The 91446-nt window shown below is 36.8% G+C and carries 79 protein-coding genes and 5 pseudogenes (1 of these 84 cut by a window edge); 26 read left to right on the top strand and 58 right to left on the bottom strand.

The genetic code is table 11. From position 1 onward, the window contains the following. Both M2139_RS02505 and M2139_RS02500 read left to right on the top strand, forming a co-directional pair. Window positions 1-441: transposase (locus tag M2139_RS02505; RefSeq protein WP_280739526.1), on the top strand; the 441-nt coding region annotated here is incomplete at its 5' end. A 138-nt stretch (window positions 442-579) separates the two neighbouring features. Beyond that, window positions 580-1050, top strand: coding sequence for a GNAT family N-acetyltransferase (locus M2139_RS02500; RefSeq protein WP_280737216.1), 471 nt, complete (start codon window positions 580-582; stop codon window positions 1048-1050). Window positions 1051-1095: 45 nt separating this feature from the next. On the opposite strand, the gene M2139_RS02495 is transcribed toward M2139_RS02500, so the two are convergent. The 5 genes from M2139_RS02495 to fdrA all read right to left on the bottom strand — a co-directional run bounded on the left by M2139_RS02495 (window position 1096) and on the right by fdrA (window position 8510). Beyond that, the gene (locus M2139_RS02495) at window positions 1096-2310 is read right to left on the bottom strand and encodes a dicarboxylate/amino acid:cation symporter (RefSeq protein ID WP_280737215.1); all 1215 of its coding nucleotides are present in this window, start codon (window positions 2308-2310) and stop codon (window positions 1096-1098) included. 121 nt (window positions 2311-2431) lie between these two features. After that, window positions 2432-3367, bottom strand: coding sequence for a carbamate kinase (gene arcC / locus M2139_RS02490; protein WP_280737214.1), 936 nt, complete (start codon window positions 3365-3367; stop codon window positions 2432-2434). A 24-nt stretch (window positions 3368-3391) separates the two neighbouring features. After that, window positions 3392-4648, bottom strand: a complete 1257-nt coding sequence (locus M2139_RS02485; RefSeq protein WP_280737213.1) for an MFS transporter — start codon at window positions 4646-4648, stop codon at window positions 3392-3394. 15 nt (window positions 4649-4663) lie between these two features. Continuing rightward, entirely contained in the window at window positions 4664-5509 is an 846-nt protein-coding gene (locus M2139_RS02480) for a DUF2877 domain-containing protein (protein WP_280737212.1), read from the bottom strand. Then, window positions 5502-8510 (bottom strand): DUF1116 domain-containing protein, encoded by a 3009-nt coding sequence (fdrA, locus tag M2139_RS02475; RefSeq protein WP_280737211.1) that lies wholly within the window; start codon window positions 8508-8510, stop codon window positions 5502-5504. The genes M2139_RS02480 and fdrA overlap by 8 nt, the downstream gene beginning before the upstream one ends. 164 nt (window positions 8511-8674) lie before the next feature. Between fdrA and M2139_RS02470 the strand changes: the two genes are divergently transcribed. The 4 genes from M2139_RS02470 to M2139_RS02455 all read left to right on the top strand — a co-directional run bounded on the left by M2139_RS02470 (window position 8675) and on the right by M2139_RS02455 (window position 14340). Next, on the top strand, window positions 8675-10252 hold the full coding sequence (locus M2139_RS02470) for a PucR family transcriptional regulator (protein WP_280737210.1): 1578 nt from the start codon (window positions 8675-8677) through the stop codon (window positions 10250-10252). Between the two features lie 28 nt (window positions 10253-10280). After that, the gene (locus M2139_RS02465; protein WP_280737208.1) at window positions 10281-11099 is read left to right on the top strand and encodes an alpha/beta hydrolase; all 819 of its coding nucleotides are present in this window, start codon (window positions 10281-10283) and stop codon (window positions 11097-11099) included. Window positions 11100-11322: 223 nt separating this feature from the next. Beyond that, window positions 11323-12354: a peptidyl-prolyl cis-trans isomerase gene (locus tag M2139_RS02460; protein ID WP_280737207.1), complete on the top strand. Its 1032-nt coding sequence runs from the start codon at window positions 11323-11325 to the stop codon at window positions 12352-12354. Between the two features lie 252 nt (window positions 12355-12606). Further along, the gene (locus M2139_RS02455; protein WP_280737206.1) at window positions 12607-14340 is read left to right on the top strand and encodes a hypothetical protein; all 1734 of its coding nucleotides are present in this window, start codon (window positions 12607-12609) and stop codon (window positions 14338-14340) included. Window positions 14341-14451: 111 nt separating this feature from the next. On the opposite strand, the gene M2139_RS02450 is transcribed toward M2139_RS02455, so the two are convergent. The 5 genes from M2139_RS02450 to M2139_RS02430 all read right to left on the bottom strand — a co-directional run bounded on the left by M2139_RS02450 (window position 14452) and on the right by M2139_RS02430 (window position 22086). Next, entirely contained in the window at window positions 14452-15411 is a 960-nt protein-coding gene (locus M2139_RS02450) for an HD domain-containing protein (RefSeq protein WP_280737204.1), read from the bottom strand. 28 nt (window positions 15412-15439) lie between these two features. After that, complete coding sequence (locus tag M2139_RS02445; protein WP_280737203.1) at window positions 15440-18064, bottom strand: AAA family ATPase; 2625 nt, start codon at window positions 18062-18064, stop codon at window positions 15440-15442. A gap of 27 nt (window positions 18065-18091) precedes the next feature. Then, window positions 18092-19267 (bottom strand): DNA repair exonuclease, encoded by a 1176-nt coding sequence (locus M2139_RS02440; protein ID WP_280737202.1) that lies wholly within the window; start codon window positions 19265-19267, stop codon window positions 18092-18094. 227 nt (window positions 19268-19494) lie between these two features. Further along, a complete protein-coding gene (locus M2139_RS02435; RefSeq protein ID WP_280737201.1) occupies window positions 19495-19833 on the bottom strand; it encodes a YlbF family regulator in 339 nt (112 codons plus the stop codon). Window positions 19834-19926: 93 nt separating this feature from the next. Beyond that, window positions 19927-22086, bottom strand: a complete 2160-nt coding sequence (locus tag M2139_RS02430) for a PBP1A family penicillin-binding protein (RefSeq protein ID WP_280737200.1) — start codon at window positions 22084-22086, stop codon at window positions 19927-19929. Between the two features lie 239 nt (window positions 22087-22325). Here M2139_RS02430 and M2139_RS02425 point away from each other — a divergent pair, with 239 nt between their 5' ends. After that, a complete protein-coding gene (locus M2139_RS02425) occupies window positions 22326-23183 on the top strand; it encodes an RluA family pseudouridine synthase (protein WP_280737199.1) in 858 nt (285 codons plus the stop codon). Between the two features lie 587 nt (window positions 23184-23770). On the opposite strand, the pseudogene M2139_RS02420 reads toward M2139_RS02425, so the two are convergent. The 11 genes and pseudogenes from M2139_RS02420 to M2139_RS02370 form a co-directional block, all read right to left on the bottom strand. Further along, a pseudogene (locus tag M2139_RS02420) lies at window positions 23771-24322 on the bottom strand (IS3 family transposase); the annotation flags it as partial. 95 nt (window positions 24323-24417) lie between these two features. After that, entirely contained in the window at window positions 24418-24954 is a 537-nt protein-coding gene (locus tag M2139_RS02415; RefSeq protein WP_280737198.1) for a histidine phosphatase family protein, read from the bottom strand. Next, entirely contained in the window at window positions 24951-25409 is a 459-nt protein-coding gene (locus tag M2139_RS02410) for a hypothetical protein (RefSeq protein ID WP_280737197.1), read from the bottom strand. The genes M2139_RS02415 and M2139_RS02410 overlap by 4 nt, the downstream gene beginning before the upstream one ends. A 17-nt stretch (window positions 25410-25426) precedes the next feature. After that, the gene (dgoD, locus tag M2139_RS02405; RefSeq protein ID WP_280737196.1) at window positions 25427-26572 is read right to left on the bottom strand and encodes a galactonate dehydratase; all 1146 of its coding nucleotides are present in this window, start codon (window positions 26570-26572) and stop codon (window positions 25427-25429) included. 16 nt (window positions 26573-26588) lie between these two features. After that, window positions 26589-27956 (bottom strand): PTS transporter subunit IIC, encoded by a 1368-nt coding sequence (locus M2139_RS02400; RefSeq protein ID WP_280737195.1) that lies wholly within the window; start codon window positions 27954-27956, stop codon window positions 26589-26591. Window positions 27957-27980: 24 nt separating this feature from the next. Next, a complete protein-coding gene (locus M2139_RS02395) occupies window positions 27981-28259 on the bottom strand; it encodes a PTS sugar transporter subunit IIB (RefSeq protein WP_280737194.1) in 279 nt (92 codons plus the stop codon). Window positions 28260-28277: 18 nt separating this feature from the next. Beyond that, window positions 28278-28736, bottom strand: coding sequence for a PTS sugar transporter subunit IIA (locus tag M2139_RS02390; RefSeq protein WP_196004097.1), 459 nt, complete (start codon window positions 28734-28736; stop codon window positions 28278-28280). Then, window positions 28736-29368: a bifunctional 4-hydroxy-2-oxoglutarate aldolase/2-dehydro-3-deoxy-phosphogluconate aldolase gene (locus tag M2139_RS02385; RefSeq protein ID WP_280737193.1), complete on the bottom strand. Its 633-nt coding sequence runs from the start codon at window positions 29366-29368 to the stop codon at window positions 28736-28738. The genes M2139_RS02390 and M2139_RS02385 overlap by 1 nt, the downstream gene beginning before the upstream one ends. Window positions 29369-29383: 15 nt before the next feature. Further along, entirely contained in the window at window positions 29384-31426 is a 2043-nt protein-coding gene (locus tag M2139_RS02380) for a PTS sugar transporter subunit IIA (RefSeq protein ID WP_280737192.1), read from the bottom strand. 147 nt (window positions 31427-31573) lie between these two features. Then, the gene (locus M2139_RS02375) at window positions 31574-31909 is read right to left on the bottom strand and encodes a transposase zinc-binding domain-containing protein (RefSeq protein ID WP_280737191.1); all 336 of its coding nucleotides are present in this window, start codon (window positions 31907-31909) and stop codon (window positions 31574-31576) included. Continuing rightward, a pseudogene (locus M2139_RS02370) lies at window positions 31906-32685 on the bottom strand (ABC transporter ATP-binding protein). The gene M2139_RS02375 and the pseudogene M2139_RS02370 overlap by 4 nt, the downstream one beginning before the upstream one ends. Before the next feature lie 297 nt (window positions 32686-32982). On the opposite strand from M2139_RS02370, the gene M2139_RS02365 reads away from it, so the two are divergent. Continuing rightward, a complete protein-coding gene (locus M2139_RS02365) occupies window positions 32983-33543 on the top strand; it encodes a tyrosine-type recombinase/integrase (RefSeq protein ID WP_280737190.1) in 561 nt (186 codons plus the stop codon). 284 nt (window positions 33544-33827) lie between these two features. On the opposite strand, the gene M2139_RS02360 is transcribed toward M2139_RS02365, so the two are convergent. From M2139_RS02360 to M2139_RS02310, 11 genes are all read right to left on the bottom strand, one after another. After that, a complete protein-coding gene (locus M2139_RS02360) occupies window positions 33828-34823 on the bottom strand; it encodes a D-2-hydroxyacid dehydrogenase (RefSeq protein WP_280737189.1) in 996 nt (331 codons plus the stop codon). A gap of 67 nt (window positions 34824-34890) precedes the next feature. Continuing rightward, window positions 34891-35493 carry a sugar-binding domain-containing protein gene (locus tag M2139_RS02355; protein WP_348522593.1) on the bottom strand — a complete coding sequence of 201 codons (603 nt, stop codon included), beginning with the start codon at window positions 35491-35493 and terminating at the stop codon, window positions 34891-34893. Next, window positions 35474-35866, bottom strand: a complete 393-nt coding sequence (locus M2139_RS02350) for a winged helix-turn-helix transcriptional regulator (protein WP_280737188.1) — start codon at window positions 35864-35866, stop codon at window positions 35474-35476. Before M2139_RS02350 ends, M2139_RS02355 begins: the two co-directional genes overlap by 20 nt. A gap of 134 nt (window positions 35867-36000) precedes the next feature. Next, window positions 36001-36948 carry a carbamate kinase gene (arcC, locus tag M2139_RS02345; RefSeq protein ID WP_280737187.1) on the bottom strand — a complete coding sequence of 316 codons (948 nt, stop codon included), beginning with the start codon at window positions 36946-36948 and terminating at the stop codon, window positions 36001-36003. Window positions 36949-36995: 47 nt separating this feature from the next. Then, entirely contained in the window at window positions 36996-38267 is a 1272-nt protein-coding gene (locus M2139_RS02340; RefSeq protein WP_280737186.1) for an agmatine deiminase family protein, read from the bottom strand. A 76-nt stretch (window positions 38268-38343) separates the two neighbouring features. Next, window positions 38344-39456: a hypothetical protein gene (locus tag M2139_RS02335; RefSeq protein ID WP_280737185.1), complete on the bottom strand. Its 1113-nt coding sequence runs from the start codon at window positions 39454-39456 to the stop codon at window positions 38344-38346. Window positions 39457-39612: 156 nt separating this feature from the next. Next, window positions 39613-41142: a YfcC family protein gene (locus M2139_RS02330; protein ID WP_280737184.1), complete on the bottom strand. Its 1530-nt coding sequence runs from the start codon at window positions 41140-41142 to the stop codon at window positions 39613-39615. A gap of 315 nt (window positions 41143-41457) precedes the next feature. Next, window positions 41458-42213 (bottom strand): helix-turn-helix domain-containing protein, encoded by a 756-nt coding sequence (locus M2139_RS02325; RefSeq protein ID WP_280737183.1) that lies wholly within the window; start codon window positions 42211-42213, stop codon window positions 41458-41460. A gap of 165 nt (window positions 42214-42378) precedes the next feature. Then, window positions 42379-43332, bottom strand: a complete 954-nt coding sequence (locus M2139_RS02320; RefSeq protein ID WP_280737222.1) for an IS3 family transposase — start codon at window positions 43330-43332, stop codon at window positions 42379-42381. Further along, on the bottom strand, window positions 43260-43553 hold the full coding sequence (locus M2139_RS02315) for a transposase (protein ID WP_280737182.1): 294 nt from the start codon (window positions 43551-43553) through the stop codon (window positions 43260-43262). The genes M2139_RS02320 and M2139_RS02315 overlap by 73 nt, the downstream gene beginning before the upstream one ends. Before the next feature lie 23 nt (window positions 43554-43576). Then, on the bottom strand, window positions 43577-44491 hold the full coding sequence (locus tag M2139_RS02310; protein WP_280737181.1) for a PucR family transcriptional regulator ligand-binding domain-containing protein: 915 nt from the start codon (window positions 44489-44491) through the stop codon (window positions 43577-43579). 103 nt (window positions 44492-44594) lie between these two features. On the opposite strand from M2139_RS02310, the gene M2139_RS02305 reads away from it, so the two are divergent. Next, window positions 44595-45944: a YjiH family protein gene (locus M2139_RS02305; RefSeq protein ID WP_280737180.1), complete on the top strand. Its 1350-nt coding sequence runs from the start codon at window positions 44595-44597 to the stop codon at window positions 45942-45944. Between the two features lie 577 nt (window positions 45945-46521). Here the strand turns inward: M2139_RS02305 and M2139_RS02300 are convergent. The 3 genes and pseudogenes from M2139_RS02300 to M2139_RS02290 all read right to left on the bottom strand — a co-directional run. Then, the gene (locus M2139_RS02300; RefSeq protein WP_280737179.1) at window positions 46522-46938 is read right to left on the bottom strand and encodes a TetR-like C-terminal domain-containing protein; all 417 of its coding nucleotides are present in this window, start codon (window positions 46936-46938) and stop codon (window positions 46522-46524) included. Between the two features lie 21 nt (window positions 46939-46959). Continuing rightward, a pseudogene (locus M2139_RS02295) lies at window positions 46960-47067 on the bottom strand (helix-turn-helix domain-containing protein); the annotation flags it as partial. A 10-nt stretch (window positions 47068-47077) separates the two neighbouring features. Then, a pseudogene (locus tag M2139_RS02290) lies at window positions 47078-47673 on the bottom strand (ATP-binding protein); the annotation flags it as partial. A gap of 153 nt (window positions 47674-47826) precedes the next feature. Between M2139_RS02290 and M2139_RS02285 the strand changes: the two are divergent. From M2139_RS02285 to M2139_RS02255, 7 genes are all read left to right on the top strand, one after another. Then, complete coding sequence (locus tag M2139_RS02285; RefSeq protein ID WP_280737178.1) at window positions 47827-49044, top strand: hypothetical protein; 1218 nt, start codon at window positions 47827-47829, stop codon at window positions 49042-49044. 303 nt (window positions 49045-49347) lie between these two features. After that, window positions 49348-49665, top strand: a complete 318-nt coding sequence (locus M2139_RS02280; protein WP_280737177.1) for a hypothetical protein — start codon at window positions 49348-49350, stop codon at window positions 49663-49665. Continuing rightward, the gene (locus M2139_RS02275) at window positions 49665-50735 is read left to right on the top strand and encodes an AAA family ATPase (protein WP_280737176.1); all 1071 of its coding nucleotides are present in this window, start codon (window positions 49665-49667) and stop codon (window positions 50733-50735) included. The genes M2139_RS02280 and M2139_RS02275 overlap by 1 nt, the downstream gene beginning before the upstream one ends. Next, window positions 50732-51340: a hypothetical protein gene (locus M2139_RS02270; protein ID WP_280737175.1), complete on the top strand. Its 609-nt coding sequence runs from the start codon at window positions 50732-50734 to the stop codon at window positions 51338-51340. The genes M2139_RS02275 and M2139_RS02270 overlap by 4 nt, the downstream gene beginning before the upstream one ends. Before the next feature lie 272 nt (window positions 51341-51612). Beyond that, window positions 51613-52806, top strand: coding sequence for a Rep family protein (locus M2139_RS02265; protein WP_280737174.1), 1194 nt, complete (start codon window positions 51613-51615; stop codon window positions 52804-52806). Between the two features lie 135 nt (window positions 52807-52941). Then, window positions 52942-53223, top strand: coding sequence for a helix-turn-helix domain-containing protein (locus M2139_RS02260; protein ID WP_280737173.1), 282 nt, complete (start codon window positions 52942-52944; stop codon window positions 53221-53223). Window positions 53224-53282: 59 nt separating this feature from the next. Continuing rightward, window positions 53283-54563: a site-specific integrase gene (locus tag M2139_RS02255; RefSeq protein WP_280737172.1), complete on the top strand. Its 1281-nt coding sequence runs from the start codon at window positions 53283-53285 to the stop codon at window positions 54561-54563. Between the two features lie 335 nt (window positions 54564-54898). Here the strand turns inward: M2139_RS02255 and M2139_RS02250 are convergent, their stop codons facing one another. The 6 genes from M2139_RS02250 to M2139_RS02225 form a co-directional block, all read right to left on the bottom strand. Further along, the gene (locus M2139_RS02250; RefSeq protein WP_280737171.1) at window positions 54899-55192 is read right to left on the bottom strand and encodes a hypothetical protein; all 294 of its coding nucleotides are present in this window, start codon (window positions 55190-55192) and stop codon (window positions 54899-54901) included. A gap of 464 nt (window positions 55193-55656) precedes the next feature. Further along, window positions 55657-57294, bottom strand: a complete 1638-nt coding sequence (locus M2139_RS02245) for an ABC transporter ATP-binding protein (protein ID WP_280737170.1) — start codon at window positions 57292-57294, stop codon at window positions 55657-55659. Then, on the bottom strand, window positions 57291-58682 hold the full coding sequence (locus M2139_RS02240) for a methyltransferase (protein WP_280737169.1): 1392 nt from the start codon (window positions 58680-58682) through the stop codon (window positions 57291-57293). Before M2139_RS02240 ends, M2139_RS02245 begins: the two co-directional genes overlap by 4 nt. 22 nt (window positions 58683-58704) lie before the next feature. Beyond that, the gene (locus tag M2139_RS02235; RefSeq protein ID WP_280737168.1) at window positions 58705-59493 is read right to left on the bottom strand and encodes a hypothetical protein; all 789 of its coding nucleotides are present in this window, start codon (window positions 59491-59493) and stop codon (window positions 58705-58707) included. 17 nt (window positions 59494-59510) lie between these two features. Beyond that, window positions 59511-60548: a radical SAM protein gene (locus tag M2139_RS02230; RefSeq protein WP_280737167.1), complete on the bottom strand. Its 1038-nt coding sequence runs from the start codon at window positions 60546-60548 to the stop codon at window positions 59511-59513. 64 nt (window positions 60549-60612) lie between these two features. Beyond that, window positions 60613-60804, bottom strand: a complete 192-nt coding sequence (locus M2139_RS02225; RefSeq protein WP_280737166.1) for a hypothetical protein — start codon at window positions 60802-60804, stop codon at window positions 60613-60615. Window positions 60805-60965: 161 nt separating this feature from the next. Between M2139_RS02225 and M2139_RS02220 the strand changes: the two genes are divergently transcribed. Both M2139_RS02220 and M2139_RS02215 read left to right on the top strand, forming a co-directional pair. Continuing rightward, on the top strand, window positions 60966-61244 hold the full coding sequence (locus tag M2139_RS02220) for a metalloregulator ArsR/SmtB family transcription factor (protein ID WP_280737165.1): 279 nt from the start codon (window positions 60966-60968) through the stop codon (window positions 61242-61244). After that, window positions 61234-61854 carry a DUF1648 domain-containing protein gene (locus tag M2139_RS02215; protein WP_280737164.1) on the top strand — a complete coding sequence of 207 codons (621 nt, stop codon included), beginning with the start codon at window positions 61234-61236 and terminating at the stop codon, window positions 61852-61854. Before M2139_RS02220 ends, M2139_RS02215 begins: the two co-directional genes overlap by 11 nt. Before the next feature lie 1270 nt (window positions 61855-63124). On the opposite strand, the gene M2139_RS02210 is transcribed toward M2139_RS02215, so the two are convergent. After that, the gene (locus M2139_RS02210) at window positions 63125-63643 is read right to left on the bottom strand and encodes a helix-turn-helix transcriptional regulator (RefSeq protein ID WP_280737163.1); all 519 of its coding nucleotides are present in this window, start codon (window positions 63641-63643) and stop codon (window positions 63125-63127) included. 157 nt (window positions 63644-63800) lie between these two features. Between M2139_RS02210 and M2139_RS02205 the strand changes: the two genes are divergently transcribed. The 5 genes from M2139_RS02205 (at window position 63801) to M2139_RS02185 (ending at window position 67593) form a co-directional block, all read left to right on the top strand. Continuing rightward, window positions 63801-64283 (top strand): hypothetical protein, encoded by a 483-nt coding sequence (locus tag M2139_RS02205; RefSeq protein ID WP_280737162.1) that lies wholly within the window; start codon window positions 63801-63803, stop codon window positions 64281-64283. A 226-nt stretch (window positions 64284-64509) separates the two neighbouring features. Further along, window positions 64510-65574: a replication initiation factor domain-containing protein gene (locus tag M2139_RS02200; RefSeq protein ID WP_280737161.1), complete on the top strand. Its 1065-nt coding sequence runs from the start codon at window positions 64510-64512 to the stop codon at window positions 65572-65574. A gap of 46 nt (window positions 65575-65620) precedes the next feature. Continuing rightward, window positions 65621-66007 (top strand): hypothetical protein, encoded by a 387-nt coding sequence (locus tag M2139_RS02195; protein WP_280737160.1) that lies wholly within the window; start codon window positions 65621-65623, stop codon window positions 66005-66007. 18 nt (window positions 66008-66025) lie between these two features. After that, entirely contained in the window at window positions 66026-66304 is a 279-nt protein-coding gene (locus tag M2139_RS02190) for a helix-turn-helix domain-containing protein (protein WP_280737159.1), read from the top strand. A 62-nt stretch (window positions 66305-66366) separates the two neighbouring features. Further along, window positions 66367-67593 (top strand): tyrosine-type recombinase/integrase, encoded by a 1227-nt coding sequence (locus M2139_RS02185; protein ID WP_280737158.1) that lies wholly within the window; start codon window positions 66367-66369, stop codon window positions 67591-67593. Window positions 67594-67763: 170 nt separating this feature from the next. Here M2139_RS02185 and rpsI read toward each other — a convergent pair whose 3' ends face one another. Further along, the gene (gene rpsI / locus M2139_RS02180) at window positions 67764-68156 is read right to left on the bottom strand and encodes a 30S ribosomal protein S9 (protein ID WP_280737156.1); all 393 of its coding nucleotides are present in this window, start codon (window positions 68154-68156) and stop codon (window positions 67764-67766) included. 15 nt (window positions 68157-68171) lie between these two features. Next, window positions 68172-68618: a 50S ribosomal protein L13 gene (gene rplM, locus M2139_RS02175; protein WP_348522592.1), complete on the bottom strand. Its 447-nt coding sequence runs from the start codon at window positions 68616-68618 to the stop codon at window positions 68172-68174. Between the two features lie 521 nt (window positions 68619-69139). On the opposite strand from rplM, the gene M2139_RS02170 reads away from it, so the two are divergent. Both M2139_RS02170 and M2139_RS02165 read left to right on the top strand, forming a co-directional pair. Then, window positions 69140-69331 carry a hypothetical protein gene (locus M2139_RS02170; protein ID WP_280737154.1) on the top strand — a complete coding sequence of 64 codons (192 nt, stop codon included), beginning with the start codon at window positions 69140-69142 and terminating at the stop codon, window positions 69329-69331. Window positions 69332-69360: 29 nt separating this feature from the next. After that, window positions 69361-69834 carry a glutathione peroxidase gene (locus tag M2139_RS02165; protein WP_280737153.1) on the top strand — a complete coding sequence of 158 codons (474 nt, stop codon included), beginning with the start codon at window positions 69361-69363 and terminating at the stop codon, window positions 69832-69834. Window positions 69835-69894: 60 nt separating this feature from the next. Here M2139_RS02165 and M2139_RS02160 read toward each other — a convergent pair whose 3' ends face one another. Both M2139_RS02160 and M2139_RS02155 read right to left on the bottom strand, forming a co-directional pair. Further along, window positions 69895-70362 carry a Dps family protein gene (locus M2139_RS02160; protein WP_280737152.1) on the bottom strand — a complete coding sequence of 156 codons (468 nt, stop codon included), beginning with the start codon at window positions 70360-70362 and terminating at the stop codon, window positions 69895-69897. 149 nt (window positions 70363-70511) lie between these two features. Then, complete coding sequence (locus M2139_RS02155) at window positions 70512-71372, bottom strand: DUF5105 domain-containing protein (protein WP_280737151.1); 861 nt, start codon at window positions 71370-71372, stop codon at window positions 70512-70514. Window positions 71373-71540: 168 nt separating this feature from the next. On the opposite strand from M2139_RS02155, the gene M2139_RS02150 reads away from it, so the two are divergent. Further along, window positions 71541-72218 carry a prepilin peptidase gene (locus M2139_RS02150; RefSeq protein ID WP_348522591.1) on the top strand — a complete coding sequence of 226 codons (678 nt, stop codon included), beginning with the start codon at window positions 71541-71543 and terminating at the stop codon, window positions 72216-72218. Window positions 72219-72276: 58 nt separating this feature from the next. On the opposite strand, the gene rpoC is transcribed toward M2139_RS02150, so the two are convergent. The 12 genes and pseudogenes from rpoC to M2139_RS02090 form a co-directional block, all read right to left on the bottom strand. Next, on the bottom strand, window positions 72277-75927 hold the full coding sequence (gene rpoC / locus M2139_RS02145) for a DNA-directed RNA polymerase subunit beta' (protein ID WP_280737150.1): 3651 nt from the start codon (window positions 75925-75927) through the stop codon (window positions 72277-72279). An 89-nt stretch (window positions 75928-76016) separates the two neighbouring features. Beyond that, window positions 76017-79634, bottom strand: a complete 3618-nt coding sequence (rpoB, locus tag M2139_RS02140) for a DNA-directed RNA polymerase subunit beta (protein ID WP_280737149.1) — start codon at window positions 79632-79634, stop codon at window positions 76017-76019. 343 nt (window positions 79635-79977) lie between these two features. Further along, complete coding sequence (locus M2139_RS02135; protein WP_280737148.1) at window positions 79978-80847, bottom strand: enhanced serine sensitivity protein SseB; 870 nt, start codon at window positions 80845-80847, stop codon at window positions 79978-79980. 111 nt (window positions 80848-80958) lie between these two features. Next, entirely contained in the window at window positions 80959-81798 is an 840-nt protein-coding gene (locus M2139_RS02130) for a transporter substrate-binding domain-containing protein (RefSeq protein ID WP_280737147.1), read from the bottom strand. A 33-nt stretch (window positions 81799-81831) separates the two neighbouring features. Next, complete coding sequence (locus tag M2139_RS02125) at window positions 81832-82554, bottom strand: amino acid ABC transporter ATP-binding protein (protein WP_280737146.1); 723 nt, start codon at window positions 82552-82554, stop codon at window positions 81832-81834. Then, complete coding sequence (locus M2139_RS02120) at window positions 82541-83314, bottom strand: amino acid ABC transporter permease (RefSeq protein WP_280737145.1); 774 nt, start codon at window positions 83312-83314, stop codon at window positions 82541-82543. Before M2139_RS02120 ends, M2139_RS02125 begins: the two co-directional genes overlap by 14 nt. Window positions 83315-83546: 232 nt before the next feature. After that, window positions 83547-86138: a bifunctional acetaldehyde-CoA/alcohol dehydrogenase gene (adhE, locus tag M2139_RS02115; protein ID WP_280737144.1), complete on the bottom strand. Its 2592-nt coding sequence runs from the start codon at window positions 86136-86138 to the stop codon at window positions 83547-83549. Window positions 86139-86410: 272 nt separating this feature from the next. Further along, a complete protein-coding gene (locus M2139_RS02110; RefSeq protein ID WP_280737143.1) occupies window positions 86411-86692 on the bottom strand; it encodes a post-transcriptional regulator in 282 nt (93 codons plus the stop codon). Between the two features lie 123 nt (window positions 86693-86815). After that, window positions 86816-87139, bottom strand: a complete 324-nt coding sequence (gene yajC, locus M2139_RS02105) for a preprotein translocase subunit YajC (RefSeq protein WP_280737142.1) — start codon at window positions 87137-87139, stop codon at window positions 86816-86818. A gap of 124 nt (window positions 87140-87263) precedes the next feature. Continuing rightward, on the bottom strand, window positions 87264-88409 hold the full coding sequence (tgt, locus tag M2139_RS02100) for a tRNA guanosine(34) transglycosylase Tgt (protein ID WP_280737141.1): 1146 nt from the start codon (window positions 88407-88409) through the stop codon (window positions 87264-87266). Between the two features lie 122 nt (window positions 88410-88531). Then, window positions 88532-88912, bottom strand: a complete 381-nt coding sequence (locus M2139_RS02095) for a hypothetical protein (RefSeq protein ID WP_280737140.1) — start codon at window positions 88910-88912, stop codon at window positions 88532-88534. A 96-nt stretch (window positions 88913-89008) separates the two neighbouring features. Then, window positions 89009-91446 (bottom strand): annotated as a pseudogene (locus M2139_RS02090) (cation-translocating P-type ATPase); it runs 188 nt beyond the window's last position.

The following is a 91446-nucleotide window of genomic DNA, read 5'->3' as shown; positions in this document are numbered from 1 at the left end:
GAGCGAAAAGTGATAAATTGGAATTATTATGAAGAAGATTACTATATCGATCCTAGAGGCGTTCGCTTTAATTTCCATGCGTATCGTGAGAAAACTGATAAAGAAGGATTTGTCAGAGTTTTAAAAGAATATCATGCCGAAAAACTTGATGAAAATCAAAAAGTGATACCTGAAGCATTGACCCCAAAGGGGTACCTAAGAAAAATCAGTGTCAATCCAGCATGGGAATATCATAAAGCCAAACAAGCAGAGATGCTTTCAGCACGGGAGACCAGTAAAATTTATGCACGGAGAAAAATAGATGTAGAAACAGTCTTCGGATTTATGAAGGCTTGTTTAGGTTTCACACGTTATACAGTTAGAGGGATAGATAAAGTCAGAAAGCAATCTGGCATTTTAATTACCGCAATAAATATGATGAAACTATCAAAAGTAAGATAATAATAATTAAATCATACCTAAAAAAACAGAAATCCCACAAAACCATAATGGTTTTCATAGAATTTCTTTTTTTTGAAACTACGAACATAATTTACTTATGTCACAGCCCCTATTATTAAATAGTTAGGAGCTAAAATCGTGATTACAATCGGCCCTTATCAAGCTGAATCTGATCAAGCAAGCATTATTCAGCTTGCTGGTAGACTAGCTGATAGCACTTTTTGTCCTGAAAAAACAACAGTTCAAACCTTCAAAAATACACAACGCAATTTAATGCTTAGTGATTTAGAGAACTTACCAGCAACTACCACGATTTTAGTTGCCAGAAATGCGAATAAAGTGATTGGCTTTATTCAAATAGATGAAAAAACTGACTGGCTAACTTTGACTAAAATCGGCCACATTGACCGCTTAGCTATCGCTGAAGATTTCACAGAGCAAGGCATTGCGACAAAACTTTTAGCTGCTGCTGAAGAAGTGGCCAAAAATAAAAATTATCACCAATTAACCTTGATGGCCTTTAACGATAATGTTAAAGCACTTAAATTATATGAAAAAATAGGCTTCAAGATTGAAACTGTAGGTATGGTTAAAAAACTCGACAAATAAGAAGCTAGCCACTTAGTCCCTGACTAGTTTCGCTAGCTTCTTATTTTACTTTTTATTAAATATTTGATAATCCAACTCATTAACTGATTTACCAACAATAATCGCTGAAAAAACATCTGAATTTACATTTAAAATAGTACGCAACATGCCCACGAACCATTCTACTCCTGCAAAAACAGCAATACTTTCTACTGGCAAACCCATTTGTGGCACAATAATCGCCAACGAAACCAAACCAGCTCCCGGCACCACCGCATTAGCCAAAGACACAAAAGTTGCTAAAACTGATAAATACAAACAATTTTCGATAGAAAATTCAATTTGATATAGCTGGGCAATCGTCACAACAGTAATCGCCATGTGCATCGCTGAACCATTGCTATTTAACGACATCCCCAAAGTTAAAACTAAATTCGCTACTCGCTCACTTAAGCCAATTTTATTACGGCTTTCCGCTAAAGCTGTTGGTAAAGTTACTGCTGAAGAAGTGGTCGCTAAAGCCATAATTGACATTTCTCTAGTATTACGAATTAATTGTAGCAGACTCACCCGACAATAAATACTAATCACTAGCGCCCATAAAGCAATAAAACTAAAGGTTGCCACAGCATAAACTAACAAATATTTCAATAATGGCAAAACAATGCTTAAGCCTAATGTACTAATCGTTGAACTGATTAATGCCGCAATTCCGATTGGTGCAAAAACCATGACAAAACGAATTACATTTAGCACTAGCTCATTAAATTCATCTAAAAACTTACTAAATAAAGATTCAGGATGACTCTCTTGATATTTACTTAAAGCCAAGCCGAAAAAGATTGAAAAGATAATAATTTGTACAATAGAACCTTCTGACAAAGCTGCAAAAATATTATTAGGGAAAAAGCCTACAAGCGTTTCATGAATCGAAATCGTTTGTGCACTCACTGCATTACCAGCAATCTCTCCGCTAGCCACACCGTTCCCTGGTTGAAATAGCTTCGCAAATAAAATTCCCCAAGCTGCTGCTAAAATTGAAGACGTACCAAAAACTAAAATCGTACGACCACCTAAATTAGTTAGTTCCTTTAAACGAATCCCACCAACAGCTTGAATAATTTGCCCCATAACTAATAATGGAATCGCCATTTGCATTAATCGTAAAAAAATAGTTCCTACAACTTCCAACTTCTGAGAGAAGCTAGGAAAAATAATTCCTAGCACAATCCCCAAAGCTACTGCCAAGATAATCTGTTTTGTCAAAGAGATTTTTTTCACTAGAAGCTCCTCCTACTCTACAATTTAAGATTATCAACCATTTCCCCTCAATCAGCTGTTATTATTACAAGCTGCTTATTTTATTGATTTTTCTAAAAAGTAGAGAGGATGAATCGATTTTTTATTGAACAATTCGTGTTCCTGCGCCATCACTAATTTTAAACAGATTTTCAATTGATGTAATGATTGTTTCCCGATTGACTTGCCCTTTTACAAAATCAATAGCAGCTTCAATTTTTGGTAACATACTGCCTTTTGCAAATTGATTTTCAGCAATATATTTTTCAGCATCTGCTATTGTTATAATCTCTAAAGCTTGTTGATTTGGTTGATTGAAATTAATATAAATATTATCGACTCCCGTTAAAATAATCAAACGATCCGCCTGAATATTTTTCGCTAAAACATTAGCTGAAAAGTCCTTGTCAATAACCGCCTCTACTCCTTGAAATTCACCAGTTTCTTTCATTATAACAGGAACGCCACCACCACCAGCGCAAATCGGAATCATATCTGCCGCAACCAAAGCTTTAATTGCTGCTTTTTCAACAATTCGTTTTGGTTGTGGGGAAGCCACTACTTTACGATAGCCTCGACCTGCATCTTCTTTAAAAATACTACCTTCTTTTTGCATTTCCATTTCAGCTTCATCTCTTGAATAAAAAGGCCCGATTGGCTTACTTGGCTCTTGGAAAGAAACGTCAGCAGGGTCCACTTCTACTTGCGTAACTACAGAAACTGCCTCTTGGTTAACCCCTTGTTTTTTCAACTCATTTTGAATCGCTTGTTGAATCCAATAACCAATGCTACCTTCGGTCATAGCCACCCCGGTATCTAATTTCATCATGGGCGTTTTTTCTGATTCCGCTGCTTTTTGCTGAATTAATAAATTACCCACTTGTGGCCCATTCCCATGACAGATGACTACTTTTTCACCACTTTTAATAAATTTAACTATATCAACCGCTGCTTTTTGTACGACAGCTTTTTGTGCGTCATCAGTGGGAATATTTTCTAAAATAGCATTCCCACCTAATGCAATTACATTCAATCCCATCTTGTTTACTCCTTCTGATTTTAATTAAACTGCTTCTTTTTTTGAATCGCTTGCCAAGACAGCAAAAGCAAGTAATCCTAAAGTTAATAAAATGCAAGCAAGATAGAAGCCGACTTTCATAGAACCTAATGAATCTGCTAAAAAGCCTGTCACATAAGGAGCTAAAATCGATCCTGACATCCCCACAAAATTATAAGCACTCAATGTGGTAGATAATGAACCAGCTGGCGCATTTTTCGTTACATAAGCAACTATAATTGGATCTAAAGCTAACTTACCAGTTAATCCATATAAAATTAATACAGCAATTAGCAATGTCCGATTAGTTACAAAAGCAATTGAAAAGACTGATAAAATAGCTAACGGTACTAAAACATAAACCAATTTTTTAGTGCTACCAAACTTATCAGCAATTCTGGCAAAGATTAAAGCGCCAGGAATTGAAGCCCATGGAACTAATGAAGAAATAAAACCAACACTAGTGCCCGCAAAGCCACGTTCATTAATTAAGAATGAAGGCAACCAAGTAATAATCACGAAATTGGCATAAATACTTGTAAAACATAGAATAAAGGCTGCTACTAAATTTTTATTTTTAATAATTGATTTTAAAGAAACTTTTTCTTTTGGTTGCACTACTTTCTCTGTAGTTGCTACTTTATTTTCATCGCCAGGACGAATCACTCGTTCTTTTAATAAAACATAGAATAAAATACCAACAATCAAAGTCGGAATAGCCATAATAAAGAAAGGTTTGCTCCAATGTTCGCCATTATCCAACACTAATTTACTTGATAATAAATAACCACCAGAAGTACCAAATGCCATCCCACTATTAATAATTGCTGTTCCTAAGGTCAATTTTTCTTTGGGAATCGCTTCTGTGGATAGCGCATATTGAGGGCCATAATAAGCCCCTTGACCGATTCCCGCTAACGCACGAATCACTAAGAACATTACAAAAGTCGTAGCTAAACCACTAAAGTAAGTCATCACCGCCATCACTACAAAGCCTACCGCGATTACTAATTTTCGACCTAACTTATCGCCTACCATGCCAAAAGGAATTTGGGCAATTGCATAAGTTAAGAAGAATATACTATTAGCTAAACCTAATTGCGTATTAGTTAAACCAAATGTTTCTCCCACAACTCCCATAATTGGGTTAAAAATTGTACGAGTCGCATACATTAAAATCCAACCGCAAAAGAATAGCGCAACAACTTTCATCCAATAATTGTTACTGACACGAACGGCACCTTTATTTTCAGCGTCTTTCATCTTATTTCCTCATTTCTATTTTTTATTAGTTTTCAAATTTCTGATATTTTGAGCATATTGTAAAGCTAAATAACTCCCGTAAGCTAAATCTTTCCCAGAGGTATGACCAATTGCTAAGATCCTTTTAAAAGCCTGAATAATTTCTGTAATCGTTTTTTCTTGTTGAATACTTTTGAAAAATTTTAAAACAGGTAGGGAAACTTCTTCTTGCAAAACACCTAACAGATAGGCTTGACTGATGTCAGTTGTCTGCAAATTAGTTCTGTTTTGTAAATAAATACTTAGTTGTTGTCCTCTTGTTAATTGCAAAACTTTTAAAGTTGCTAAGTAGGCTACCAATATATCATCGCCACTAGGAGTTAATCCTTGCCCTCTACCAAATAAGTAATCCACCACAGATGCTATTTCGGTTTCCGCCAAAAGTTGTGGTGAAACCAACTTTTCAACTATTTCCGTTGGGATGTTTAAACCAATTTTTGTTGGCAAATCAAAACTTGCTAATGCTGTTAGTACTTGCTGCAGTTTTTCATAAGATATTTCAAGGTGTGGTAGCTTTAAAGAATAGGCTTGCCCCTCAATCAATGAAATCTTCAGCGTTTCTGCAAGCGTATAAATAATTAACTGGTCATTTTTTATTTTTACAAAATTGCCTATTTCAATTTTTGTTAACAAATTTTCCACTACTATCCTAGGTAAATAAATACCAAAATTAGATAAATAGTTTTGGTAACTAGAAATATGCAGTAATTGCTGACCGATTTTTATATTGAAGGAATGACTGAACACACTATGAATATGTCCAGTCTTTCCAAATTGTTGCAAAGGAATTAAGCTTGCGCTAATCAACACTTCATCATTCAACTTTAATCCCTAGTTTCTCAGCATAAGCTTCTAAAGCTTTTTCAAAGCAACCAAGAGGTGCTCTAACAGTTCCCGCACCCACTTGCCCAACTCCTGCTTCTTTATGAGCGATTCCGGTATTAATAATCGGTGTAATGCCAGTTTCAACGACTTTACGAATATCAATTCCTAAACAAGCTCCTTGAAAATCCCAAGTCGGAATCGTATAAGTTGGATTATGGGTCATACAAATCGTTGCCATTTCATTTGAAATATCTAACGCATCTTGGAAACCACCTGCGCCTACAAAACGAGTGACCCCAGGCGCTGCTACCATTGCCATCGCACCAACCCCAACGGTTTCAGTAATTGCGCTATCACCAATATCTGGGTTGCCATCTTCTTCCGTAAAACCGGTGAAATATAGACCTTTTGGCGTATTTACTGGTGCGGTATACCACTGATCGCCGGTTTCCGCAATCCGCACACCAAAATTCACACCATTACGGGTCATCGTAGTTACGATAGTCCCTTTTGTGCCTTCGCGAGCTGAATCAACAATCGCTTTCCCAGTCGCCATCATAATATTCAAGAAAAATTGATCTGTATCAGCTAAGAATTTAATCACTTCATATTTTTGTTCTTCGCTAATTGCTAATTTAATAATTAGCGGTGAAATTTCTTTTAAGAAATTTAATGAAGCAGCGATATTTCTTTGATGGAACTCATCTCCCATCGTAATGGAGCGCGCGATTAAAACATTTAAGTTCACGCCTTCTTCAGAAAGTTGTAATGCTTGACTAATCGTTGGGCCTAAAACATCCCGCATCCATTGCAACCGGGTTACCACTTCTTCAGAGTAAGCACCAAACCGTAAAACTTTGCCAATGCCTTCATTCATTGTGCAATAAGCACGCTTGCCATCTAATCGATTTTCAACAACTACTACCGGCATATTGCCAGAAGTGATGCCGCCCATCGGTCCAACTGCCTGTACATGATGGCAAGGAATAAAGCGCACTTCGCCAGCTTCCAACATTGCTAAAGCCGCTTGTTCATCAGCTGCCCAACCTTCAAATAAGGCGGCACCGATACAAGAGCCTTTCATAGGACCTGTCATTTCAGAGAAAGACAGTGGCGGCCCTGCATGTAATAAAGTTTTTTGGGTTTCATTTAATTCTGGAATCACTGATTTAGCAGCAACGACATCAATTAAGAAAGGTTGAGCTTTGCGGATTTTATCCACGACTACTTCATTATCTTTTTCAATTTCAGCAGCATGTTTATCTAAAGCATTTAAAATTTTAATCATTTTTTTATTGCCATTGGCTCTTGGGCGCCAATTAAATTGTTCTGAAGCACCACCATATTTTTGAATGGATTCATTAAAACTTTGCAAACCGACATTAATAATGCGTGGCTTGCTATTTAAAAGCTCCATTACTTTATCGCTAACTGCTGGGATTGCAACTTTCTCGCCAGCGTATGGAATCACTGCTTTATCTTTTTCAGTAATTGTAATACCTTTTAAAGCTAACGCTAACTGAACGGCTTGAGCATTACTTGGTGCCACCATTACGCCAGCAGCTTGCAACTTCGCAACTGTTTCGTCATAACCTTGAGGGTCTTTATCAGTTCCAACAACCGTTGCTACAAAATACAAAGGTCGACCAGCAATTTTCGCCGTCTTTTTAGCAGTTTCGATGGCTGGAATTAGTGCACTAGCCATATCTTCATGAGCACCATAACCTAAAACGACATCTAATAAGATAACGCCCGTGCTTTCATCTTCGGCATATTCTTGAATCATTTTAATCCGCACACCAGGATCAATCATTGGATGTGGTTTTCCTTGAGTATAAATATCATCACCTAAATCAATTACATCATAACCATTAGATTTAAGAATATAACCTGATTGCTTAATTAAACCTGATAGCCCTAAGGCTTCAGAAATCATCATGCCAGCTTCAGCAGCTAAAGTGCCTCCAGAATATAAACCTTTGACAACTTTATCTTCCTGTAAAATTTCAATATCTGGCACAACAACTTTTTCAAAATAATTATTTTTAACAGCAACTTCACTGGCTAAATCAACCGCAATTTTTGCCGTTTCCTCTAAAGTATGCGCAAGATAAACTTTCCCTGCATGAGCTTCTGGATTTTCACCTAAGAAGATAGCTACTACTGGTTTAGAGATACTTTGTAGTAATTGCACCACTTCATCGCGAACTTCTTTTGCAGGTGGTTTAGAGATGACACAAATCACATCGGTTGGTTCATGGTTTTCTAAGGCAACAATCGCATCTTTAACCGTGGTTGCATCTACCGCTGCATTTAAATCCCGACCGCCTGTACCAATTGCATGAATTACACCACCGCCTAAGCGATCAATAATCGTGGTTACTTCTTGAATCCCCGTTCCTGAAGCTCCGACAATTCCGATATTCCCCGGTGCAACCACATTCGTGAAAGCAATCGGAATACTTGAAATGATGCCGGTTCCACAGTCTGGTCCCATCATTAACAAACCTTTTTCATGAGCTAACTTTTTCAAACGAACTTCATCTGCTAACGCAACATTATCAGTAAAAGAGAAAACATGCAGACCTTTTTCAAGAGCCTTCTCCATTTCATCAGCACCATATTCACCAGGAATTGAAAATAAAGCAACATTTGCATCAGGCAAATGCTCCAAGGCTTCCTCCCAAGATTGCGCAACACTTTCTTTCACCCCAGTATTTTTAGTGGATAAATCACTTAAAAATTGATCAACTGTTGGTAAAACGACCTCCATAATATCCGCTACTTCACTATCTACCACGATCATTAAATCATTAGGAGAAGCCGCTTGTGCCTCAGTAGTTAACAAATTAGTATTTGCTAAGATATCTTTATTGGCATCTGTTCCCATCATGATTTGACTCATCTGAATGCCGTCAATTGCGTTAATATCATTTGTTAACAGCATCAAGTTAATTGAGTCTTGATAATTATTTTTTAATATTACAGTTTTTAACATAAAGAACCTCCTTATTTTTCTACCCTTATGAATTTCTGGAGTATTAGTATTTACAGCCAGCTGTTTTTTTCTTACAATTGCATTATAGCTTTTGTTGTTTTCGCTTTCATTGACTAAAATTCTAAAAACGAAGCTTTTTTTTATCCAAAAAGGAGAAAAAGATAATGTTAATCCATGATATGATACAATTAGAAATTTTCGCGACTTGCAAAGTTTTAACAGATAATATAGGTATGAAAAATGAAGTAGATTCGGTTATGGTTTTAGAAGCCACTGATATTGAAAAATGGGGACGTAAAAATCAAGTGATTTTAACTTCTTACTATGCCTTATCCGATTTAAACGACCAAGATTTAAAAGATTTCTTACAGAAAATGGCAAATATTGGTTCTAGTGCTTTAATTGTTAAAATGGATCGTTTAATCAAAATCATTCCTGACGAACTAATTTCTTTATGTAAAGCTTTCAAGATCCCTTTAATAAAAATTGAAAAAGATATTTCTTACGAAACAATTGTTTTAGCCATTTACCGACCTATTTTAAATTATCAGTCTCACGTTTTAAAAACCTATTATGAAGTCAGGCAATCTTTCACAAAAATCGAAAAGAATTTGCCTTCTTTTGACCGAATAATGGAGACTTTTCAGGAGTTAATTAAGCGTGAGTGTCAATTATCAATTCCTGATAAAAAAATTCATGTTCAATTACCTATTCAAAAAGAAAAATGGGTTGTATTAGATGCGCTTCCTTTGAAAAATAAAGAATTTACAAAAAATCAGTATGAATTGTTAACTCTTTTTTCCCAGCAAGCCGCAGAAATTAAGGCTTTAAAAACTACTTTTCAACACCCATATTTTAACGAAGTTACTTTGTTAGTGTATGAAAATGGTCGGGTTTTTGATGATATTGATTTAATGATTATTGAAAATTTGATTGATATTATTAACGAAAAACTTCAAATGGAGTACTTGCTAAAAAAAGATCGTTATAATCGTTTAAATAATTTGAGTAATGCTTTATTAACAGGTTCAAATATTACGCTAGAAGAAAAAAGTAGCTTATTATCCGAAATGGAAATGGATTTTCATGAATATTACCAAGGAGTAGCTATTTCCTTTAAAGATTCTTTAGTTTTAGAAAAACGCAAAGATATCCTGCAAAAATTAAAATTTTTGGCTCCTCATATGATTTACCATGATAATCCTGGGCACTTAATTGCTTTATATAATTTAGCAGACGAAGCAACAAAAATTACACCTTTAAAAGTGCAACAATTATTTAAAGATTTTTTCACAGAATTTCCAGAGTTAACTTGGAATATCACAATTAGCCAACTAAAAGAAAAAAATCAGATTCATGAAATCTTAACAGAATGTTTAGATGCTATGAAGTTTAATCAAACCTTTTTCGTCAACAAGTGTTTATCTATTGAAGAATTGGGAATTTTCCGTCATTTTATTCGTAATAATCAATTGACAGCGATTAAAGAACTAATTCCTCCAGTTTTGATACAGCTTTATGAAAACGAGCCTACTTTATTTGCTACGTTAGCTAGCTTTTTAAGAAATGATAAAAATTACCAAAAAACTGCAGAAGAACTATTTCTTCATGCTAAGACCGTTCGCTATCGGATTAATAAAATCAATCAACGCTTCAACAATGATTTAGAGAAACCTTTGCTAATGTTGAATTATCAAATTGGCATTTACTTATTAGAATGGGAGCGCAAGCAAAAGGAATAGTGTATTTTTTATGGAAGGAAGCTTTAAAATGAAAGACATACACAGCTTAAGTTCAGGTTTACAATATACTGTCCATACAGTCCCACAAACTGTAAAATTCCAGAAAAATATTCTTTATTTTCATGGTGGTGGTTTAATTTATGGTACCCGCAACGACTTACCTGCTACTTTATTAAATATCTTTTTAGAGAGCGGATATACCGTGATTAGCGTTGACTATTTGTTAGCCCCTAATACTTCACTAGTGGAAATTTTAAAATCTGTACAGGCAAATTTTTCTGAACTAATGACTACTCATTTCCCAAAAGAGCCAGTCATTTTGGCAGGTCGTTCTGCGGGAAGTTACTTAGCTTTTCAATTAGCTAAACAGCTTCAAAAACAACCGTATCCGCAATTAATTGGGCTCATCAATTTTTATGGCTATACTGACTTAGAATTTATTTTTCAAAAAAGTTTACAACAAAAATTGCAACTTGATAATGTCCACCCTTCACTTTTTGAATTATCTGTACCTATTTTTGATGATCCGACTTTACAGCGTTCTTTACTTTATCAATATGCCGTTACTCATAACCTTTTACCAGAATATTATCAAGTTACACCTGAAAATAAAGCTTTTTTTGGTTTAACAGAAGCTGAAATTCAACAGCTGCCACGAAGTTTTAATAGCGCAAGCGCTAGTGACAGCGAAGTTCCCTTTCGTTATAGCAAAAGTTTGAAGCGTTTAAACACTCATGCAACTTTTTTCCCTGTTTATAATTTAGAACACGACTTTTTAAACATACAAAACGATCCCCAAGTTTTGCAAATTTTAAATAAACTTAAAGTTTGGCTAAAAGAATTTTAAAATTTCTTCCGACTAACACAACAGCTTCTGACTCACAACCTATACTAAGCAAGCTTGTTTCATTAGTTATCAGTTAAAAGCTTCCTAACTAGGGACATCTTCACAGTTATTTCATTAAATTTTCAAACAAATCTTTCTTTTCTTTTTTTAAATATGGTATAGTAGACATTGTGATGAAATTTAAACCCATCAATAAAATACATTTAATTTAGGAGTGCAGCACATGAAGAAAAAAACATTATTAGTTTCCCTAGCAGCATTAAGCTTAGTTGCTTTATCAGCTTGTTCTAGTGGCGCTAGCATGGATACTGACATCGTTACGATGAAAGGCGGTTCTATTACTGTCGAAGAATATTACAATGCCATCAAAAAAGAGCAAACCAATAAAAATGTTCTACAAAATTTAGTTCTCACTGAAGCATTTAGTAAAGATTCTAACGCCAAAGTTACCGACGAAGAAATTGACAAAATGTATAAAGAACAAGCTGAATCTTATGGTTATTCTGAAGAAGAATTTTCTACTTTTCTAAAAGAACAAGGATCAGACAAAGAGACTTTTAGACAAACAATAAAAGATAACTTGACTATTCAAGCAGGCTTAAAATCTAGAATGGAAATTACTGATGAAGAACTAGATACGGCTTGGGAAGCTTTCCATCCAGAAGTTGAAATCCAAATGATTCAAACAGCGACTGAAGAAGAAGCAACTAATGCTTTAACTAAACTTAAAGAAGGTGCTGATTTTTCTGATTTAGCCAATGAAATTTCAATTACATCAGTTAAAGAAGGCGAAGAAAAATCACAAACTTATAAATTTGATTCACTTTCAACAACGACTGATATTCCAACTGAAGTACAAACAGCGGCTTTCGACTTGAAAAAAGACGGTCTTTCAGAAGTTATTACTTATGCAGACCAAAGTCTATATCAATACACTGGTAACGTAACTTATAAATACTATGTAGTTAAACTGGTTAATAAAACAGAGAAAAAAGATGGCGATTTAGATAAATACAAAAAAGAAATCACCGATTCTCTTAAAACTACTAAAATGAATGATTCTGCAACTGTTATAGCAATTTTTAAAGACGTCCTAACAGAAGCAAACGTTAAAATCAAAGACGAAGATTTCAGTACATTATTAGCTGGTATCATGGAAGACACAACAACATCTTCAACTGCTGATTCTGCTACAGCTGACTCTTCAAAAACAGAAGAATCTTCAACAGCAAGTTCTACTGAAGAATCTAAATAATAGATTTTCTCAACAAGCTTTAGGTAATTACCTAAAGCTTGTTTTTTTGTAACTAAAATAGTTAAACAAATCTAAAAAAGAGCGTTTATAATCATTTTTCTATTTACATAGCAAAAATCCTAATAATAACGCTAGTTTTTATCAAAAACAGCTTTTTTTTATTCAAAAAAAGAGAACTAACAACGCTATATTTCGCTTATACTATGATAGAATTTAAAAAATTCAGAATATATTATAGAAAGGAGTTTTGTTATGAAAAAGTTGATTTATTTTTCTTGTCTTAGTTTATTAGGGGCTTCTATTGTTGGACCAACTAGTACAGCTTATGCCACAGAGGTACAGCAACAGCAAATAGAACAAGTCCAACAAATACAAGAAAAACCTACAGAAGAGGAGGTTACTGTTGAAACCACTTCTGTAGAAAGCAATCTTGGGGGGTTAACTATTGTTGACTTAGGGGAAGATGCAATTAGTTATTCTGAAGCATTGGAAAATAAAAATCCAATCTTAACAAAATATGAAGCTAATTCTGAAGAAATCGAAGTTGAAGAACAAGGGAATCTAACAATTTTATTTGATTCTACAACATTTGATGCAGTTATTATTTTAGATGATGAAGTTTTAGCTGTTCCTGCAGGAGAGTCTGTTGAACTTACTGCAGTTGATGGCACAACTCATACTATCAAAAATGATCGCCAAGAAACTCCAGAATTAGAAGAAGCACCTGAAATCAGTGGTATTATGCCTGTTTCAACTGATGTTGAAACTACTTCTGAAGAAATTTTACCTGAAGACCCTGCTACAGATGAAATTTCTTTAAAAACAATTCAAATTGTTGATTTAGGAAGCAATGCAATTGATTATTCATTTGCACTTGCCCAAGGCAATCCAATTCTTCAAAAATATGAAGAAAAATCTGCTGATATCAACGTGAAAAAACAAGGAAATGCAACTGTTTTATTTGATCGTTCTTCAAACAACGCTGTTTTAGTGTTAGATGAAAAAGTTGTTAACATTCCTAAATTTGCTTCTGCTGATGTTACTGACGACCAAGGAAAACTTTGGACGATTCGTAATGCTAGTGCTGGTAAATTCAAACTTCAAGATGCTGAAGGCGCAGCAGCGCATCAAGCAGCTCAAGAAGCTTGGGAAGATGCAGCCGTTTCTGCAGCTGGTAATACTGGTTTAGCAGTCGCTGATGCTTTCAATTTATTATTCGATATCATTGAAGGCGCAATTTTCTTACCATCTAATGCAATTCTTTTTGTAATTATGATTGTCCTTGGATTCTTAAGTGCAATTCCATTCGTTGGTCTAATCACTTTAATTATTGATGGCTTCTTAATTATTGCAAGTTCAATTTGGCATGTAGCGCAATACATCTTCAGTACACTTCGTCGTACAGCTGTTGTTCATGCAGGTACTTGGGCAAGTAATGAAATTACTGCTGGTTTAGCTGCTAACGCTGTTAACGAACAAGCTAATGCTGATGAAACAGGTTCTCTTACTGATGAAGCTGTTGCTGATGTTGCAGTTGATCAAGCAATCATTAATGCGGTTGGTAATCCAACACCTGCTATCGTTACTAACAATGTTGTTGGCGCTGGAAGTGCTGGCGTTCAAGCTTTAGCTGAAGTTGGTTTCGTTGGTGTAGAATGGATTCTAGGTTTAGCTGCCTTTGCTTTACATGGTTTAGGTGCTGCCCTATTTGCTTCTGTTATCGGTATTCCGATTTCATGGATTCCATGGTTACTTTCATTCATTCCATTAGCAATTGACGGTGTAGTAATGACTGCTCATGCAGGCTTTAACTTAAGCGCAACTGTGATGGATGAAATTCGTCGAATCGCTATTTTAGGCGGCGGCGGAGCTGTTGGCCTAATCGCTTCTTCTGTAGCGATTGGTAATGCAATCAACGCACAAAATATCGCTGATTCTTATCCAGATGAGGTTTACACTTGGGATTTGGAAAACATCAGAGAGTAATTTGAACATCGAGTTTAAGTTTTAACATTTAGATTTATTTCCTAAGAAAAAAGAGCTAGACCATGAAAATGGTCTAGCTCTTTTAAAATATCTTCATTTAAGTAAACAGTGCTATTTTTCTTCTTTTTCTTTCGCTTTTGGCACGTAGAAACTGCGATTATCTAAACCGAAAATTCGCTCAGTATACTGACCTGCTTCTGTTTGTTCAACCGCTGAAGTCATCATTTGAATCGAAGCATCTAAATTATCAATCTGATGTAATACTTCGGCTTCCATAATTCGCGGACGAATCGGTGAGCCATATTCTAACAAACCATGATGGGCTAAAACCATATGCCGTAAAAGCAAAACATCTTCTGCTTGATCATCAATTTTTAATTCCCCACAAGCTTTAATGATTTCTTCATCCACTAAAACCAAATGACCGATTAAATTCCCGGCTACCGTATACTCCGTCCCCACCGGACCTGATAATTCAAAAATTTTCCCTAAATCGTGTAAAATCACACCGGCATACAACAACGGCGCATTTAATTGTGGATATTCTTTCGTGATGGCTTTGGCCATTCGTAACATGGATAAAGTGTGAAAAGCTAAACCGCCAGCATAAGCGTGATGATTGCGTTTCGCTGCTGGGAAATCAAAGAATTCTTTCTGATATTTATTAACTAAATAGCGTACAATTCGGTTCCAACGCGCATTGGTAATTTCAAATAAGGTTTGATTAAATTCTTCCTGCATAGCTTCTTTCGTAATCGGCGCTTTCTCCATATACTCATCAGGATTCGCTGGCTCTCCCACCTTGGTTAAACGCAATTGTAAAATTTTCACTTGGGGATTACCCTGATAAACTTCTCTTTTCCCCGTTAAATGAACGACCTTGCCTGCCACAAATTGCTGAATTTGTTCTTCAGTAGCTCCCCAAAACTTCCCGTCAACGGTACCTGACGCATCTTGAAAAGTAAAAGCAATGAATTTTTTTTGATTTTTAGCAATGCGAACATCGGCGTTTTTAATTAGCACGAAATTTTCAAATTGTTCATCTAATTTTAGTTCAGCTATTTTCTTCATGAATTTCCTCCATCTCTTAGTTTACTCACTAAAAAGTCGTTTCCGAAAGCAAGCAAATGGGTTGTTGTAGTTCTTGATAATAATGTAGCATTTCCCGATCAGATGAAAAACAGATGATTTGATGACTTTTACCAAATTCTGCTAAAACTTCTGCCAGCTGCTGTTTCCGTTTAAAATCATAATGCAACCAACTATCGTCAATCATCACTGGTGCCAACTCCCTTTGCGCCTCTAAGGCTAAGAAAGCCAAACGAATCGTCATCACCACTTGGTCTTTAGTGCCCGTTGATAAATCATATAAAGAAAAGCTGGCAGTTTCATTGGCGACCGTTAAAATATTATCTTCAAAACGAATTTTTTGATATTGTTGATTCGTTAACAACGCTAAATAGCGACTAGCTTGCTCCAACAACTGCGGCAATTGTTGATAAGATAACTCGGTGGAAACATCTTTTAACACATTATCAGCTAAGCGACTACTCCCCCACGCTAAAGCTAAAGCTTCGATTTCAGCTTTTTGGGCTGTTCGTTGTCGATACAGCTCATCTAGAGTTCCATCTTCCTGCATCAATGTTAACTGAACATGAATTTCTTTTTCTTCTTGCAAATAAGCTTCATATTGACTTTCCAGTTGAACCTTTTCGGTTAAAGCTGTTTGCATTTTCGTATCAAGTAACTCTTTCGTTATTTGTTCTTCTTGCGGGTAAATTTCATGAATTAGCAAGCTTAAATCATCTTTGCGCTGCTTCATTCGTTGTTTCATCTTTTCATCTTCAATTATAATCGCTAATTCAGAAGGATAAGCAATTTGATATTTACTCATGACTGGCTCTAATTCGGCTAAAAGTTGCGCTTCGCGATTTTTTTGTTCTTGCCACTCTTTTTGCAGTTGCAACATTTTCTGCGCCGGTGCTTCTTCAGGCATTTTAGACATCATGTCAATAAACTCACGGATTAACGGAAATTGCTCTTTAGTTGCCACATTGCGAATCGGTAACCACGGTGTTAAAAAGTCCAAGCGCTGTTGAAAATCCGCCAATTGACTCGTTAATTCTGTCTGTTCTTTCAGCAAAGCTTGTTGCTGTTGTAAGTAAAATAAATAAATCTCTAAATCTGGTAAAGCCGTTGTTAAATTGGCTAAATTCACATGAGGACCTAAGTTGGCTGCTTGCAATTGCTGTAGCGCTTGTTCTTCATAAGCCGCCAATTCCGCATCTTTTTTAGCTAAATCATTTTGTAAGGCAGTCGCAACTTCAGCAGGATTATTAGATTCTCGCCCTTGTGAAAAGGCCAGCCAGCAAACGCCAACTAATAAGGCACTACCGCCAATTCCAAAAGCCGCAATTCGTAAACTGCTATCTAAGAAAAACCCAGCTAAAAAACACAGCACTCCGACAACTAAAACCCAAGTATTCGGCCGTTGCCAAAAGCCAGTAGCGGATTGTTGGAGAAAATGATTTTTGGAACGGGAATTAGGGTCTGACATCACAGCTACTTGTGCACTTAATTGTTGCTGTTCTGCTTGCAGTTGTTGATATTGTTCTAAAACGCTGGCTTGCCATTCAGGCGTTGGCTGTTTAGGCGCTCGCTCTTCTTGCCAGCCCCATTTGCTAGCAATTTCCACCGGTTTTTGTAAAGCTTGCAACTGTTCAGTTAATTGTTGTAGTCGTTTTTCTAAACTGATGATTTCCCCTTCTTCTTTTAAGAGGGCTTTGATTTTTTCTTCATGCTCTAAATAAAAATGGAAAGATTGCATCCCGTTAGGAATTTGCTTTAAGGCTTCCCGCCGTTGCATTAATTCATCAACCTTGGCCATCGCTTGTTGATAATTTTGATATAAATCAGCTAATTCAATTAAATCAGCTTCGCTAAATTTCGATTCACTTTGTTGACTTAAACCTTGCCACTCTTCATATTTAGGCCAATGTAATTGTTGTTGCTGCAATTGATTTAATTGCTGCTCAGCCAAAGTAATTTTTTCTTTCAGCTGGCGCATTTCAGTTTGTAAAGACTTTTGCTGTTGGCTTAATTCACCAAATAATTGCTCTTGCTGTTGTTTTTCCAGAATCTTGGATTCTAAAGCTTGCCATTCTTTTAATTCTTGATTTAAAGGTTGCTTCTGGCCACGGCGTTTATAAATTTGTTGACTTTCTGCCATAAACTGTTGCCGCAACTGATAAACTTCCCCACTGCCAGAGGCCCCTAGCGAAATTAAAACTTCATGCAGGGTTTCTTCTTCCAACTGTTGGAGATTAGTTAGCTGCTCTTGATTTAAACTAAAAACATTGCTGAAAATCTCTTCTGTTAAAGGCTCTAAGCATTCTTTCAAGAAAGCTTCATCTAAAACACTTTCTTGCGTGAAAACTTGCGCTTTCCCTTGATTTTTATTTTTCAAGCGCTCAATCATTAGCTCTCCATAAACAGGGTGGTTAATCCACAAACGCCCACCATAAGCCGCGCCATCTTGCGGGGCATAATCATTGCGGCGTTTATTTTTAGTCGGAAAGCCAAAGAGCATCGCCCTAATAAAATGGTAGATAGTCGATTTACCTTCTTCATTCAAACCAAAAATCAACTGATTACCGGCTTCAAAATTAAGTTCTTTATTTTGCCATTTACCAAAGCCGATAATCTCTGCTTTAAGCAATTTCATAAGGCTGTCCACCTTTCTTCGTTTTATTTATAGCTGGCTAAGACGCTCTTTTGTCGCCGCTAGTACTTGCTCTTGAAACTCTTTTTGCATAAATAATTGCGTAAAGACTGGTTGAATCAACAAGTCTTGCATCACTTCTTGGAAAATTTGTTGATTGCGATAATTGCCAATTCCTTGTTCCAAAAGCTCTTGGGGAATTAAAAGCTTGCTAGTCTGCAAACTTTCTTCTGCTAAAACTAAGCGATAAAGAAAGACCCGCTGATTACTCTCTTGCAACAATTGCGCTTGGACTAACATTAACAACTCTTGATTTTGCAATTTCATAAGGAAATCTGCACCTAAATGAGCAATATCCGTTAATTTTAACTCTAATAACCGTAGCGATTCGTCATTGACTTGAATTTTTTGAACTAAGAAATCAACCACTTCTTGAACTCGTTGACATTTCTCTAAAGAAATCACTTGTTGCTGCCAAACCACCGTGGCTACTTCCAAATGTTGAACATCTATTGCACCGCCAGCTAGTTCCACTAACAAAACGCCCGTTCCAGCGGTTTCTTTACGATTATGCCCTTGCGGCGTGCCACTGTAATAAGCTCGTTCATAAAGCGCATCACCTTTATGAATATGACCTAAAGCCCAATAATCATAAGCTTTTTCTTGCAATTCTGCCACTTGGAAAGGCGCAAAGTGATTAATTCCCACTTCTCCATGGTAAATCCCAATATGATAAGTTGTATTTTGCCGGAGCGGAAATTCTAAGGCTTTTCGCTCGGTAATTTTAGGCTTACAATAACTAAAACCACTAAAACAAACGGTTTCGCCATTAGCTAAGGTAACCGTCGCACTTTTAACTGTTTCTTCCGTAAAAACAAGTGCTTTTTCAGGAAAATTAAACCAGAATTTCCCGACTTCAAAATAATCATGATTTCCAAAAACCACGACTGGCACGATTTCGTGAGCAACTAACTTTTCTAGTCCCTCAACAAATAGCCGTTGCATTTTCAAGGAAATTTGTGGTTGATGAAAATTATCGCCAGCAAAAATCACCACATCAACTTTTTCAGCAATCGCTGTCGTGATAATATTTTCATAAACCGCTTGGTTAGCCGTTGTGATTTCTGCTTGAATCACCGCTGGAAACTCAGAAATCCCCTCAAAGTTTCGGTCTAAATGTAAATCTGCAACATGCAATAAACGCAAAGCAAATCTCCTCCTCGTTGATTTATCGGTAATCACTTATTAAATAAATGATAGCTCTATCTTTATATACGCTTTTTTTTAACTTATTCATTAATAAATACTCAATCTCTTTTATTTTACCATACTCTGATAGCTGGCGTTACTAAATTTCCCGGTAAACTTATGACGTTAAATTACAAAAAAACAGCTAAGTAGCTTTTACCCTACTTAGCTGTTGACAGACTATTTTACATACTATATAAATCTTGCACAGGTTGCATAATGATTTTATTCAAATCATTCATAATCAAACTGAAAGCTTGTTCTTTAGTCATTAACTCATTGATTAATGCTTCACCTTGAACTTTAACCGCCATTTCTTGCGCTCTTTGAGCATCTTCATCGGAAAATTCTTCGCCTTGCATTGTTTTTTCTTGAAACTCTTGTTGCATTTGTTGGAAATCTTTAAATAAAGGATAAGCTGTAGCATCAGCTTTTACATTTTCAAAAGCTTCTTTTAAAGCTAGAAATTCCGGTAAAGAACGAATTTCTCTTTCAATTTGGTTGGCACTGTCATAAATATTCATATTTACAAGTCTCCTTTTATTTTCTTAGCGACCTTACAAATCGCTTTTGCTAAATCTTATTTTACCATTATAGGAAGTTTTTACAATGCTGATTTATTGTCCGTTAATTGAATCCCACCAGTTGCCAATGCCATCGGTTACTGCATCAAAGCCATCTTTAATTTGACCGCCCACTTCTTTAGCGGTTTCGCCAATGTCATTTAAGGTATCTTGCCAACCAGAACTGCCACTATTCTCTGAACTACCTGCATTGTCAGTGACTACTTCAGCAGGTGCTAAAACTTCGCCACCAGTGGCATAAGCGTCGGCGACCGTAAAGGCTTCGTTTTCCACATATGGTAAAATTGCTTCGGCTTCCGCCTTAAATAACGGTCCGACACCGGTACTGCTGGAGCCTTCCAAATAATGATTTTCATCAGTAATTTCAAAACCTAGCCAAGTTGCAATCACAATATTTGGCGTATAACCAACAATCCACTGATCACTAGTTTTACTGCTGTCAAAGCTAGCTTCTTGCGTCCCGGTTTTTCCGGCAACTGTGTAGCCATAAGGTTGTGCTGAAATCCCGGTACCGTTAGAAAAGACTCCCAGCAACATACTTGTCATGCTATTGGCCACTTCTGACGTCGTTACCGCTATCGTTTCTACCTTAGTATTATCGACTAAAACCGCACCAGTAGCATCAACGATTTTCGTAATCAAATGACTTTCTGGCTGCTTCCCTTGATTAGCAAAAACCGTATAAGCGCTGGCCATCGTCCATGGTGAAACGCCTCGCTCCAAGCCACCTAAAGCTAAACCTGGATAATTGTCGGATTGTGCTAACTTAACACCAAATTGACCAGTCTTTTTAAAACCAGTTTCTTCTCCCATTTGATGCAACAACCACACAGCTGGCGCATTTAAACTTTGGGCAACCGCTTGATACATAGGCACTTGACCTGAATAAGTGCCATCATAATTATTTACTTGATAATAATCTTGCGGCTGATCCTCTAAAATACTCGCTGGCGTGTAACCTTTTTCTAAAGCCGCCGTATAAACACTAATCGGCTTCATGACTGACCCCGGTGAGCGCTGGGTATTAGTGGCGTAGTTAAAGCCTTGGAAAACATAATCTCCCCGACCACCAACTAAAGCCGTTACGCCACCGGTTTTAGGATTCATCGCCACCGAACCCGATTGCACCATTTGACCATCTGGCGCATTTCCAGGGAATAAATGATCTTGTAAATAAGTATTTTGCATCGCTGTCTGTTGATTTTGATCTAAAGCCGTATAAATGCGATAGCCTTTATTTAAATCCGAAGCATCTAAATTGTACTTATCCACCGCTTCAGCTAAAACGGCATCAAAATAATAAGGATAGCGGTATTCGCTAGCTTTGGCTTCATAGGTATCATAAAGTAAACTACTTAAATCCACCGTCTGCTCTTGAGCGGCTTGCTCTTCACTAATTTTTTGCGTCTCCACCATCACCGATAACACCGTATCGCGGCGATTATTAGCCGCCTGCGGATCATCAATCGGGTTGTAGAGATTCGGCCCTTTTAGCATACCGATTAAAGAAGCCGCCTGCCCTAAAGAAACTTCATTGGCATTGACTCCATAATATTTACGGGCAGCATCTTGAACGCCCCAGACCCCATTACCAAAATAAGAATTATTCAAATACATCTCTAAAATTTGATCTTTACTATAATGTTTTTCAATTTCAATCGCCATGAACAGCTCTTTGGCTTTACGAGAAAGCTTTTGGTCTTGAGTCAAAAAGGCATTTTTCGCCAGCTGTTGGGTAATCGTACTCCCGCCACCTTGAATACTGCCGGCTTTCACCGTTGAAAGTAGCGCCCGGGCAATCCCTTTCAAGTTATAACCATTATGTTCATAAAAACTCCGGTCCTCAGTAGCAATCACCGCATCCACGATATACGGCGACATCTCCGTCAAACTGGTGTAGGTACCTTTCCCGCTAAGGGCGCCGGCTTCATCACCATCTTTATCATAAAAAATGGTTACTTCTTTCATGCTACTCTCTAAAGTCGATACTTTTACGCTTTTAGCTAAGACATATAAATAAACGCTGCTAACTAATACCACCACTAACATCAGCAAAAGAATCACTTTGTTGATTTGATATTTTTTCCAAATTCGCTTGCGCCAATGATGAAAACGAACTAAATAGGGCTTTAACCACTGCCAAAAATTTTTCAAACCAGTTTTTATTCTGGCAAAAATTTCTCGAAAATCCATTTATTATTTTCTCCAATCTCGAAAATATTGTAAAATATTATTTTTAGTGTACCATAAGAACGTAAGCTTTGTTTTTGCTCTCTCTTATTTTACCTAGTTTACAACAAAAAAGTTAGTAATTTACTAGGAAAATCTTAATAATTGATAAAATTTTAAGATAACAGCCCTATTTCTCATTCAAATTATAAAAAAAGCTTTTACATACACTTATAGATAACTAGCCAAGAAAGGAAAAAGCTATGGAATTTCAGATTACTTTACCACCTCAACAAGAGGAAATTTCACTGCGGGAATTATTAGAAAATGAATGGTTGATTCCCCGAAAAGTCCGCCATTTTTTAAGAGTCCGAAAAAATGTCTTGCTTGCTGGTGAAGCTATCACATTTAGCGATAAAGTACACGCTAACGATACTTTAACGGTTATTTTAGACGATGCTGATTACCAACATCAAGAAGTGCTGCTAGGCAAAGCCAATTTGGTGGAAGTTTTATACGAAGATGAACACCTGATTATCGTTAACAAAACTGCTGGCATGAAAACTCACCCCAACGCCCCTGATGAACAAAATACCTTGCAAAACCATTTAGCTGCTTATTTAGAGCCACAGCAACAACGACCTTTTGTCGTTCACCGCTTAGATAAAGAAACCAGTGGTGCCATTGTTTTTGCAAAAAATCCTTTAATTTTGCCAGTTCTCGGTAGATTATTGGAGAGTAAAGAAATCAAACGCGTCTATCAAGCCATCGTCAGAGGAAAATTAACCAAAGATCAAACTATCACTAGCAAAATCGGCCGTCATCGCCACGATCGCCGTAAACGAGTCATTGATGAAGTCAACGGTCAAACTGCCACCACTCACATTACCGTCGTTAAAGCTGGTAAAAATAGCCAAATCCTTTGTCAGCTGGAAACCGGCAGAACTCACCAAATCCGCGTGCATTTAGCTAGCTTAGGCCACGGCATAATTGGCGATCCCTTATATAATCCTAATTCCAATAGCCCCCGCTTACAGCTCCACGCTTATGAGCTAGGGATGATCCATCCATTTACGAAAGAGGAAATTCATGTATTGGCGGAGCCGGGATTGTGGGAATAGTGTTTAGTTGTTTTTCATTGTCTAAAAATAATATACGCCACTTTCTCGTAATGGGATAGTGGCGTATACTTGTTGTATGTTATGAAAAGAGCCTGCTAAGCAGGTTGGTTTTCATAGCATACAACAAAAAAGACGCTCCGCAAAATAAATTGCGAAACGCCTTGAAAATCGATAATATAAATATTAACGTTTTGAGAACTGAGAAGCTTTACGAGCTTTTTTAAGACCTGGTTCGATTGCTCGAATTTTGAATAAGGTTCAAAAACCTTTAATATCAATGGTTGCAGAGTGATTCACATTTAAAAATCTCATTGCGTTTCAGAAAATTTGAAATCAATGGTGTCAACTTTTTAAACAAAAATACGCGAGCCGAAACAAATACTAGTATTTTCCCAATAGACTTTAATACTTTTTATCCAGATTTGAATTTGATTACTCACTCCTACCTCTTGATCTTCCTAGAATGGCAATACTTTTTTGACAAAAATTATAAGGTGTTGCGAATGCCATGGTGTTATGGTTCCGATTGCTCAAGACATACAGCCTCCTCGGATCTGACTCTCTACGGCAGAAGCCCAATCCATTCATTATGCTACCTCTCCAGAGATATCATATCCGAGCTCAGTATCAAGGATCCGCTTCGCCAATCCCTGTTATCGAAATTGAATCGGTGTTTCATACCCTAGCGTGCCATGCAATCGCAGGTAGTTCCACCAATGCACATGATCAAATAATTCTAGGCGTAGTTGGGCCAATGTCTCAAATTGGTATTGATGCACGAACGCCACTTTAACTGATTTTTACGTTGATTCTGCGACGGTATTATCATACGGACAGCCCTTCTTGCTCAATGAACGCGTGATCGTAAAACCGTTCAGAATCTCGTCAATGGCTTGGTTATCAAATTCCTTTCCACGATCTGTATGAAACAGCTTCACGTCAGTCAATGGATAAGGAATCCGACTAAAGGTTTCTTTTACCCATGCGGCATCTTTTTTCTCACCACAAGAATAACCAATAATTTCTCGATTGAATAAATCAAGAATCAAGCAGATAGAATGCCATTTTTTCCCAACACGAACATAGGTAAAATCCGTGACGATTGCTTCTAATGTTTTTTCTTGTGTAAATGTCCGATTCTGCGCCGACTGTGTAAAGGGCCATATTAAAATGTTTGTCAAATAAATTTAAAAAAAGTACCTATTTCTCTCTAAGAAATAGATACTTTCATAGACTATTTAGTTTTTCTATAGGCGACTAATTCCGTGTTTTCAATATTGAAATTCAAAAACTCCGACATGCGCTTTCCATTAAAATAGTTGTCCACTACTCGGCTTACCGCATTGTGACTGACCAATAATGGTGTTTCATTTTCTTGACTAGTTAATTCTGTTAACAATGGATAAACTCTTCCGGCAACGTCTAAAATGGATTCGCCCTGTTCAAAAGGAAGCGAAAACTCATTTCTACTGTTTTGGAACTCTTTTGTTTGGATGGGCAGACCATCGTATACACCAAAGTCCATTTCCATCAACCGTTTGTCCACTGTAATCGGTAAGCCAAGCTGCTTGGCAACAATTTGAGCTGTCTCCTTCGCTCGAATCAAAGGCGAACAAATTATCTGAGTGATAGGATGCGTTAGTGCTTTGGCCTGTTCAGCTAACAATAAAGCTTGCTTACAGCCTTCTTCTGTCAAAGGAACATCCGCACGTCCGCAAATTCTTTTTTCGATGTTCCATAGCGTTTGTCCGTGCCGCGCCAAATAAATCATTCATTCTCCTCCCCAATAACGATCCGATCATGTAAATCATTCTTTTCAAAATAGGCAATCAATTCTTCTTGTGTAACGTCAAAAACCAGGGATAATCGATTGTTTTTGTTCTTGTAGAAGGAAACAAATTGCGTCCGGTTCGACAGCTCTTCGATTTGAATCTTTTTGAACGCGTGAAAGTCGCCTTCTAGAACACCAAGCTTAATCAAGTGGTCTTTACTGAAGCCTTCCTTCATGAAGCCAAAGAGTAGGATCAGAGTGGCAAAAACAACTAATTTTATCTGATCTGCCAGATGATTTGACCAAAAAATAGTCAATAATAAAGCAGCTAAACCAACAGTGATCAGCTTTTTTATCCAATTACTCTTAGCAGCTAGTACGATCTTTCTTTGTTCCTTATATTGAAGAATCATCAATAAGAATAAGAAACCAGCAATTATTAGCGCCTCTGCCATCCTTGATCACCTTTCCTTTACCATTCCGCTATCGTTCCGTCGTAATTCTTCCATTGAGGATTCGTCCAAACCAGTCCTTCTTGGGCGATCTCTTCAATCTTCTCTTCGTCCATTTCAAGTCCTAAGCCGGGCTTATCTGGCAGGTCGACATAGCCATCCTTATATTGGAAAACTTCTTTATTCTTCACGAAATCTAACAGATCAAAGCCCTTGTTGTAATGAATTCCCAAGCTTTGTTCCTGAATGAACACATTTGGTGTACAGGAATCTACCTGCAGCGTTGCCGCCAGTGCGATTGGCCCATACGGCGCATGGGGCGCAACCGCGATGTCATAGGCTTCTGCCATTGCCGCGATTTTCTTCGTTTCAAGAATTCCTCCACATAAGGCTACATCCGGCTGAATCACATCGATCGCACCTTGATTGAAAATATTTTTGAATTGCCAACGGGTGTATAAACGTTCGCCAGTTGCCAACGGTACGGCAACAGCATTCGCCACCTCTTTAAAGTGTTCTTCATTTTCAGGTAAGACCACTTCTTCTAAGAACATCGGATGATAAGGCTCGAGTGCTTTTGCCAACACCTTAGCCATCGGTTTGTGTACCCGTCCATGAAAGTCGACCCCGATCGACATTTTGCTGCCGAAATGATCATGAATTGATGCAACCCGTTCAACGACTTCTTCGACTTTTTCATAAGAATCAATATAGTGCAGCTCCGAAGTCGCATTCATCTTGATCGCAGTAAATCCGCGATCAAAACGATCCTGTGCTTGCTCCAGTACTTCATTTGGACGGTCACCGCCGATCCAAGAGTACACTTTGATATTATCCCGAGCAGCTCCGCCTAGCAGTTCATAGACAGGGACACCAAAGGCTTTTCCTTTGATATCCCATAGCGCCATCTCGATGCCCGAAACAATCGTTCCATTGATGGGACCGCCGCGGAAAAAGGAACGGTGCATTTCTTGAAATAGGCGTTCAATTTCAAAGGGATTTCTCCCAATCAACCGATTGCCGATTTCATAAGCTCCAGCAACCACTGTTTCCGTCTTAGTTCCCGAGATCATTTCGCCCCAGCCATCGATCCCTTCGTCTGTGCTGACCTTGATAAATATCCAGCGGGGTTTTACTTTATATACTTTAATCTTTGAAATTTTCACGATTGGACTCCCTTTTTTAGTTTGTAGGTGCTTCCTTCATAGTTTCCACATTGATTTTCTTAACGCCTTCGAAGTAATACCAAGCTCCCGCAAAAACCAGCAGTAAGATTGGAATACCAATGATCGGTTTAAAGGTAAAGGCTAAGAAAACTAAGTAGCTTTGGATCATCGCTGTCGCCGCGAAAGAGGAGATCAGCATCGCATTGGCTCCTAATTCGATCCCGACTGATTTAGCGATCGCTGTTAAAATAGGCGCTGTCGCAGTACCACACCATAGTAGTGAAGCAGTCACAACTAACCCAATCACAATGTTCTTAAGTAGATTCCCTCTGGTTAAAGCAACGACCATGGCTACTCGGAAAGGAACAACGGCTAAATCGGCGAATGGCAGTACACGATTTCCTGGCAGTACTAACGCCATAGCGATCGTCAATGGAATAATAATCAAAGCAGTCGTAATAACATCTGGATTTCCAACAACAACAGCTGCATCTAATCCGATAAATAGACGACGGCCTTTGAATTTAGCCTGCGACCATTTTTGCGCCGCATCCGAGATCGGCATCAAGCCTTCCATGAACAAAGAAGTCATCTTAGGAATCAAGACCAATACAGCAGACATGCTTACTCCTAATTGGAATATTTGCGTCACATCAAAGCCTGCTAATACCCCAATTACCAGACCAATAACCAAGCCCATAATCATCGAATCCCCGAAGAAGCCCAAGTATTTTTGTGCATCCTTAATGGTAAAGGTTGATTTGCGGAATAATGGAATCCGATCCAATAACCAATTCAATGGCCAAGCAATAACCAGTGATGATAAGGCTGAGACAGTTGGTAAGGAAACCCCCGGAATTCCGAAGAAGCCCTCCACCATCGGCTGTGACCAGTCGGAAATCTTGAAGGTGATGATAGCCATAACTACGGAAGCACCGACACCCAATAGTACGTTTTTGGTTACAAAGTAGACCATCACTCCGACGATTGCCATATGATGATAATTCCAAATATCCACGTCCAGTGTATTGGTCCGTTTCAGAATTAGTAAGATAATATTCACGATCAAAATTGCAAAGACCAGCAAAGCAATGATTGGCGAAGCCCACGTAACCGCGGCGATTGATCCCCAACCAACATCTAGTGCATCCAATTGAACACCAGTCCGCTCAACCATAGCTTTTGCGGCTGGTCCTACATTAGTCGTCATGAAATCAAGAATCAGCTTAATCCCAGCAAAACCAATCCCTAGCGTCAAACCTGATTTAAACGCTCTGGTGATTTTCAACCCAAAAATCAAGCCGATGACTGTAATAATTACCGGCAGCATAACCGTCGGCCCAGCGGCCATCAGAAAGTTAAAGACACTCATAATTGCTTTCATTTTTGTTCCTCCTCAAAAGGCAGCTTATTTAACATAGTTCAAAATCTCTTCCATCGTTTGTTCCATACCCATACCAATCAGGATCGGCATCCCTTTAACTACGGGAACATCTCCTGTCTGGCCTTCAAACTCGCCAGTGGTGATCAATAAGTCATAGTCCTGGACTTTACTTGGAACTTCCATCAACTTAGTTTGAGTAGTATCAACTTGCACTCCTTGATTAGCTAAATATTCCTTCACTTTCGTCGCAACGACGGTTGATGTCGCGATCCCATTTCCACATGCAATTAAAATTCTTTTCATTGTATATTCCTCCTAATTTTAAGCAACTGCTTGTTCTAAAAGCTTCAGTAATTCTTTATTCGATTTTGTATTGACCATGGCTTTTCTCAAGGGCTCATCCTGAATGATTGAAACGATCTTTTGCAGCATCTCGACCTGACCATGTGGCTCGCCAATCGCCATCATAATCACGATTTGAATCGGCAGCTCTGCCTGTTTCTTCTCCATGTTATGAAACTCGACTGGTTGCTTCAGCGTCGCAATCGCTAGCGTCGTTTTGTTGACCATTTCAAAATTCGCATGAGGGATCGCTATACCAGGCTCTGACGAAGGCAACCCAGTCGGATACTCCTGCTCCCTATCCTGAATCGCTTGGATGTATTCATGCTTTACATAGCCCTTCTCGAATAGCTTCTCAGCCAAGAAGGCCAAAACATCCTCTTTTGTTTTCGCCAACACTTCTCTAAATACTAATTCTTCATGCAAAAACAATTCCATCAAACACCTACTCCTTCCACACTGGAAAGCAATTTCTGCATCGATTCTGCTAATCCAGCACTATCTAAATGCGCTAAATCGCGCTTGTTAAACATGCCTGATCCGAGCCCCAAATAGCTTGCGCCGTTTGAAAGAAAGCTTTGGGCATTTTCGATCGAAATTCCGCCAACCCCCATCAACGGCAGTTTTCCCAATGGCGCTTGAACGTCTTTAAAAAATCGTGGGGTTACCACTGAAGCTGGGAACACCTTGACCATATCCGCGCCTCGATCAAACATCTCATTGATCTCAGAAGGCGTCATCGCTGCCGGCACACTCAACACCTGATGTTGTTTCGCATAATCCAGCATTTCCTGGGTAAAGGCATGAGGTCCTAATAGAAATTGCGCTCCCGCTTGAATCGAATCCTTCACATCCTTGATTGAGCGAACCGTGCCAGCGCCTATATAAATTGAATCCCCATACTTTTCTGTCAGCTGTTGAATCTGCTGCAAGGCATCCGGCGTGTTTAACGTCAGCTCAACCGCGAACTCTTTTTCAAACCCCTTCATGGCTGTTAAAATTGCGTCAGCCTGCTGAAAGGTATAACCGCGCATAATAATCGTAAAGCGTGGGTAATCTGCTCTTTTCATGTCAAACCTCTCTTATCATGTAAATTGTCTAATTAACTGGTAAATTGATTTTGTCTCTTGTTCAGTCAGTAATTTCTGCAAAAAATCCTGATTCGTACTGATATCGGCAATCTGGTTAATCGCTTTCAAATGTTTGGTCAAATCAAGAAAGGATAATGGGAGAATTATTTGGACCCCTCTTCGGTTAGGAAAATCAATCGTTTTTTTACTGATTAATAGACTGATTCCTTCTCTTTGGACCCCATGCTCAACGGTTGTATGAGGGATACAGGTCTTCTCTCCAAAAAATCCCGCATAGTTGGGCTGACGAATCTGCTGCAGACAATCCGCAATAAACTCATCATTGATCACTTGATTATCCACTAATGGTTTACAGGCTAAAACGACAGCATCCTCCCAAGTAATCTCTTCATCAATGACCGTGATATAATTCGGCTTTAAATAATACGTGAGCGAAGGCAATACCTTGGTATTTTCTAGTGGCGAATCTTGTTTTTCCTGCAGAAGAAAATATTGCAGCTCCTCCTTTAGTTCCTTCGAACTGGATACATCGGAGTATTTCTGGATGATTCCCAGCAAACGATCCACCGATTGATCGACCTCATTGATCCCCAGCTCATTTAACACTCGATAACGTAAGCTGATCTGTTCCTTATAGGTCATGATCGGGTCAATGATAAATTGAGGCAGCTCCGTTTCCAGCGGAATCGTGGTAAAAACAAGATCATAATCCACTTCAAATTGATAAAAATCCCGCACTGAAAATGATGATAGAAATTGCAGCTCGGTAAAAAGCTTTTCTAAGCTTTCCCGAATAACCTTTGAAACCATCACACCGTTGGTACAAACAACAACTGCTCTGGGTTTTTGTTTCTTTATCAGATGCTGATTGCTTAACTGAAAACCAAAGTAATAAGAAAGAAGCTCCAATTCATCATTTGGAAAGGCGCGTCTCAACCAATTTTCAGTTGGAACGATCAATTCCTTCATCAAGTCGCTCAAGATAGCATGATTGCTGTCTTGGATCAAACTGTCTAAAGAATACACACCCAAACTCAAGTTATACTTGATCCGGAAACAGGCTGGACGCAAATGATTCAAAATACGTCGTTCAAAGTTTTCACGGTCTTCAATCGTAGTGAATGTTTGACGTTCAAAATTGGAGACCATTTCTCTGATCAATTCTTTCAGCCGACGATCAGAATCGAATTCCTGCGTGGTTTTCTTTTCAAAAATATTTGATATCAAAAACAACAACGTCATCCACTCGAGATAGCCTCTAGAAAGTTGCCATTCAGTTTCCTTGATCAAAACATTCAAAAAACGATATTCCGGAGTGTCTTTTACTTCACCCTCAAAGAAATCCTCTGCTCCCAGTTTACTTTCAACAATGCCTCGGGCTAAAAGCAGCGGCAATGTGGTTTTTAAGTACTCCAGTGATTCATCTGAATAGCTTAGATGCAGCATCTGCTCCATGTTGTGAATCAGATGAATGACTTCCTCTTTTGATATTTCAATGCTTAGTCGTTCAATCAGTTCATCTCGTTTAAAAATCGGATAACGCTTTACCAAATCAGCCAGCAGTTGGAGAACCTTGTGCTCTGAGCCTATGATTTGATAACCTTTTGTACGATCGTACTTAAGTGATAAATAATACTTTTGAATCAGCTGATCGGCTCTTTTTAAATCCTCTGCAACAGTTGTCTTGCCTACAGCCAGAAAATCACTGAGATGATCAACACTTACGTACTCTGTATTCGTAATCAGAAACATCGCAAGCAGCGCGGCTCTTGCCTCATCAGAAGGAACACTCGTTAAATCTTCCGTTTGTTTTTGTTGTGCTGACATCATTTGCAAAATTTCCAGCGGGACATTAAAGTCCCCCGCATGGTTTCGTTCGATACTTGGTATCTTCTGAGTGATCAATTCAGAATTAAATTGATTGATGGCATAATTAATTTGCCTTCTGGTCAATCCAAGCTCTTTTGTCAGTTCAGCCATCTTTATCTCAGGCCGCTTTGCTAGTATGGTCAGAATATTTCGGATCCGTTCATTCATTTTCTTTCCCTCCTGACATCTTCATTATAGCGAGAATCGTGAAGGAACTGTTCTTGTTTTCAAACCTAATTTTGTCACAGCAGCAAAAGGCCTTTGTCACAGTGCAAATATTTCTGAGAAATACAAAAAAATAAACCCTAGTCTCTCTTAAGAAAACCTCAGGAGAGTAACTTCTCCTGAGACCTTTTTATGTAGTACTAGCTGTTTATTGAAATCATTCGCCACTACTTTCGCCCACCTTTGGTTTTCGCCGGTTGCACAAGTCGGACAGAACTTGCCTTTACATCTCAGCGGTACAAATTTGACTTGATGGCATCCCTCGCAAACGAATAAACAATAGCATTTTCTGATATCTCCACAATCACGAAATTTGTTCACTTCAGTTTTGACAATTGGCCGAATTTTTCGATTATACTTTTCCTTGAACTTATCCCAATTGTGGTATTCATCAAAAAAGATAGCTTGAAGAACATTCGTTTTCATGCTTCCATTTTACCGAGTTTCAAACAAAATGAAAAGCATCTGAAGCACTGATAAATCAGTCTTTCAGACGCACTATCTTTTATAAGTTCTTTAAGGAACAAGATATCCAAAAGAAATTCATCTTTCGTCTTATCATTTCGTTGCAGTTCGGAAACAATATTCCCATCTTTCATAAAGAGAATTCGATTGCAAAAACAAGCAGCAAATGGATCATGTGTAACAACCAAAATAGTTGCTTTCAAAGTTCGATTCATTTCATTGAAAGTCTCCATCAAAGTATGTGCAGATATCGAATCTAATGCACCAGTCGGTTCATCAGCTAGAATCAACTGGGCTCCTGCAACTAAAGCTCTGGCACAAGTACAGCGCTGACGTTGACCTCCAGAAACTTCATAAGGAAATTTATCCAGTATATTAGTAATATCCAATCGATCAGAAATCGAATAAATCAATTAATCAACCTTTTGCTTAGGTTTATTTTGAATCACTAATGCGAGAGCAATGTTTTCCCTTAAGGTTAGAGCATCTAGCAAATTATAATTTTGGAAAATAAAACCTAATTTATCCCTTCTGAATTCGGACAACTGATTTTCAGATAACTGATCCAGTCTTTGATCGCCAATTAAGACATAGCCTCCCGTAGATTGGTCGATCGTCCCAATAATATCCAGTAATGTAGATTTTCCACTGCCTGAAGATCCCATGATCCCTGTAAATTCTCCTTGCGAAATTGAAAAACTAACATTGGACAAGACCTGAATAGAACTCCCTACCATATTATATTTTTTTGATACATTGGAAACGACTAATGCATGTGTCACAAAAGGCTCCTCTCTTTCTCAAACGCTACTTATTCTTCATTATATCATCTACAGTTATTGACACGTACATAAACTCATATTGAAAATAACTCTGATCCCTTTTCCAATTATTCAGTACACAGTTTTAAATAAAACAGTGTACTGGAAATGTTGATTTATCAAGGCTAAAATTCTAACCAACTCATGAGTACCTAGTTATGCTAAAATGGACATGTAATCATGTACTCAAAACCGGTTTTTCAGGAGGTAAAAATGAGCAAAAGAGAGAATGTCGAACCGCTCAGATCACAAGAAGAAATTCAAGATTTTTTGTTTTGCTTACGTCGATCACACAATCCCGATCGGGATACTTTTCTTTTTCGGTTAGGCATCAACACTGGCTTAAGAATGTCTGACCTGGTCACATTAAAAGTCAAAGATATTTCTCACTCCATCAATCCAAAAATCCGCGAAAAAAAGACTGGCAAAACTCGTACGCTTTACTTGGCTAACCTGCAGGAGGAAATCTCTATTTATATAGAAGGAAAAAATCAAGACGACTGGTTATTTCCAAGCCGCCAAGGAGAAAATCAACATATTAAAGTCAATACCGTCTACCAGCTGTATCAGCGAGTAGCTGATCAACTTGGTCGCAATGATATTGGGACTCACTCTGTCCGCAAGACCTTTGGCTATCATTACTATCGGAACACACGAGATATTGCAACACTGATGGAAGTATTTAATCATGCTTCGCAGCAGATCACCAAACGTTACATTGGGATCCGAGAAGAAGAAATCGGAGAAACCTTCAAAAGTTTCAAAATCGGGTAATCGATCGCTTTTTCTACAAAATCACCTAGACTACAGTCTTTGATCCTGATTAATTTATGCTTTATGGGCAAAACAGAGCAGCGTTTGGCTTTTTTTGTATCACAGCGCAATTCTAAGACCAGTTAGAGAAAATTTGCTTCAGAGTTTACCTTCTAGGCAATTAAAAAACAAGCCTCCGGTTGGGGGGCTTGCACCTTTTTTACTAATAGAACATCTCCCCAAATCCAGTCGAGATATTATTTCGGAACAGATAAAAGTATCTGACAAAATTTTGCAATATTCCTCTAGTTCACTCTCATTGGACTATCACCTGTACAAACAACTTCCATTACAGAATCTAATGCATGATAAACCATATTTTTCATTGAAACATCAGTGTAATAAGCGCAGTGGGGACAAAACAAAATGGCTGGGTGATCTAACATTTGCTTAAATACATTATCTTCAATTTTCTTACCCTGATAACTTCTTGAAATATATACTTCTTCGTATTCATATACATCCAGCGCTGCTCCGGCTATATGTCCTTGATTTAAAGCATTTAGTAAATCGATGGTGTTTATCAGTGAACCACGAGCAGTATTGATAAGATAAGATCCCTCTTTCATTCTTTTTAAGAACTTTTCATTAAACAGGTGATAGTTTGATTTCTTTCCTGGAATGTGGAGAGTTACAATGTCAGCATCCTTTATTGCATCTTCAATGGATTCTTTGTATTCAAGAAAACTTTCCATATAACTTTTTTTATGGGTAGCGTAAGCAAATACTGTTGCCCCTAAAGCTTTGAATAACTTGGCAACCTCTTCACCAATATGCCCAACCCCAATTACAGCAACATTCATATCCCTTATCAATCGACCTCGAATATTTGGCGCCCAACGAAAATCGAGATTTTTAACATTCTTTTCTATTTGCTTTGAATTTCGGATCAATTGCAGAGCTAGCATAATTGTGAACTCCGCAATTGATTCAGGTGAATAATTGGAAACATTCGTAATAATGATTCCATTTTGTGTAGCTGCTTCTATGTCGAATCCCTCATATCCTACTGTTCGTTGAGCTACTTGTTTTATACCGTAACTTTTCAATTTGGAAAATATTCTGGAATCAAATATCCCTGCCTCCGAAACTGAAATACCGTCGTACCCTTCTACTTCATTCACTGTCTCCAAAGTTAGTTTATATGGTACAGAATCAACTTGAACCCCATTCTCCTCTGACCATTTTGAGACAAACTTTAGACGTTCCTCGTTAACTTCAAAACATAAAATCCGTTTCATATTCTCACACCTGCCTTTCTCTTGAAAATTCATCAATTCCAAAATAGCAATTATCTTATGAAACTCATTAGCTGCTCAAATCAAAAGCACCATCCTTATCTCTTTTCAAAATCTCTACTGCGGTCTCCTTATCTGTGATCAACGTATTAATTAATCTAGATTTCAAAACACTTAAAGCAGAAGACGCTGCTTTCTTCCCCTGAACCACTCCAATAGCATCAGTGATTTTTCTCATTGAACTCCGTTGAATAGCTATTTTCCTATCATAAAGAGCACTTTCCAAAATAGCTCCTTTTCTATTCAGAAATAGTCCGCAATATTCAGTTACTACTTTATCAAGCTTAAGTTGTTCTATATCTTTAGTCGTTAAAGCATCATTATATTTTTTCACTATTTGATTCAAATTGGCTCCGATTTCAACTAAAGAAATATCAATATCGGCCCATAGTTGGTTTACCGATTGAAAGTATGCTGAATGAACAACCGACTCTTTAATCTTTACTGTTTCTTGAAAAATATGAGCAGGAATTGTAATACTTTTCCCCATAAAAGTTCGGGCAATATCGTATGCCAGCATGTTGGCATCTGGAGAACCATTCAAATTTCTATAGGTCCCTACCAAAGGAACAAATATAGACCCGCCCTTATTCCTAACTTCGAAATTCGTTATTTTTTTCTAACAAACCACCTCCATCTACGCCAACAACACTTCCATTATATGTTATTTCATAAAAGTATTGAACTAATTTTCGGGCAATTTCAAATAATTTCTCATCAGCGCTAACATCCATTTTTTGATTCACAATAAGCACTTTTTTTAATTGATATTTCTCTTGAATATAGCTTTGTAATCCTAACAAATCCGTGTAGGTATCATTCTTGATCGAAAACTTAACAATCCCCTTTTCTTTTGCCTCCTGCAAAATCCTACTTATAGTAGTTTGGTTCAACTTCAATTCTTTCGATATTTCATTCTGAGTTTTTTCTTTTATATAATACAGATAAGCCACTTGTATTAGAAATTCTTCTGTGTATTTACCCAATATGATTCTCCTTCAATCACCTAGCTTCTTTCATTGACTTCACTTTAGCTAATTCCTTTCACAAAAGTAAAAAGTGCTATATGAAATTAATCATATAGCAGCTTTTCAGTCAAAGTGATTATTACCTCTCTTGGTTATGCAAATGTTACATGTGTACCAGTTAGTCCGTCTAAAGCATCTAGAGCCTTATCTAGAGAAGTGATAATCGCCTTTTTTGAAGGATCGCTTCGAACAAACTTCATTGCGGCTTGAACCTTAGGTAGCATGCTACCAGCTGCAAAATGACCATCTTCTACATACTGTGTTGCTTCAGTTAGAGTCATACTTTCCAAGTTCTTTTGATCTGGAGTATTAAAATTGATTGCAACCTGTTCTACCTCGGTTAATACCAACAGAACATCTGCCCTCATTTGTTCTGCCAACAATTCTGCTGCATAGTCCTTATCAATTACAGCAGCTACCCCCTCCAAAGAACCATCTGATTTTTCGATAACTGGAATACCGCCACCACCACAAGTAACAACAATGGTGTTATTCCACAAAGTCTTGACAGCATCTATTTCAACGATTTTTCTTGGAAGTGGTGAAGCGACCACTCTTCTCCAGCCTCGGCCAGCATCCTCTCTGACCACATATCCTTTTTCTTGTTCCAGAAGCTTGCCCTCAACTTCAGAATAAAATGGTCCAATTGGTTTATTTGGGTTTTGAAATGCCGGATCATTTGGCTCAACAATCATTTGAGTCGCAACAGTCACAACAGATACATTGCGGTTTCTTCGATTAAGTGCAAACTTCAATGCTTGTTGAAGATGATAACCAATATATCCTTGGGACATTGCGCTGCACACATCAAATGGCATTGGCGGCACTTCATCTTTCGCAGCTTCACTAGCCAAAATGATCCTCCCTACTTGGGGTCCATTTCCATGTACAACAGCTATTTCATATCCTCGACCGCTTATTTCTGCTATATGCTCACACGTCTGACGAACAACTTTCAATTGCGCTTCAGCCGTTGCTTCACTATCCTTCGATTGCAGTGCATTCCCTCCAAGGGCAATCACGATTCTTGATTTCGACAAGTTGAAACCTCCTCTTCTGATGCTATCTTTGTAATAAGCTGAAACTACTACTTTTTAGCTTTGGGAACATTCTTAGTGGCACAATGCACCCCACCACCACGAATATTTAATGCTGTACTAACAAAGGGAATAATTTTTCTATCAGGGAAAGCTTCTTGCAAGACGTCAATTGCTTTAGCATCAAGCTTTTTGATACTCTCTGGTTTCCCTTCCTCCCAATATGATTGAGCAATGACGATATTGTTCAAAATTAAGAAGTTGCAATAGCTTAATGCTGGTTGCATCACCATATCTCCATGAGGCATGGGTGTTCCATCATCAAGAAAATCGCCGCCTTCACCATAACGACAGGTCCAGGTATCATTGATCCAATCACCCTTTTTCGTATGAATATAGAAAGGCTCTGGTACTGGCATCCGTATAATTTTGAATGGTTCACCGTTAACGTCAGTCGCTTTAGATAATACTTCGTAGGCTTCATCCAATCGTTCCTTAGTAATTCGATGCGAGTTAAGCGTACTAGCCTCCTCTTCCGTCACTTCTGCAAGAATAATTGTATTGTGACCAACAAACCGGCAAAATTCATCAATGTGCCCATTTGCTGAGGATGAGCGATAAACGGGCACCCCATCCACATAATCTAAAACACCAGAAGTTGTCAGCTCATCATCAAAAACACCTTTTTCTAACCAGATAATGCGTTCCAAATTAAACAATCTCTTCATTTCAGTTTCAACTTCTTTTGTAGTCATTTCTGGATTTCGTTTAGTTACTTCTGTATCTCTCAACGCCATCAAGACGCCTTTACCATTGAATTCCTTGTCGCCGCCTTCAGTAATAAGAGACGAATTAACAAAATCCCGATATCCCATTTCAAGCGCTAGATGGGGACCGAAACGTGCACAAAGTTGGGACGTGACACTATCAATCGTACTTTGACCATACATATTGAATTCTGGATTAGCTAAAACTTTATTACCCTGATCATCCACCATCATATCCGGACCATAATCTCTAGTCCAGTTACTGCCGTCAGGATAAGAAGTAAAAACAATTTTCTTCAAATCAACGGATTCTTTTTCTAGTGTAGCCTTACATGATATAAGCATTTCTTCTTTTGGACAGTTCACATAAAGAGTTATTCCTGTAGCTTCTTCAACAATTATCTTTATTAATTGTGCAAAAGCTTGATGCAAGCTATATCCTTTAACACATTCTGCCATTTCGGGCCATCCAATAATTACAGCTTCCTGAGGCTCAAACTCTCCTGGAAATCTAAAGTCTTTATAATCCAAATTTTTATAGTTTAAAGTACTCATTTTTATCCTCCCTCATTTTTAAGAATCCAGCTATTTTGAATATATTAATACAGGAGAAGCAATGAAGCAAATACTCCTACACTATAGCTTTAATAACTGCTTTTATCGTATGCATTCTGTTTTCAGCTTCTCTAAATATGTGCTGAGCATTCTTCTCAAAAATTTCATCCGTAACTTCCATACCTTTTCGTAAAAAGTCCTGAAGAGCTGGATCATCTACAGCAGTTAACAATCTTTGTCCCGAAGCGTGATCCATATTGTGTGTTGCCGGTAGCATATGCAAAACAATACACTCTGGATTTTCAGTCATTTCTAAAAGTTCCCGATTTACTTGATATGGGCGGAACCGAACAATTCCTGGAAGCCAAGTTTCAACCGGATCAGTAAAGAATCCCCAGTTTTCCGTAGTAATGATATCAACTCCTTTTACCGCGCTGATATCATCTGTTTCAATAAATTTACATTCCGGACTATATTTCGCAAATAAGTCCTCAACAATTTTGCGTTTTCTAGGATCCATTTTTGTATTCCAATTTGGCGATACTTCCCCTTCTGGAACAAACTGATGGAACAAATCACGTTGCGCCTGAGTTAAGCCATCTAAAGCTTCATCTAGCCCCATATAAGATGTGACATACGTAAAATTCATTCCAAGCATTGCACAAATGACACCATACGAAAACGAGTTAACTGCTCCGCCACGCCCAATAAAACACAGCGTTTTCCCTTTATATCCTTCTCTCCCCCAAACTTCGTCTAATGTCATTGCATCAGCTAACATCTGAGTCGGATGTTGATGATCTGTGTAACCATTAATAATCGGAATTGAACTATGCTTAGTCATCTCAAGTAAGGTATTATGTTTAGCACCGCGATAGCCAATCGTATCATACATGCTACTGAAAACCCGCATAGAATCTTTAACTGTCTCAGTATCTCCAAAGTGTGAGTTTGATAAAAATGTCGTCCCCATACCAAGGTCACAACCAGATGTTTCAAAGGCACAACGTGTTCTCGTAGAGTTCATCTCAAAAAGCATCAATAAATTTTTCCCGATAAAATCTTGTTGGTTTTTCCCTGTTTTCTTTTCAGCTTTCAATTCAAGTGCTAAATCCAAGAGATAGCGAATTTCCTCTGGGCTAAAGTCTTCTAAAGCTAAAAAATTTCTTCCTTTAATTGATAATGTCATGTCCAGTTCTCCCTTACTTAATTTTTATATAATTAAGCTACCTAGTCTTGGAATTCCAGATAGCTTTATATACCGCCCGAAATAAAAGGCTTTCAGAATAATACATGCTAGTTGTATATTCCCATCTAACTTCTAAAAGTAATAAGCATTATAACTTTAGGAAATCATTGTCAATAATAGAATAACAGCCAAACATAAAACAAAAACTGAGACTAGTTGCTTCCAAATTGCCTTAACCCACGAAAGATAATCTACTTTTGCATATTGCGTACATGTCATAACGATTATTGATGTAGGGGTAAACATTTTAGCAATTCCTAAAGCAAAATTGTAAATAATGATCATAATGTAAGGTGCTATTCCAACAAAGCTACCTAACGGTACCATTACAGCAATTGTTGCACCTGCTAAACCCGTTGAACTTGGCAAGAAACAGGCAAAAACTAAATAAATAACAAATGCAAGAATGACAAATATGATACTTGGCAAGGATCCGATACTCGTCTCCGTTGCATTCAAAATTGTTGCAGTGATATTTCCTTGAGTCATTAGAACCTGAATACCACGGGCCATCGGAACCATCAATGCCGTTGAAATCAACGCTCCAGCACCTTTCATTATTACATTGATAATTTTATCTATAGATAACCCAGCAATTTTCCCTGCTAGTATACTCATTACAAGCATTAATCCACATAATTCAATAAAGTACCAATCTCCAAATGCAACAACGTCGCTACCGATAACCATGTTGATAATTGGCGTCGTATTGATCCAATTGGCAATCGTTTGAAAAATAGTGAAATTTTCATTAATAGATGTCCACGGAAATAGAGCCAAGACCATTATCACAAAAGTCATTACAAACACTAAAACTAGTCCTCTTTCTCTACCAGTCATAGCCTTGTTCGTGTCTTTTCCATCTTCTTCATTTGAGGTGCTACCAAATTCTTTCAAATCCTCCGTTCTACGGAAAAATTGAATAGACCTTTCAGGATTTGCTTTTACACTTTTAGCATATAAGCAAATCAAGAATGACACTGCTCCCGTCAAAACAAAGAATATTAATAATCGAGCAATAATTCCATCTCCAAAGGAGATACCAGCGATATCTGAAGCAATTCCTGTAGAAAATGGATTGATCACTGATGATGCACACCCTATCTGTGTTCCAAAAATCGAAATCATCAAGACTGTAATAGAATCCATTCCTAACGCTAAGAAAATCGGTAGAAACAGCGAAACATACACGTACCCTTCCTCATATGAACCCTGAGTTGTTCCGAGAAAAGCCATGATAAATGTGAGCACTGTAATAAGAATATACGGATGTTTTTCAAAACGTTTGGACACTGATTTTAGCACTAAGCCAATTACACCCGTTTCTTCCATCATCTCTAAAAAACTCCCAAAAAGCATTACATAGAGCGAAATCGCAACTGCTCCACTGACAGCACTATTTCCAACCATTCCAATGATAGGGGCAACGATGATATCCCACAATCCTTGCTTAGTTGCCGGTAAACTAGAGTATGTTCCAGCAATTGCATTACCAGCTTCATCAAGCTGGTATTGACCTCCAGGAATAATCCAAGTAAGAAAAGTGATAAAAGCCATTACGACAAACATTACCACAAATGAATTAAGCCCTTTCATTTTTTTCTTTTTAACCGCCTTGTCAGACATGAAATGTTACACTCCCTTCTGTTAACTATTTGATAGTGTCTTCCAATATTTACATTTGACTAACGAAATAAACTATTTTTCCTCCCCATGAACTACAATGGCTGCGCAACCAAAATATTCTTCATTCTTTTTTGGAACAAATCACTTGTTCGCTTTCATTCTAAAAAAAATATCTTAAAAAAAGAATAGTCTGAATATATAAAATGCCACTTAGCAAATTGTGCGATAAAACAATTGAACCTTTAGTAGAAATTAGAGAAATAAAAAATACGACTCACCAGCTAGTCGTATTTTTTCATATTATGAAGTTGTATCTTAAACAAAGTAATCAAATTGATATAGCAAAATTGCTAAGCGAATATTGATCAAATTATCGATTCGCCCCAAATCCAACGTCAAAATTTTTTCTATCGTTTTAATTCTGGCTCTTAATGTATTTACATGAATAAAGAGTGTCCTACTTGTTGCTATGAATGAGAGATCGTTGGAAAAAAAAGTGACTAGTGTATCATACAAAGTTGTTTGATGATTCTTATCGTAGACTAGTACTGGTTCCAAAAAATTTTTGTAGAGCTCATTTGTGTAAACTTCATTTATTTGACAGTTTTGGTCCGTAAATAATTTGATAATCCCTAATTCATTGTACAATAAAACTGACGGATGATTGTGTGTATTGTGATTTAGATAATCTACTGAAAAGGACGCTTCATGATATGCTTGTTTTAAATTCCAATAATTGTGTAGATTACTAATACCTAGTACAAATCCTTTATTTTCAAAATATGTTCCTAGCAACTCGTGAATGGCTACACAATTCGCCTTTACTGATGTTGTATCGGTTGAACTTTCTATCAGTAAAACCCAATTTTCCTTATAAACAAAAATCAAAAACTCTTCATTTGCAAAACCTTTATGCCTAATATAATCAAGAAAGCCGGTCAACAAATCTACATTTTTACAGATTTTTTCGTCCTTCAAATTCTTAATAAGAACGAGGTGATACCTGTCTTTTAAATCTGCATTCAGATTGAGACTAATTTGATGACGTTTTTTCTGATCTTTCTTAGTCATTTCAAGCAAGTCTTCAAAAACAACACTTTTAAAATAATAGTTCGACTTTCTCAAATCAGATATGATGCTGTGGTCTTATGTCAAGAAAAAGGACAACTTAAACTAAGAATAATTCCTAGAACTTAACTTTTTCTATTTTCTTGGTTCTTAAGGTCAAACCCGCAGTTAAGGCTGATTGGTTTTTCCTTCCGTTTTTATATAAGCTTTTTCGAATTGATTGGGTGACGTAAAGTCGCACGCACTATGGCTTCGTACGGTATTGTAAAAGGTTTCGATATATTCAAATATGCAACGTTTTGCCTCTCTAAATGTCAAAATAGTTACTCGATGAAGCCATTCTCGTTTAATCAGTGCATGGAAAGATTCGATACAAGCGTTGTCCCACGGCGTTCCCTTCTTTGAGTAGCTATACTGAAACAAGTCTCCGAGTGCTTCTCGGTATCTTTGGGATACATATTGGCTACCACGGTCACTGTGAATCACAAGTGGATGAGTGATTTGACGCTTTCGTTTGGCTTCTTCTATACAATGAATCACACACTCAATTTCAAGCGTTTGAGTCACTTGCCAGGCAATAATTTTTCGAGAATATAAATCCATGATACTTGTCAAATACACGTAGCCATCTTCTTTTGTCCAAATGTAGGTAATGTCGCTGCACCAGCAGGCATTTGGTTGGCTTGGGTTGAACTGTCGGTTGAGTATGTTTTCCAATTTACTGCTGAAGTCACTATTCAAAGTCGTTCGCGTAAATTTCCGAACATAACAGGCTTTCAAGTTGTTTTCTCTCATATAATTGGCGACTGTTTTTTGCGCTACTTGAATGCCTTTCGAATTCAATTCTTTTGTTATTTTTGGTGCGCCGTATATTTGATGGGACTCATTATGAACTTCTTTGATTTTTTGAATCATCACTTCCTTTTTTTGTTTTTGTTTTGATGGCTGACGCTTTTTCCAGCTGTAATAGCCGGAAGTGGAAACACCTAAGATAGCCAGTACGCCACGAATAGAGAAGGGGTGTTCCCAAGTCTTTACGACTTCGTAAACTATCTCTGTTCGTCTCCCAGAATACCGATAGCTTTTTTTAAGATGGCTAAGGCATCTGTTTGATTTTTTAATTCTCGCTTGAGGCGAGCGATTTCTTTTGCCTCGTCGCTTTGAAAATTTCCTGAGCCACGATGGACAACGTTCCCTTCGTTTTCTTTGGCTTCTCGTTCCCACTTGTAATAGCTAGCTGCACTGATATCAAGGTTTCGACAGCAGGCTTTGACACTTAGCTCTGGGTGTTCTTTTCGATAGGCGAGTGCGCTTTCTTTGAACTCTTTTGTGTATGATTTCATCGAGAGTCTCCTTCAGTTTTCTTTTAAGTATAACTGAACTCTCTTAGTTTAGCTGTTCCTATTTTTATACTAGCATCACTGTGTTTTAATGAGTAAATTGACTCAACCGTCTCTATACGGCTAACTATTTGTGCTGGTAATGAATTACTTACATCATCAGTTTTAACAACAATGTAAAAACTAGCACCATATCTAGATAACCAATCGGGGATAATGAAGTACTGACCACAAACCGCGACATTTTTTGGTTGGAAATGGTGTCCTCGCATAATCGCGTCATTGAAATTTTTACCAATAGGGAGTAACTCGTTAAGACTCTTTTTGGTTAATTCCCCTAGCTCATCTTCCCAGGCATTATCCTTAGAACAATCAACTACTTGAAGATTACGATTAGTGATTGCTATTGTTATCCCTGTTAAAGTATGTACAATATCACACAAACTGTTCTCTGAATTATTACCAGATAAATAATTAATAATCGATTTTTGAAATTCTTGATTTTCTACCAAATAATATGTTTGATTTTGAATAATCAAATTTTGAATCGTAACAATCATATCACTCCAAGAGGATGTATCAGAAACAAAAATCAAAGGTAAATGATACTTTTCTAAAAGATCGAACTGTTCTCCCGTAACAAATACTTGAAATTTTTTTTGTGTTACAATGCAAGAGACTTTCTTTTCATAAAGCGTTTGTATAAAATCATTTGTGAAACTAGTTCTCATAAACCGACTGATGAACAATACATCCCCTTCATGTAACCAAGGTTCAATATCTTCTACATCCATCACTGTGGCACTTTTGATCTTATTTTCGAACCCTTGCTTTGTAGCAAATGATTCACACGCAACCAGTTGCTTCGCCTCCACAAGATCTTTCACTTGAACATCCTTAAACTCATAGTTAAACACATACTGAATTGAATTATCCGACAATGAAAACGCCTCCTTATTGTATAATGATACAATTCTCTTTCAAGATGTCAAGTGATAAAATATTTATAAATAGTTCACACTCTAAAATTGTGAGGTGCAAAAAATGAATCACAAGATCTTACAAAAGCCATTATTAAAGTTTTTGATTCCTTCCGTACTCGGCGTATTTATTTTTCTGCTTCCAGTTCCATTTGAAGGCTCCATTACTATTCCTATCGGAATTATCACTAACCAATTATCCAGTTTTATTGAACCCTTTTCAACGACTATTGTCTTAATGTTCATTTCATTTTCAGCAATTGCTACCACCATCACATTCTTTTTTCGACCCCAATTCATTTTGGGTAACCCAAGACTTGCGCCACTTTTCGTTGCTAGTCCACTTTATATGCTCCTTAGAGTAGTAGGGGCTATCATCACTGCAATGGTCTATTTTCAAATTGGACCTATTTGGATCATATCTACAGATACTGGCGGAACAATGATTTCACTAGTAAAAGTGATTATTTCATGGTTTTTCGTCGCTTCATTCTTGATTCCTTTGTTGACTGATTTTGGCATTATGGACTATGTAGGTACACTTGTAAAAAACTTTACTTATCCACTGTTCAAACTTCCTGGCAGAGCGACTGTTGATCTTCTTGCTTCTTGGCTTGGAAGCAATACGGTTGGTGTTGTAATCACTGCTGCTCAATATGAGCAAGGCTATTATACAATTCGAGAGGGCATAACGATTGCTACATGTTTTTCAGCAGTTTCTATGCCCTTTTGTATGGTTATATCTGCCATGATAAATGTTGAACATTTGTTCATCCCATTTTATGCTATTATCTGCATTACTGGTATCATTACCGCAATAATTATGGCTAGAATCCCCCCTTTGAGTACTTGTTCTAATAAGTATTATCAAACTACGGGAAAAGTAATTAATGAGAATGTCCCAAAAGAATATTCAAGGTTTCAGTGGGCTCTAAAACTTGCTATAGAAAAAGCAGCAACTGGGCCCAGTCTTTGTCAAATTGTTAATAAAGGTATTGATATGTTCTTTAGTATCATTTTCCAATCATCTCCAATCGTTGTTGCAGTAGGGACTCTTGCTTGTATTATCGCTACTTACACACCGCTATTCGATTGGCTTTCACTTCCCTTTGCCTACTTATTACAATTCTTGAATGTTGAAGATGCCTTTACTGCAGCGCCTGCATTAATAATTGGTTTTGTTGATATGTTTCTCCCTGCAGTTCTAGCAGCTGGTATCACATCTTTAAAAACTAGGTTTATTATTGGCATTATTTCATTAGTTCAAATTGTTTATATCACTGAGATTGGCACTGTCTTATTGACCTCAAAGCTTCCAGTAAACTTTAGAATGCTTGCAATCATATTTTTAGAACGCACACTAATCGCTTTACCTATAGTTGTTCTATTAACAAATCTATTAGGGATAAGTTAGATTATACACTCTAATAACACAAGAAGAAGCTACTTTCTTCAGCATGACAAATCTGTCCATTTTGGACAAACCTTTATCAGACAGCCATTCACAAAAATCAAAAAGGTATAATTGTCATTTTTGGATTAAAATGGCGGATTTCTTTCATGATAAATAGCAAACTTTAATCTTATTAAAGTTTGCTTGCAACGTTCATTTATAAGAACCCTTTTCCATGTATGTATAACTTAGAGTTTTGACAAAAAACACTCACGATAAGCGGAGCTGTACCATAAATGATGATACTTTGGAGATTTTAGTTAAGATGATGAGGTTTCTAGAGAATTTCCGGTAGAAAATAGCATGAGATGTGATACGAAGGTTTGGAGCTGATCTGAAATCCTTTAAAGAAATCCGTATTTTTTTGTATTTGTAAATTATTGATTCGGACAAGACATTCGTAAGTATGTAGTAAATTGGTTCATGGGGAATGCTTCTCCTAATGGGCTAGTTTTGTTACTCACTATTAAGAAAGAGCCAAAGGGAAAATCTTCTTTGGCTCTTTCTATTTCCCAAATGCAATTAGAGGAAAAAACAATCATAATAAAAGCTCGTATGGAGGGAGCTTTTTGGTCAGCTCGATTATTTGCCCTATTTCTTCTGGTGACTCGATACCTCCTTTGCGAATCCAAACCATGATAATTGCAACGATTCCAGATAATAGAATCTCAATGGCGTACTCCTCAGGGATACCTTTTTTTGAAAAATGTAATTGTTCAGAAGCGTCAATTTTTACTAATATCATTTCTTTCATAACATCTTTGATCAGCGTGGGAAAATTATGATCGCCTCCTTTACCTGATAAGGCAAATATAAAATCGAAATCGTCTTTTATGTAATACAAAGCTTTTACAACTCGATTATAAGGAATTAAGTCCAGAGGTTTATCAAGATTTATGGAATTTGTGTCGTTGTCTAATAACATAATTTGTTTCAAATCATAGATAACTTCCATTTCTAGTTTTTCCATTAAATCATATTTATCAACGTAATGAAGGTAGAATGTTCCGCGATTAATGTCAGCCCCCCGCGAAATATCGCTGACTGTTAAATTGTCAAATCCTTTCGTATTTAATAAATTTATAAAGGTTTCTCTAATATCTTTTTTGGTTGAGGTGTGGCCCTTGACAACTATTGGGTCTCACTTCAGTTTCTTTCCAACGATCAAAGGACAGATTCGTCGTAATAATCATAGAGCCGACAGTCATCAGATTTGAGAGAAGATTAAACAGTATTTCACTTCCTATCTGATCGAATGAAACATAACCTAATTCGTCCAGAATCACCAAGTCATATTTACCAAATCGACGCTTGTAAAAGTTCAACTGGTTCGCACTCATGGATTCTTTTAGTTCGATGACCAAGTTAGGGATATTAGTAAATAAGACACTTTTTCCAGAGAGACAAGCTTCCATCCCTAGAACAGTCGCTAAGTGTGTTTTCCAACGCCAGGATTGCCCATTAAAATAAGATTCTCTTTTTGATCAATGAACCGTAACGTTCTCAGCTCTTTGATTTGTTTCCTCATCTTTACTTCCAAATGGCTGTCCATATAATCATCAAACGTCACTTTACTTGGTAGTTCCGATTGGCGAACGAGAGTTCGGATCCCATTATTTTGCCTCTGTTCAATTTCTAACGTAAGCAATTGTGTAAGGAATTCCTCGAAACTTTGATCCAGATCGATTGCTTGTTGAAGTAAAAAAGTATGGGTAAAAAAACTAACTAGCGTATCAAAAAATTATTTGCACTAAATTGGAAAAACTCCCCCTTTACAGAACGTACGTTCTCGTTATATACTATTAACTAGCTCAGTTTTCACAAATTAGAAAGAAGGCATGTTATGACTTTTACAGAACTTATCTTAATCCCTCGCATTTCTAAACGCTTCAAAGCACTTAGGATCACAAAATACAAGAAAATCCCACCAGATGTTATCTCAAATGGTCAAAAACCTACTATCCTCAACATAGAAAAAGGTAAAATTGTATCAAGTGGAAACTTCATTTCTGACACACTATTGGATAAATACGTTAAATACTTTGAGCTTTCAAAAATTGAACTCATTTTTGGTAATGAAAAAGAACAAGAAGACACATTGAAGATTCTTTTCTTGAATATCTTCAGTTCACTCATTCCAGCCAAACTTGTTAAAGGGACCTTGTTAGAAACTCGCTTTACTCCAGAGAAGAAAGTAACGCAATCAATGAAAAATCTAGCTTATGCGTTTGGGGATTTTGGAAGGTGGTATGATCTCTATAAGGAAGACTCAGAGTTGTCAGAAGAAAAGAACTTCCCAGTTGATTTTTTCTCCATCTTTTCTATTTTATGGAAACTATGTAAAGCTAGGTTACTTCATTCCTTTCAAGAAAAGGTTATTCAACCAACATTTAATGAAATTGATGAGAAATTTCATTTTAACCGAATTGATAAAAAAATAGATACCTGGTTACGTGCAGATTTCGCTGGTATTATCGTTCCTGAAATGATTGCTAAATTTAAAAACAATAGTGTTTTTAAAATTGGATTTATGGTCAAAAGTCTCATAGATGAATTCTTAGATCATGACTTGCCCCCCTCTTTTCATACGGATATCCCATTGGAAAACTTTTATCTCCCAGTTAAAAGTTATTCTATTCATATACCAGATGATCCAAAAGACATTGACCAAATTGCAACTGCTCTGAGCGAAATTGCCCTTACCTCTCAACAGATAAACACCATAGAAGATTTGAAAAAGTTTGAAAAATGCTCGCCTTTTCAAGGGATAGAAAATGTCACTGACACAAGCAGTCCCTTTATTAATGAACAAAAAAAGGTTAAAGCACAAGATTTTCTTGAACAAATAATCTCAACTCCCCCTATCTTTGATGTAATTCATGACTTGAATCGGAAAGAACAAAAAATCCCTGGTTCCTTAACCGAAAATAGTCAGGCTTCAAATTTGTTACAGGTCAAAATAAGCGAAGCCATCCGCCCCATGATCGATGATTTAGTCAGATTTCAGAATATTTTTATCAACTGTATCAAATGGGAAGAACTTGAAGCTTTTGCTAAATAACAAGAAAAGAGTAGCCAAAACTGGTTACTCTTTTTATGTACTTCATTCTGGTTGTTAACGTACAAGTTAAAATGTAGTAACGACATTTTGGTAATCAAAATGGTGTTCAATTTCATTAAAAATAAGTCCATTTTGATAGTCTTTTCTCCAATGAAATAGTCGTAGAATAGAGGTATCAAAGAGCTGTGCACAAGTACTTTGATCATAAACTAGCAGATCCGTAAATCATGCTAGTTAGAAGTGGGATAGTTACGGCTTTCGCCACTTTTACCACTACAACTTTACTCAGGAGGATTTTAACCAATGAAAACATCGTTTACTCAAACAAATCAGTACAGTGAGGCTACGGCTCGCAAATATATCGCTACAGATCGCCCCACACAATGCACCACTTCGTTTATTGAAACACAGTATGAATATGTAGAGAAGCAACGGACAGAAAACATTCGGGGATATAAACTCTGGTTTGTTCAAGAAGGATTGAACCCTTTTAGTGTCAAATTTGAAAAGGAACCTGTACTCCCTCCTTTTCTCTCCCTTGTTGCTTTTGATAATCTCCAAGGGATTGAGATCCGCAACAATGTCTATTTCAAAGCAGATGGTCTCAAGGTCGTGAAATAATGGAGACGGCTGCCCTTGAACGCTATTTGAGTCAAAGCTTGAATATGGCACTTTCAATAAATGGCGAGTCCACGTATACCAATTCTTTTTATGTCGTTGTGCAAGAGGACGGATTCCTATTCGTCCCCCGCACACCGGCGGGGTATTTGATTGATGAAGCTCTTTATCAAAAGATCTTTCTCATTGCCAATGCGAGCCTTTACCCTCGGTACACCTTGTTGAAACAAAACACGGCTTATTTTATGCCCTTAGAAACAGAGGATATTCACACTCAACGAGCCTTGTTTTTTCCTTGGTTCAAAGGGATAAGTGAACGTTTGATCATACAAGACCTTCCGACCTATGTTACCCAGTATCAAGGAAGTCAGATTCCAATTATGAAAAACTTGTGCATCAACTATGATCATGTCACGGGTATCGTGATTGCGGGTAATTCAGGCAGCGGAAAATCCTATTTTCTAACCTATCTTCTTGAAGCATTACGCCAGTTATCACAATTGATTATTGTAGATCCAAAGTTCGACAGTCCTTCAAGATGGGCCAAATCACATCAGATTTCTGTGCTTCATCCTGAACAGAATCGTTCTAAAAGTGATTTTGTTAGCCAAGTGAACGATGCGTTAAGTTCTGTTTTGTCGATCATTCATAAGCGACAAGCGATCCTATTTGATAATCCAACACATGAATTTGAACATTTAACTGTCGTGATTGATGAAGTGTTGGCTTTGTCTGAAGGCGTGAATAAGCAAATCAAAGACGCTTTCCAGTCTTTACTCAGTACCATCGCACTTCTTGGACGTGCGACCCGTTGTCATTTAGTTTTAGTTTCCCAGCGATTTGACTTCAATGCCGTTCCAGTAAGTGTTAGAGAACAGGCGAATGTCTTAGTTCAAATTGGAAATATCAGCAGTAAAACCACCCAATTCCTATTTCCTGATTTAGATCCAACAGGGATCGTTATCCCGATTGGAAAAGGTACAGGATTGATCCAAGTCATTGATAGTGAGCACCCCTATCAGGTATTGCCACTTTTGACACCAACCTTCTATACAGAAAGTGGGATCTTATGATAAAAAAATCATATTTTATTCAATGCTATTCGGTTCTCCACTCACTAGGTGCATTCTTTCTAATGGGGATCGCCCTTTCGGGCGCTGGAAATCTGCTCTGTCTCTATAGTCTAAAAACAACAGCAGAAGCCTCCTTCTCATTCGTATTATTAGAGATCCTACTAGATCCCCTTCAATTGTTGCTTGTGATTGTCACTACCCTATTGAGCATTTTCCTACTTCCAGAGGTCATTCATCGGATAAAACAGGATAGTTTGTCCAATTTGGGAAAATCTATTATTGGGACCCTTCGCTTTAGGCGATTTTTAACACAAGCAACGCCACAACTTCCAAAAAATCAGTCTTATGATGACCAAACGAAGTTAGAAGATCAGGTACTGAGGCAGTTCAATCGTTCAGTAAAGAAATCAGTGTTAGACATTCGGAACGAACACTTACAACTGTTTATCAATATCCCAAAAGAGGCACAATCGCAGAAAATCTTAAGGGCTCATGAAGAACAGATCAAAGAACATTTGGCTAGTTTGTATCCAACTTATCTGATCTCAACTTTTGAGCGACAAAAATTTCAATTGTGGCTACGAGGAACAAAGCAAACTCACTAAGTGGAATGGGGCTGCTTTTGTTCGGAACGAAAACAAAAAAGCAGCTCCATTCCGCTATTTTAGCTTTTTCATTGTCAATTTTTAATCGAAAACTTATTCCCTTGCGGTGGTAGGGCTTGTTATACCACCGCATCCTATCTTGTCAAAAATCTTTTAAAAAGACCATATACCAAGCAAAATAAGTCTTATTAGTCAAAAATGACGATTGTTATTTTTCACTCAACCAAGTGATAATAGCTAGCAAAATTACAACTGAAAGGAGATGGTCAAATATGGGCGCACCACGTGCAATCAACGTGATGTATGAACAACAATTACAGCATTTACCACGATCGATCAAACGGAAAACACTTGCCAGTATCTTTAAAGCGTTTGTATCCACACTACAACCTGTAAAAATCGCTGGTATCCTTCATGATAAGGATGTGAATGAGCAAGGAGAGCCTGTAACACCTCATGTGCACCTTGTCCTGCAATTCAAAAATCCTAGAAGTCTAGCCCAACTGGCAAAATTGATCCAAGAACCGCAAGGTTCTGCTTTTCAACAATGGCGCGGAAATATCCACAATGCCTATTCTTACCTTGTCCATCAGACAACTGAAGCACAAGAAAAATACCCTTATCCAGTAGAATGCGTCAAAGCAAACTTTGATTACCCTGCATTATTAAAAAAGATCTCTCAAAATGTAAATAAAAAGGACTCTCGAAAAGATCATGTGATCATTAAAGAATTGCTTGATCGTTTAGGTACTGGTGAACTCTCGAAAGAGGAAGTCATCGCCAACTTGACAGGTTCACAATTTGCCAAAGCCAAAAGACAAATTCAAGATGTTCACCAACAAGTACAAGCCGAAAATGCGAAAGAATGGATCGCAAAACGAAAAGTCAGCGGTAAACCAATCACCGTGATTTGGCTCTATGGGCAATCAGAAACTGGGAAAACTGTCCTAGCCAAGAGATATGCCGCCGCTACACAAAAGAATTACTTTATTTCTGGCTCCTCAAAAGATGGGTTTCAGCATTACGAAGGGGAGCATACCGTCATTCTAGATGAATTACGTCCAAAAACATTCCCCTATGATGATTTATTAAAGATGCTTGATCCCTATGGCGAGACGCCTAAAGCACCTAGTCGTTTCTTCGATAAAGCCTTGATGGTAGATTTGTTTATCATTACATCACCATACAATCCAAAACAGTTTTACGATGTAGTCTTCAGACATCATCCTAGCATCGATGCTTTCCAACAGCTCCAGCGAAGGATTACCTTTGTCCAATATATGACACCGTTATATATGGAAATGCAAGAATACGACTCTTTTCTTCAAGATTATGTTTCTGTCATAGGTACACAAAAAGACAATATACTACTAGCTAATCTGAAGAAAAACCATGGTCTTAATGCAATCACTAGTTATAGAAAGTTCAATCAGTTTATGACTAATGGAACTACTACAAATGAATAAATGACATTCTTTAAAGATTAGAATATTATCTACAAGCTACTGCTTAATATTTCTCCTATTGTAGTTAATAAATAGTTCTATCCTAAGTCATTTCTATCTAGTCAACATCATTAAATAATATAGGAGGTACCAGATATGAAAGAAGTAGAAATCCTACTTAGTAATGAACAGCTAGGTAGTATAAAAAAACAAATTACTCAAATGATTTTGGTTGAAATTGAGAACACACGAAAACAAGTTAATCTCAACTACCGATACATGAATAAAAAGCAAACCTGTCACTATCTACAAATATCCAACAATACACTAGATTCGTGGATAAAACAGGGTTTACCCCTTATCAAAATTAACGGCTCCACTCGCTTTGATAAGATCACTATTGATAAATGGATAAAACAGCTAGAAAAATCATCTTAGAGTTTGTATAATCAAGTCATAGTATTTGGTTTCGGCTCACATTTTCGGAGGTAAATACTATGGCAATTTCAAAAACTACAAATAATACTTATCGACTAAGACTTTACTACCCTCAAGATATTCAAGAATTACTGGGAGTAGAGAAACTTTACTCAAGAAACTTCAAAACAAAAAAGGAGGCTAACGAAGCTCAGATTGATTTCTATGCCAAAATTAAAGAAATACGTGAAAACAAAAATAAAAATGCTTTTGAACTAGGTGGTGAAGCCTTATTCAAAAATTTTTACAAAGATATTTGGTTTGATGCTTATACTTCTGGACTTACTTCAACAAACACCAATCCTCCAACGAAGGTAACAGTTGGTAATACCAAAGATGTATTTAGACTTCATATACTGCCAATGTTTGGTAAATATACGCTTAATTATCTCAACCAGAATAAAGCCCTAGTTTTACAACTTATGACAAAAAAAGCTGCTGAATATGCAAACTTTAAAACATTAAGAAGCTATGTAAACTCGATATTTGACTGGGCTGAGGAATTAGAATACATTGAGCGGAATAAGCTTGAAAAGTCCTTAAAACGCATCAAAGCGACTAAGAAGAACCAATTAAAACAGGCTAGGAAAGAAGAAGATTTATATTTGTCATTTGAGCAATTACGAGAATGGCTCATCACTGTTCACGAAGATTGGCAGAATGAGCTTCTATCCTTTCAAGACTACATTCTTTTCCAGACAACCTTTTTCTTATCTGATCGAAAATCTGAAACTTATGCCTTGAAATGGAAACATATTGATTTTTCAAAATCACAAATATTTATTGCAAAAGCTTTGGATAAGTTCGGCAACGAAAAAAACACAAAAGGAAATAAGACGACAGTTTTTCATATTCCCATTGAGTTGAAAGAGTTATTACTTGAATGGAAAAATCAACAGCAATCTGAACTAGCTCAATTTGGTATCAAACAATCCGATGAACAACTTATTTTTACGTATATTGATCGCAAAGGTAATATCAATCAACCGCTTCATACCGACTACCTGAACTATCGAATGAAATCTATCGAACGCAGGCATAAACACCTAGCACATGCGACACCTCATAAATTAAGACATACTGGGGCAACCTTAGCTAGACAGTCCGGCACTTCTTTAGAACAGATTTCAGAAGCCCTAACCCATAGCGATACCACAATCACAAAAACTTATGTGAACACACCAAATGTCATTAAAATGCCTGTTGGAGAAATAGCTTACCGCAAGTTAATTCAAAAGGATACTGCCCTGAATGGTGTCAACTATGGTGTCAACAATGAAAAAAGACGCTTCACAAACTAAGTTGCGAAACGTCCAAATCGTTGATATAAAGCGAATATTAACGTTTAGAAAATTGTGAAGCTTTACGGGCTTTCTTAAGACCTGGTTAATAGATAGCATACTTCATAGAGTTCAAAACTATTGTTTTAACAACAAAAGTTTCATATCAGCAAAACAAAGTACTTCACTAAATTTCATAAGATCCCATTCTTATGTTCTCTCGAATCTTCTCTAAATATTCAAGCACCAGTATGTATCCTACATAATATAAATAACATATTAGTAATTACTAACACACTTTTTATACTACAATTTCATATGCTAGATTTGAATATTCTAATCCAAAAGCCTTTATATTATAGAGGGTACAAATTGCTCAACCCAATGCTTTTTTCTTTAATAGAGATATCTTTGTCACTTAAAGAGAACAGCATAGCAAATCTATTTTGAACTTCCTCTAAAGAAATTCCTTTGCCTATATATATTTCACCACTATTTTTTTCTGAGTTAAAAAATATCCAATCAATATTCTTTTTAATAAAGGAATCTGTATTTACTAGATCTATGTCAACTCCTTTTGCAAAAGTAATTGTATATTGATTTTGCTCCATTCTTTTAAGAGCAAATTTTATCCTACCCTCTTTTTTCATATGTGTCCATCCTTTCATTTTACCTAAGTTTTCAATTTGTAGATGAAATAATATTTTTCACCTGTGATAGTTCATTAAATAGACTATTGTTTATGCTAGTTTAGAAATGAAAATGAGCCACTTTTCATGAAAAAAATGGTAAAATTGAATCAATACAAAGAAAAATAACTATCGATAGTGTAATTGAAAATAAAAAATATAATCGTACTTTTTCGAAGTGATCTCCACCACCTGCTATACGTAGGCAATAAATTGTAATCATAAAGGCTGTCAGTTCATACATTGTATCAAACAACAGACCAATTGCTATCACACTAAGAATTGTAATCAAGTAGTTCAATACTTGATAAATTAGAATACAACAGTAAATGCAAAAGGATAGATTGTATTTGCTGTTTATAAGATTTAATTCTTCATTAGTATTCACTCAATTGATTGATCTAAACAATTTGAATTCAACTATGTTAAATTAATTTGGATATTTTTTTTTCACAAATTTTATAATTCACATCAATATCGAATTCGTGGATATGATGTTCCACCAAAACTATTGATAGACTGGGATATTTATTTCTAATATTGTTGAATATTATACACGACTGGTTTTTTTCAATATTTGAAAACATTTCATCTAATAATAATACTTTAGGTTTTTTCAGCAGAGCTCTACTTATCTTTAACTTTTGTAATTCACCAGCACTGAACTGCTGTAATATTTCTTCTTTGGTTGTTTTCAATCCCAAGGGTAATAGTGCAAAACGATCAAAAAGGTGTACATCCTTTAAGACACTTATTACATAGTCATCATCAATTTCTAACTCTCCAACAAGGTTGTCTTTTAATGTATCTAAAACCAAGCCTTGATCATTCGAAACATAAAGAATTTCCTCAGATATTTCAGGTATTGTTGTATTGACTATGATCAAATTATTATAAAATATAGCCCCACTATGATTTGGATATATATTGGAAATTGATTTGAGAAGTAAGGATTTTCCAACTCCATTATCACCATGTAACTGCAAAGCCTCACCTTTTTTTAAAGATAATTCTGAATCTACTATTAGTTGTTTTTCATTAGTATATAGATTAAACTTTTTCAAACAAATTATGTCATTATCTTGTGGCTCTTCAATGATATTTAGTTCTCTTTGATTTTTCTGATGTGGTTCATCTACCTTTAAGATTGCTTGTATTCTCTCATCAAAAACCTGAGCCGTCTTATTTTGAGTCAATAATCCAGATAGTGTAGTAATTGGTGAGAAGAGCAACCCACAGTATGAATTAAATGCAATCAAATTACCTAGGCTTAATTCTCCTTTACTAACTAGTGATATACCCAGAATTAGCGGTATAAAATTCGCAGATGTAATAATTACATTTGAAACTATGGAAACAAAATTAGAATATACAGTGATATCTTTAGCGATTTCAGCATTACTCTCAACTTTTTCCATATAGTCTTTCTCAGTTTTAGTGAATAGATTATAAAGTTTAACAACCAAACTGTTATCTGCTAGAGTATTTACTTTGTACAGTAAATGCTCTTTGGAAACTTGGTATTGAATATTCAGCTTCTTTATCTTTTTACTAACGAATGATATCCAAAGTAAATAGATAGGACAGAACAATAGTGTAACAAGAGTTAATTTCAAATTTATATTAATAATGACAAATAGAAATCCTATTAACTTAGTTATATTTGAGAAAAAAATATTGATAATTGTCAATATTGTATTCGATAGTAAGTCAACATCATTTAAAATAAGGGTTTGAATTCCACCTTGTGTTTGACAAACTTGGTCACTTTGTATAAGTGGTACATACAATTTCTTCCTCAAAGAAATATTGAATTTCTTTATAAACTTTGAACTCACCAATGCACTCATTCTCCCAATAACAATTTGAATAAAAAGAACACCTACTAGAAAAAAAGTGAAATACTTAATTTTCCAATACTGTTCACCTAACAAAATATCATCAATCAGAAACTTTGTGGTATATGGCAATGGAATACTAATTATAGATGCAAAAACAATGATAAGGACTATGAAGACTAATTCCTTTCGATTGTTTTTAGCATAATCCTTAAAAATTGTCATAGATTCACTCTACTTTTTTTGTTTATCAAACCTAATTTTTCCATGGACTGAACATTCATCATTACTTCGAGTTCAAAGGCTGCTTCAGTGAATCTCTCGGAATTCTTTGGATGAAGCTGTTTAGAAATATCAGAAAGTGAATTTTCTCCATCGAATAAATCAAAAATATCTTTTGCTATTGTATCAAAATATCCCTTTATTTCAGAGTTCTCTTGAACAATATAAGAATCATTAGAATTTCTAATATCTATATTTTCATTAGATACTGGTATGTCTTTCAGATTCCATGAATTTGCAATATTATATAGTTTCAAAGATCCTTTTTCGCCTACTGTGATATCAATAATTAAGCTGTATAGATAATCCACATTTAAATCAAAGTATATTTGTTTCATATCTTTAATAAATTTTTCTATATCTAATTCTTTATTTACACAAGCAGTGAAAGTTGCTAATTGTTGCGCTTGATATTTTAGTGGGAGCTTATCGGTTACAATGGCGTTACAGTTCCATTCTAAATTTTTCGAGAAGTTCTTTAAATAATCAAGGAATAGGATACTATTTGAATCCCCTAAGCACTGGCAAAAAATTTGTACTTTTGAACTTTTTTTTGCAATATTTGGTATTCCTTCAATAATTTTTTTTAGAATATGCATACCATCTTCTCCTCCATCACCACATAGAGGATAATATATATTTTTAACTACAGGAATAAACGGTGGGTTCACATAAATATAATCAAATTTTTCGTCTTGTTTTACCGGATTGTATAAGTTCCCTAATCGCACTTCCACTGTATCTTCTAAATCATTTAGTAGACCATTAAACGATGCGAAGTTGAATGCCGTTTTGTTTAGTTCGACTGAGATTACTCTTGCAGCTGATTTTCCTGCAATTAATCCTTGAATTCCTGATCCGCTACACAAGTCTAAAACAACTGCCCCTTTATCAAACTTAATATTTTCAGCCAATCTAAAACTATCGTAACCAATATAGACATCCGTATCGGAATTTTTAGTGTACTTATGATTAGTTGGTTTTTCCACTACTAAGTATAGTTGCTGATACATTAAAATAACGATATTAGCTGTTTCTATCATAGTTTCATTTTCAATAAGTAATCCGCACTCAATAAGTAACATTAATGTTTCCGCAGATATTTCATTTAGTAAGCTTTCTTTAGAGATCGGTGTACCTAAATACAATAACTTCATAATATTTTGTTTCGCAAATGGAATGGATTCGATGGCCTTTTGAGCCGAGTCTAGATCAAACCAAGGGTCTAGAAATGCTCCATTTCCACGAATCGTTTGTACTATTAATGAATAGTTGATTTTCTCTAATAATTCCCTCAAAGTTGAAGAATATTGTTTCTTTAATTTTAGCATTTTGTCTATCCTCCATTAATAATCAGATTTCCTTGTCGTAAACGTTCAAATCTATAGATTTAGCTATCTCTTTTTCAAATGTTGCAACTTTTTTGAAGCCCAATTTCTCAAGAATTCTAGTAGCAAATACATGACTATCGTCATATGAATTGAATCGAATTTTATTGTATTGATTCCCGAGCTCCTTATATATAAACGTTAGAATTTTGGTAATTGCAGTCTCTATTTCTTTCTTTGACAATCGTTGATCAAAAACAATAGTATTCACGGAAATTACTGATACAGCAGAACTAAATGGGGGTAAGCCAACGACAAAGTCACAAATTATTTTCCCTTTCTGGTATAATAATATGTTCACTTCTTTGTTGTTAAATTGTCTAACTCGAATAGCACCTTTGTTGAAGTAATCGGAAGATAGGTCTGCTTGAATATAATTTGAATCAAACCCGCAATTATCGGAAATGAATTTTTCGATACCCACATATAGGGCTTCACCTCCGACAGTAACCCCATTATAAATATCGCTTTGTTTTTTAGCTGTACTAATTTTTAATAACCCTAAAGCATCTAACTGATAAATGATCCCTTCAATATCTTCAACTATCTCATCATTGGTTTGATTTGAACAATCATATTTCGTTGTTACGAAATCGACTAGTTTTTCCGATGTATTAATATGTGGATTTTTAAGAACCTCTCCACTTAGTTTTGACAAATAACAAATTTGATGTGTTTCTTTGTTCATGACTGTAATCGTGTCGTCTTTCTCACCTCTCACGAAAAAATTCTCTTCTAATAATTCATAATTCATATAAATACTCCTCTCCGTTACTTTATTAGATCAATATATACTTTTTCTCCTGAAAAAGGAGCAGGTACAAAAGTATCAAAATCATAAATATTCTGAATTTTTTCTGTATACTCAAGTATTTTAGGATTTTTCCATAATCTATCATAACCAGCATCCCAATATTCTCTTAAAGAGTGCTTACGAGTGCTGCCAACTATTACAGGTAAATAAGTAGTCGCGGTTAAATCTCCATTTGATTTTATTTCCATACAGTATGTCTTTAATCCATTAAAAGCATTGGTTGGCATTCTTCTTAGATGATCAATGGGATCTCCCCATTCAACGAAGACCTCGTTAATAAAATCTCTTTGGGCACGAACAATCTCATTTTGAAGTTTGAAATACTCATAGTTACTTAGAATCAGTTGTCTACCTAATGTTTTTCCTCTACCTGAAGGAATAAATGGCATTATTCTTATTTCTTCTACACCAAGACCAATACACATCTCAACATAAGAATAGATGTCTTTAAAATTTAGTTTGTTTGGAACTAATGAAGTTGTAACTGGTGAAAGTCCTAACTCCTTAACTATTTTAATCGCATTAACCGCATTATTAAACGATCCAGCTACACCTCTGAAAGTATCATGTTGGTACTTATTAACTCCATCTAGGCTAATCTGAATTTGAGTTACACCGTGCGCATTCAGTTCTGTTACTTTTTTCTTAGTCAGGGTCATCCCATTAGAAACCATGCTTATGTTTCCTACTTTACCTTCATGCAAAACATCAATGATATCTAGTATGTTCTTTCTACATGTCGTTTCTCCACCACAAAGGCAAACATTAGTAGGTCGAAGATCACAGATTTGTTTTGTTACATCAATAATTTCTTCATCCGTAAGTTCAGAGTCATATAATTCATCCGATCCACTATTATTAAAACAGTGAACACACCGAAGATTACATTGATTAGTTATATCCATTGATACCATCAATGGAGCATCCAAGTTTTTCAGATTAGAAAGTTGTGCTTGAATAGTGTCAATTATTGGATATTGTTGAGTAAAATCCATCTTATTCATCCTTTCACTACAAAATTGATCGCAAACAATGAAGCCTAATTAGATCAAATTATTACTATTTAGAGAGGTTCCAGTTAAAGCCAGCATTTAGGTTGGCAACCATAAATACGTTAACAGTTGTGTAAACATTCGCATTTAGTATCCCAAATACATTTGCCCCAACAACACCAATATAAGGCGTTATTTCTCCATCTTGGCTTTGATCCACTTGGACACTAGGTTTTTCATATGGCGCTTGTACAGACATGGTATCACTCCTTTCTAGGTTAGCTAAATATATCTCGAATCTTATTGTGCTGAATTCTTCCATTCAAGACTTCATTGCTAGCGATCATATATAAACTATTTCAATTTTATTTGAAATAGCATATAATAAGCTTGCAGATATTCAAATCGAAGGTGGTGCCCATGACTGTAAATACCCTGTTAAGAGCGCTGTCAGATGATAAGAGAAGAGAAATAATAATGTGTCTATCCAAGAAAAGATTAACTACAGGGGAGTTAGCATCTTCCTTGTCTGTTTCGCCATCTGCATTATCTTATCACATCTCACAGCTAAAGAGAGCAGATTTACTTCAGGAAGTGAAGCTCAAAAATTATATATATTATGAACTAAATTTGAGCGTTTTAGAACAACTAACACTGTGGATTGATTCTATAAAGGAGGCAAATAATTTTGAAAAATAGAAAAAAGTTTATTTTGAAATTACTAATGTTTTTACCACTACTATTATCTTTACTTGCACTAAGAATTCTTCCTTCAGAAATACCAGGACACTATGGTTTATCAGGTGACATTGATAGATGGGGAATCAAATACGAAGTATTAATTCTCCCAATCTTTATGATTATTATGGGTTCCTTTCTATTAATTCAAACAAAGAAAACGGAAAGTAGCGTTAAAATGGGCCAGATTTTGTCTACTGGAATACTATCATTGGGAACTTTGAATATCCTGAATATTTATATTATTATATCTAGTTACAAATCTGTTTCAAATTTATCAGACATGTCCTTAGATATTTTCAATTTAGCGTTTATCCTTATCGGAGTAAGTTTCTTATTCTTAGGAAATATTTTACCCAAATCAAAAATACCAATAATTAGTACTTCTACATCAGAGATGAAGTATGTCTCGCAGTTAAAAAAAGACTTTTTCGTAGGAGCTACTTATATGATCTGTGGTATTGTTTTCATTTTACTAGGTCTGTTCACCAATTTCTCAAATATTGTATATTTACTTATTTTTGTTTTTGTATCTTTGGGCTTGTTGATATTTAGAATCAATAATTATTAAGAGCTAAACACAAAAATTCTCAATTAAAAATATTAGGAATACAATTTTTTAAATAGCAAATTGAATCAAAACACTAGAGAGCTTAGTTTTAGGCTCCCTTTTTTCTATTCTAACCTCTGAGCTTTTGAGTCGACAGCACAAGGGAGCTATTGTCAAAACTAGAAAATACAACTTTACATATTCTACCTATATAAAATCCACATAAAGCGCTTTCAAAATGGATTTTTAACGTTAATTAGAAATCACCTTTTGGGATGCCATTGTATTAATTCATTCATAAAAAAATCACTTTCCATCGTTAAATTTATCTTCATGTCAGGACAGGCCTTCCCTAAAATATAGACACTATTTCTTAAGACACTTTCCGAATAATCTCTGCTCTATTTACTAAAAAATGCTTTTGATCGCATAATTTCTTTAGTTCTCTCTACTTGAAAATAATTTTTTTTAAGTTCAAATTTACATCATCAGGAAAATTAGTTTGAGCTTTCTTTATAAACATTTTTTGATAATCTTTAGATAATAATGTGTCATAAAACTCTATATTCAAATCTTTGATATCAATTTTCTGATTTTTTCTTCCAAGTAAGACTTCAAATTAGGAAGTACAAGATATGGCCCCATTGGATTCCAACCATAAGGAATCAATTTTTTTCTACTAACTTCTTTTTACCAAAATCCCTAAAAAAAGTAATAACAAAATACTCGGAATTTTTATAATGGAATAGTATAATCTTACGCGCGATAAAGATCCACTTATATTTAATATGATTAATGGGAAAATAATCGAATACATACTAAAACTAAATTCAGACGTAACACGCAAGATAAGTAATTGATAAATATTATCTTTAAATCTCAATATGATTTTCTCCACCTCCTAAACATAGTGATTTTTTTCACTAAACACTTCACGAGGTTAATATACTATATATGATACGTTATTTTAGTATAACTGTCTATAAAAATATTGATTATCAAAGAATAGAAGCATCCCTAAAAAAACGCTTACAACAGCATGCGTTTGCATAATAGCATTTTGGGGATTATTTTTCAAACCACTAAAAATGATCATCTTGATCTACTTTTGTACAAATCAATTAATTGAGAACACATGAATTTAGTAATTAATTCTTTACTAAATTCATATCTAAAAAATCTAGAAGCTGGATATCCTGTCAGTTCTTCACTAATGAAATCAACTACTTTCAAACTATCATTGTGTGGATGTGACATAATACTCAACTAGCTCTCTACTTTAACTTCATTGCTATCCATTCTTATCTGAGCGTTTCTCTTTCACTGCTTCCATTCTCATGTTTTCTAACTTAGCGTTATTTGTTTTTCTATCCACAGTTAAACTATCTGCCTTGAAAATATATTCCCTTGCTATTTCTTTATCATCATATTTATTATCTTGAAGAAGGCCATACATAAATTTGACCGTTTTCTTAAGATCCTCTGCATCCAAATTTTCTAAAAAATTTAAAACTTGAAATTCATCCCAACTTGAAATAGCTATTTCAAGAGGCTTCATTCCCTCAAACAGTTTATCTGGATTTCTTTGCACAGGTGCCTTAATATAATCCGAAGGTCTACTGGTTAATCCCATCACATAAGGGACACTAACTTCAAAATAATCGGCCAATTTATTCCAAATTTCATTATCTCTAGGTAAACTGCTACCATTTTCATAATTCGTTAACATACTTTGAGATACACCAAACTTCTCACTAAGATCTTTAACTGTTACATTTCTATCTTTTCGTAGCTCTTTTATCCGATTCATTTGTGTTCCCTCCTCCAATAAATTAAGTCAATTATACTTGTAACAACTCTTTTTTTCAATCTTTTTATCTGATTTTAGGATTTTTCTTGACAATTCGTAAATCTGATATTAAGATATATTTGAAAATCAGATTTTTTGATTGAAAGGAGGTGAAAATATGGTCTATACAAGCAAACAAGTAGTAGAAAAAATTGATGGCCTAAACTCAACTCGAACACTTAGACGTTGGACAGAGCTTGCAAAAGTTTTATGTAGTATTGAATTCTCATATGATTATATGAATGTCGGACATAAAAATACACATATACGTTATCTAGCTTATACAGAAACTGATCTACAAAAATTTCAATTTGTCGTTAAGCATAAGGCAAAACTAGGATTGAATGAAGCGATTCAACAAGCCTTTCGAAATGAGCAACAATTGACTCTGGCCAGTTTGGATGAACGACTTGTGCAACTAATTGAAAAAATCAACAAAATATTAGATTTTCAAAGTGAAAAAATCACTCTTTTAGAGAAACAAAAAATTTCTTTATCACAAGAAAACTATCGTTTGACAAAGCGCTTAGAGCAGGTAGAACAGGCCATTGAGAGCAAATCGGAACTAAAACACTATTGGCGAGAGCGGGCGTCACCCTAAGCAGAATTTGACCGAGGGCGCACAAAGCGACGCAGGGTCAAAGGCGCTGTCATGGGTTGGCGAACGTTGTCGCCAATATGAGGGTGTATAGTAACACCACCCTCTAGAGTAGATTAAAAGTAATGGATAAAGCTGTTACAACAGCGTTTCTATACAATCCATTTTGGCAAAAAGGTCCCCTCATTTTTTTCAATGCTAGTCACAGAAAAAGGAGGTGATTGGTGACTTGGCATCTCAGGATAACTTGCGAGCGCTATTTGATTGGATTCAAATTCAGCTATTCATCAATGAGCCTCTGGATACAATTATTCACAATGTTTTAGGTATTCCCAGTGATTATTTTTTCTTAAAACAAGGAAAACTAGAACATTATGACTACGATCATGTAGTAGAATATGGAGCCATCCGTATTTACTTTGATTCATCTGAACAAAAAATAGATTGTATGTTGGTAATGAGTGGAGAAGCATTAGAATTTTATCGAACAGAAGTGCTTGGCAAAATGAATTTGACGGTGAAAGACTTTCTACTGAATTTGTTTCAAGTATATGAAAATCAGTTTAAGATTACTCGAGTTGACCCAGCAATTGATGATTGGAATACTATTCCTTATTTCACTCCTCAGCAGCTAATGAAGATTTGTAGAAAAAAACGGTTTATTTATGGGAAAAGCACCTATTTTGATGTGTATGGGCTTGAAACAAAGGAAAAAGGGATGACTGTTTATCTAAAACCACCCTCTGCGGATGATCGCCTTAAGTTTTATGACAAACAGGCAGAACAAGCAAAAAAGCAAAGCGTACGAAAAAAGGATATTCCTCCTTGGATACGAACTGAAATTGTTTTCCGAAGAGAAAAAGCCCATGAATTTGTTCATCACTATTTAGCATTAGATAGTGAATTGATAGATTTAGTCAAAGGATATTTAAAAGCGAAAGTAAACTTTTATACGGATGATGAATTCAAGACTCCTTTAAGAGCTTGGGTAAAATTTCTTGGAAAATCTCGTCCTTTTTCCATCTCTATTCCAAAAACTAAATCAGGACTGGTAAAGAAATTTGATTGGTATTTCCATCATGGAGCAATTGCAGTATACCACGCTTATCTATTTTGCATTGAGAATCATTTATTATCTCATGATGAACAAATGGGTTACGAGGAAAAGGAGGTTCTATTTCCGCCTGATTTAGCAAGTGAACTTCAAAAAAGAGCCACTCAATACGGACGAACAGAACTATTAGAGCTTATTGTTGAAATGACAAAAAAAGCCACCTCTCGAACAGGTGACTAGGAAAATATTATTTACTTTATTATATCAAAGAAAGTAGGAAATGACTATGGCAAAAATGTTAGCACAACGAGATTTTGATTTATCACATATCGGAGAACGATTTGAATTAGATGAAGTCATGCCAAAATTTGAACAAGAAGAACGAACAAATGAAAAAACAGGAGAAGTCATCTTAGGTTCTGATGGGCGACCACGAAAATTTGATACAGAAACTATTATCGGGTATAAGTATTCTGTCACTATCTTAGATGGACAATTTAGAAAAAAAGCAACGCAAGTGACTGTTTTAGGCGCAGAACTTATTATCACAAACGAGACGATTATGAAATCAGACAGCGTAAAATGTCGCTTTGAAAATTTAGAAGTCTCTATGGCTGGAAATCCTATGTATTACAAAGCAGAGAAGATCATCTTAGAAAAAGAAGGAAAGTAAATTGAGGAGGTATTCAGTATGAACACTGTATCTATTTCATTATCAGATGAGCAATTGGATGCGTTACAAGCTACTGTCTACCTACACATAAAAAAGGAGATAGAGCGCGCAAGAGAAGACTGTAGATTAGAACAGATATATATGACGAAAAAGGAAACCTGTACTTACCTCCATGTTTCAAACAATACACTTGATAAGTTTATTGAAGCAGGACTGCCTAAAGTTAGGTTAGCAGGAGTTACACGTTTTAATAAACAAGCAATCGATCAATGGTTGCTTGGAAATATTGAAAGATAAACGTATAATCAGTATGTAGACTTCTGCATACTGGTTTGCTTTTTAAAGGACGTGACAATTAAATGGCAATCAGACAAACAAAAAATGGTAGTTACAAAGTAGAAGTTTTTTATCCCAAAGAATTTCGGCAAATTTCTAACATCACCTCAAAGAAATACACAAAAACTTTCAAGACAAAGGAGTTAGCAAAAAAAGATGAAAAAGAAATTCTCAAAAAAATCAATAAAGTATTAGAAGATAAAAATGCTCGTTCATTAGAATCATTAGGCGTAATCACTTTTAAAAATTTTTATGAAACGATTTGGTGGGAAATGTATATATCAGGAGCTAGTGGAAGAAGTAGAGGTATTCCTAGCTCATCTACTCAAACAGCTACACAACATTTATTCAAAAATCATCTGTTACCCATGTTTGGAGAGTATTCCCTTAATTATTTGAATGATAATAAAAATTTAATTTTGAGAACTTTTGTAAAAAAATCGAACGACTATTCAAATATCAAAGCGTTAAAAAGTTACTTTAATCAATTGTTTGAAGTAGCAGAACTTTTAGAATACATTGAATATAATCGTTTGGCTAAAGTCATTCAATTTGTAGGGCAACCAAAAAAGGAGCAATTAAAAAGACAACGAATCCTAAATGGCGAAGCATTAACAGCAGAAGAGCTTGTGGAATGGTTAAATGCTATTCACAATGATTTTGAGCGTGATACGCTCTCTTTACAAGACTATTTACTGTTACTTCTTACAATCAACCTAGGAGATCGCAAAAGTGAAACTTACGCACTGCAATGGAAACACATTGATTTTGAAAAACAAACCATTTCTTTAGTTCAAACACTAGATAAAAAAAGCAATATAACACTAACAAAAGGAAAAAAGAGAACAGTATTTCAACTACCACCTTCTTTACTTCCTTTATTAAAAAAATGGCAGGAACAGCAAAAAGATATGTTAAGACAAATAAATATTCGAACTTCTTCTAACCAATTTTTATTTACTTATACAAATCGTAAAAATGAAATGAATGTACCTGTTCATATTGACTATTTGAACTATCGAATGAAGAGTATTCAGAGAAGACATCCTGAACTTGCCCATGCAACACCTCATAAGCTAAGACATACATTTGCGACCTTAGCAAAAGAAGGCGGTGCAACAATGGCAGAGGTCTCACAAGCTTTGACCCATTCAGATATTAAGACAACAGAAATTTATGTAAATACGTCAAATGTGGTCAACCTTTCTACTCATGAAGCATTTGAAAGACGATTAAATGAAGTAAGATAGGCTGAATAAAATAACACTAAAATATAGAGGGAACCTATCTCATTTACCGTTCCCTCTTTTTTAAAGAAGTGTATACCTGTAAAGTCTTCTCTATTTTGTTCTCTATTTTCAAAAAAACAAGAGACACCAATTTCTTGGCACCTCTTGAAAACATTGATATATAGATGTTTTTAACGTTTTGAAAACTGTGAAGCTTTACGGGCTTTCTTAAGACCTGGTTTTTTACGTTCAACCATACGAGCATCACGAGTAAGTAAACCAGCGCGTTTTAATGGTGCGCGGAAATCTGGATCTACTTCTAATAATGCACGAGCGATACCGTGACGGATAGCTCCTGATTGTCCAGCGTAACCACCACCGTTAACGTTTACGAATACATCATAAGCGCCTTTAGTTTCTGTTACACCAAATGGTTGGTTGATAACTTCACGCAAGTCAGCGTGTGGAATATATTCTTCAACATCTTTTTTGTTTACAGTAATTTTACCAGTACCTGGTACTAAACGTACGCGGGCAACTGCATTTTTACGACGGCCTGTGCCGCTATATTGTACTTGTGCCAATGAAATTCCCTCCTCTTAGATTAAGTTTGTGATGTCTAAAACTTCTGGCTGTTGTGCAGCATGTGGATGTTCTGCTCCACCATACACGTTTAACTTAGTAAGTTGTTTACGACCTAAAGTGTTTTTAGGTAGCATACCTTTTACAGAAGTTTCGATTAAACGACGAGAATTTTTAGCACGTAATTCACCAGCTGAAACAGATTTCAACCCACCTGGGTAGTTACTGTGACGGTAGTAAATTTTATCACTTGCTTTATTACCTGTTAATTTGATTTTATCTGCATTGATTACGATTACGAAATCGCCAGTATCCACATGAGGTGTGAATGTTGGTTTATTTTTTCCACGTAGGATAGAAGCAACGACAGTTGAAAGACGACCTAAAGGCACATCAGTTGCGTCTACTACGTACCATTTACGATCTACTTCGCCTGGCTTAGCCATATATGTTGTACGCACGATTTTTTCCTCCAATTTAAGTTCTGAATGTTCACATACACTTGAGTTTCCGGGGCTCTTGTGGGGCAAACAATACCATTTATCATCTTACCTTGTCACAGGCTTAAAGTCAATGTATTTCTGCTAATTTCTGAAAAAAACTCGCAGAATTGGCGACTTTTAAAAGTAAATCTGGCTTAAAAAAAGTTTTTAAATTCCGAGGCGTATTATTTCCCATTTTTTTCAAAAGGGGTTATTATAAAGATACCAACAAACAACCCTTAACATTTTTTCATTTTTACTCCTTGCCCGCAAGTGTTTGACCACCCATCAAATGCTTGTGGGCACTTTCTTTTTAGTGCATATCTTGTTACAAAAAAAGTCGCCTCCCTTATAATTAAATAAAAAGGGGTGGTATGATGAACAAAGAAAAAATTTTAAGCGGCTTAGCTTATATTTCAATTGTTTTTGCACCAATTCTCTTACCGCTAATTATTTTTTTAGTTAGTTGACAAGCTGATGTTAAATATCAGGCAAATCGGGCTTTGAAACTGCACTTAATGCCTTTTATCGCGACAATTATCGTTTGGCTTGTAATTGAAGCCCTTGGTTTATTCATTAACAACCCGCTGCCTACAGAAATCATCGGTACTATTTTATTAATTGGGGTTGGCATTTTTGATATTGTTTTAACTTTGTATACGATAGTAATCGGCACTAAAATTTTAGCCAGTTAAATTATTAAATTCACGAAGGAGGTCTTTTTATGTCAATTTATGATATTGAGATTCAATTAGCAAATGGCACTTACAGCACTTTGGAACCTTACAAAGACAAAGTTTTACTGATTGTCAACACCGCAACAGAGTGTGGTTTCACCTCACAATACGCTGGTTTGCAAAAGCTTTATGAAAAATATCAGGAGAAAGGTTTTGAAATTCTTGATTTTCCTTGTAATCAGTTTGGTAATCAAGCTCCTGGTACAGCTGACGAAATTCATACGTTTTGCACAGGCCGTTTCGGTATCACTTTTCCGCAATTTGCAAAAATCGACGTCAATGGCGAACAGGAAAGTCCGCTGTATCATTACTTAAAAGCCCAGAAGAAAGGCTTGTTTAACTCAGCGATTAAATGGAATTTCACTAAATTTTTAGTTGACCGCCAAGGCAACATTGTTAACCGCTTTGCCTCAAAAGACACTCCTGAATCTTTAGAAAAAGATATTCTTGAGCTTTTATAATTTCACTTTTAAAACCACAAAAAAACGGAAGTCCTGGGACTTCCGTTAATTGTTATGCTTTTATGCGTCAATACCAGGTGCTTTACCTAATTTTGCTTGAACCATCCAGATTTTTTTCTCGATGTCAGTTTTGTTAGCGATAAAGATATCTTGAGTTGAATCGTCGCCTTCTTCACCAGCAACTTCAATCCCTTTGCTGTATAAATCAGCTAAGTAGCGGTAGCCAGCAACTAATTGTTCCATGCGTTCAGGAACAGTGCGGTCCCAGTTACCTACTTCATCTTTAATACCAGTATTTTCAGCGAATTCTTTTAACGTTGAGAATGGTGAACCATCTAAGGTAATTAAACGTTCAGAAACCACATCTAATTGTTCGTTGATTTCTTCCATATATTCGTCCATTAATGGATGTAAAGTTAAAAATTCTGGTCCACGTAAATACCAATGGATTTGGTGGATTACAACAGACATTTGGCTTAGGTCAGCAACAAGTTGGTTTAACACTTTTTTAGTTTCTACATATTTCATTCTAAATTCCTCCTCATTTTTTCAAAAAATTACACAAATAACTTTTTATGTTATTGCTTATTTATAATAATTCTTTATAGCCTAATAATAGTCGATTTTTCTCAAAATGTACAATAAAACGCTTTAGATTCGATTGTTTTTCCGAAAATTTATTCGACAGGGGTTTCTTCCGCTTCTGGATTTGCTTCGGGTGCCTCAGCTGGTAGCATTTCAGCGGGTATTTCTTCTGCTAGCGCTTCTTCTGCAACTGGTTCCTCAGCAGCTTGGGCTTGCGCTTCGGCAGCTTCCGCGGCCTTTAATTCGGCGGCTAATAATTCTTGAGCGGCTTCGGCCACTACTTGATTGATTTCGATACTTAACTCATCTTGATTGGCGGCGCCTGCGACAAAAGCAATGAACAAGCTAGCAATTTGTTGATTTTGATTACGGGCAACTTGCCACTGTTTGCCTTTTTTCTTTAAAATCAGCTCCACCGTAATCGGCGTTTTCTTTTTGGTAACATCGGCTACTTGCTTTTCAAAGAAACTTAACACTTTTTTATTAGCAAAAGTTTCGTTCGCCATCGCCGCGTTATTAAACTCTAACTCTTCAGCGATATCGTAAATCGTTCCCTCAATAATACCGGCAAAATCTAAGCCATAAACATCATAAGTAATCGTCACTTCTTGGCCGACTTCTTTAATTTCATTGACAGTGTAAGTCGTTTTGCCATCCATTTCTTCAATTAAAGTCCGCGTTAATGCCAAGGAATCATCAGCTGCTAAATTTTCAGATAGAGCTTCAATTTGACTAGTAAAATTTTCTTGAAAAGCCACGGCATTTTTATCAAAATCAGCCGCAATTTTCTCTCCATTAACAAAATTAGCTACAAATTCTTCCTGATTTTTTTCATAAACCAGCCGATTTACAAACAAACGGGCGGCTTCTTCGCCACCAATGGTCGGCTCACTCTGACAGCCTGCAAATAATCCTATGATTAAAAAAATCGGTAATAACCAGCGTTTTTTCACACAATGCCTCCCAGCAGTTTCTTTTCTTCATTGTAACAAATCCCTTAACTGACGAACAGAGCTTTTTTCATTCTTTCACAAAGAGAAAGTCTTTTTCCACGTATCTTATAGTAAAGCAGGAGTTTATTTCAAAAATTTCAGCGATTAAAATATGTTAGGAGAAGATTTATACTATTTTTCATTTTCGGCTGCTGCTTCGGCTCTTTTATTTGTTTAGTTTTAGAGCGCAGGCAAAAGCATTTATCCATCGTTTTTCCTGGTTCTCACTGTGGAGTTTGTCAACACAAATTAGCTTTTTATGAAATGATACCGATTGTTTCCATCATCGCCTTACGCTTTCGCTGCCGTTATTGCCAAACAAAACTTCCATTGCGCTATTTATACGGGGAAACCGGCTTCGGCTGCTTAGGACTTTGGCTGAGTCAGCAAACTTTTTCATGGTTACGCGTGGGTCAATTTAGCTGGTTATTTAGCAGTTTAATTATCGCGTTAATTGACTGGCAGATGCTGATTATCCCGTTAAAAACCTTATATAGCAGCACGTTAGCAATCCTAATCTGTTGGCTATTAGCCAAACAAACTATCTATTGGTGGCAACCTTTAATTTTATTATTGTTCTTTTGGATTTTTCAGAAGTTCTTTAATGAAGGCTTTGGTGGTGGCGATATTCAGCTACTGCTCTGTTGGAGTTTATTTTTAAATGTCTATCAAATCGGGTGGCTGCTTTTTATAGCTAGCGGGTTAGGATTAGGGGGCTTTTTAATTTTGAAAATCAAAAAATCACCGCAAAAACGACTACCTTTTGCGCCTTTTTTGACGGTGGCATTATTTTGGCTGCTGTGGTAGTACAAAAAAGTGTGAAAGCTCATCGGAATGAACTTTCACACTTACTAATTTGCTAAAATTATTTTTGGCTGTTTAAAGCATCTTCAGCTGCCATTTGGGCTTCAATATCAGAAATACTATAAACATTTTCGCTAACCACAACTGATTCTTGAGGTTCCATGTTACGATAGCGCGGCATACCAGTCCCAGCTGGGATGATTTTACCGATAATAACATTTTCTTTCAAGCCAAGTAATGGATCGCGTTTGCCGCGAATAGCTGCGTCAGTCAATACACGGGTTGTTTCCTGGAAGGAAGCAGCAGATAAGAAGCTGTTTGTTTCCAAGGAAGCTTTAGTAATCCCTAGTAAGACTGGTCTAGCAGTCGCTGGGCTACCACCGGCAATTAAAGTATCGTAGTTACGTTCTTTAAATTCAGCAATATCCAATAATGTACCTGGTAAGATATCTGTATCACCTGGATCCATTACGCGGACTTTGCGTAACATTTGTCGAACCATTACTTCGATATGTTTGTCGCCAATTTCTACCCCTTGCATCCGGTAAACACGTTGTACTTCACGTAGCAAGTAGTTTTCAACTGATAAAACATCGCGAACTTGCAATAATTGTTTAGGATCAATTGAACCTTCTGTTAATGGTGCACCACGATGAATCGTATCGCCTTCAACAACTTTCATACGAGCAGTGAATGGTACCGTGTAAGTCCGAGTATCAGTTTTACCTTTAACCGTCACTTCTTTTGTACGTGTTGCTGGATCTTCAGAAATATCAATTACTTCACCGGTAACTTCAGTGATAACCGCTTGCCCTTTAGGATTCCGAGCTTCAAAAATTTCTTGAACCCGCGGTAAACCTTGAGTGATATCATCACCGGCAACCCCGCCGGTATGGAAAGTACGCATGGTTAACTGTGTACCTGGTTCCCCAATTGATTGAGCAGCGATTGTACCAACTGCTTCACCAACTTCAACACCTGAACCAGTTGCTAAGTTACGGCCATAACAATGTTTACATACACCATGTTTCGTATTACATGTAAATACGGAACGGATCGTTACATTTTCAACGCCAGCATCAACAATTTCTTTTGCTAAATCTTCAGTGATTAGTTCATCTTCATCAACAATCACAGCATTTGTTTCTGGATGGCGAACAGCTTTACGCGTATAACGACCAACTAAACGTTCTTCTAGTGATTCAATAATTTCGTTACCTTCACGAATCGCTTGAATATCTAAACCGCGGTCAGTGCCACAATCGTCTTCACGAATGATAACATCTTGGGCAACGTCAACTAAACGACGTGTTAAGTAACCTGAATCGGCTGTCTTCAAGGCTGTATCGGTCATCCCTTTACGCGCCCCGTGAGTTGAGATAAACATTTCTAAGACAGAAAGTCCTTCACGGAAGTTAGAGATGATTGGTAATTCCATAATTCGACCATTTGGCGCAGCCATCAAACCACGCATCCCAGCTAACTGAGTAAAGTTGGAAATATTACCACGGGCTCCTGAATCTGACATCATGAAGATTGGGTTTTTCGCTTCTAAGCCTTCCATCAGTTTGATCTGAATTTCGTCTTTAGCAGCATTCCAAACCGCAATTACGCGTTCATAACGTTCATCATCAGTGATTAAACCACGACGGAATTGTTTAGTAATCGTGTCAACTTGTTTATGAGCTGCATCGATAATATCATGTTTTTCTTCAAGAACCATGATATCGGCAATCCCTACCGTAATCCCCGCCATTGTTGAATGACGATAACCTAAGTCTTTCATTCTATCTAACATCTTAGAAGTTTCAGTAATTTTGAAACGTTTAAAGACTTCAGCAATGATATTACCTAAGTTTTTCTTCTTGAATGGCAAGATAATTTCTTGTTCTTTAATGAACGCTGGAATATCAGTTCCTGGTTCAACAAAATATTTATCTGGCGTTTGCTCAGTTAAGTTAGAGTTTGTTGGTTCGTTTAAGTAAGGGAACTCTTCTGGCATGATTTCATTAAAGATAATCTTACCAACTGTAGTTACCATTAAACGATCTTTTTGCCAAGGAGTAAATGGTTTATCCCCTAATGTTCTAGGTGCTACAGCAATCCGTGAGTGTAAATGAACATAGCCATTACGCCATGCAATTACTGCTTCATTTTGGTCACGGAAGACCATACCTTCGCCTTCACGACCTTCTTCTTCCATCGTTAAGTAATAGTTACCTAAGACCATATCCTGAGAAGGTGTTACTACTGGTTTACCATCTTTTGGATTCAAGATGTTTTGAGCGGCTAACATCAACATCCGCGCTTCAGCTTGAGCTTCTTCATTTAACGGTACGTGTACCGCCATTTGGTCTCCATCGAAATCGGCATTGTAAGCTTCACAAACTAATGGATGCAAACGAATCGCACGACCTTCAACTAAAACTGGTTCAAATGCTTGGATCCCTAGACGGTGAAGCGTAGGTGCCCGGTTAAGTAAAACTGGATGTTCACGAATAACATCTTCTAATACATCCCAAACATCATCTTCTTGACGTTCGATTTTACGTTTAGCATTTTTAATGTTTGAAGCTAGTTCCCGTTGCACTAATTCGCGCATAACAAATGGTTTGAATAATTCAATCGCCATTTCTTTTGGTAAACCACATTGGAACATTTTTAAGTTAGGACCTACTACGATAACTGAACGACCTGAATAGTCAACCCGTTTACCTAGTAAGTTTTGACGGAAACGACCTTGTTTCCCTTTCAACATATGTGATAGAGATTTCAAAGGACGGTTACCTGGACCAGTAACTGGACGGCCACGACGACCATTATCAATTAAAGCATCCACGGCTTCTTGTAACATCCGTTTTTCATTTTGAACAATAATGTTTGGTGCGTTTAAATCTAATAAACGTTTCAAACGATTGTTACGGTTAATAACCCGGCGGTACAAATCATTTAAATCAGAAGTAGCGAAACGGCCACCTTCTAATTGCACCATTGGGCGTAATTCTGGCGGAATAACGGGAATAACATCCATAACCATCCAGCTAGGTTGGTTACCTGAAGAACGGAAAGCTTCTAAAATATCTAAACGACGCACAGCACGTGTCCGTTTTTGACCTTGAGCAGATTTCAAATCTTCTTTTAATTCAGCAACTTCGCCGTCTAAATCAACGCTATCTAATAAACGTTTAATCGCTTCAGCACCCATTGCTGCTTGGAATTCTTGACCATATTCGTCACGTTTGTCACGATATTCACGCTCAGTTAGTAATTGTTTTTTCTCTAAAGGTGTATTACCTGGATCAATTACCACATATGAAGCAAAATAAATGATTTCTTCCAACGCTCTTGGGCTCATATCTAAAACAAGACCCATCCGTGATGGAATACCTTTAAAATACCAAATATGTGAAACTGGTGCAGCTAACTCAATATGCCCCATCCGTTCCCGACGAACTTTAGAGCGAGTAACTTCAACGCCACAACGATCACAAACAATACCTTTATAACGAATTCGTTTGTATTTACCACAGGCACATTCCCAGTCTTTTGTAGGGCCGAAAATCCGTTCGCAAAATAGACCTTCGCGTTCAGGCTTCAATGTACGGTAGTTAATGGTTTCAGGTTTTTTTACTTCACCATAAGACCAGCTTCTGATTTTTTCAGGAGAAGCCAAACCTATTTGCATACTTTCGAATTTATTTACATCGATCAAAAGGGTTTCCCTCCATTTCATTTAATGGCAAGCCAGACCTTAGCGGTTCACAATCGCCGCTAAGGCAGCTTAACGTCAGACTTTACAGTCTAGTCTTGAATATCTTCAGCAGTTTCAAATGCCTGCACTTGTTCATCTTCTTGTGCTACGGCTTCAGCTGCAGCTTGTTCTGCTAATTTCTTAGCAGATTGTTCTTCTGCATATTTGGTTAAAGCATCAACCGTAATTAAATCATCATCATCGTCATCCATATCGCGAAGTTCGATTTCTTGATCATCAATATCTAGCACCCGCATATTTAAACCAAGTGATTGTAATTCTTTCACTAATACGCGGAAAGATTCTGGTACACCAGGTTTTGGAATTGGTTCACCCTTAACGATTGCTTCGTAAGTTTTCACACGACCGACAACATCATCTGATTTGTAAGTCAAGATTTCTTGTAGGGTATAAGCCGCACCGTAAGCTTCCAGTGCCCAAACTTCCATTTCCCCGAAACGTTGTCCACCAAATTGAGCTTTACCACCCAATGGTTGTTGAGTAACAAGAGAGTACGGTCCAATTGAACGAGCATGTAATTTATCATCAACCATGTGGGCTAATTTAATCATATACATGACACCAACAGAAACCCGGTTATCTAAAGGCTCACCGCTACGACCATCATAAAGAATCGTTTTCGCATCTTTCGCCATACCAGCTTCACGCACAGTTTCCCAAACATCTTCATCAGAAGCACCATCAAAGACTGGTGTTGCTACGTGGATGCCTAGTTGGCGTGCTGCCATACCTAAATGCAACTCTAAAACTTGTCCGATATTCATCCGTGAAGGTACCCCTAATGGATTCAACATGATATCCACTGGTGTGCCATCTGGTAAGAATGGCATATCTTCTTCAGGCATAATGCGGGAAACAACCCCTTTGTTTCCGTGACGTCCCGCCATTTTATCCCCTTCATGAATTTTACGTTTTTGAACGATATAAACACGAACTAACATATTTACCCCTGGAGATAATTCATCGCCAGCTTCACGGGTAAAGATTTTCACGTCATGAACGATACCGCCGCCGCCGTGTGGTACTCGTAATGAAGTATCTCTAACTTCACGAGCTTTTTCACCGAAAATGGCATGTAATAAACGTTCTTCTGCAGAAAGTTCGGTAACACCTTTAGGAGTTACTTTACCTACTAACAAGTCGCCATCTTTAACTTCAGCACCGATGCGGATAATTCCCATTTCGTCAAGGTTCTTCAAAGCATCTTCCCCAACGTTAGGAATTTCACGAGTGATTTCTTCAGGTCCTAATTTTGTATCACGAGCTTCTGATTCGTATTCTTCAATATGAATCGAAGTATAAACATCATCTTTTACTAAGCGGCGACTCATAATAATCGCATCTTCGTAGTTGTAACCTTCCCAAGTCATGAAGGCGACTAAGACGTTTTGCCCTAAAGCTAACTCGCCTTCTTCCATAGATGGTCCATCTGCTAAAGTATCGCCAGCATCAACTTTTTCACCTAAATGAACAATTGGACGTTGGTTATAACTTGTACCAGAGTTTGAACGACGGAATTTAGTTACTGTATATTTATCTAATGCACCGTTGTCGCGACGAACGCGGACTTCAGTAGCATCAACATATTCAACAACCCCAGTGTGTTTACATAATAAAGCAGCACCTGAGTCATGAGCAGCTTTATATTCCATACCTGTCCCTACCCAAGGAGAACGTGGTTGGATCAACGGTACAGCTTGTCGCTGCATGTTGGCACCCATCAAGGCCCGGTTGGAGTCATCGTTTTCCAAGAAAGGAATACAAGCGGTCGCTACTGCAACTACTTGTTTAGGGGATACGTCCATGAAGTCAACTTTATCAATTGAAACTTCTAAGTTTTCACTTTGAGAACGTGCCATAACGATATCTTCTTTAAAGCGGCCATCTTCAGTTAATGGTGAGTTCGCTTGCGCTACAATATAATGGTCTTCTAGGTCAGCTGTTAAATATTCAATATTGCCAGTTACGCGACCAGTTTCCCGATCAACCCGACGATAAGGCGTTTCAATGAAACCAAATGGATTCACTTTTGCATAACTAGATAAGCTATTAATCAAACCGATATTTGGTCCTTCAGGCGTTTCAATCGGACACATCCGGCCATAGTGAGAATAGTGAACGTCCCGCACTTCATAACCCGCGCGGTCACGAGTCAAACCACCAGGTCCTAAGGCAGATAGACGACGTTTGTGAGTTAACTCACCTAATGGATTCGTTTGATCCATGAACTGTGACAACTGAGAAGAACCAAAGAATTCTTTAATACTTGCCACAACTGGACGAATATTAATTAATTGTTGTGGTGTTAAAGTTTCTTGATCTTGAATTGACATTCTTTCACGAACGACTCTTTCCATACGGGCTAAGCCAATTCGGAATTGATTTTGTAATAATTCCCCAACAGAACGAATCCGGCGGTTTCCTAAGTGGTCAATATCATCCACATTGCCGATGCCTTCCATTAAGTTTAAGAAATAACTCATTGAAGCAATGATATCCGCTGGACGAACCGTTTTAACTGGCGCTTCTGGGTAACCATTACCAATTACGTTAACTTCTCTTTCAGGATCTTTAGGTGAAACAACTTTAATGACTTGAATCGTCATTGGTTCAGTAACTACACCGTCTTCTGAAGGATAGTAAGTCACTGCATTTAAACCATTATCAATAAATGGTGCTAATTCATCCATTACTTGATGGGTTAAAACAGTACCTTTTTCAGCTAAAATTTCACCAGTTTCTGGATCAACTAAAGTTTCAGCTAAAGTTAAATTCAATAGACGCGTTTTTAAGTCTAATTTTTTATTTACTTTGTAACGACCTACGTTTGCTAAGTCATAACGTTTTGGATCGAAGAAGCGGGCATTTAATAAGTTACGAGAACTATCAGCCGTTTTCGGTTCCCCTGGGCGTAGACGCTCGTAAATATCTTTTAAGCCTTCTTCAGTTCTTGAATCACTTGCTACTTTGTGTAAATCTTTTTCGATGGTATTACGTAAGCTTTCGCTATCACCAAAAATTTCAAAAATTGTATCGTCAGAACCAAAACCTAAAGCCCGAACTAAAACGGTTAAAGGAATTTTACGAGTACGATCAATTCGTACATAAGAAATATCTTTAGCATCTGTTTCCATTTCTAACCATGCGCCACGGTTAGGAATTACAGTTGAACCAAAACCTTCTTTACCATTTTTATCAACTTTCCCATGGAAATAAACCCCTGGAGAACGGACTAACTGTGAAACGATTACTCGCTCAGCACCGTTGATGATAAAAGTTCCTTGTTCTGTCATTAATGGGAAATCCCCAAAGAATACTTCTTGTGATTTAATTTCCCCTGTTTCACGGTTCATTAAGCGTAGAGTAACGTGCAATGGTGCAGAATAGTTTGCATCATGCGCTCTTGCTTCAGCAACAGTGTATTTAGGTTCCTTTAATTCATATCCGACAAATTCTAATGACAAGTTTCCGTTAAAATCTTCAATTGGCAAAATATCTTCAAACATTTCTTGTAGCCCTTGATCAAGGAACCACTGGTAAGAGTTTGTTTGAATTTCAATTAAGTTCGGCAATTCTAATACTTCACTGATTCGTGCGAAACTTCTACGTTCGCGGTGTTTTCCGTATTTGACTACGTGTCCAGCCAAGCTCTTCACCCCTCTAAATAATCTTTCAAAAAACAGCAACCGAATCGTTACATTTTTATTACAAACATTATTTTTGTGTAACAAAAAACATTTTTTGCGGCTTTTGGACAAAAAAAAACCAAAAATAGAAATTCTTTTTAAGAGCAAATTCTTAAAATTCTACTTTTGTTTCCCTATCCTCAAGCCGAAACGGACAATATTTCGTTTCTGCCTTTTTATTTCAGTTCGTTTTTGCATCTACTAATATTACAGGAAAACCATTGCTTTGTCAAGGATTTCTCCCTTAGTTGAAATAGTAGAAAAAGAGCAGGACATCACGCTTTGTCCTGCTCCTGTAAAGCGCCTATTTTTCGTAAAAAGGTGCGACCTCTGCCACCGCATTTTTACCAAAATCGCTTTGATATTCCACTAAATCTAAAAACATCCCTTTTAAGTAAGGCATGCCGATTTCAGCTAATGCTGGAAACAGCACTTCGCGACTGCCCGCAAAATCAACAACGACTAAATAGCTGACTTCGCCACCGTTTTTCATCAAGCGCAACCACGCCCGCTTAACTTCAGATTTTTCTTTTAGAGCCGCGGTAATTGCTGCAATCATTTCAGTTGGATACTCTTCAGGCTCACCAATTTGTAAAGAGGTACCGCCGTCAAGTACGACTTCTCCATGACCATTTTCTTTCAAGCCTTGATGGCCTCTAAAATTGCGAATCATATCTTCCGTAAATAAGATATTTTCGCTAAAAGGATTAATCGCAAAGCCTTGCATCTCTTCTCTTTCTAAAACCAATTGTGCTAAATCATTAAAATCCATCACAAAAGCTTGCGTTGTTAACTCTGGCTGCCAAGCTTTCAAACTTTGCCAATCCGTAAAGACTGGGAAAAATTGTTCGCCACTAGGATTCGCTAAAGTTGCAAAAGCCAAATCGACTTTCTCGCCAACCGCTTCTTTATCATCTGTCATCGGCAAATTAGAAAGTAATAAAAATTTACCGTTAACGCAAACTTCTTCAAAGGCCTTACTCATATTTTCTGGCGTTTGCTCAGCTAAATAGGCTTGCCAATAAGTTAACAACTGGCTATTTTCAAAAACTTCAGCACTAGTTTGCGCCTCAACTTCTTCAGCCGCCGCTTCTACAACTGGTGTTTCGACGGTTTCTTTTATTTCTGCAACATTATCTTCTTTTTTCTTTAAAAATTTATCCAAAAAGCTCATTAAATTGCTCCTCACATCGTTTATTCAGTAACAGCTTTAATTATAACACTTTTTCTTAGATAAAAAAATCAGCACCGCCGCTTAGCAAAGTGCTGATTTTAAACTTAGTCATTACTTACTTTCTTCAATAAATTTTTGCCCCATCCATTTTTCAGCAATTTTATCCATCGTGCCATCTTCTTGATATTTATTAATATACTCATTAAACACTTCTACCAATTCAGAGCCTTGCGGGAAAGCAATATTAAAAGTGTTGGCTTCAGTAATCCCTAGTTCTTCATCGCTAAAAATAATGTAAGCATAATCAGGATTTTTTTCTGCTTCAATCGCCGCTTTGGTAGCATCCATCATGGCACCGTCTACCCGACCATTATATAAATCTTGCAATACAGCTGCTCCAGAATCAAAGGCAACTACTTCAGCTCCCATATCTGTTGCCTGCTGCTCAAAAGTCGTACCGAAACTTACAGCAATTTTCTTACCTTGCATATCAGTTACCGTTTCAATATTTTGATCTTTCGGGAAAATCACACCTGTTTTCGTATAGAAATACGGATCAGAAAAATCAACACTTTTCCGACGTTCTTCAGTTGCCGTCATACCAGAAATCACGAAATCAGCCCGTCCAGATTGCAGTTCACCAACCAATCCTTTAAATTCCGTTTCAATAATTTCATATTCAAAGCCCAAATCTTCTGATAACTGATTGACTAAATCCACATCAAAACCGACAACTTCCATTTCACCCTTATCATTTAATTCCGCTGATTCAAAAGGCACGAAATTTGGACTTAAAGCAAATTTCAATGTTTCGCCTGCTAAAGGTTTATCAGAACTAGCACTACTACTTGTAGCCGCCGAGTCTTTCGTTCCTTGATCCTTAGCGCCACCACAAGCAGCTAATGTACCTAAAAACAACATTGCTACCATTAATTTCCCGAATTTTTTCATTTTTTCATCTTCCTTCCAATTAAAAAATCATTTTTATAAAACTTTTGCTAAAAATTCTTGCGCTCTTTTAGACTGCGGATTGCTAAAGAACATTTCCGGTGTAGCATCCTCTTCAATTATCCCATTTTCAACAAAACAAATCCGATCAGCTACTTCACGAGCAAAGCCCATTTCATGAGTGACTAAAGCCATAGTAATATTTGTATCTGCTAAACTTTTAATTACCGCTAAAACTTCTTTAACCATTTCCGGATCCAGTGCACTGGTTGGTTCATCAAAAAGCATCACTTCCGGTTCCATGCATAAAGCGCGGGCAATCGCCACCCGTTGTTTTTGACCACCAGATAATTTCGCAGGATATTCATCCGCCTTATCACTCAAGCCCACACGCGCTAGTAAATCTTGCGCTTTTTTTACAGCAACTTGCTTGTCCATTTTTTTGACTTTAATCGGTGCATAAATCATATTTTCTAAAACACTTTTATGGGGAAATAAGTTAAAATGTTGAAAAACCATACCGGTATTCTCGCGGATTTTTTTAATATCCACTTTCCCTTGCGTGATTTCTTGCCCATTAATCGTTATCGTACCAGCATCAGGTGTTTCTAATAAATTCATACAGCGTAGAATCGTGGATTTACCAGAACCAGACGGTCCGATAATCGCTACAATTTCACCTTTATCAATATGCAAATTAATCCCTTTCAGCACTTCAACTGAGCCAAAAGACTTGTGCAATTCTTTAATATCGATCACTACGTTTCAGCCTCCTTTCAATAAAGTTAGCAAAGGTATTTAAAATCATAACTAATACATAATAAATTGCCGCTACAACTATAAAAGGTTCAAACGCCAAATAAGTTGCATTCATAGCCACTTGTGCCGAACGCATTAAATCTAACATCCCAATCGTAGAAACCAATGATGATTCTTTCAATAATGCAATCGTCTCGTTCACCAAAGCCGGCAACACTGTTTTTAACGCTTGCGGAACAATGATATCTTTTAAAGCATCCACTCTCGAAACACCTAAAGACAAAGCCGCTTCCATTTGTCCTGAATCCACCGCTTCAATTCCGCCACGTAAAATTTCAGAAATATAAGCCGCTGAATTTAGGGAAAAAGCAATTACCGCCGCTGTAAATGCCGGTATTTCATATCCTGTTAATTGAGGTGTTGCAAAATAGACAATAAAAACCTGCACCAATAATGGCGTGCCCCGAAAAATAGATGTATAAAATTGCGAAAGCCACTTTAAAATTTTTATACCAGAAACTTTAACTAACGCTAAAACCACACCTAAAAACAAACCGCCAATTAATGAAATGCCCGTAATTTCTAAAGTGCTTTTTAAGCCATTCAGATAAACATTTTTATAAGGTAAAATCCGATCAAAATGCATATTAAATTCTGCACCATAAGCTACCGTAAAACTACTATCTAGCCATAAAAAAGCACCACTTACCAGCGTTATTAGCAAGCACCACTTTAATCGCCTACTTTTTCCATCCCACATTTCCCAACCTCCTACATATTTCGCAAAAAATGTTTAAATATTCATTTATTTGTATATTATTTATCATATCATATCAAAAATGATTTGTGTATGTTTTTAATAATAAATAATCAATTTTTTTCAAAAAAATAGAGTTAACAAAGATAAAACACCTTCGTTAACTCTATTTATCATTCAAAAAACGCCCATCTCCAAAATAACTAAGGAGATGGGCGTTTCATTTCATCCGAAATTAAGCATTATATGCATCAACGATGATTTGTTTCAATTCGCTGATTAATGGTTCTTTTGGATTTGCTGTTGTACATTGATCTTCGTAAGCTAATTCAGCCATACGATCAACAGTTGAATCTAATGTTTCTTGAGTTACGCCTTGCGCTTTCAAGTTCATGTTGATACCAACAGTTTTACCTAAATCACTAACAGCTGTTGCTAAAGCTTCAACTAATTCTGCAGTTGTTTTACCTTTAAGTCCTAAGAACTTAGCGATATCAGCGTAGTCAGTGTCAGCGCGGAAGTAGTCATATTTAGGGAACATTGCATGTTTTTGAGGATCTTTGGCATTGTAACGGATTACGTGCGGTAATAAGATCGCATTTGTACGTCCGTGAGGAATACCATATTCTCCACCAATTTTATGGGCTACTGAGTGACAAATTCCCAAGAAAGCATTCGCGAATGCCATACCAGCCATTGTAGAAGCGTTATGCATTTTTTCACGAGATTCCATATCAGGAGTTTTCACAGATTTTTCCAAATAGTCAAAGACTAATTTAATTGCTTGTAAGCTTAAACCACGAGTGTAATCAGATGCCATTACTGACACGTAAGATTCAATTGCGTGAGTTAATACGTCCATACCAGTATCAGCAGTTACTGATGCAGGAACTGACATAACGAATTGAGGGTCAATAATTGCCACATCAGGAGTTAAAGCGTAGTCAGCTAATGGATATTTAACGTGTGTATCGCTATCTGTAATAACCGCAAATGGTGTTACTTCAGAACCTGTACCAGATGTTGTTGGAATACATACAAATTGAGTTTTTTCAGGTTTAGAAATTTTGTAAGTACGTTTACGGATATCTAAGAATTTTTGTTTAGCGCCGAAGAATGAAGTATCTGGGTGTTCATAGAACATCCACATTCCTTTAGCAGCATCCATTGCAGAACCACCACCAAGAGCGATAATTGTATCTGGTTTAAATTCAGCCATCATTTTAGTACCAGCGTAAACAGTGTCAGTTGAAGGGTTAGGTTCTACATCTGAGAAGACTTCAATTTTCACATCGTTTTTACGACGAGCTAATACTTCACGAACTGTGTCAGCATAACCGAATTGAACCATACCTGGGTCACAAACGATCATTACGCGTTCAACGTTTTCCATTTTTTCTAGATACAACAATGAATTCTTTTCAAAGTAAATTTTTGATGGAAGTTTAAACCATTGCATATTATTTCTCCGTTTCGCTACAGTTTTGACATTAATCAAGTTAATTGCAGATACGTTTTTAGAAACTGAGTTTTTACCGTAAGATCCACAACCTAATGTTAATGAAGGAATCATTTCGTTGTAAATATTACCGATACCACCTTCAGCAGATGGAGAATTTACTAAGATACGGCAAGCTTTCATGCGTAAACCAAATTTAATTTGTAAGTCTTCATCTTCTGTATGGATAACAGCAGTATGTCCTAAACCGCCTAATTCTAACATTGCTTCACATAAGTCAAAAGCATGTTCGTGGCTGTTTGATTTCATCATTGCAAGTACTGGAGAAAGTTTTTCTCTTGATAATGGGTACTCAGCGCCAGCGCCTTCTAATTCAGCAACTAAAATTTTAGTACCAGCAGGAACTTTAATACCAGCTAAGTCAGCGATATGTTCTGCAGAGTAACCTACGATTTTAGGGTTAACAGCTGTTTTAGTTTCGTTCATTACAGCATCTTCAAGTTTTTTCAATTCGTTAGCTTTAACGAAGTATACTTGATGTGCTTCAAATTCAGCTTTAACAGCTGCGTAAACTTCTTTATCAACGATAACTGCTTGTTCAGAAGCACAAATCATACCGTTATCGAAAGATTTAGAAACGATTAAATCGTTAACAGCACGTTTGATTTTAGCAGTTTTTTCAATGTAAGATGGTACGTTACCAGCACCAACACCTAAAGCAGGTTTACCAGTTGAGTAAGCTGATTTAACCATACCAGGTCCACCAGTTGCTAAAACAATTGCTACGCCTTCGTGGTTCATTAACATTGAAGTTGCGTCAATTGATGGATGTTCAATCCATTGTACACAGTTTTCAGGTGCGCCAGCTGCAATCGCTGCATCGCGAACAATACGAGCTGCTTCAGCAGAACATTTTTGAGCGCTTGGATGGAATGCAAAAATAATTGGGTTTGCTGTTTTTAAAGCGATCATTGCTTTAAAGATTGTTGTTGAAGTTGGGTTAGTTGTTGGTGTTACCCCACAAACTACGCCGACTGGTCCAGCAATTTCAACGATTCCTTTTTGTTTGTCTTCGCTGATTACGCCAACAGTTTTATCATGTTTAATGCTGTTCCAGATATACTCTGAAGCATACATATTTTTAATAGCTTTATCTTCTACGATACCACGGCCAGTTTCTTCAACCGCCATTTTAGCAAGAGGCATATGTTGATCTAAGGCTGCCATTGCCATTTCATGAACGATGTGGTCAATTTTTTCTTGATCAAAATTAGCCATTTCTTTTAAAGCAACGTTTGCTTTTGCAGCTAATTCATCGATCATTGTTGAAACATCAACAGTTTCTGTTTTCTTTGGTGTCTTTGCCATTGTCTTCCTCCTAAATATATGTCAACTTTCGATTGTTAACTTTTTCACATACTCAATATACAACATCCCGAGTAATTTGTAAATAGTTTTTCGTGATTTTTTTCACAAAATTTCAAAAAGCTTGAAAACTTAATTTTAGAAAGTGATTTTCCTAATAAAAACAAGCGTTTCTCTGTTTTTTCAAAGAATGCGTTTTCATAATTTTAATACAAATAAAAAAAGTTCAGGCCGTCAATTTCACGGTCTGAACAAATGAATTTTTGCACAATCTCTTAAAATAAATCAGAAAAGTCATCAAATTCTGCTAAACTGCTGTTTTTCGTTTGAATTAAAAATTGTTGGTAATCGAAAAAATCGTTGACGTTGGTTTCAGCAATATCAGCCAAGGCTTCTGTCAATGTCGTGAAATTCTTTCTTTTCCAGCGAAACTCCCAAAAATATTTTTCTAAAGCTTCTTTATCTATTTCAGGGTAGCCTGCTTGATTAAAAGCTTTGCACTTTCGCTTAATGGTTTGTCGCAAACGAAATTTTTGCCACTGATTAAATTCTTTCATCTTTTTTCCTTTTTCTATCAGATTAATTATGTAAAAAGAAAGGTTGACCACCCTACCATTTCAAAAATAAAATGGCAAGGTGGTCAAAACCGCAATAATTAGTCGTTATTTATTTAGTAATGACTATTCTTCTGTTGTATCTTCTTCAGAAATAGTTTCTTCAATTACTGTTTCTTCAGCAGCATCAACAGCTACGTTAGGTGTAACTGACCGAATTGAATTACGTTCAAACTCTAAATAGATTCCTTCGCAATCAAGAATTACAGTACCTTTTTCTGTGTCAATTTCAGAAACAACACCGTGTAAACCCCCGGCTGTAATCGCGCTGTCACCAGGTTTCATAGCATTTAATAAATTTTGACGTTCTTGCTGTTGTTTCTTTTGTCCTCTTGATGTAAAATACATCATCCCAATCATTGCTACGATAGCAACTAGATAAACCCACATGTTTTGTTCCTCCGATTTCTTAAACGAATTAATATAGTTTATTTGCACACAAATCAAAAGTGGATTTCCGCCACTTTTCTCTAAGGATAACTGTAGCAAATAATTCAGCTAAACTCTAGCGTTTTTAGAAACTTTTCGCATTTTCTTTGTTAAATCCGTATTCTTCAAAGAAAGCTTGCCGGAATTCCAACAAATTATCATCCATAATCGCTTGGCGCACTTGTTTCATCACATTTAATAAAAAGTATAAATTATGATAAGAAGTTAAGCGAATTCCGAAAGTTTCATCGCATTTAATTAAATGACGAATATAAGCGCGACTGTAGTTACGACAAGTATAACAATCACATTTTTCATCTAATGGTCGGAAATCGTGCGCAAACTCAGCGTTTTTCACAACTAAACGGCCTTTTGAAGTCATACAAGTGCCGTTACGAGCAATCCGCGTTGGCAGAACGCAGTCAAACATATCCACCCCACGAATCACGCCATCAATTAAAGAATCAGCTGTGCCAACTCCCATTAAATAGCGAGGTTTATTTTCTGGCAACCTTGGTGTGGTAAACTCTAAGACCCGATTCATTTCCGCTTTAGGCTCCCCTACTGATAATCCACCAATTGAATACCCCGGAAAATCCATACTAACTAAATCTTGCGCACTTTGACGACGCAAATCTTCAAAGCCCGCCCCTTGCACAATCCCGAATAACCCTTGGGTTGCTGGATTGGCATGAGCTTTCAAGCCCCGCTCTGCCCAACGAGAAGTACGGGCCACAGATTTTTGAACATACTCATAACTTTCATTAAAAGGTGGACACTCATCAAAGCTCATCATAATATCTGAACCTAATTTATTTTGAATATCAATTGCCTTTTCTGGTGATAAAAACATTTTAGAGCCATTTAAATGGTTTTTAAAATGAACCCCTTCTTCAACGATATTCCGCATATCACTTAAAGAAAAGACTTGGAAACCACCTGAATCGGTTAAAATCGGTTGGTCCCAGTTCATAAATTTATGTAAACCACCAGCTTCAGCCACTAAGTCTTCCCCGGGCCGCAACCATAAATGATAAGTGTTACTTAAAATAATTCCGGCACCCATCTCTTTTAATTCTTCAGGCGACATAGTTTTAACGGTGGCTAATGTGCCAACTGGCATAAACATCGGTGTTGGAAACGTGCCGTGGGGAGTAATTATCTCACCTAAACGGGCACCCGTATGCTTTTCTTTCTTGATTAAACGATAGCGAATGGCAGATTCTGTCATTGCCTTACCTACTTTCTTTTCTTAAACTCAAATTTTCTATGTAACCCGTTAATTTTACTTTGTTTTAACAGGATTTGCAACTGTGAATTAGAAAAGTGAAACGCATTTTCCAACAACCACAATCAGTTAATCACATAGTCTCCTAATTTAACAAAGTAAATTCGTAATTGACTCGGCCTAAGCTCTATTAAGACATCAGCTTCATCTACTAAAATAACAGAGTCTTCTCTAATTTTTTCAATTTTCCACAAGCTATCTTCTTCAACTGAATAGTCCTCACTCATTTCCGCTACTGATACATTAACCGTAAAAGGACGAAAACACTGGTATCTATCACCAATAGATAATTCTGCTAATGCAGCAGCTTTTTCGGTTTTTTCTTCAACAAATTGTTTATTACTGGCGCTTATAAAAAAATACAGTCCTGCTACCCCTCCCACGACAACAATATAGATAGCAAAAAATTTCCCCAAACGCTTAGCAATCATTTTGAAATTTCCCATTTCAAACACCCGCTCACCTTTTTTCAATCAGTATAACATTTTTCACAAACAGAAAAAAAGATACCAAAATTTGATATCTTTTCCGTTAAATAAAATTTATTCCTCTTCAAGCTCTGGTGAAAAGCGGAATTTGATTAATTCGTTGACAAAAATCGGTACAATTGATAAACCGATAACTAATAACCAATGATTTAAACTAATTATCACTAAACCAAATAAGGTTTGTGTTACTGGTAATAAAGCAATGACAGTTGTAATGAAAATCGCTAATAGCGCCATTTCAAATAGCGATTTATTTCTTCCTAAGTTTACTTTAAAAATTGAACGACTACTGCGAACATTAAAGACGTGCAAAATAGAAGAGTAAGCTAACACCAGAAAAGCTACCGTTTGTCCTACTTCTTGACTGGCTGTCACCCAATGACTGATACCGTCAACAAAGCTCCCTAAATAAAAACCTAACAAGGCAACAACTGTAAAACTGACAGCATTCACTAAGATTTTTTGCCATAAGCCTCGGCCAAGAATACTTTCTTCTCTAGGAATGGAAGCTTCTTCCATAATTCCCGCTTCGGCTGGCTCACGTCCTAATGCAAAACCAGGCAAGCCATCAGCCACTACATTAACAAACAGCAATTGTACAGCGGTAAAAGGCGCCCCCCAACCTAACAACATGGCAATTAAGACGATAAAAATTTCTGAAATATTACAACTTAGCAAAAAGTTAATCGCTTTACGAATATTGCGATAAACCGTCCGACCTCGCGCAACTGCATCGACTATCGTCGCAAAATTATCATCAGTTAAAATCATATCCGCAGCACTTTGCGCAACATCCGTACCGGTAATCCCCATGGCAGCGCCCACATCACTAACTTTTAAAGCCGGCGCATCGTTTACCTCGTCGCCAGTCATCGCAACAACGGCGCCAGTTTTTGCCAAGCTTTAACGATGCGGATTTTATCTTCGGGCGTCACTCGGGCATAAACGGATAACTCTGTTACTCGTTCTGCTAATTCTTGATCGCTCATTTCCCTTAATTCCGTACCGGTTATTGCTTCTTTTTTATCTGTTAAAATACCTAACTCTTTGGCAATCGCACTGGCGGTAACTACATGGTCGCCGGTAATCATCACTGTTTTTATACCGGCTTTTTTTCCCGCGAGCAATGGCACCTTTACTTTCAGGTCGCGGAGGATCAATCATGCCGATTAAGCCCAATAAATGAAGATCTTTTTCTAAGGCTTCCGGCGCTATCACGGGTGGTTTTAGCGTAACCAACGGCAATCACTCGTAAAGCCCGTTTACCAAAGCGATCATTTACCACCGCTGCCTGTTCAACATTGCCGTATTTAAATTTCGGCAACAAGATATCAAAGGCCCCTTTAGTAATTGAAAGGTAACGTTTCCCCATTTTATGCACAGTGGTCATCATCTTACGGTCAGAGTCAAAGGGAATCTCGCCAACTCGCGGATATTTCTCCTCTAATTCAGCTTTTGTGTGGTAATTTTCTTCAATTGCCCGTACAATCGCTGCTTCAGTGGGATTGCCTTTAACGATGACCTCATCGTTTTCATAAGTAACAATTACATCGGTATTTAAAGCGGCAAATTGTAAAACTTCCATCGCTTCATCCGTCATTAAATTTTCAATGTCGGTTACTTCATCGCCTTGACGCCAAACTTGTCGCACCCGCATTTTATTTTGCGTCAAAGTTCCGGTTTTATCAGAACAAATCACATTAGCGGTCCCTAAAGTCTCCACTGCCGGTAATTGCCGAATAATCGCATGTTTTTTTGCCATCTGCTGTACACCGTAAGCTAAAGTTAGTGTTACAATAACCGTTAACGTTTCTGGCACAGCCGCCACCGCTAAAGAAACAGCCGTCATAAACATTTCTAACAAAGGCTCTCCTTGCAACTGACCTATGAAAAAGACTAAGCCTGCCGCTGCCAAAGCAATCAAACTAATTCTTTTACCTAACTGGTTTAAACGCTTTTGTAACGGTGTTTTATCGTTGGTCTCACGATTTAACAGTTCCGCAATTTTCCCCATCTCCGTTGCCATCCCAGTCGCCGTCACAAAAACTTGACCGCGGCCATTTAAAATGGTTGTACCTTTATAAACCATGTTTCTTCGATCACCTAGCGGCGTATCAGCTTCCCCTACAAAATCAACAGTCTTTTCAATCGCTTCACTTTCACCGGTTAAAGATGCTTCATCCACCCGCAATTGGCTATTTTGAATTAAACGACCATCTGCAACGACTGACATACCGGTTTCTAAAACCAAAATGTCTCCTGGCACCACTTCTTCGGCATCAATTTCCACCACTTGACCTGCTCGTTTTACAACAGCGCGTTGTTTATTCATTTGTTGCAAAGCTTGCAACGATTTCTCAGCATTCCCTTCTTGAATAATCGCCAACAAGGAATTAATCAAAACAATCGCAATAATCAAGATCCCTTCAAAGTAATCCCCATGATCAGTAGCAATCGCGGTATAAAAAGAAATCCCCGCCGCTACTAATAAA

The sequence above is a fragment of the Enterococcus sp. PF1-24 genome (assembly GCF_029893325.1).
Taxonomy (GTDB): Bacteria; Bacillota; Bacilli; order Lactobacillales; family Enterococcaceae; genus HY326.
The sequence above is the reverse complement of the archived record's forward strand: the minus strand, read 5'-3'. Positions and strand labels throughout refer to the sequence as shown.

Excerpts from the sequence above, each read along its gene's own strand:
- arcC (WP_280737214.1), bottom strand. The coding sequence starts at position 3,367 with ATGGGATTGAATGTAATTGCATTAGGTGGGAATGCTATTTTAGAAAAT.
- M2139_RS02485 (WP_280737213.1), bottom strand. The coding sequence starts at position 4,648 with ATGAAAGACGCTGAAAATAAAGGTGCCGTTCGTGTCAGTAACAATTAT.
- fdrA (WP_280737211.1), bottom strand. The coding sequence starts at position 8,510 with ATGTTAAAAACTGTAATATTAAAAAATAATTATCAAGACTCAATTAAC.
- M2139_RS02470 (WP_280737210.1), top strand. The coding sequence starts at position 8,675 with ATGTTAATCCATGATATGATACAATTAGAAATTTTCGCGACTTGCAAA.
- M2139_RS02465 (WP_280737208.1), top strand. The coding sequence starts at position 10,281 with ATGAAAGACATACACAGCTTAAGTTCAGGTTTACAATATACTGTCCAT.
- M2139_RS02460 (WP_280737207.1), top strand. The coding sequence starts at position 11,323 with ATGAAGAAAAAAACATTATTAGTTTCCCTAGCAGCATTAAGCTTAGTT.
- M2139_RS02455 (WP_280737206.1), top strand. The coding sequence starts at position 12,607 with ATGAAAAAGTTGATTTATTTTTCTTGTCTTAGTTTATTAGGGGCTTCT.
- M2139_RS02450 (WP_280737204.1), bottom strand. The coding sequence starts at position 15,411 with ATGAAGAAAATAGCTGAACTAAAATTAGATGAACAATTTGAAAATTTC.
- M2139_RS02445 (WP_280737203.1), bottom strand. The coding sequence starts at position 18,064 with ATGAAATTGCTTAAAGCAGAGATTATCGGCTTTGGTAAATGGCAAAAT.
- M2139_RS02435 (WP_280737201.1), bottom strand. The coding sequence starts at position 19,833 with ATGAATATTTATGACAGTGCCAACCAAATTGAAAGAGAAATTCGTTCT.
- M2139_RS02430 (WP_280737200.1), bottom strand. The coding sequence starts at position 22,086 with ATGGATTTTCGAGAAATTTTTGCCAGAATAAAAACTGGTTTGAAAAAT.
- M2139_RS02425 (WP_280737199.1), top strand. The coding sequence starts at position 22,326 with ATGGAATTTCAGATTACTTTACCACCTCAACAAGAGGAAATTTCACTG.
- M2139_RS02415 (WP_280737198.1), bottom strand. The coding sequence starts at position 24,954 with ATGATTTATTTGGCGCGGCACGGACAAACGCTATGGAACATCGAAAAA.
- M2139_RS02410 (WP_280737197.1), bottom strand. The coding sequence starts at position 25,409 with ATGGCAGAGGCGCTAATAATTGCTGGTTTCTTATTCTTATTGATGATT.
- M2139_RS02400 (WP_280737195.1), bottom strand. The coding sequence starts at position 27,956 with ATGAAAGCAATTATGAGTGTCTTTAACTTTCTGATGGCCGCTGGGCCG.
- M2139_RS02395 (WP_280737194.1), bottom strand. The coding sequence starts at position 28,259 with ATGAAAAGAATTTTAATTGCATGTGGAAATGGGATCGCGACATCAACC.
- M2139_RS02390 (WP_196004097.1), bottom strand. The coding sequence starts at position 28,736 with ATGGAATTGTTTTTGCATGAAGAATTAGTATTTAGAGAAGTGTTGGCG.
- M2139_RS02385 (WP_280737193.1), bottom strand. The coding sequence starts at position 29,368 with ATGAAAAGAGCAGATTACCCACGCTTTACGATTATTATGCGCGGTTAT.
- M2139_RS02380 (WP_280737192.1), bottom strand. The coding sequence starts at position 31,426 with ATGAATGAACGGATCCGAAATATTCTGACCATACTAGCAAAGCGGCCT.
- M2139_RS02375 (WP_280737191.1), bottom strand. The coding sequence starts at position 31,909 with ATGAAAACGAATGTTCTTCAAGCTATCTTTTTTGATGAATACCACAAT.
- M2139_RS02365 (WP_280737190.1), top strand. The coding sequence starts at position 32,983 with ATGAGCAAAAGAGAGAATGTCGAACCGCTCAGATCACAAGAAGAAATT.
- M2139_RS02360 (WP_280737189.1), bottom strand. The coding sequence starts at position 34,823 with ATGAAACGGATTTTATGTTTTGAAGTTAACGAGGAACGTCTAAAGTTT.
- M2139_RS02340 (WP_280737186.1), bottom strand. The coding sequence starts at position 38,267 with ATGAGTACTTTAAACTATAAAAATTTGGATTATAAAGACTTTAGATTT.
- M2139_RS02335 (WP_280737185.1), bottom strand. The coding sequence starts at position 39,456 with ATGACATTATCAATTAAAGGAAGAAATTTTTTAGCTTTAGAAGACTTT.
- M2139_RS02330 (WP_280737184.1), bottom strand. The coding sequence starts at position 41,142 with ATGTCTGACAAGGCGGTTAAAAAGAAAAAAATGAAAGGGCTTAATTCA.
- M2139_RS02325 (WP_280737183.1), bottom strand. The coding sequence starts at position 42,213 with ATGACTAAGAAAGATCAGAAAAAACGTCATCAAATTAGTCTCAATCTG.
- M2139_RS02315 (WP_280737182.1), bottom strand. The coding sequence starts at position 43,553 with ATGAAATCATACACAAAAGAGTTCAAAGAAAGCGCACTCGCCTATCGA.
- M2139_RS02305 (WP_280737180.1), top strand. The coding sequence starts at position 44,595 with ATGAATCACAAGATCTTACAAAAGCCATTATTAAAGTTTTTGATTCCT.
- M2139_RS02300 (WP_280737179.1), bottom strand. The coding sequence starts at position 46,938 with ATGGAAGTTATCTATGATTTGAAACAAATTATGTTATTAGACAACGAC.
- M2139_RS02285 (WP_280737178.1), top strand. The coding sequence starts at position 47,827 with ATGACTTTTACAGAACTTATCTTAATCCCTCGCATTTCTAAACGCTTC.
- M2139_RS02280 (WP_280737177.1), top strand. The coding sequence starts at position 49,348 with ATGAAAACATCGTTTACTCAAACAAATCAGTACAGTGAGGCTACGGCT.
- M2139_RS02275 (WP_280737176.1), top strand. The coding sequence starts at position 49,665 with ATGGAGACGGCTGCCCTTGAACGCTATTTGAGTCAAAGCTTGAATATG.
- M2139_RS02270 (WP_280737175.1), top strand. The coding sequence starts at position 50,732 with ATGATAAAAAAATCATATTTTATTCAATGCTATTCGGTTCTCCACTCA.
- M2139_RS02265 (WP_280737174.1), top strand. The coding sequence starts at position 51,613 with ATGGGCGCACCACGTGCAATCAACGTGATGTATGAACAACAATTACAG.
- M2139_RS02260 (WP_280737173.1), top strand. The coding sequence starts at position 52,942 with ATGAAAGAAGTAGAAATCCTACTTAGTAATGAACAGCTAGGTAGTATA.
- M2139_RS02255 (WP_280737172.1), top strand. The coding sequence starts at position 53,283 with ATGGCAATTTCAAAAACTACAAATAATACTTATCGACTAAGACTTTAC.
- M2139_RS02250 (WP_280737171.1), bottom strand. The coding sequence starts at position 55,192 with ATGAAAAAAGAGGGTAGGATAAAATTTGCTCTTAAAAGAATGGAGCAA.
- M2139_RS02245 (WP_280737170.1), bottom strand. The coding sequence starts at position 57,294 with ATGACAATTTTTAAGGATTATGCTAAAAACAATCGAAAGGAATTAGTC.
- M2139_RS02240 (WP_280737169.1), bottom strand. The coding sequence starts at position 58,682 with ATGCTAAAATTAAAGAAACAATATTCTTCAACTTTGAGGGAATTATTA.
- M2139_RS02235 (WP_280737168.1), bottom strand. The coding sequence starts at position 59,493 with ATGAATTATGAATTATTAGAAGAGAATTTTTTCGTGAGAGGTGAGAAA.
- M2139_RS02230 (WP_280737167.1), bottom strand. The coding sequence starts at position 60,548 with ATGGATTTTACTCAACAATATCCAATAATTGACACTATTCAAGCACAA.
- M2139_RS02225 (WP_280737166.1), bottom strand. The coding sequence starts at position 60,804 with ATGTCTGTACAAGCGCCATATGAAAAACCTAGTGTCCAAGTGGATCAA.
- M2139_RS02220 (WP_280737165.1), top strand. The coding sequence starts at position 60,966 with ATGACTGTAAATACCCTGTTAAGAGCGCTGTCAGATGATAAGAGAAGA.
- M2139_RS02210 (WP_280737163.1), bottom strand. The coding sequence starts at position 63,643 with ATGAATCGGATAAAAGAGCTACGAAAAGATAGAAATGTAACAGTTAAA.
- M2139_RS02205 (WP_280737162.1), top strand. The coding sequence starts at position 63,801 with ATGGTCTATACAAGCAAACAAGTAGTAGAAAAAATTGATGGCCTAAAC.
- M2139_RS02195 (WP_280737160.1), top strand. The coding sequence starts at position 65,621 with ATGGCAAAAATGTTAGCACAACGAGATTTTGATTTATCACATATCGGA.
- M2139_RS02190 (WP_280737159.1), top strand. The coding sequence starts at position 66,026 with ATGAACACTGTATCTATTTCATTATCAGATGAGCAATTGGATGCGTTA.
- M2139_RS02185 (WP_280737158.1), top strand. The coding sequence starts at position 66,367 with ATGGCAATCAGACAAACAAAAAATGGTAGTTACAAAGTAGAAGTTTTT.
- M2139_RS02165 (WP_280737153.1), top strand. The coding sequence starts at position 69,361 with ATGTCAATTTATGATATTGAGATTCAATTAGCAAATGGCACTTACAGC.
- M2139_RS02160 (WP_280737152.1), bottom strand. The coding sequence starts at position 70,362 with ATGAAATATGTAGAAACTAAAAAAGTGTTAAACCAACTTGTTGCTGAC.
- M2139_RS02135 (WP_280737148.1), bottom strand. The coding sequence starts at position 80,847 with ATGAGCTTTTTGGATAAATTTTTAAAGAAAAAAGAAGATAATGTTGCA.
- M2139_RS02130 (WP_280737147.1), bottom strand. The coding sequence starts at position 81,798 with ATGAAAAAATTCGGGAAATTAATGGTAGCAATGTTGTTTTTAGGTACA.
- M2139_RS02120 (WP_280737145.1), bottom strand. The coding sequence starts at position 83,314 with ATGTGGGATGGAAAAAGTAGGCGATTAAAGTGGTGCTTGCTAATAACG.
- adhE (WP_280737144.1), bottom strand. The coding sequence starts at position 86,138 with ATGGCAAAGACACCAAAGAAAACAGAAACTGTTGATGTTTCAACAATG.
- M2139_RS02110 (WP_280737143.1), bottom strand. The coding sequence starts at position 86,692 with ATGAAAGAATTTAATCAGTGGCAAAAATTTCGTTTGCGACAAACCATT.
- yajC (WP_280737142.1), bottom strand. The coding sequence starts at position 87,139 with ATGTGGGTTTATCTAGTTGCTATCGTAGCAATGATTGGGATGATGTAT.
- tgt (WP_280737141.1), bottom strand. The coding sequence starts at position 88,409 with ATGACAGAATCTGCCATTCGCTATCGTTTAATCAAGAAAGAAAAGCAT.
- M2139_RS02095 (WP_280737140.1), bottom strand. The coding sequence starts at position 88,912 with ATGGGAAATTTCAAAATGATTGCTAAGCGTTTGGGGAAATTTTTTGCT.